Below are 115,343 nucleotides of genomic sequence, written 5' to 3'. Positions count from 1 at the left end.
CCTTTGATGAAAATACATACCTGACAGAAACTTCATGTGCACCACCGGAGGCTCGCTGACCAAGTTTTGAAATAGAGTAATCATAGCTATATCCTAAATCTAGACCAGATCTTAGTTCCATTCCTAGAAGACTTATTAAAGATTCATTATTGGGTAGATTATACTTTGTTGGAAGACCTCTATACCAAAAACCTAGTACCAATGGCTCAAAGTAAAACTCCGCTCCAATGTCTAGCTGGTCATAAATACCCTGCGTTTTGTAATTAAATGCAAGAGCAAGAGATCTCTCCTGGTCTGTATTATTGAAATAATCATTAATATTTCCCGGAGCAAGGTTGAACCTAACTCCTCCATGCAATGAATATTTAACTGCAAGTCTATTTGAATCTATACTTAGATAGCTAATCTGAGGCTTCAATAAATGAGTGGCCGAAACACCAAACCAAAACATATCCTCATAATACAGAAGTCCAAGGTTCAAATCGGCCACAGTTGATTTACTATTCCCTAAAAAATCCTCTCCAGGCAGACCAGTAACAACTCCTCTATCTATATCTATCTGGGTTCCTAAAACAATCTCGTCAAACATAACATCCCTTGACAATAAACTTCCCTGAGCTCCAGCATGCAGAAACCTCTTTTCCCCTAATTGAAGTCTATAGCTGTAGAGAAGTCCTATTTCATTCGTATTGCTTTGAGTAAAAGATTCTCTTGCTCCAGAGATAATTATTCCAAATCCAGAATTATATTTTTCAGAAAAATGATCTGCATATGCTGTATAAGCAATGAAGCTTTGATCTAATGCTGGCCATTGATTACGGAAATTGACCCCAACTCTTGAAAGCCCAGTGCTTCCTGCAAACGCAGGATTTAGATACAATGGATTAGCATAAAATTGAGAATACTGTACATCCTGACAAAAAGCCCTCAAAGAGATTAATAAAAAAACGGCCATCAGGTAAAGTTTTGTCATTATCTGATTAATTTAAATTTACCTGCTTCACTAACCTTTTCCCCATCTGTGGCGACACCATTAAATCGGTATACATAAAATCCAGCATCCAACAACTTCCCGTCCAGCGTACCATCCCAACCTGTTGTGTTCAGATCATCAGTTTGAAAGATCAAATTGCCCCAAGTGTTAAATATCAAGAGTTCCATAGATGCCAATTCCTTAAATTTTGGTAGGAAAGTTTGATTATACCTATCTAAGGGAGTAAACGCTGTCGGAAACATAACTCTGTAGCTCCTCAAAATTTGAATATATTGGATAACAGATGCTTCACAGCCATACTCATTGGTAACCGTAAGGGTCACTACGAACTCTCCTTTCTTACCATATCCATGGGCAGGATTCTTCTCCGTAGAAAATGATCCATCTCCCAAATCCCAATTCCAAGTTTGGGCTTCCTCTGAGGACATATCCTTAAATAGAATCACATCGTCAGGGAAGAATCCTCCTTCCCACTCTCCTCGAATTCCGGATCCCTCAGATTGAAATGAAAAATTAGCTATTAACTCATCTTCGACTATTACTACTTGTATAGGCTCAGGGGATGAATAACAATCCAGATCAGCAAATTTAATCTGAAGTTCATAGTCTCCCGAGATAGAAACTTCTTTCATTTCATCATCCAAATAGCTTTGACCACTTCCAGTTAACTTATAATCATACGTTGTGGGATCATAATTTAAAATGCTAGCAGTCACATCCACAGGCTCATTCGGCGCACATCCTAAGACAGGCGAAGTAAATTCAAAATCCGGAAATTCGGGAAAACTAACCAATATCGAATTGGACACAGCAGGGCAGTTCATGCTGTTATATGCCTTTAATAAATATTCACCTGTAGCACTTGCCACATAATTATCCGCTTCTGCGCCCTCTATAAGCACATCATCCTTGTACCATTCGTAACGCTCATACGGCTCTCTACCGCTGGAGTTAAAAGTAACCGATTCCCCTCCGCACAATCTGACTTCTTCTATCATGTCAGGATCCCCATCTCCAAAAATACTGATCGGTTCAGGGGATTCCTGAATCTTCAAAGTCATAGAGTTACCTGAAGAACTTTTACCATAAGTATCGGTTATGGTATAAAAGACAGTAACACTTTGATCTGTAAAGCCTTCATTTGGTAAAAAGGTAAAGTCACCTCCATTTGTTCCAGCTTTAAAAGTGCCTTCCGGTAATTCTAATATTCTATTCTCTTCTCTACATTTTCCTTGAGAACAGATGTCGTCGCTTTCTCCCTCTATTTCTTCAAGTGATTGGTAAAATTGCAAACAACTGATTTCACTATTTTCATTTGGAAGAGTTACCTCTTCATCTGTAATAAAATAGGTGTTTTCCTGTCCCTCACACGATGCTAAATCAGAGAGATCAATTCCTGAAGGGTTTTTCAATCCCTCATCATTGGATACCTCTACAATCAGATTTCTAATCTCATGAATATTTGTTTCTCCTCCGGTGGAAGCAGCAAAACCGATTTTCAAGTTTTTTGGTGGCTCATATGGAAAAGGAATGCCGGGAAAAACAGTAATTGTCCTTGGTTCATTAGCAGTTGTGGTTACCACCATTTCCAATTTAATAATATAGCCAGCGCCAGAGGGGTTTGGTTCTAATTCCAAAAAGACTTTACGATAACCCGGAAGCGCAGGATCTTCAACTCTATTAGTACCTTGTCCTCCAGAACTTAGCGGAAATTGATATTGCACATCCAGAGCCAAATTACTATGACCTCCTAAATCTTGAGTTATTTTACCTGCCACGAAATCATAACCACTAAGACCTGCCCCTCCCTTTCTAATGGATATACTATTTGGGTATAATTCGTTGGCCGATCCTGAAAAACCTCCAACTTTTCCTTCGCTTGAATTACTAAAGTTTCCAAAACTATCAAATGCGACACCCAAATATGCTCCTGTCATACCGGATTTAGACTCTCGTTGAGCGTACCCGAATGATCCCCCAAATCCACCGGTTTGAAAGTTTTGAACATTTGCATCAAACATAAAAACGGTGAGACCATCTGCCCCACTTCCACCATACATAAAGTATTCGAAAGATGCTTTTATTCCATAAGCCGGAGAAAATGGGATGTCTATATAAACGTATCCGTTTTGCTCCATTTGCGCATCCGTGAGGCGCATTACTCCGTCTACCAATTTGGCGCTACCTCCAAAAACAGTTTCAGAACCGATGGATTCTTGATCTGTAAAAGATTCACAGTAAGGGAACCCAACCTGTGAATATGTGCTTTTAAAGACAAAAAACAGAACAGAAGCAATAAGTAAAAATCTCAAATCTTAACTATGTTTATTTGGGGAACGTCAAATTACACTTTATAGTTACGAAACAAAAAAGCCCTTGATTTAAAACCAAGGGCTTCAAATATTTTACAATTAAATTAACGCAAAATAGTCTGGATCCGATCAGGTCCAACAGATACTAATTTAATTGGAACATGTAATTCACTTTCCAGATATTCCACATACTCTTTCAGTTCTGAAGGAAACTCCTCATAAGAATGAACGTTCTCTAAAGAACAATTCCATCCCTTCATTACTTTGTATACTGGAGAAACTTCTTGCTCAGTGATCTCAAAACTCAATTTATCGATCCTCTCTCCACTTGGCAATTCGTAATGAGTACAGACTTTTATCTCTTCAAAGATATTCAGGACATCTCCCTTCATCATGAATAGCTGAGTGACTCCATTAATCATAATAGAATAACGAAGTGCCGGTAAATCCAGCCAACCACATCTTCTTGGGCGACCAGTAGTACTACCGAATTCATTGCCTTCTTTTCTCATGTCCTCTCCGGCCTGGTCGAATAGCTCAGTAGGGAAAGGGCCACTACCCACTCTGGTACAATATGCTTTAAAGATTCCAAATACCTCACCGATTTTAGAAGGAGCAACTCCCAATCCTGTGCAAGCACCCGCCGCCATTGTACTACTACTTGTCACGAATGGATAACTTCCGAAATCTACATCTAGCAAAGAACCTTGTGCTCCTTCAGCAAGAATCCTTTTATTGGCATCTAATGCTTCATTGACCACATACTCGCTGTCAATAAGGTTCAGTGTCTTGAAAAACTCAACCGCTGAAAAAAATTGTTCTTCCATCCCTGACAGTTCATCCAATGGATGACTGTAGAATGAAAGTGTAGTTCTGTGCTTGGCTACTAAAGCTTCGTATTTCTCTTTGAAATCCGGACTAAGAATATCTCCTACACGAAGTGCGGTTCGTCCAATCTTATCCTGATAAGTTGGTCCGATGCCTTTAAGAGTAGAACCAATTTTCTTATCTCCTTTGGACTGCTCCAAAGCTGCATCAAGCAATTTATGCGTAGGGATGATGATCGTGGCCTTCTTGGAGATCACTAGATTTTTCATGTAATCGATGGAGAATTTACCTAATCCATCAATTTCTCTTTTAAGGACGATTGGGTCCAACACAACCCCGTTTCCTATTATATTAAGTATTTGAGAGCGAAATATCCCAGATGGAATCTGATGTAAAACGTGCTTAATTCCGTCAAACTCCAACGTATGTCCAGCATTTGGACCACCTTGAAAACGGGCTACAATTTCATATTCAGGCGCTAATACGTCTACTATTTTTCCTTTTCCTTCATCTCCCCACTGGAGACCTAGAAGTACATCCATCTTCATTTGATGTGCGGTCTTATCTGTTACACTTGACTTTTTGAAGCGTGAAATTTGCGATAAGCCCATAGAAAACCAAGGGAAAGAGCTTAATTATTTCTCCTCACTCAGATTTACATAGTAATAATACATGACATCCTCATCAGGCTGGTCTTTGGCTCGGAACATCAAACCATATTTGGTATTCAAGTAATTAGGCGATAGATCTGGATTTATCGCAGTCAGGTTAAACTCCTTGATTTTCTGAAAATCGTTGTCAAAAACTTCTAAGAAATAAGGAGCATCTCTGCCTCCCTCACCCTTTACTAGCCTGAGATACTTATCCTCGCTTTTCAAATAATTAATATAACCATATCGAACACCTTCCCCCCATATCTTGCCTAGTTCCCATTGTAACTCACCTGAAACTATCTCTTCAGAATAATTCTGCGGGAGCTCTCTTTGGGATGGAAATGAATTTGAAATTGCGGTGAAGGTCTTTTGGGCTTGAGAATTTAAGTCATAGACAAGAAAACCACTAAATGAAGGATAACTGATCACCATTTTATCCCCCACTACATTGAGCTGAGGTTGATCATTACCTCCCATAATTACATTCTTGGTTTTTACTTGATATTTTAAATCAAAATATTTTTCTGAATCCAAAACCACGGGTAGAAAGAACATGGAGTCCAAAGAGGGTTTATATCCAGCGACCCGAATTTGATTATCATCATCAAATATAAAATACCCAACGCCAGAGACTTTATCCACACCGTAGAGTTCATTAGCAAATGAAGGTGTGGGAACACTAACCCCTAAATATTCGGTATCTCCAAATATCCCATACTCATGCATAAATTTCATAGATACTTCTCCAGTCATTCTATTTTGATTGTAAAACTGCTGTTGATTCATATAGACTATATGATCATCAGTTGTAAAAAACGACATAACAAAACCAACTCCAGAAGGACCTTGCCTTTCCATGATGTCCCCTTTTTTTACAGATACAGAATCAGGTGACAAAAAAATACTATCAAGTGAATGAGCGAACTTATTATAAATAACTCCTTTGCTCTGAGATGAATCCAATGACACAAAGAATTGGGGTTCAGCTGTTATTCCACTTTCCCCAATATGAAATTTTTTACGCTCTGAAATATTCAAAAAAATATCCTTTCCATTCTCTTCCTTCTCTGAACAGGATAATAATCCAACAACAACGACGAAAAAGAGACTACATTTTCCTTTTAAATTCATCTATAGAATCATAAACCGTAAAAATATTATTCAGCTTTGTGATTATAAGCAATTTCTTTACATGCTCAGATGGCGCGGTAAGGTATACTTCCCCATCTTTATTTCTCATCTTAGTAAGCATAGTGATTAACAGTCCAATTCCGCTTGAACTGATATACCGTACTTCGCTGAGATCTACGACGAACTTTTTAACTCCCTCTTCAACAGCGTCGGAAACTACTTCCACCAGCTTAGGCCCAACCTCATCTCCAATCAAATCACCCTGTATAAAAAGGTAATGAGCAAGCTCATCTTTGCTTGTGTTATAAGTCAATTTCATAAAATATCTTCTTTTCTATTGTCGCAATTTGTTTTAGTACAATTGCCATATAATAATAAGGAGTGGTGAAGCACTTTAAAGTTTAAAATTTCGCCAACTGTATTTTGAATATTCTGAATTCTAGGGTCACAAAATTCAACCACTTTATTACAATCCGTACAGATCAAGTGATCATGTTGCTTGTACCCGTATGATTTTTCAAATTGTGCGAGGTTTTTCCCAAATTGGTGCTTAGTGACTAAATCGCATTCCACCAAAAGATCTAGTGTATTATAAACTGTCGCGCGACTTACTCGGTAATTTTTATTTTTCATGCTGATGTAAAGGGATTCTACATCAAAATGTCCCGTTCGGGTATAGATTTCTTCAAGGATAGCATAGCGTTCCGGTGTTTTTCGGAGCTTTTTTGTTTCTAGATATGCTGTAAATATCTTTTTTACCTCTTCGAAATGAGTTGTATTCAAAGGCATTTGCTGGGTATTTTTTCAAATATAACTTTTGTAAGTAAGAAAAGATTCATTGGATCAATCAAACCTTGAAACCTTTAAGATTCCATCCACTTCAACTAGGTTCTCGATCAATTTATCCAAGTGCTCAGTGCTATGCACGTAAAGCTTAATCGTTCCTTCAAAAATTCCTGCATCCGAATCTACGGTAATAGACCGCATGTTCACTTTTAGTTCATTAGAAATAACTTTGGTTACATCATTGATCAAGCCAACGCGGTCTGTACCCAAGATTCGAAGACCAGCTAAGAATGCGATTTCCTTTTGACTAGTCCATCTTGCTTTGATTACTCGGTTGCCATGATTAGATAGTAATTCCAACGCATTTGGGCAGGAAGTCCGGTGAATTTTGATTCCTTCATTGACTGTCACAAATCCGAATACATCATCGCCGGGAATAGGATTACAGCATTTGGCCAAAATATAATCTACCACATCCATATCCTCCCCGATCAGCAACTGATCATGATCAGGACCTTTGAGACTTTTAATCTCTTTGGTGAACGAAGACTCGTCCCTTACTTTCTCCTGAGTTGTTTTGTTTTGGAGTTTTTGGGTTGCCTTGAAATCCTTGAATGACTTAATCGAAGTAGGATCGATCGCACCAATGCCGACACGGAAGTAAAACTCATTTGCTGTCTTAAGCTCAAAAAATGCTCTTAACTTTTCCACAGATTCAGAATTGAACTCCATTTTCATCTGCTTCATTTTTCGCTGCACGATCTCCTTCCCATCAAGAATTGCGGATTTTTTATCTTCTCGAAGTGCATCCTTGATCTTCGCCTTTGCCCTTGATGTGACAACGTTGTTTAACCAGTCTTCTGTAGGCTTTTGCTTATTGGAAGTCAGAATTTCTACCTGATCGCCATTTTTAAGCTTGTGGGAAATCGGAACCAGTCGTTGATTGACTTTTGCCCCAATGCACTTCGCCCCGACCTCAGTATGGATCTCGAAAGCAAAATCCAGGGCAGTGGAACCAAATGGTAAAACCTTCAGGTCCCCTTTTGGAGTGAATACAAAAACTTCATCATGAAATAAATTTCCCCTGAAATCATCCATGAATTCAATCGCATTTCCGTCATTGGACTCCAGCAAACCTCTTACCTGAGTAATCCAATCATCTAAACCAGATGGCCCTTTTGAATTTTCCTTGTCCTTATATTTCCAGTGAGCAGCGTAGCCACGCTCCGCTATCTCATCCATCCGCTCTGTACGGATCTGAACTTCCACCCATTGCCCAGTGCCACTCATAACTGTGGTGTGCAATGACTCATAGCCATTGGATCGCGGTGTACTAATCCAGTCCCGAAGTCTATCCGGGTTAGGTCTATAAAAATCTGTGACAATGGAATATACTTGCCAGCAATCTGCCTTCTCACTATCCAAGTCACTTACTAAAATAATCCGAATCGCAAACAAGTCATATACCTCTTCGAAAGGTATACCCTGCTTTTTCATCTTATTATATATGGAGAATACAGATTTTGGTCTTCCTTTGATGGTAAAGTCCAAACCTGTTCTTTTAAGCTCCTCCTCGATTGGCAGAATAAAGCTTCTGATGAATTTATTTCTATAGGATTTTGATTCGTTGATCTTATAAACAATATCCTTATAGGTGGCTGTATCTGTATATTTTAGATAAAGATCTTCCAGCTCAGATTTGATCGCATATAGTCCGAGCCTATGTGCCAAAGGTGCGTATAGGTACATCGTCTCGGAAGCAATCTTTAATTGCTTATGTCTAGGCATACTTGCAAGTGTCCTCATATTATTGAGTCTATCTGCAAGTTTGATCAATATCACTCTAACATCATCGGAAAGCGTCAGGAGCATTTTCCTGAAATTTTCCGCCTGCTGAGAGCTACCATATTCGAAGACGCCAGCGATTTTGGTGAGTCCATCTATAATGGTCATGACCTTATAGCCAAACTCACGCTCTATATCCTCCAGCTCCCAGTCCGTATCTTCCACTACATCATGAAGCAACGCTGAAACAATGGAAGTAGTCCCTAAGCCAATTTCTTCGACACAGACCAAAGCAACCTCAAGCGGATGATAGATATAAGGTTCTCCCGATTTGCGTCGCATGTCTTTGTGCGCATCTAGCGACACATTAAATGCTCTTTTAATCAATTTAGCGTCACCATCTTTAAGTATAGGTTTCGCCTGTCTCAGCAGCCTTCGGTAGCGTTTGAGTATTTCTTTTCTTTCTTCTTCTATGTCCACTTCAATCATACTGGAGGAATTTAATACAAAAATGGTGGTCTAAGCTCATCTTGCATCAAATGTTAATTATTTTTTTTCTTATGCTATTGCATTTTATTTATTAGTACCTACATTTGCATCCACAATTGGATTTGGAATCCTTATTCCTCTCCTAATTGTACGTATTGCGGATGTGGCGAAATTGGTAGACGCACTAGACTTAGGATCTAGCGCCGCGAGGCATGGGGGTTCGAGTCCCTCTATCCGCACTAAATACCGAACCCTCAATCACTCAACTGTCTTCAACCACAGGAAAGGGATTGGGGGTTTTTAGTTAATCTTCATTATTAAATTTTGAGCTTTGGAAATCACACAAGACAAGCATTCAGCAAATCAAGCTTCAATTAAAATTAAATTAAACGAAGCAGATTACCAACCTAAGGTTGACGCAAAACTTAAGGACTTTGCTAAAAAATCTAACATCAAAGGATTCAGACCTGGTAAGGCTCCTATTTCTATGGTGAAGAGCATGTATGGTACTTCGGTGCTTGTAGAGGAAATCAACTCTATCCTGAGCGAGTCTCTGAATACTTACTTGAAGGAGCAAACATTCAAAATCTTGGGGGATCCCCTTCCTCAAAATCAAGATGCAGCGATCGACTGGAAGACACAAAAGGATTTCGAATTTGATTATAAAATCGGTTTCGTTGAATCTGTAGACTTAACGCTTGACTCTAAAATCAAAGCCACAAAATACTCTATCAAGGTAGATGATAAGTTGATCAATGAAACACTTGATAACCTTAAATCTCAGTATGGTAACAGCACCAACCCAGAAGTAAGTGAAGAAGGTGATCATATCTACGGAGATTTGAAAGCTACTGAAGGCGAATTTGAGAAAACTGTTTCTTTGGATTTGACCAAAATCACTAAGAAGCTTGCTGGAAAATTCATCGGCCTAAGCAAAGAAGCTGTAGTGGAATTTGAAGCAAAAGACGTGAAAAAAGGTCAGTGGGAAGAAGCTTTCGGACTAAGCGAAGAAGAGTCTGCTGATCTTGATGGAGCATTCACTTTCACCGTGAAAAACATAAATAGAACTGAAGCTGCGGAAATGAACCAGGAGTTCTTTGATAAGATTTTCGGCCCGGATCAGGTTTCATCTGAAGAAGAGTTTGTCACTAAAGTTCGTGAGACACTTCAAAGTAATTATGATAAAGAATCCAAGGTATTTACTGAGGAGGAATTGAAGAAAGTATTGACAGATGCGGCGAAAGTAGATCTTCCTGAAACATTCCTAAAAGAATGGCTTATGATCGCAAATGATGGCAAAGTAACCGCAGAAGATATTGAGAAGGAATTTCCTATCTACGCAAGACAATTGACTTGGTCTTTGATCTCAAATGAGATTGCTACTAATAACGACATCAAAGCTGAGCATGAGGAAGTGATCGAGAAAACTAAGCAGATGGTTCGTGAACAATTTGCAGCTTCAGGCCTTGGAGCACAGATGGAAGACAGCATGGATATGTTTGTAGACAACTATCTGAAAGGTGAAGAGGGTAAGAACTATATGAATATGCTTACTTCAATCCAGAATGAAAAAGTACTTGCTTTTGCGCTTGACAAAATAAGCGTACAAGAAAAGGATATTACTATTGACGAATTCAAGGAACTTTTAGATAAGTAATTCGCTTAAATCATCATAAAAAAGTCCTTATTAGAGGGCTTTTTTTATTTTTGCTTAATACAACAAACTCGAAAGATGATTAACAAAGAAGAATTCCGTAAATACGCTATTCACAATCAAGGCGTAAGCGGTACTGCTTTTGACCAGTACACGCAGCAAATTGAAAACATGACTCGCTCTGTAATCGAAGAGCGACCTCAGAATTTCAGAGAGATTGACGTATTCTCCAGATTGATCATGGACCGTATCATATTCCTTGGAACAGGGGTGGATGATCACATCGCCAACATCATTGTGGCTCAATTACTTTTTCTAGAATCAGTGGATTCTAAAAAAGATGTTTTACTTTATGTAAATAGTCCGGGAGGATCAGTTACAGCCGGATTAGGTATTTATGACACGATGCAGTTCATCAATCCTGATGTAGCTACCATCTGTACTGGAATTGCCGCTTCTATGGGAGCTGTATTATTAGCGGGTGGAGCTGCTGGCAAGCGTTCTGCTTTGAAACATTCCAGAGTAATGATTCACCAGCCATCAGGCGGGATGCAAGGAAAATCCACAGATATGGAGATTTCTTTAAAGCTCATACTATCCATGCGTGAAGAATTATATGATATTCTTGCGCAGCACACTGGCAAGACACCAGAAGAAATAGAGAGAGATTCGGAAAGAGATTATTGGCTTAAGGCTCAGGAAGCAAAAGCTTACGGCCTAATCGATGAAGTATTAGTTAAAAAACCAAAATAATGGCTCAAGTTACCTGCTCCTTTTGTGGTAGAAACAAGAAAGATGTGGATCTCATGGTGTCAGGTATATCCGCGCACATTTGTAATTTCTGCATAGATCAAGCCCACATGATTCTTGGTGAAGAAGATAAAGCCAAGAAACCTGGGAGCACCAAACCAAAAATTAAACTAAAAAAGCCTAAGGAACTTACAGCATATCTCGATCAATATGTAATTGGCCAGGAAGATGCAAAAAAAGTACTCACGGTGGCAGTTTACAATCATTACAAACGTCTTTTCCAAAAGGACGAAAACGATGAGGTAAAGATTGAAAAGTCAAACATCATCATGGTAGGTGATACTGGAACGGGTAAAACTTACCTTGCCAAAACTTTGGCAAAGACTCTCGAAGTCCCATTCTGTATTGCTGATGCTACGGTCTTGACCGAAGCTGGCTACGTAGGTGAGGACGTGGAAAGTATTTTGACACGATTACTTCAAGCTGCAGATTACAATGTGGAAGCTGCAGAGCGTGGTATTGTGTACATAGATGAGCTGGATAAAATCGCAAGAAAATCCGACAATCCTTCCATCACTAGAGATGTTAGTGGGGAAGGTGTCCAGCAAGCTATGCTAAAACTATTGGAAGGTACTGTGGTGAATGTACCTCCTCAAGGTGGACGTAAGCATCCAGACCAAAAAATGATCGCTGTGAACACGGAGAATATTTTATTTATCTGTGGGGGAGCATTTGATGGAATTGCAAGACATATTGGTAAGCGACTTAATACGCAGCCGATGGGATTCAGTAAAGCTGCAGCTGACGCAATGGCGGATCGTGAAAATCTACTTCAATACGTTACTGCCCAAGACCTGAAAGCATTTGGCTTGATTCCAGAATTGATCGGAAGACTTCCTGTATTGACTCATTTGGATCCTCTTCATGCAGATGCTTTAAAAAGAATTCTAACTGAGCCGAAAAATGCATTGGTAAAACAATATGCAAAACTGCTTAACTATGAAGGAGTGAAAGTTACTTTCGAGGAAAGTGGCGTTGATTTTATTGTAGAAAAAGCTGTAGAGTTTAACCTCGGTGCAAGGGGATTAAGGTCGATTTGCGAAGCAATTATTACGGATGCTATGTATGACATTCCATCGGATGATTCCATCAAGGCATTGGTCATCGATGCAAAATATGCACATGAAAAATTTGATAAGTCGAAGTTTAAAAGGCTTCAGGTGGCTTGATATCTAAACCCTGCTTTATTGAAGCAGGGTTTATTTTTTGTTTAAACTTCCCAGAATTAGTTTAGCAGCAGTATCAGAAGCGCTCTTCTCGCCTAGTTGCTCCTTAATTAAGTCGTAGCCCTGAAGCATGTAGCCTTTGTAAATCTGATTGCCTAGAATTTGCTGTAGCTCAGTTTTTAAATTGAGAATAGAAAAATCATTTTGAATCAGCTCCTTTACCACTTCCTTATCGGCTATAAGGTTGACCAGAGAAATAAAAGGAACTCGAATTAAATTTTTAGCAATAGCGTAAGAAATAGAACTGGTACGGTACACTACTACTTGAGGCACTCTGAAAAGTGCTGTTTCCAAGGTAGCAGTCCCAGAAGTGACCACCGCGGCGATTGCATGTGAAAGCAAATCATAGGTCTGATCATATATCACTCTTATCCCACCGTCAACTCCTCGCTGATAAATTTCGCTTCCAAGATCTTTTACCCCTGCGATGACAAACTGAGCATTTGGAAATTCCTTGACCAATTCTACCATCCTATCTAGCATGTTGTTGATCTCTTGCCTTCTACTTCCAGGAAGCAATGCAATAATAGGTTGATAACTCAACTCATTCTTCTGATAGAAAAACTCATGAGGTTGGAATTTGGATATTTCATCCAAGAGTGGATTTCCAACATAATTGACCTTCAGGTCATACTTATCAAAAAATGCGGGTTCAAAAGGTAAGATCGAATAGATATAATGTGTATTAGCTTTCAGCTTTAATGCCCTTTTTTGATTCCATGCCCATACTTTTGGGGGAATATAGTAATGCACTGGTATTTTATTCTCCTTCGCAAAAGCAGCGATTTTCATATTGAATCCACCGTAATCTACTAGGACAATAGCCTCTGGTCTAAAAGACAAAATGTCATTTTTGACTAATTTGAGGTATTTCAGTACTTTTCGAAATCCTAAAACCACTTCCAGAAATCCCATCACAGCTACTTCTGCATAATCTACAGCTAGCTCTACTCCTGCTTCCTTGGAGTAGCTTCCTCCCATTCCCCGAATTTTCAATTCAGAATTTATCTGAACTAAAGACCTCACCAAGTTGGATGCATGGAGATCACCTGAGCGTTCGCCGGAGATGATGTAGAGTTTGTAAGGTTTCAAAATTTAGATTTCATATTAAAAAATTACTCTCCGAAATACTCCACAAAATTTCTTGGAGTCTCGTAAAGTGTGAGTTTATGCAGTCCCCCATGGGGAGTAATCTCATTCACAGCTGGCTCAAGGATCTTCCAAAACTCCATAATAAGATTTTCACAGCTCGCTAATTTCCCCTCCATGAAATCCACATCAACATTTAGGTTTTTGTGATCAACTTTATCAATCACCAAATTCCTGATTATGGTACTTAATTTTTTTAGATCCACCACGAAACCGGTATCAGGATCTGGCAGGCCCTTCACCATCACAATCAATTCAAAATTGTGCCCGTGCCAATTAACATTGGCGCAAGGACCAAATACTTCCACATTCCTTTCATCCGACCATTTCGGGTTCCAAAGTTTATGGGCTGCATTGAAGTGTTCTTTTCTACAAACGTAAATCATCTCTAATTGTAATAGGCCGCAAAGTTAACCAGAAGATGTGGAATATGGAATTTAGTAAGAGCTTGAGTTTTTTATCTACTGAATTCGAGATTAGCCTTTCCAGAATAGGAGACTTTGTTGAGTTTATGATAAAACCACAACGAAATATATTTTTCCGTTAAATAGAATTCTGATAAACTTTATTTCCTTGGCAGGTTTTCAAAGGCATCGTCATTTATGGTGAGTTGAGAAATGATTTCCATCACTGCCGTCACTGAATAACCGGTATAAGCTTAATTAAGCAGCTTACAATCTCAGATCAATCAATATCGCTATTTCAGATGCCACTACGATCAATCCTGACACTGGGAGAAAAAATCTTAAGGATTGGAAGATAAGATTATGTTATGCTGAAATCCCCACTGTTAAAATTATCCTAATCGCTCCCCGAGATAAAGAAAAATAGCATCGAGTTAAGACCCGATGCTATCTAAATTAGTCCTTAAATGTTTACCTTCTATTTAAGACTAGTTAATTTAACTATTCTCTGTCTCTAAGAAAAGTAAATGTTTCCTTAAAAGTACATCTGATACTTCCTGTAGGCTGAATCAAGTAATAACTTACTTCAAGTGTTTTATCAGTTTCTGAAACAATAGTAAAGGTATTAACACCAGATGGATCTATTTGAGCTGACCTGTTATTTGAAGAAGGCTGCCCATAAGCATTTACTACTGAAGTTACATTTCCCTCATCGTCCATAATAAAGTTAGCACCAAAACTACCAAAGTAAGTTCCACTTCCACTATTCAAGAATCTATATCCCTGAACATCTAAGTTTCTATCCCATCTTCCTACACTATTACCAGTGATAGTTCTTAACTCTACTTCATATGGATAATATCCGGTAAAGTTACCATTCGTCAAATCTGTAAATTCACCTGTAACACTATATATTCCATCATACTTATTCTTAGCCCCAATAGCGTAAATAGCTGTTTCAAAGTTACCTGATATTATTCCATGTGAAGACTCAGTAATTGTAAAAGGGAGTGCATAATTCTTTGTAAAGTCGAATTGGGAAGTGTAAAGTGTGATTGTTTTCTCTACCTGTCTTTGGCCTTTAGGAATTGTAACTTCCATAGCATCAATAGAATAAAGATTTTCAGGTAGCACCACATAGTCAGTGTCTTCCGACTCATTGTATTCCTCCAATGCTGAAGGATCTAAGCTAAACTTCACGTTAATATCCTGATTGTTTTCGTGAGCTCCTGAATAGCTAACTATAATCTTAAATTCTACAGATTCAGCTTCCTTAAAAGAATTTACGTATAGTGGGTACACGCTATTAGCTGACGCAATTAATCCGATATCGTAAAATTCAATCACGTTTTCTACCTGATCAGGATCAAATATAGGATCCTCATCCAGACAAGATGTTAGGGTTAGTATTGCCAATGCAAATACCCCTAGTTTATTAAATATATTTTTCATATTTATTTCTTTTTATTAGATTAATCCTCTTGCCAGAATACTGTACTTGTGAACTGATTAATATCAGCTGGTACATTTTGAGGGTTTAGCTGGAATTCTGTAGAAGCGTAAAGGTATCTTACAGGAAGATCATCCGCTCTCGTAGAAGTAGACAATATGGATGCAAAAGTGAGGGTTGGATTAGAAGAACCGTTTACAATGGCAGGATATGCCGTTCTTCTGAAATCTGCCCATGCTTCATGTCCGTTGATAAAGTTGAATGCTATGTATTTTTGAGTAATGATTGCCTCCAATTTTTCCTCTGGAGAAGAAGCAAGCTCATAATGAACTAAATACTCCCCCTCATTATCATCTAGATATAACTGAAAATCAGTTTCCGGATCCCAATCAGTTGAAGTAGAACCGGAAATATCTTCATAGAGATATCTGTAAGAAGCAATTACACCGTTATCAAAAGCTTCCTGATCGTCACCGTCAAGGTAACCTTTCATGTAGGCCTCAGCTTGAAGTAAATAAGATTCTGCAGCAAGCATCATTGGAAAATCAGCTGTTCTACCTTTAAGTAAGCCAATGCTATTTGTGGCATCAGCACCCGTTCCGGAGCCTACGTACCATGCAGTCTGGCTAGCAAGAGCAGCAGGGTTATCCACTAAATTACCTAGTTGACCTTTTGGAGTTCCGGTTGGATATCCACGATAAGTTGCATAACCTCTTCCTTGATCAGTTAGTTTAGTGCCATTATAAAACGCGTAGGTAAAATCACTGGGAATTGCAGATCTACCAGAACCAGATAATGATCCAGCAGCATTGGAATGATATCTTTCCCATAATGGGTTCTGCTTACCGGAAGTAGCAATATATCCCGGGTTAAGTAGTGCATCATCAGTAAGAAATCCAATACTACTGTTCATAGCAGCAAATTCACTAGTAGCAAAAGAGCTCGTCTCAGAAGATGAGGACATTTTGATAAGCAATCGTAATTTTAATGTATTGGCAAATTTTGCCCACTCATTCATATCACCTCCAAACATAATATCGGAAGATCCGACAGCATTTGCATTTTCAGCTGTGGTGAAGATTTCGATAGCTGTAGTCAATTGAGCTACTAAATCCTGATATATAGATATTTGACTATCATATACAGGAGTCAGATTATCAGTACCTTTGAGTGCTTCAGTGTATGGAGCATCACCAAATACGTCTACCAGCATAGCGTAATCAAAGGCTTTCATTGTCTTAGCAATACCATTGTAGTACGCCAACCCTGGATCCTCAGCCGACTGATCTTCGATGTACTGATAGTTAATCAAATCGTCATAAGTATCACTCCATAAACCATTGTAGCTTGAAGTGGTAAAGTTATATGTCACAGTAGCGCCCCATCCGCCGTAACCTCCGGCATTCACGGTATAACCATTAATCCACTGAGCGCTGGTACTGTAAGATAAAAGCAAATTTGCAGAACTAGCTAGAGCGTTAGGCAGAACTAACTGTGGTGTCGCCGAGGTAGCTTGGTTCGGATTCTCATTATCCCCTAGAAATGACTCACAGGAAGTCAAAGAGATAAAAGAAGCTAGAATAAATAATCTAAGTATATTTTTCATTTCAATCTAATTAAAATGTTAATGTGATAGAACCACCGAAGAATCTGGTAGGCGGAGTTGCAGCCAGCGTTACAATACCAACCGCATTTCCATCAGAGAAATTGTAGTCAGGATCGGTGTAGATATTTGATTTCGGTGTGAAGATCAACAGGTTTCTTCCTTGAGCGGTGATAGTTGCACCTTGGATAAAACCAATTCTGCTCATCAGGCTAGCTGGGAAATCATAAGAAATAGCGACTTCTCTCAACTTCCAGTAATCACCTGAAACAAGGTAGTTTTCAGCAATATTTCTTCTAAAAGAACCATCTGTCCAGAAACCTGCACCACCATCTGTTACAGTTATGTTGGTATTTTCAATATATGAACCTGGATTCTCTGGATCTTCATAGGAAGAGTTTGGAATTACAAAACGCTCTCTGTTGAAATAAGTAGTAGTGATACCTGACCCAGAGAAGTCAAATGATCCACCACCATCGTAAAGTATGTTATATCCACCTCTGTATTCAGCTAGAGCATACAGTCTAAAGCCTTTGTAAATAAATTCAGCATTTACTCCCAATCTATGTTTTGGAGTAGTGTTGCCAAGTATTGCTTGGCCTTCAGCCGCACTCGGGTACCCAGTAATAGCATCTACGATAATTCTTCCCTCTTCATCCCTGTTGTAAACTGTTCCAATCAAGACAGGGAAAGCTTCTCCTTCAACTGCATAAACTTGGGCGTTCCCTCCTGTCGATAGCTGAAGTCGGCCTAAGTCATCTGAAATTTCTTCAACTTTATTATCATTGAAAGTATAATTAGCTCCTATATTGATTTGGAAGTTATTTCTAGCGAATGCCGTCACATTTAACATTGTTTCATATCCTGTATTCGATACAATACCTGTATTCTGCAAGTATGAAGAGAATCCTGTGGAGGTGGAAACCCCAGTAGGAATGGTTTGGTTTTCAGTCTCTGATTTATAGAATGTAAAGGCTCCATTTACTTTACCATCAAATAAGATAAAATCAGTACCAACTTCGTATGAAGTAGTAATTTCCGGTTCTAGGTCAGGGGCAACTAGACGATTATCTAAGGAATATCCTGACAGACTACCATAGGGGAATCCCGAAGATGGGCTAAAAGTAGGCTGCAATTGATAAGCGCCAAAGTTAGTATCATTACCCAAGTTAACTTGGCCGACTTGAGACACACCACCTCTTAGCTTCAACTGAGAGAAGAAAGTGGAGTTTTGTAGCGCAGGAATAGCTTCTGTGGCCACAAATGAAACGTTAGCAGCTGGGTAGAAGAATGATCTGTTATCTTTAGAAAGAGTAGAAACCCAGTCATTTCTTCCAGTCAATTCAATAAATAAGAAATCCTTATAAGCTGTTTTAAATTGAGCAAATACACCAATTTGGCTTGCCTGATAATTTACTTCAGAAGCATTTGCCTCTCCCACTCTATTAGAAACATTATACAAATCAGGTATAACAAGACCATTTGCACCCACTCCTACACTCTTATATCTATTTTGTCTTAGTTGGTTGCCTAACAACAAGTTGAAGAACCAATCGTCTCCAACTGCTTTCTTTATATTAACTAAGAAATCAGATATAATTTGATTGTTGAAACCTGATCCGTCTGAAACACCGCCAGCTATATCAGTTTTGGCAGCTGAAATTCCTTTGGTATAATCCGAAAATGTAAATTTACCGGTAGTGTTTTTATTATAGAAGCTTCTGTTGGAAATACCCACTCTGTAAGTGAAGTCTAACCACTGAACTGGCTTATATTTCAACTCTACATTACCTACTAGATAATCGTTACCAGAATCTTGGCGGTTATTATCCATAGCAAAGTATGGATTGTCGTAATACTCATTGTAATACCCATTTGGATTTGCAAATGGATTATTTCTCCAATCCTTATAGCTAGTCAATGGAATGTGCGCTGGCGTCTGTAGAATGTTATCAAACATGCCTGCAGTTACTGTGGTTCTATCGTATCTGTTCTGTACATAGTTAGTAGAAAAATTCAAGGACAATTTATCATTGAATTTTTTTGTACTATTGAATCTCATGGATGCTCTAGTGAAATTATCTCCTGGAGTTGTTCCATCGTTGTTCAAGTACTGAGCTGAGAAGAAGTTTGTTGAATTCTCATCACCCCCAGAGATAGAAACATCCGTTTGGTTAGTCACCCCTGTCTCCCAGAAATCATTCTTAGCACCTGTATTAGAGTAAGGCACAGTCTGGATAGAACCATCTTCCAGTGGTCGACCAATCTCCACCATTGATCCATCAAAGCGTGGACCATATTGCTGGTTCTCATAAGGCACGTATTGCTGGGGGTAACCCCCTGCGTAGCCAGACCCGAATTCATCCTGAATCTCAGGGTAAAAGCTTACTTTTTCAAGGTTCACAGTATGACCCACGGTTATTCTAGGAGCACCAGATCTTCCTTTTTTAGTAACGATGATCAATGCACCGTTAGAAGCAGCAGAACCATACAGAGCGGCCGCGTTAGCGCCATTCAAAACAGTCATCTCCTGAACATCCTGAGGATTAATATTTCCCAAAATAGAATTTGGAACAATCACGTTATCCACGACGATCAAAGCTTCGTTATTACCAGTTAAAGATCGTGAACCTCTCAATACAACACGCACATTAGGATTTACACCCGAACCAGTCGTATTGATCTGCATACCTGCTACTTTACCAGTAAGACCAGCTGCTACGTTTGCAGCACGACCTTGTGCTACATCGCGGGTCTCAATACTTGTCGCATTATATCCCATCTCTACTCTTCTGGATTCTACACCAGCAGCACCTGTGATCACGACTTCACTTAAGCTTTGTACATCCGGCTGCAAAACCACGTCTATCGTAGATTGCTGACCAATGTTAATCTCTTGTGTAGTAGTTCCGATGAAACTAAACACCAACACGCTGCCATCAGCAGGAATTGTTAATGAGTACTTACCATCAATGTCTGTGGCAGTACCTACGCTAGTACCCTTAACGAGTACAGTGACGCCTGGAATTGGCTCCCCATCTTCGCCAGAAGTTACTATTCCGGATACTTTACGCCCCTGTGCAAATGCCATAGCACTTACTAGGAAAAGCGAAAGCCCTAGGAGTAAAATTTTCTTCATAAGAAATATGATTTGGTTTATATTATACCCAATGTTATTTCTTATGAAACAATATCACAAAGTAAGAAAGGAGAAATTTGAAATAAGTAGTTAGTTTTTTCAGATGTAAAATTCACCCTTAAAGTAAAATACCAAATTATCATTGGTTTATTTGTAAAAAACCCGCCTATTTAGGGAAACAGATTTTGTTATTCGAGTGTTAACAAAAGTTAATTTTTTATTAAAACCACTTAAAATTCAGTTTGAATGAGCTTACATCAGCTAAAAAGTTTTTAATTTCAAAATAGGGTATTTTCCCAGAATTAAATAAATTCTTTTAAGAAATTTAATTCAAATATCTTCACAAAAAGGAAAAGATAAGATATAAAAATCTGAAAGGACCAAACACAAAACCAAAATAAACTATGTGAGAAGGAGTATAATTAATTTGATAGTTTATTTCTGTCTAGAATTTATATTTCTAAGAATTTTATAAAATCTTAATGGTTATCCTCCTATTCAACGCTTGATTTTGAGGATTAGTGTTTGGCACCATTGGCTCACTGTCACCCTTCCCCTCTACCAACACCCTTCCTTGGTGAAATCCTTCATCAATCAGATATTCCTGGACACTTTTTGCACGCTGTAAACTTAAATTGTTATTATAATTTACACTACCCACGTTATCTGTGTGCCCAACAATTAAAATATTGACATTCGGATTTTCTGTTAAAAACTTCACAAGTCTTTTCAATGATGAAATTGATTCAGTCTTTAGGCTATATTCATCAAACTCAAAGAACACATTTTCGAACACAAACTCCTCCCCTGAAGCCACTGGCACTAATTCAACTTTTAAATCTTTTACATCATTAATTTTGTCACGCTCTACATTGTAAATTTTAGGTAAAAACCCCTTTTTCTCTACGTACAATCCTGAGATAGCTTTATCTGGATAAAGCATAGTAAATGCACCCGTTTTTCCATCAGCTTTAAACTTATACAGCGTGCTGTCATTTGTCAAAGACACAAGAGATAAGGTAGCATCTATTGGTTCTCCTGTTTTTGAATTAAAAACTTTGCCCTCTGTCACAGTAAGGTTTTCCCCCAATGGTATTTCCTCTGGGAACTTAAACCTATATAATAAGGAGCTATCATTATCCTCTTCCCCAGTAGTCAATTCTGTGAAATATGCATAATCCTTTTGAGCCGTTATAAATAATGCTACTTGATCGAATTGATCATTAATTGGCAACCCAAGATTTTCTGGCTGGGTAAATTTTCCATCCACTACTTTTGAAAGTTGAATATCCATTCCTCCAAAACCAGGATGTCCGTTTGATGAGAAAAAAAGAATTTCATTATTAAAAAACATAAAAGGAGATATTTCGTCTTTCGAAGTGTTCACAGCATTCCCCAGATTTTTAGCTTCTGACCAAGTGGCATCATCCTGCATAATACTATACCAAATGTCGTTCCCCCCAAAACCGCCTTTCCTGTTAGAGGAGAAAAATAAAATTCTGCCATCCGCAGATAGAGATGGCTGAGAATCCCATGATCTGGAATTAACATTTTTCCCCATATTTTTGGGACGTTGCCAAACTCCGTTCACTTTGTATGCAATGTATAAGTCACAGCTTCCCTCGGAATCAGGAGCATCGCATGAAGTATAAATTAAAATATTTCCATCGGCAGTGACTGAACATGTTCCCTCATTATATGGAGAATTAATAGCTTGGGCGATGCTTTGGGGCTTAGACCAATTGCCATCAGGTGACACAAAAGCCATGAAAATATCCTCCTTATCATTATTACCCGTCCCATCCCTTTTGGTGAATAGAATCTGCTCACCATCGGCAGTCAATACAGGAAAATATTGCAGCTGAAATTCATTTAAAGGCGCTTCAAGTTTTTCTTTTTTTATCACCCTAACATCATCAAGCTGGGTTTCCAAAAAATCCATCTTGGCTTTCATTTCATGATAGTAAATTGTATTTCTAAACTCCTCGTCAAAAAGTGGCTCAGTCTTTACAAATTCATCATATGCCAGCTGGAATTCCCCTTGCTCCAAATAAAGACTGGTAAAGACCCAACCTATCTCAGCTCTATGCTTATTTGTTGCTTTCGGGTTATTAAGTTTAGATCTTCCGGCTAGAGCCGTTTTCTCTGCCTCATTCAGATTACCTTGAGTGATCTGTAGCCTTACCAATTTCACATATGCTTCTAAAAAAGATGCCTCTCTGTTAATTGCATCTTTATACTTTGAGATGGCCTTATCGTACTGACGGGAAAGTGTCAGTTCCTCACCCTCCTGGTAAAATTTGATTGCCCTCCCATCAATGATGGAATAGCTTTGCGCATTCGCGAAAGAAATGGTAAAAAAAACAAGAATTCCAATTAAAACAGGGCGCATGGACTTAGGGAATGTCCATAAATTTATGAGTTTGTAGCGAAATTTTCCATTTTGGATGATTTTTAGCAAAATCAATAATTATCGGAGTGAATTTTTCAGCCTTACTCCACTCTGGCTGAAGGCGTAATTCGCAGTTAATATTCACAAGCTCAGCATGTTTTTTTGCGAACTCAAAATCGCTTTGATGAAATACTACAACTTTTAATTCATCTGCCACCTTATATATAGAATCATGAGGTTTCTTAAACTTCTTTGGGGAAAAGCAAACCCAGTCAAAATCACCTGAAAATGGATGAGCTCCAGAAGTTTCAATATTAATTGTAAACCCGTTTTCTCTTAAAAGTTTGGTTAGTGGTCCCAAATCATACATTAACGGTTCTCCCCCAGTGATTACGACTAACCGACCAGGAAATTCCAACGCACCGGCTACAATCTTCTCTATGGATAGAATCGGCCATTTACCTGAATCCCAAGATTCTTTGACATCGCACCAGACACAACCCACATCACAGCCTCCTAGCCGGATAAAATAAGCGGGATGTCCAGTAAATCTTCCTTCTCCCTGTATAGTGTAAAACGCTTCCATTAACGGAAGCATGGTTCCTTCCGGGACCTTTTGCTCTGTCTTCATGAATTTTTGTTAAAGCGGGCGATTGAACCGCTGATGAATAATGCCGCAAAGATAAGGGTTTTTATCTTGGAAAGAGAAATGGGCCAAAAGTTGAAATGCCTGAATTCATTTTCTACATTTTTTGAATAAAACTTTACAAGCTCTTCATCATCACAATACGATAATCTTCCACTCCTCCTTTTGGAATAACTTTCATAATTTTAAATCCCCGATTAAGTCCAAAACTGATCATTGCAGGAAAACGGTTTCTCGTTTTAAAAAAGATATCCTTGAATCCCTTTTCCATAGCCCAGGATTCCTGAAAATCAGCTAAGGCAGTGGCAACTCCAAATTTCCTGAATTCTGTCACCACACCCCCCATCCAAGAATAAAAAGTTTCAGCTCTATCACTTTGATACCCGACTTTAAAGCCAACTAATTCTCCGTCCGATTCCGCCACCAAAGCCAAGTACAGCACATTTGCCAGTCTAGCTTCATAAAAGTCCAAGCCTATCTTTTCGGGGAAATCCTGAATCAGCTGATGAACTCGAAAGATCTCTTCAAGCGAAGCTTCTCTTACATTTAATCCACCTAGTTTTTCCTGTATCATTAGCTAGAAAGTAAAAGTTGTAAGGTTACTTCTAGATTAAGAACCTTACAACTTTTAGTTTGTATAACTTATTTCTTGACTGTCGGATACTTTACTCCGAGTTGCTCCAAATAAGTATCATACTTAGTTTCATCGAAATAGAACTTCTCAAGCTCCGGGCGGAATTGATCCATAATTCTTTTGTTCAGATAAACGGGAGCTTCATCATCAGTAGAGATCATAGGCTTATACTCAGTTTCCTTCGTCTGCACATTTTTAAAATAATCCCAAGCTTCATCAACCAATTCTGGTTTCAATAAGAAATCGAGAATAGTCATAGCTTCTGCTTTTGCTCCAGCGGTTACTCCTTTGTGAGCTATGGGAGTTGCCATAGCAATGGCATTTGCCCAATGGTGACCTGGAAGTCCTGGTATATTGGAAGGAAATCTAAGTGTAACTGTCGGCAGAACCCAAGACACATCTCCAATATCATCTGAGCCACCCGATCTGAGCTCTTTCGCAGGCAAATCAAGTGTATCCAATTTGGTAGGCAAACCCTCAATTTTAGTGGCACCCAGTTCAGTCTGGACTGCTTTCGCCAATTCCTGATCAGCTTCGCTCCAGTCTGGCAAGCCAACCTTCAGAATATTCGCATACATCTGCTCAGCAATAGTTTTGTTGAAATGTCTTGGCCATGCCGTTCCGAGAATTTTTGAGGTCATCTCTGTGTCTGTCATCAGCGCCGCACCTTGTGCGATTTTGTTTGCCGCTTCATACATCTCCATAATTCCTTCATACTTTACATCCCTGAAGTAATACCAAATCGAAGCCTTAGACGGAACCACATTTGGCTGATCCCCACCATCGGTGAATACAGAATGCGAACGCTTCAAGGGATCCAAGTGCTCACGTTTGTAATTCCAGCCCACATTCATTAATTCCGCAGCGTCCAACGCACTTTTCCCTCTCCACGGGGCGCCGGCGGCATGAGCCGCTTCGCCAGAGAACGTGTACTCAACAGAAATCAACCCAGTACCGGAAGCTGCTCCATAGCTAACACCAAGATTATTTCCCACGTGAGTAAAAATACAGATATCAATATCGTCGAAAAGCCCGTCGCGAACGAACCAAGCTTTTGAAGCGACCAACTCCTCCGCAATACCAGGCCAAAGAATCAACGTTCCACCAATATTCTCTCTTTCCATGATTTTCTTTACTGCAAGAGCTGCCGTGATGTTCAAGGGAATTCCAGCATTATGTCCTTCTCCATGCCCCGGTGCACCTTCTACAATCGGTTTGTGATAGGCAACTCCAGGATATTGAGAAGCTTTTGGAATGTCATCCACATCCGAACCTAATGCAATCACAGGTCCTTCGCCATTGCTCCAGGTAGCAAACCAAGCAGTAGGAATACCCGAAGCTCCCATCTTAATCTCAAATCCATTATCAGCTAGAATTCCTGTCAGATATTTCGAAGATTCGATCTCTTGAAAGCCGAGCTCCGCAAAGCTGAAAACCTTATCAACCATCACCTGACTCATTTTAGCATCCGCATCTACCAACTGCATCGCTTCTTGCTTCAAGGCATCGATTTGTTTTTGAGAAATTTTCTTTTGTGCCAGGGAAAAATGTGATAGGCACATAAACGCAATCAGAAGACAGAGTGACCTGTTTAGTAAATTTAATTTCATAAAATTGGTGGTTAGGTTAAGATGGAAAATACTAAAAATGAATCATGCTTCTGCAGAAAAATGATCAAAGGAAAAAATAGGATGTTGGGAGGAATTACGAATTCACATCCGAAAGCCCATCAATTTTTCTATTTTTGCAGGCGTTCAGCTAAAAAATAACGAATAATTCAATTATGGCGGAGTATAATTTCAGAGAAATCGAGAAAAAATGGCAGGCTTACTGGGAAGAAAATGAGACTTTCTTGGCCAAGGTAAATCCTAATAAACCTAAATTCTATTCTCTAGACATGTTCCCTTATCCTTCGGGAGCAGGCCTTCACGTAGGCCACCCGCTAGGTTATATTGCATCTGATATCGTCAGCAGATTTAAAAAGTTAAAGGGTTTCAACGTTCTTCACCCTATGGGATACGATAGCTTTGGCCTTCCTGCAGAGCAATACGCTATCCAAACTGGGCAACATCCAGCCATTACTACAGAGCAAAATATCACCCGATATACAGAGCAATTAAAGAACATTGGTTTTGCATTCGACTGGAGCAAGGAAGTGAGAACTTCCAATCCAGACTATTACAAGTGGACCCAGTGGATCTTTATGCAGCTTTTTAACAGCTACTATGATCAGGATACTGACAAAGCATTGTCAATTGACTCATTAATTTCCAGATTTGAAAAAGAAGGAAATTCAACTGTAAAGGCTGTTTCAGATGACGAAACACCAAAATTCACAGCTGAAGATTGGAACGCTTTCTCCGAAAAAGAGAAGCAGGAAATGCTTCTAAAATACAGATTAACATTTTTGGCAGAAACTACCGTAAACTGGTGTGCGGCTTTGGGGACAGTTCTTTCCAATGACGAAGTAAAAGACGGTTTTTCTGAGCGAGGCGGACATCCTGTAGAGCGCAAGAAAATGATGCAGTGGTCAATGAGAATCACCGCCTATGCAGACCGCTTATTGAAAGGCTTGGAAAAAGTAGATTGGTCTGAGCCAATCAAGGAAATGCAGCGGAACTGGATAGGAAAATCCATTGGAGCTGACGTGGTTTTCCAAGTAAAAGATTCCGAACAAACAATTAAAGTCTTTACCACTCGTGTGGACACAATATACGGTGTGACTTATTTGGCTTTGGCACCAGAAAGTGACTTGGCAGCAGCCTTGATTACAGAAGACCAACGGGAGAAAGCAGAAGCTTACATAGAGGTTGCGAAAAACCGCTCGGAACGTGAGCGTATGAGTGATGTCAAAACCATCTCTGGAGCATTCACAGGTTCCTATGCAATTAATCCATTTAACGGAGAAGAAATCCAGGTTTGGGTTGCTGATTATGTATTGGCTGGTTATGGCACAGGAGCCGTAATGGCTGTGCCTGCCCATGACGAAAGAGACTACAACTTTGCCAAGCATTTTGGATTAGAAATCCGCCAAGTGATCGAAGGATCCATGGAAGAAGGCTCGTTCCCTGGAAAGGGTGGCTTGATTATCAATTCAGGCTTTATTTCCAATCTTTACATGAAAGATGCCATTAATAAAGCCATTGAGTTTTTGGAAGAAAAAGGTATAGGAAAAGGGAAAGTCCAATACCGAATGCGCGACGCAATTTTCACTCGCCAGCGCTATTGGGGCGAGCCACTCCCCGTTTATTTCAAAGAAGGTTTGCCTTATTTAATAGAAGAAAAAGACTTGCCTCTCGTTTTGCCAGAGGTAGATAAATACTTACCAACTGAGGACGGCGAGCCTCCACTTGCCCGCGCAAAAGATTGGAATTACAAAACGCCTGATGGAGAATATCCTTTGGAAAGAAGCACCATGCCGGGCTGGGCAGGATCTAGCTGGTATTTCTTCCGATATACCGACCCGAAAAATGAAACTTCATTTGCAGAAAAATCAAAAACGGATTATTGGGGTGCTGTAGACTTGTACATCGGAGGATCCGAACATGCAACTGGACACTTATTATATTCCAGATTTTGGACCAAATTCCTGTATGATCTTGGAGTAGTGAGCGTTGACGAACCATTCCAGAAGATGATCAACCAAGGCATGATCCAGGGAAGATCTAATTTTGTTTACAGAATCAAAGGCAGCAATCAGTTTGTTAGTTACGGATTGAAAGACCAATACGAAACTTCTGCAATTCACGTAGACGTGAATATTGTCTATAATGACCAGCTGAATCTGGAAAAATTCAAAGCTTGGAGACCCGATTTGGCGGACGCAGAATTCATCTTAGAAGATGGCAAATACATCTGCGGATTGGAAGTGGAGAAAATGTCCAAGTCGAAATACAACGTAGTCAATCCTGACGATATCATTGAACGATACGGAGCTGACACTTTGAGATTGTACGAGATGTTCTTGGGTCCTTTGGAGCAATTCAAACCTTGGAATACGAATGGAATCGACGGAGTATACAAGTTTTTGAAAAAGCTTTGGAATCTGTATCACAGCAATTCTGGTGAATTCCAAGTTTCGGATGCTGAGCCAAGCAAAGAAGAATACAAAGCCCTTCATAAAGCATTGAAGAAAATGGAGGAAGATATGGCCAACTTCTCCTTCAATACTTCTGTTTCTAGCTTCATGATCTGCGTGAATGAACTGACTGCTTTGAAATGCAATAAGCGGAAGATTTTGGAACCTATGGCTTTGTTGGTTTCTCCTTATGCACCTCATATCGCGGAAGAACTTTGGAGTCTTTTAGGACATTCAAGCTCGCTTACTGAGTCCACTTTCCCTGTCTTTGACGAGAATTACTTGAAAGAAAGTGCCTTTGAATATCCTGTAATGATCAATGGCAAGATGAGAGCAAAACTCAACTTGGATCTTTCACTTACCAAAGAAGAAATCGAAAAAGCTGCTTTGGCAGATGAGACCGTTCAAAAGTGGCTGGAAGGAAAAGCGCCGAAGAAAATGATCGTGGTTCCTGGTAAAATCGTAAACGTAGTTATTTAAGGATTCTATAATTTACTGGAAGGAGCAAGGAAAAATAAGATTTCTTTGCTCCTTTCCTGTTTTAAGGACTATTTTGATTTTCAAATCCAAAACATGATTATCTACACCTATCCCGTACGTACAGCCTTTACCGACCGAGATATGGAGATGATTAGTCCTGAATTAGAAATAAAGTCGTTAGAGTTTACGCAAAGCCCAATTGCACTCCCGTTTTACTTTATTTTACAGTTTTTTCAGTTGCTGTGGTTCCTTCCAAATACCAGTCAATACCTATGCTTTTTTGGCGGATATCATTCCGTGTTACCGACATGGTTTGGGAAGGCTTTCGGAAAAAAATGTGTTATTCAAGCCGGCGGTACAGACTGTGTCAATATGCCTGAAATCGGCTATGGGAACTTCAGAAAGAAATGGCTCCGAAAAGCGACTATTTACTCTTTCAAAAACTGTAGTTTGATACTGCCCGTAGCGCACGCATTAGTAAAGCAAGATTATAGCTACGACCCTACGATTTCTCCTAAGCAAGGTCTTTTAAATCTAATTTCTGATCTCAAAACTCCCATTCAAGTCATACCGAATGGTTTTGATATAGATTTCTGGAAAGATTATAGTAAAGATAGAGAAAGCAAAACTTTCATTTCTGTTGCTACTGGCACATCAAATCCCTCCAGAGCCAAAGTCAAGGGTTATGATTTAATTGAACAACTGGCAGCCAAGTATCCTGAATCTAAATTCACTCTGGTCGGCGATCCTTTCTATAGATCAGCAAACCCCAACGTAAACGTAATAGGCAAACAAACTCCTACGGAGCTCTTAGATCTTTACAATTCACATCAGTTTTACTTGCAACTTTCCACCTCAGAAGGCTTTCCAAATTCACTTGGCGAAGCCATGGCATGCGGCTGTATTCCAATTGGATCCGCGGTAGGAGCTATTCCTGAAATTATCGAAAATGAACATTTGGTATTACGGCAAAAAAATATCGACAATCTAATTCAGTTGATTCATAAATTGAAAAATCAGGACTTAACAAAACTTCAGCAGGAGGCAGAGATGCAGATTCGCCAAAATTTCAATTTCAACAAGCGTAAAGAAAGTCTATTAAAAATTCTTCGGCAGAATTGAATTCTTTGTATTCAGTAACATCCTATCAAAGCCATTTAATTCTATATGGATTGCAAAAATCTAAAATGAAAACCATGAAGTAATGTATACGCTTCTATTAGTTATATAAGGTATTATTATATTTCTGTAGCGCTACAAGAAGGTAATCCCAAATAATGGTGAAAAATAAATGAGAAGAATTCGGAAAATTACATATCAGAGGAGTTCAGTATTTTAATTCTCAAAACAAGCCTTTTCGAAATTTTTGAAAGGACTTTTTCATTTACACCAAATTTTCCTTTCAGCACCATCTCCTTCAATTCTTTCACTCTATTTAACCAGTTTTTTTAATTTCAACACAATTTTGATATAAATCAAAGATTTTTTAAACCGGGTTTTTATATATAAACAAAATCTTAAATATATACAGGTATAAAAAAAGGGGGCTTTTTGGAAAAAGCCCCCGAGTATGGGTCTATTGTAAATCTTCTAAAACCAAATATACTTTTGTAATCCTTGCTGTGTATTTGCTTTTTTGATCTTTATATTTTTTTAAACATAATAAAAATGTTTTAAAGCACCCAAAAACAAACAATTATTTTTTTTGATAATTATTAAAAATTAGGCTTTTTGGGTTTGAAAAACCTTAGGCGTTAAGCCAAATTCCTGCTTAAAAGCCCTGATAAAGTAGGTGATATTTCTAAACCCTGACATATAACAAACTTCCTGAATTTGAAATCCTCCACTGTTCAAGTATTGTTTAGCCAACTTCAATCGTTCCTGAAGAACAAATTCCATGGGAGTTAGACCCATATCTTGTTTGAAGGTTCGGATAAAGTGAGCTTTACTCATACAAGCTTGGGAAGCCAAGTCCTCCAGAGAAATTATCTCGCGGATATTCTTTTTGATATATTCTACCACATGAGCCATTCTATTGCCTGCGGCTAATTCCTTGTACGTTTTCTCCATCATATCCCGAGCCTGAGTTTGACTCAACCTAATCAGGAGTTCCTTGAGGGCGAGAGATGCGATCAAGTCTTTCTCCTTTGAACCGTCTTTTACTCCAATCCTGATAAAACGATTGATGATTTCGGAGAGATCCTTTGTATTGATCAAATGAAAATGACTGAGATCAAGCCCCCAATCTTTCTCAATCATCTTATCTGGGAATTTTTCGTTCAATAGATTAAAAGTAGCTTCTATCATTTCTTTCGAAATAGAAAGTGCAATACATTGAGTTGGATTATCCAGTTGTGCTTCGGGAAAGTCAATTTTCATCAGTTCATTTGGAGGCACAATCACTGATTCACCCGGCAAATAATCAAACCCTGGACGATCAAATAAATGCATAACTTTTTTGCCCTTGAGCATGGTTGTTAAAACCAAATCACCAAAAATCAAATTGACATCATCCGCTTGCTGATGAGTTTCAAAAATATTCAACTCACAATTATCCAGGGTGTAAGTGGTACGGTTTTCCACTAGGGTTTTTAAATCTCTGGTATTCCTCCAAGGTACACCAGCAATAAAATTATTTTGGGTCATGCTATCAAATTACAAATAATTAAACGCTTCCTGAAATTGGAAAGTCTTTTCCAATTTCATTTAATTCAAATTAACGTCTATCTACATTCATCAACTGAGGTGGATAGGATGTTGTTTCAGTGTAATTTTTTAAGATATAATGTTTGGAGATTTGGTGACAACCAAAATAACCGTCTAGTATGACAACATTAACATTATCTCAATCTAAGCCTGTGGATCGCCCATCCGTCAAGGCAAAATATGATCATTTCATTGGTGGAAAATGGGTAGTCCCTAGCTCAGGTGAATATTTTGACAACATTTCACCTATTGATGGAAAGCCTTTTACAAAGGCCGCTCGAGGAAATAAGGAGGATGTAGAAAAAGCAATCGATGCTGCTCACGAAGCCTTTAAAACCTGGTCCAAAACATCAGCAGCCGAAAGAAGTCGAGTACTTAATAAAATAGCAGATATCATGGAGGAAAACCTTGAGATGCTGGCTCGACTTGAAACATTGGACAATGGTAAGGCCCTCAGAGAATCCAAGGCTGCAGATCTTCCGCTTTGCATAGATCACTTCAGGTATTTTGCTGGCGTCATCAGAGCTGACGAAAGCACTATTTCTGAGCACGATGAACACACGGTAAGTATTGCTTTACACGAACCACTTGGAGTAGTTGCTCAAATCATCCCTTGGAACTTCCCACTTTTGATGGCGACTTGGAAAATTGCCCCTGCGCTAGCTGCAGGATGCTGTACAGTGGTAAAGCCAGCTGAACAAACACCAACCAGCATCATGGTATTAATGGAGCTAATTGCTGATGTAGTTCCTCCCGGAGTTCTTAATGTAGTAACAGGTTTCGGAGTAGAAGCAGGCAAACCACTGGCTTCTTCCAATCGAGTGGCTAAAGTCTCATTTACAGGAGAGACGACTACAGGTCGTTTAATTATGCAGTATGCTTCGGAAAACCTAATTCCTGTTACCATGGAATTGGGAGGAAAGTCTCCTAATATTTTTATGAAATCTGTGGCAGACGCAGATGATGAATTTTTCGACAAAGCTATTGAAGGAGCTGTGATGTTCGCATTAAATCAAGGCGAGGTTTGTACCTGCCCATCGAGAATCTTGGTGCACGAAGATATCTATGACGTATTCATGGAGCGTGTTATAGAAAGGACCAAAGCTATCAAAATGGGACACCCATTAGCTGAAGACACTATGATGGGTGCTCAGGCTTCTAATGACCAATACGAGAAAATCCTCTCTTATTTGGATATCGGAAAGCAAGAAGGTGCGGTAGCTCTCTGCGGAGGCGAAAGTGCTGGTCTGAATTCCGGATTGGAAACTGGATATTACATCAAGCCTACCATTTTCAAAGGCAACAATAAAATGCGTGTCTTCCAAGAGGAGATCTTTGGCCCAGTTACTTGTGTGACTACTTTTAAGACCACTGAAGAGGCCATAGCTATTGCAAATGACACTATGTATGGTTTGGGTGCAGGGCTCTGGTCAAGGGACGCACACGAGCTTTATCAAGTACCTAGAGCAATACAAGCTGGTAGAGTATGGGTGAATTGCTATCACGCTTACCCAGCACATGCACCATTTGGTGGATACAAAAAATCAGGATTTGGAAGAGAAAATCATTTGATGATGCTTGATCACTACCGCCAAACCAAAAACATGCTTATTTCTTACGATAAGAACAAACTAGGTTTCTTTTAAATTGTCAATTTCTAAGACCAGAAAAGGCAGGGGAAATATCTCCTGCCTTTCTTTACTTTTATTCAAACCCAAAATATCATGCAAAAGATCAAAAGAGTACTTATAACCGACGCGGCAAAAGAAGTGATTGACACGCTCCGAAAGCGTTTCGGGTCTGAACTGATGTTTCATCAAAGCGGAGGATGTTGTGATGGTTCTTCTCCTATGTGTTTTGAAAAAGGAGACTTCAAGGTCGGCAGTCAGGATATTTGGCTAGGAGAAGTCTATGGGTGTGATTTTTTCATGAGTGCCGATCAATTTGAGTATTGGAAGCATGCGCAATTAACATTGGATGTGACACCAGGTAGAGGAAGCAGCTTTTCTATAGAAATCCCAATGGGCATTCGCTTTATGATTCGATCCAAATTATTCACATCAGAGGAACTTGAGAGTCTTAGCCCAGTCATGACTGGAGAAGAAAAATTAGCTGAAGCCTAATCACAAAGTTTACCTCCCAATTCCGTTATATTTTTCATTATCTTCAAAAGTGTAAGCACTTACTATGAAGAAATTAATCCTTGTTTTGGGAGCAGTCGGGCTACTTTACTTTACCGCCACACTGACTGTCCCTTCAATTATTGAATCCCAAAGAAATCCCGTTAAGTCTCCTCCACCGTATACCGTATCTAGTGAAGCAAAGGTGATCTATGATCGACTGGATTTTATTGCTGAACTCCATTGTGACGCATTACTTTGGGGGAGAGACCTCACCAAAAAAGGAAGCCAAGGGCAAGTGGACTTTCCAAGAATGAGAGAGGCTAACGTAGGCCTTGAAATGTTTACTATCGTTTCAAAATCACCTGCCGGCCAAAATATGAAAAGTAACACAGCAGATGCTTTTGACAATATTACTCCTCTCACCATAGTCAAGGGAGAATCACCTGCCAATTGGTTTAGCCTGATCAACCGTACGCTTTCTCAATCAGAAGATCTAAAAGATTTTATAGATAAGGAGAATGGAAAGGCGATTTTCATCAAAAGCAAAGGAGATCTAACTAAGCTTATTGAGGCTAGAAAAAATGATAAATCGATCATAGGCGCAATGTTAGGAGTAGAAGGAGCACATTCCTTAGAAGGAGAAATAGAAAATCTTGACAGAGTTTATGACGCGGGAGTAAGGATGATTGGACTTACTCATTTTTTCGACAACGAACTTGGCGGATCAGCACATGGAGAGAGTCAGGCGGGATTAACAAATTTTGGTAAGGAAGTGGTTAGAAAAATGAATGAACTAGGAATTTTTGTTGATCTGGCTCATTGCTCGCCTGCTATAGTGGATGACGTTTTAAACATGACTTCTAGGCCTGTAATGGTTTCCCACACCGGTGTTCGTGCTGTATTGGATTCCCAAAGAAATCTCAGCGATTCACAAATTCAGAAAATTGCTGAAAATGGAGGAATTATTGGAATTGCATTTTTTGATGAGGCTGTTGGAGTGCCTGAATTGCCAAATATCATTGCTTCAATTAAGCATGTGCGTGACTTAGTCGGGATAGAATATGTTGCACTCGGTTCTGATTACGACGGGGCTGTGACTGTTCCATTTGATATCACTGGCTTTCCACTACTCGTGGAAGGGATGATGGCTGCGGGTTTTAATGAAAATGAGATTAAAGCTGTGATGGGCGAGAACATTAAAAACTTTATGCTTAAAAATCTTAACTAATGAATGAAAAACATATTCATCAAGAGAGTAAATATTTCCAAAAACTCCAGGAATATCTAAGTGAGTTTGTTTATGGTGGGATAGACGGAGCGGTTACTACATTTGCAGTAGTTGCTGGCGGGTTTGGAGCAGACTTGGATGCTGGTGTTATAATTATTCTTGGCTTCGCAAATTTGTTTGCCGATGGGTTTTCCATGTCTGTAGGAGCCTATTTATCAGCCAAGAGCAACAAGGAAAATTACAAAAAGCATGAATCTATCGAGTATTGGGAAATAGAAAATCTTCCAGAAACGGAGCGTAAAGAAATTGTTGATATTTATAGAGCCAAAGGCTTTGAAGGAGAATTATTGGAAAAGGTAGTGGATCAAATCACTTCCAATAAAGATCTCTGGGTTGCGGAAATGATGAAGGATGAACTTAACTTAATTGAGGAAACAAAAAGCCCTGTTAAAATTGGAGCAGCGACATTTGCATCATTTCTAATTGTCGGCTTTATTCCACTTTTGGTTTACCTCTGGACTTTTTTCTACCCTTCAGACATCAACATATTCTTTTGGACAAGTGTCCTTACCGGACTGGCATTCGTAGTAGTTGGAGCCTTAAAATCACTTGTAAATCAAACTTCCCCAATTAAGAGTATTGCTGAAACGGTAGCACTTGGCTTATTAGCAGCGATTGTCGCATATTATGTAGGAGACATTCTCGAAAACTTCTTTATTAAAAGATGAAATAAAACATTATGGTAATCCGCAATGATGTCAATAGCCTTAGATTGTTTATCTGATCTGAAGGGGAATAACCGAGCTTTTGCTCTTTACTGGCAGAAAGCGGATATACTATAGAAAAAAAAATTCAGCCTTATATCAGACATACTTTGCCTGCTTGTACTTCATTCCTCATTCATAAGTCAGCCTTTATCCTTAATGTCCCAAATCTCGATTGACTTCTAAATCCCCAAATCGAATTTCCGAAATCAATATTCAAGAATCCCTTCTGTAATAAACTGAGATGCTCCTTCGTGGCTTCCATGAAGTAAAATTCGGAATGTGGTCCCCTTCCCTACTTCAGAATGCTTTACGAAAATTTTACCACCGTGATATCCTTCGACAATCCGCTTTGCCAAGGTCAATCCCAATCCCCAACCTCTTTGCCTTGTAGAAAAACCAGGATTGAACACACGTCTGTACATTCGTTTCTCCATTCCTTTCCCTGTATCAGTTATGTCTATGATGACATACTTGTCGCTATCCTGCAATATCTCAATATCAATCTGACCTTTACCGCGCATAGCGTCCACCGCATTTTTACATATATTTTCAATCACCCATTCAAAAAGTGGTTTGTTCATCATGGCATCCAAATCCTTGGAATCCGCATGAATATTCAAGTCAACTTTGGTAGAAATCCGAGGACGAAGGTAATTGATCGTATCTTCAATTGACTCGTAGACGTTGCCAGATTGAATGACAGGCTTAGATCCTATACTACTAAATCTCTCTGTTACCATTCGTAGTTTGACCACGTCCTTATCCATCTCTGTGATGATTTCCTTGTTTTCGTCCCATACAGGGGAATTCCGCAAATAGTCTATCCAAGCCATCAAAGAGGCAATTGGTGTTCCTAGTTGATGGGCAGTTTCTTTTGTCAGGCCAGCCCATACACGGTTTTGCTCTGCGATTTTGCTTTGATTAAAAAGTGCATAAGCCAGTACCCCAAAAATCATAATGATCCCCAGCTGCACATAAGGGTAGTACTTTAAATTGATAAGTAATTCGGAGTTTCTATAAAACACCTGAATATCAGCTTCAGGGAGCAAAATAGGCTCGTATTCTGCCCGCATTTCTGCCAGTTCCTTTTTCAGCGTTTCCACAGAATCTGCCGAGCTAGAATTATTTTTGAAAGGGATATTCCTGAACTCAATGGGATTTGATGAATCATCAACCATGATGATCGGGATAGAGTAATTCTGCTGAATAATCTCCTGATTAATAAACGTGAGATTCTCCATCGTAGTAGCTGCATATTCCAGCGCACTGGAAAGCAGTTCAATCTGTCTCCTCTCCCGCTCACGCAATTCCTCCACGAGACTATTCGTATACCAAATCGATCCTGCACCTATGATCAAAGATGCGGCAACCACAATCCATTTGACTTGCTTCTTATTAGTATAAAAATCTAAAGAGGTAAGGTCTTGAAATGTTTTTTTCATTAATCAAACTTGAATTACTACCGTTACTAACTTCCCAATCGCTTAGATAGTATGACTTGAAGATAGATTTTATCAGTTGGGAAGAAACAGACCTATCGAGCAAATTTATACTTTAATTCAAGTAGGGAAAATTTACCCCCCGAAAATAGAAATGATTGACAAAAGATTGTAAATCATACAAGATAGAATTTGCAAAATCCTCTTTTCACTGGAGTGAAAACAAATTAGTACCTGATGAATATTTGCTATTAAACAACAAAACCGGATCTGAGGTCCGGTTTGTTGTTTATTAAGGAATGTATTTCAAGCTCTAATTATTTGTCTTGATCCACTTCCAAAGTGTCTTGTAGCTCGGCTTGGTTCCATGCATAAGAATACCGATTCTATAAATCTTCCCTGCCACCCATGTAGTGAATAAGAAACCTATAATTAACAATCCCATAGACATGGCTAATTCCCAGAACGGCACACCATAGCTCACCCTTCCCATCATGGCAATCGGTGAAGTGAGAGGAACTATTGAAAGCCAAAAAGAGGTCGTACTATTAGGGTCATTCAGCACAAAGACAAACAATCCCATATAGGCTACGATCAAAGGGATAGTCACTGGCAACATAAACTGTTGTGCATCTGAAGGCGCATCTACCGCAGACCCAATTGCAGCAAACAATGCTCCATATAATAAATATCCCCCTAAGAAATAAAATACGAAACTTAAGGCAATCTGAATATAGTTTATCCCGGCGATCACTTGAAGCATTTCGCCCATTTCAGTATTTTGAGCTAAGCCTTCAGCCAATTCTGGATTTGCTAATTCCATGGCTTGCTGCTGTGGCATTTGCATTCCTAGAAAACCCGTAACAATAGTGGTGAGTGTACCTACCAACACAATCCAGATCAATAGCTGAGTAAGTCCTACTCCAGCAATACCAATGATTTTGCCAAGCATTAGCTGAAATGGCTTGAGTGAAGAAACCAATATCTCTACGATTCGGCTGGATTTTTCCTCTATGACACCTTGCATGATCTGATTGCCATAGATGAAAATGAACATGTAAATTAAAATCCCAGCGACAAAGCCAATCGCATAATTCACTGTGGCATCACTTACCGTCTCTGTACCTTCTTCATCTAGAGTGATGGATTTTATCGCCACTTTCGTGCGTACGTCATTGATGATTTTGGGATCAATTCCACTCTCAAAAAGACGTTGCTCTTCGATTTTCTTTCGCAGATTATTTTCCAAGTAGCTGATCAGACTCATACTTGGATTTTCTTCACCATAAAATGAAATCCCTTCCGGATCTTTAATATCAAACTTAGGAATATGAAGGAAGCCATAGCGATCTCCATCTTGCACCAATTTCTTAGCTTCCTCAGGGCTGGCATCCGAAAATGAAAAAGCATATTGTTCCGAACTCTCCAAGAAGAACAACTTATTATCGTCGACTACTTCTATTATTCTTAACGATTGATTGTCCTCCTCTTCCAATGCGATCCACACGAAAACCCCCATGATAGCAGGGAAAATCAATGGAGTCAATAAGGTAACAAGCAAAAACGATTTCTTTTTAACACGAGCAACGTACTCCCGCTGGATTACTAACCAGATCTTATCCATTTTCTGTTGACTTTACCTGGTGAATAAAAATTTCTTCCATACTTGGAATTACTTCCTGAAATCGGTTCACTTCTCCGTATTGCATTAACTCATTTAAAAGTTCGTTTGAGGTTTTACCACTAAGAGGCAACGTAAAACTATAACTACCCTCGTCCTCTTTAGCGATCCATTCAATAGGTAAGTCCTTTTTAAGATGATCAAGTGTAATAGAATACACTTCTGGTCTATAGATCGATTTAACTTGTTTTATGGTGCCATCAAGAATTTTCTTTGATCGATTGATCATGGCTACCTGATCACAAAGCAGTTCGACAGATTCCATTCTGTGGGTACTGAGAATGACTGTTGTGCCTCTTTCTTTAAGTTCCAAAATCTCATTTTTGATGATTTCGGCATTTACTGGATCAAAACCAGAAAATGGCTCGTCAAGAATTAGAAGTGGGGGATTATGAATTATAGTGGAGATGAATTGGACTTTCTGAGCCATACCTTTAGAAAGATCCTCAATTTTCTTTTCTCGCCAAGTTTCCATTTCCAGCTTCTCCAACCAATATTTTATCTTTATTTTTGCTTCCTGTGGGGTTAGTCCCTTGAGTCTGGCGAAATAAAGCATCTGATCCCAAACCTTCATCTTTTTGTACAGGCCACGCTCTTCCGGCAAATACCCAATCAATCCGATATGCTTTGGTGCCAGCAGTTCCCCTCCAATGTAAACTTCGCCACTGTCACTATCAATGATCTGGTTGATAATACGGATCAGGGTGGTTTTACCTGCTCCATTCGGTCCGAGAAGACCGAAGACCACTCCTTCCGATACATTCAAATCCAAATCGGTTAGTGCTTTATTGACACCGTAGGATTTATTAAGCTTTTTAATTTTCAGCATATTCCAAAAAATAGGAATTATTCTACAGTTAATGAACCTACTCCTACATCAATGATCAATTCCATTAATCTTGGATCATCTGCTTTGTAGCCTTTGGTGATGTAAGTACCTTTCTCCAAGGTCTTTAAGTATTTTGGCAAGGTAGTTTTACACATTGCCGTTGTTCTCGTTTTTATTTTGATGGGAAAAGAGTCTGAAGGCAATCTCAAGTGAAGTGTACCTGCACCAACTGCCGCAATTATATGGCTGGCATTATGCATACCATCCGAAAAGTTCAAATCAATTTTCCCATAGTTGACTTCAAGTATCATTCTTTTGGCATTAGTGAAATTGGCATCACTTACGACAACGGTCCCCATATTCAACGTGACCAAAAGCGTATCCATCTGAACTTGATTTGGAGAATTACTACCATAGCGTATCTCAACATCAGCACTGGCACTTTTCACTTTCAGTTGACTAATGATTAGATTGGCAAGATCAAAGTCTGATTTGCCCATACCTAAATTAAAATCGAGATGATACAGATAATTCGTACTTAAGCCTACATTCCAGCTGTGATCGAAATCGTCGGAAGAACCGGAAAAAAGTTTTGATGTGATGCTTTTCCCCAGATTTTCGGACTCCACATTCTTATGTATCAGAGAAGTTTGAAGTACATTATTTGATACTTTCTGAGAAAAAACAGGAAGGATATTAGTTTGGTTGAGATGTCCATGAATATAGACAGGGTCTGTGGATTTGGTTCTCTTCAGTTGAGTAGAGCTCTTATATGAAGTGAATTCAAGAGCAACCATATCAAACCCGTCTCTTTCGGTCGCTTTGAATTCTTTGACGAGTTGCGCCTTACCTACAGCCACCCATCCAATCATCATCAGAAAAAGCAGACACAATTTTCTAAGCATACGGTAAGGTTACGAGGCGACTTTAAAAAGGTTTTTTAAAAATATAAAAAAAGCCAGAATTGCTTCTGGCTTTTTTTATATTAAAAGAACTCTTTCATCTTATCGAAGAAGGATTTCTCGCTGTTCCCAGGATCGGGTTTGAAGTTCTCAGATTCTCTCAGTCCTTCTAGTGCCTCTTTTTCCTCTCTGGATAAATGGGTAGGCGTCCAGACATTTACCATTATCAGCTGATCACCTTTTGCGTAACCATTAATATCTTTAATTCCTTTTCCTTTTAGACGAAGCATTTTACCACTCTGGGTTCCCTGATCAATTTTGATCTTTACTTTACCGTCTATAGTAGGCACTTCCAATGAAGCACCAAGTGCTGCGTCTATGAAAGAAACATATAGATCAAAGATCACATTGTTTCCATCGCGCTGAAGTACTTTATCTTCTATTTCCTCTATAACTATTAGTAAATCTCCTGCAACACCTCCAGGTATTTCGTTTCCTTTTCCAGACATGCTAAGTTGCATTCCTTCAGCCACGCCACCTGGGATATTAATAGAAATTACTTCTTCTTTTACGATCAGACCTCTAGCATCAGCATCTGCAGGTTTTTTGTCAACGATCTGGCCGCTGCCACCGCAAACACCGCAAGTACTAGCCGAAACCATCTGACCAAGCATCGTATTGACTACTTTCTTCACTTGTCCAGATCCTTGGCAGGTAGAGCATGGTTTGAAAGTAACTCCATCAGCGATTAGATGACGCTTCACTTTAATTTTCTTCTCTACTCCATTTGCGATCTCAGCAAGGGTAAGTTTCATCTTCACTCGGAGGTTTGTTCCCTTCTTGGTACGTCGGCCACCGCCGCCGCCACCGAAAAATGAACCGAATCCCCCTCCGCCACCGCCGCCGAATATATCGCCGAACTGGGAAAAGATGTCATCCATGTTCATTCCGCCACCACCAAAACCTCCGGCACCGCCAACACCTTGATGACCATATTGATCATAACGTTGCTTTTTCTCCGGGTTACTTAACACCTCATAAGCCTCAGCTGCTTCTTTGAATTTGTCTTCAGCTTCTGGATTGTCAGGATTTTTATCCGGGTGAAATTGAATCGCTAGTTTCCTATATGCCTTTTTTATTTCATCGGCAGATGCGGACTTCGTTACTCCAAGTACTTCGTAATAATCTCTTTTCGCCATAATATTATGCTCCTGTCACCACTTTTGCGTAGCGTACTACTTTATCTCCTAAGACATAACCTTGTTCGATTACGTCTACCACTTTACCTTTTAGTGCTTCATTTGGCGCCGGTATCTGTGTGATCGCCTCCTGCGTTTCCGGATCAAATGGCTTACCAACTAAATCATCCATTGGCTTCAAGCCTTTTGAACCCAGAATTTTTACTAATTTTTGAAAAATAAGAAGATTACCCTCTCTCACTTTTGACCCTTCCACCTCATTCTCGCTCGCTTTGAAAGCACGCTCAAAATCATCAACAACAGGAATTAAATCTTTTAACACTTCCTCCGAAGCTGTGGAAATAAGATCCAACCGCTCTTTTGCAGTTCTCTTTCTGTAATTCTCAAAATCTGAATACAGTCGAAGGTATTTATCCTTCAGATCTGCTATTTCGTATTCCAATTTATTTTCCTCTGAGTCAGTTTTAGGCTCTTCACCTTCAAAATTCACTTCTGATGAAGTGTTTTCTACTGTTTCCTCATTGATATTCTCGTCTTTGAGATTCATTTCTTGATCCACTTGTTCTTTATTATTCATAATTGAAATAGACAATAATTGGCGCTCAGGCTTCAACAATATTGTTGCCATTGCATTTTCTCTGACAAACTGACACCTTATCCCTCATGAATAGCCTGCCAGATTAGATCTTTTAGCCTGTCAAGATTGTATTGTGAGACAGATGAGATAAATACATGGGGAATTCCTTCTGGAACTTCATTTGCCATTTCTTTGACAAGTTCGTCATCCAGCATATCAGCTTTGGATATAGCAAGTAACCTTCTTTTGTCTAATAATTCTGGATTATACTTTTCCAGCTCACCAAGCAAAATCCGGTATTGTTCACCGATGTCCGCTGCATCTGCAGGGACCATAAAAAGTAATATGGAATTTCGCTCTATGTGTCGAAGGAAGCGTATTCCTAATCCTTTCCCTTCTGCAGCTCCCTCGATAATCCCAGGGATATCTGCCATTACAAAAGATTGATCTCCCCGGTATGCAACTACTCCAAGATTTGGAACAAGTGTGGTAAATGGATAATCCCCAATTTCGGGTCTAGCCGCAGATATGGAAGAGAGTAAAGTGGATTTACCAGCATTGGGAAAGCCCACAAGACCAACATCCGCCAGAAGCTTGAGCTCTAAAATAATCCATTCTTCGATTCCTTCTTCTCCGGGTTGCGAATAATGAGGTGCTTGGTTAGTTGAAGTTTTGAAATGGTCGTTGCCCAATCCTCCTCTTCCACCTTTGGTAAGAATTATTTCCTGTCCATCCTCAGTGATTTCAAAACGTTTTTCTCCTGTCTCTGCATCTTTTGCTATGGTCCCAAGAGGTACTTCCAAGATTATATCCTTGCCATCGGCACCAGTTCTACGACCACCTTCTCCACCTTTACCAGCCTCGGCGATTACATGCTTTTTATATTTCAAATGAAGTAAAGTCCATACTTGGGTAGTCCCTCTTACAATAATGTGCCCACCTCTACCTCCGTCTCCACCATCGGGACCTCCCTTTGGGACATGCTTTTCTCTTCGAAAATGTGTCGATCCTGGTCCGCCCGCCCCTGATCGGGAACAGAACTTAACGTAGTCTATGAAATTTGAATCAGCCATTTTTAGATAAAGAAAAAGGCTAAGCCTACAAGCTTAGCCAAATATGAATTGCAAAATTAAGAAAATAAAGGCAATCAGTAGCTATCAATCACTGAAGTGATGTCTGAGAAGATCTGATCGATCTCACCTACGCCATTGATTTTCTGAAGTTTCTCTTGTGAATTGTAATAATCTGCCACTGGAAGAGTCTCGTCAAGATAAACTTTAATGCGAGTATTGATTTTCTCATCATCCTGATCATCTACACGATTTGAAGTCTTACCGCGCTCTTTGATTCTGATCCTTAATACTTCTTCTGGAACATCAAGTGCAATCATACCATTGATTTCAAGATCATGCTTTGAAAGCATTTCATCCAAGGCCTCTGCCTGAGCAGTAGTACGAGGGAAACCATCAAAAATAAACCCTCGGGCATCCGGGGTCTCGTTAATTTTATCTTCAACCATTCCTATTACGACTTCATCTGGCACTAATCTTCCCTCGTTCATGTACTTCTTTGCAAGTTGACCAAGTTCGGTTCCTTCACCAAGATGCTTTCTGAAAAGATCGCCTGTTGATAAGTGAGTAAGTCCGTATTTCTCTATAAGCTTTTCACTTTGAGTGCCTTTGCCTGCACCCGGAGGGCCAAATAATACTATATTATACATTCGTAAGTCTATTATTAAGGAGTACTGAGTTGATAAATATCGGGTAAATTCCTACCCAAACCATCGTAATCAAGGCCATAACCAACCACAAATTTATTGGGAATTTCAAAACCCACATAATCTATAGTGTAATTAAACTGAAAAGCATCCGGTTTATGGAGCAAGGTCACTATGCTAAGTTTTGCAGGATTAAGGGCAGAAAGTGCCTTTAATAAATAATCCATGCTGATTCCTGTGTCGACTATATCCTCAACAATCAATACGTTCTTACCTTCAATTTTTTCTTCCAATCCCAAAATTGACCGAACCGTTCCAGTGGACTCTGTACCTAAATAACTACTCATCTTTATAAAAGAAGTAGAAATTTGTAAGTCAATTTTCCTACAAAGATCAGCTATAAAAACAAAAGAGCCGTTAAGCACGCCAACAAGAATTAATTCCTGGCCGGAAAAATCCTGGGTTATAGCGCTACCAAGTTCGGAAATTCTAAAATCGATATTTTCGTTGCTCAGGAAAATTTCAAATTCCTTATCTTTTAATTTTACGCTCATTCCAATTTTTTAAAGTCTTTCCATTAAATAAGGGTAAATATTCAGCATTGCTTCTAAATCAGCCAATGAAACTTTTTCGTTAGGCGAATGTACATTGTCTTCAGCTGCTCCGATGAAGCACCAGTCTATTGCATACGGTGAAAATTGAACTTCTCTTCCATCACTTCCACCATATTCTTCTACTTCTAGTTGAAACGGGATTCCGCTATCCTTCGCTAAACTTATGATTCTGTCAATGAATTTCTTTCTTGGAATAAATTTATCCCGAATGGAGATTACAACCCCTTTATGAAATTGAACTCCTTCGGTAATCCAGGTAATATCAGAAATCAATGCCTGCTTTATAGGGGAAGTCTCCTGAATAAATTTTAATAAAAAAGGCATACTGCCACCGCCGTGCTCCTCATATGTGGAAAAAACCACCCAGCCGTGGGTAATCGTCTCGCAAAGTTTTAATGCGGAGTAAACCCCTAACCTATTATCTAAGTAAGCTGCTTGAATGAATTCATGGTCTAATCTGATATCTTGAGAGAAGGAAAGCCTAGTGCCAGGCTCTATACCGCGTGGGAAATCATGATAAATATTATTTTCATCACCATTTAGCTTACAGGAAATCTCACCCAAAGAGTCTTTTCCCACTAAAACAGTGCCCTCAATGACTTCAGGACCTCCTATGCTAATCAGCTGATTATTATACCTTGACATAAATCCAATAGTATCTATATGAGCAAAAACAGCTATGCGAGGTGTACCAAATTTCAATAAAATACAATCATGAAATTCTTCGCCAGAATATATCTCAGGAACAACCTTCCAAGAATTCTTTCGTTGGACTATACAATCTAAAATAAAATTTGACGTTCTAGACTCATCACCTGAAACGCTATTTTGTTTTAATAATTCGATTAAAAATTTCATTATGGCATAAATTATGTTAATATTTCATCGTTATATTTGAAAAAAAGCAAAGATTTATTTTTTATCCACAATTGGGTTTTAAATAATTCATCTAGATTTGTAGTAAATTAAAAGTTTATAAATTTGTATTCACATCAATCAACACTTAAAATTTGAACAAAAATTTTTTGTTATGAAAAAACTAATACTATCAACAATTATGGCAGGGGCTCTGGCGATCGGAGCTAATGCACAGGAATTCGACAAATTCTCCCTTGAAGTTGGCGGAGGCTTTAATAAGCCAATGGCTCCAATAACTCCTGGCTATTTATCACCTTCTTTAAATCTTGGTCACATCGACTTAGGAGCGCGTTACATGTTTAACGAGAAATTTGGTTTGAAACTTGATTATGGATTTGGATCTATGAAAGAGGCAGGAGCTGATGATGCTGCTACCGGTTCATTTGATACTAAATACTATCGTCTCGATCTTCAAATGGTTTCCAATCTTGGAAGGATCATGAATTTCGAATCATTCACTAGATCACTTGGTCTATTAGGTCACTTTGGTGCTGGTATTGGAAATGTGAAACCTCAAGAAAATCTCTATGCAGATGAGACTGATGATGTTTATAACTTCATTGTAGGTTTTACACCTCAATTAAAATTAGGTAAAAGTATTGCTCTAGTTGGTGATATCAGTGCGATCATCAACGGACGTCAAACTGTTACTTGGGATGGCGCCACTGCAATTGGCCCTGCAGATCACGGATTTTTCGGTGCTAATAGCACATGGTGGACAGGAACTGTAGGTCTTCAGTTTTACTTAGGTAAAAATGAGGAGCATGCTGACTGGTACATCGCTGCTGACAAATATGCAACTAAAGAAGAGTTAGCTACTCAGATCAATGGCATCAAAGATATGTTGAAAGATTCTGATGGTGATGGCGTTCCTGATTACTTAGATAAAGAACCAAACACTCCAGCAGGAGCAAGAGTTAATTCTTCAGGAATGACTTTGGATTCAGATGGTGATGGAACTCCTGACCACATGGACAAATGTCCTTTCCTTCCTGGTCCAGCATCTACCAACGGATGTCCTGTTGAAGAAGTAGTAGAACAAATTGACTTCTTTAAGAAAGCTATCAATGATGGTTATGTAAACGTTTATTATGCATTTGATAGTGCTAAACCACTTGGTTATTCTGCAAGCGCTGCTAATTACGTTTCTAACTTCCTTAAGAAGAATCCAGGTGTTAGTGTAGAGATTAAAGGTTACGCAGACGAATTAGGTCCTGAGGATTACAACATGAAGTTGTCGGAAAGAAGAGCTAAAGCTGTATATGATATCTTAGTAGCTTCTGGAGTTGATGCTTCAAGACTTTCTTACAAAGGCTATGGTGAAGACACTAGCGTTGATAAATCATCTGCTGACGCTAGACAAATGGCAAGAAGAGCTAGCTTCGAAGTTAAGTAAGCAGGAACTTCATAGGTATATGAAAAGGGATCGGTATCACACCGATCCCTTTTTTTGTTATTTGATCATAATGTTTTAAAAGCAAGATTTCGTAAAACATAAAAGCTTTAAATAATATTTACTTAAAGTCTTTTATTTAAAGGGTTTCCAATGATTTATTCTTTGCAAGATGATCTTCTTTATTTATGTGGAAAAGCAGTTAATAAGAACAAATTACACAGATATTATTTACCCGTTTAGCTAAGGCGTAATTAGACTGTTTTTAAGAAACTTACTTTATGATTTAACGATCACAAAAAGTCTTAAGCATCTTGAGCTAAAGACGCACTAGAGAGATTACTATCTAAATTAAAAATAATAAGTAACCTAGTATTATAGATTTTTGATTGAAAGGGTGTTAGGAAGATTAATGGATTTCTAGGTCTTCAAAAAAATCTGTACTTGTCTATAAATGATGCAATATTTTTGACCCCATTTCTACTTAAAAATAATTTTTCAGTTGCTGATTTTCGTGAGGGTATTTCCCATTACTTTTGAGATATTTTTGAAGTGCTTAAAAAGAGAATAATCACTACATCTCCAGCTCGATTTCGACATGATTCTACCTATTATGCTATTGATTGTAGGACTTCTTCTTTTGGTAAAAGGAGCAGATTGGCTAGTCGATGGAGCATCGGTCCTGGCAAAAAAACATAAAGTTTCAGATTTAGCGATTGGACTAACTATAGTAGCTTTTGGCACATCCGCTCCAGAACTTGTTGTCAACTCGGTCGCTTCCATGCAAGGCTATCCAGATATTGTCTTCGGCAATGTTATCGGATCAAATAACTTCAACCTATTTATAATTTTGGGTATTGCTGGACTGATAACACCCCTTACAGTGCAGTCAAGCTCCGTGTGGAAAGAAATCCCTTTTTCATTTTTCGCCGCCATCGTCCTGATTTTTCTAGCTAATAATTATTTCAGCTCTGAAACTCCAGGGCTATCGATGATTGACGGAATTATACTACTTTTCTTTTTTGCAATATTCCTTTATTACGTCTTTACCCAGCTTAAGTCAGAACCAGAAGGTGATAACATCGTCCTAAAACAATATTCCAACCTAAAAATATGGGGACTGATCCTGATTGGCCTGGCGGGCCTCGTCATCGGTGGAAAACTAGTAGTGGACAATGCAGTCGCAATGGCACAATCATTTGGCGTCAGCGAGAAAATTATTGGTCTCACAATAGTTGCTGCTGGCACTTCACTTCCGGAGCTTGCAACATCTGTAGTCGCATCTATTAAAAAGAATAATGACATCGCCATTGGCAACATCATCGGCTCAAACATTTTCAATATTTTCCTGATCCTTGGCGTTAGTTCGATGATTAATCCCCTTAACTATCGACTGGCATTCAACACTGACATTTACATTTTAGGAGCCGGAACCATTTTCCTTTTCACAGCAATGTTTACTGGTAAGCGAAAAAAACTAGATAGATGGGAGGCTGCCTTACTATTGGTGTCTTATATAGGATACACTGTCTATTTGGTCAGCGGAGAAGTGTAAGTACATTAACTTCAAACATTATGCACCTGGATCAATTATCTGAATTTGTTTTGCCTATTGAGAATCCGGTTCTCAAATTCCTTTTGATCTTATTGATCATTTTGCTGGCTCCTATTGCTCTCAACCGACTAAAAATCCCTCCACTTCTTGGGCTTATTATTGCAGGAGCAATAGTAGGTCCCAAAGGACTTAATTGGATTGATCGGGACAGTGGGATTATACTTTCCGGGACTGCGGGAATGTTATACATTATGTTTTTGGCTGGTTTGGAGATTGATCTGGCAGATTTCAGAAAGAACAGTAAGAAAAGTATTGTGTTTGGAATGTACACTTTTCTTATCCCAATGATATTAGGAATGATCGCTGGGCTTTATGTCTTGAATCTGGGGATGTTATCTTCCATTTTACTGGCAAGTATGTTTGCATCCCATACGCTTATTGCTTACCCAATGATTTCAAAATTGGGTATAGCGAAAAATAAAGCAGTCAACATCACGGTGGGAGGAACTTTGATCACTGACACACTTGCTTTACTAGTATTAGCGATCGTTGTAGGAGCTACGAAAGGCGAAGTGAACACACTTTTCTGGATCAAATTAGTGATTTCCTTAGCTGTCTTCACTAGCATCGTTTGGTTTGTTCTTCCTCTTATTGCCCGTTGGTTTCTGAAAAAGTTTGAAGACAATGTCTCGCAGTATGTCTTCTGTTTAGTTTTGGTATTTCTAGGATCTGCCTTAGCTGAACTGGCTGGAGTAGAGCCCATCATAGGAGCGTTCCTCGTAGGGTTGGCCGTAAATCCCTTGATTTCTCACACATCTCCTTTGATGAACCGGATCGAGTTTGTCGGGAACGCAATCTTTATTCCCTTCTTCCTGATTGGTGTTGGGATGTTAGTTGATTTTAATGCATTTATTAGTGGGTGGCAAACAATTTTTGTGGCCATTGTGATGACAGTCGTGGCTACAGCTGCAAAATTTCTCGCAGCACTAGCTACACAAAAAACTTATGGCTTTTCCAAAGACGAAAGAAAGGTAATATTTGGGCTTAGTAATGCCCAGGCTGCCGCAACTTTAGCCGCAGTAACAGTCGGTTACAATATTATTCTTGGCACAGATGCTAACGGCGAACCGATCCGTCTTCTTTCTGAATACGTGCTGAATGGTACCATCATCATGATTTTGGTAACCTGTACCATAGCTTCACTAGAGGCCCAAAAAGGAGCGAAACGAATTGCATTGGCTGATTCTCCACTAGATGAAGATGGTGGTGAAGACATTCAGGAGCGGATTTTAATCCCTGTGAGAAATCAGGAAACTTCTGATGAATTAATCCATCTCAGCATCATGCTGAAGTCACCTCAAAAGCAATCCAGTCTCTACGCACTTAGCATAATCAACCCAAATCTTGAAGATGTAAATGCAGAAATGAAGGCACAGAAAACCCTGAATCAAGCAAGCAAAACTGCTGGATCCACGGATCACTTTCTCTATGAATTGCTCCGCTATGATACCAATGTGGAGCATGGGATCTCCAGTGTGATTCATGAAAATAAAATCACGGATTTGGTGCTCGGTCTACACGAGAAAACCAAAATGGACGACAGCTTCTTGGGTAGTCTCACAGAAGGTCTACTTAGCAAGTGCAATACAACAACCTTTATATATAGGCCCCGCCAACCTTTCGATACCCATAGACGTCATCTAATTTTCATTCCACCCTATGCCGAGAAGGAACTGGGCTTTCCATTTTGGTTAGTTAAAGTCTGGAATATCGCTCGAAATTCCGGGTCAAGAATGATCTTTTATACAGCTCCTGCAACTAAACTTTATCTGAAGGAGATTTTAAAAAAATATCCAATTCGTGTTGATTTCAGGCCTTTTCCAGAATGGGAAGAATTAGGTAATCTCAACATTATTTTAAAACCCAATGATAACCTTATTATGGTTCTCAGCCGAAGAGGAGAAGCTTCCTACCACCCGCGCCTTGAGCGAGTTCCACAATTAATAAATACTTGGCTGAAAGATCACAGCTTTATCCTAATTTATCCTAATCAACCAAAATCGATAGGATTACCGGCTATGGATATGATCCACGGATCATTAATTGGTCCTATTGAGCGGTTGGATTGGATAAGAAGGACAGTTGCCAGTCTATTGAAAAGAAAATGAGGGATACAAAACTGTAAAAGGAGTTAACTATTCGTACGTAAGAAATCACCTTTGGTAATTTTTTACCTGATTTTTCGAGATAATCGAAATATCTTTTCATGATTTTAATTCCTCACGGCATTTACTTTGGATTAGAATCTATTTAATCCCAGACACTAAACCGGCATCTAAATGTCTTCCTCAAACCAAAGCTCCAACGGCAAGATTACTTTCGTTCTCTTTTTGAGCTTACTTTTTTGTTTTCCCGTTTTTGCGCAGCAAGATTATAAAGGAAAAATCAATGGACTTGTGATCGAAGAAGGTTCATCAGCTCCGCTTCCCTTTGCCTCAATAGGTATTTACAATACATCGGATAGTCTGATTTCGGGAGGCCTTTCAGATGACGATGGTAGATTCCAAATCGATATTACAAATGGAGAATTCTATGCTTTGGTAGAATTTATGGGTTATGAAGCATTTAAAACTGATCCATTTTCCATTTCGAAGGAATCGCCTTCTTACAACTTGGGTCAGATAACTATGAAAACCACTGCTGGGGATTTGGAGGAAGTGGTAGTACAAGGAGAGAAAACTATCATGGAGCTATCGCTGGACAAACGTATTTTCAACGTGGGTAAAGATCTTGCGAATGCTGGAGGAACGGCGAATGATATCTTAATGAATCTACCTTCTGTATCTGTAGATCCACAAGGCAACGTAAACTTGAGAGGATCATCAAATGTCCGAATACTCATTGATGGAAAACCCTCTGGCCTCGTGAGCTTCAAAGGAAGTAGTGGACTGCGCCAACTTCCAGCAAATATGGTAGAACGCGTCGAGATCATCACCAATCCATCTGCACGATATGAAGCCGAGGGAATGGCCGGTGTGATCAATATTATTTTGAAAAAGGAAAATAACCAGGGTATTAATGGATCTTTTGAAGTGATCGTTGGAACTCCTACAAATCTCGGTTTCACTGCCAATTTGAACTATCGTCACAACAAAATCAACTGGTTTATAAATTATGGCTTGGCGCACCGGCGCTCGCCCAATGTCGGTGAATTATATCAGGAAGTATACGGTCAGGATACGACATTTATACTTAATCAATCCAATGAAGGACATGTCACCAGTTTGAATAACAATATCCGAGGAGGTTTGGATTACTATTTTAATGAAAACAGTATTTTAACACTTTCATACCTGTGGAGAAGAAGTGATGCACACCGAATCACCGACCTACGATATGAAGATTCCTGGAACACGCTAGACAACTTGCAGAGCTACACTCTCCGAAGGCAAGATGAGACCGAACAGGAGCCAAACTCAGAGATTTCTGCTAATTACAAGCGCACTTTTGAGCAGAAAGGACATGAACTCACTACGACTTTCACCTATTTGAATTACTGGGAAAATTCGGATCAATTGTTTACACAAAACACGTTTTCACCAGAAGCAATCGAAAACACTTCGCTCGCACAAGTTCAGACCTCTCTGAATGACGAATATGAAAATCAATATTTAGCAATGCTGGATTACGTGAAGCCATTTGCAAAAGAGGGGAAATTCGAAACTGGATTTAGGACAAGCTTTCGCAGAATGAAGAATGATTATATAGTGGAGGAAAAAGGCGATGATGGAGAATTTTCACCAATCCCCGGTTTAGACAATATTTTTCTTTACGATGAAAATATAATGGCAGCCTATGGAATTGTGGGGAATAAAACTAAAAACTGGAGCTATCAAGCAGGTTTAAGGGCAGAATACACCGATGTGAAAACTACGTTGGAAGAGACCAATGAAGAGAACCCAAGAAAGTACTCGAATCTCTTCCCAAGTGCACACTTAACCTATAACATATCGAAGGAAAATGCATTTCAGCTAAGCTATAGCCGAAGAGTGAGAAGGCCAGTTTACAATGACTTAAGTCCTTATGTGACGCTTTCTGATTCGAGAAATTTCTTCAGCGGAAATCCTGACCTGAATCCAGAATACACTAATGCATTTGAGCTTGGCCACATTAAGTATTTTGAAAATGGGACATTATTCACCACAGTCTATTATAGAAGTACCGATGACAAGATCGAAAGGTTACGATCTGTGGATGAGGAGAGCAATTCCAGGACATTGCCTTATAATCTAAATGGTGAAAATTCTTTTGGAGTGGAATTAAGCGGAGACTACCGCCTTTATGAATGGTGGAAAATCGACATGAATGTTAACTTCTTTCATGCAAATATCGATGGTAGCAACATTCAAGCAGGATATACCGCCAAAACGTATTCATGGTTGTTTCGCCAAACTTCCCGCTTTACATTGAAAAATGGCATGGACATTCAGCTTCGCGCTAACTATGAAGCCAGACAAAAAACAGCTCAGGGAGTCAGGAAAGGAATTTTCTTCACGGATCTATCAGCTAGCAAAGGGATAATCCAAGACCGGGGCACATTGACTCTGAATGTGCTCGACATTCTCAATTCCAGAAAAAACAGGTATATCACCGAAGGCGCGAATTTCTATACAGAGGGCAAATCGCAATACCAGAGACGTCAGATTAACCTGACTATGAACTACCGCATGAAGCAGTAAATAAAAGTTCAATTGAGATTATTTACAATCCAGACCTTTAACTGACCCATTCATCTCTTCTGAAAGAACTCATTGCATGAGCAAACTCCTTTTATTTCTCTCTCTAAGTTTATTTTTAGCCAGCTCTCTTTATGCCCAAAAGATAAACTCAGACTATCAGCTGCATATTAAAAGAGCAAGCTCTGAGATCGTCATCGATGGGGCTATAGATGAGCAAGCTTGGTCCGATGCGGAAATTGCCACTGATTTCTTCATGATAACTCCGATGGACACAAGTTTTGCAAGGGTAAGAACGGATGTGAGAATGACTTATGATGACGAAAGCCTGTACTTACTTGTGGAAAATTTCCATGCAGTTGATGGGCCATACATGGTTGAGTCTCTTCGTCGGGATTTCAGTTTTGGTAAAAATGATAATTTCCTGCTTTTCATGGATCCTTTCGACGATCAGACTAATGGATTTTCTTTTGGGGCCAACGCAGCCGGCGCACAATGGGACGGAATCATGTATAACGGAGGAAGTGTGGACCTTAGTTGGGACAATAAGTGGACTTCCAAAGTCATCAACTATGATGACAAATGGGTTTTTGAAGCAAAAATTCCTTTCAAATCGATACGTTACAAAAAAGGAATTACTGAATGGGGAATCAACTTTTCACGATTAGATCTGAAAACAACAGAGAAATCTGGATGGGCACCAGTTCCACGTCAATTCCCTTCTGCTTCTTTAGCATACACAGGAATTTTGGTTTGGGATGAAGCTCCTCCACAAACAGGCGCAAATATATCTTTGATTCCTTACGCCTTGGGAGGGTTTAGCAAGGAAGTCTCAGCTGGAGGAGAAACAGAATATAGAAAGGAAATAGGGATGGATGCCAAAATTGGTTTGACCTCATCACTTAATCTAGATCTTACAGTGAATCCTGATTTCTCTCAGGTGGAAGTAGACCGACAAGTCACAAATTTGGATCGCTTTGAATTATTTTTTCCCGAGCGAAGACAGTTTTTTTTGGAAAATGGAGATCTATTCGCTGGCTTTGGCTACAGCACTATCCGTCCATTTTTCTCCAGAAGAATAGGGCTAAATGCGCCAATACAGTTTGGAGCAAGATTAAGCGGTAAAATAAATAAGAACTGGCGGGTCGGTGCGATGAATATGCAGACTGGAAAAGTAGAGGAAGACGATTTGCCTTCACAAAACTTTACTGTCCTCGCACTACAAAGGCAAGTTGGGGCACGGTCGAATATCACTGCACTTTTTGTCAACAAACAATCTTTGAATTACAACCCAGACCCTAATGCTGAAGCACCGATATATTCCCAATTCAACCGAAATGTAGGTTTAGAATACAATCTAGCTTCATCAAACAATCTGTGGACAGGAAAAGCAATGGTACTTCAGAGCTTTGGGCCGGATAATGTAGGGAATGGCTTTGTCCATGCTGCTAATCTAAAATACAGTGCAGGAAATCTAACCTGGAATTGGCAGCATGAGTTTGTGTCAGAAGACTATACCGCAGAAGTAGGCTACGTACCTAGAAGAGGGTTTTACAAAATCAATCCACAGGTGGGGTACCGCTGGTTTCCGAAAAGTGAAAAAATCCTTAACCATGGCCCAGATTTGAGTACCACATTCTTTTTCAATAAAGAAGGAGAAAAAACTGATAACACTACCCTACTAGCGTATAACCTAAAGTGGAGAAGCCAAAGTACTTTGATGCTATGGACCAGCACAGATTATGTGAAGTTGCAACGACCTTTTGATCCCACCAATTACAGTGGAGACACTTTGGCAACTGGCACAGAACATCAGTGGTATGCGATGGGAGCAGATTATATTTCTAAACCACAAAGCGTGTTTACTTATGCTTTTTCTACGCGGTTAGGAGGGTATTATTCGGGCGGAGAGCGATACAATGTGACTGCGGAGTTAGGATATAGATTCCAACCGTATGTGAGTATCACGATGAACGCTGGGTATAATGAGATCCATTTACCCGAACCTTGGAATGCAACAAGTTTTTGGTTGATCGGTCCAAGAGTGGATGTGACGATGACGAATACACTCTTCTTTACGGCATTTGTCCAATACAATGAGCAAATTGAAAACATCAATCTGAACACTCGATTTCAGTGGAGATTCAAGCCAGCTTCAGATTTATTTTTAGTGTACACTGACAATTATCTTCCAGCTCCCTTTTATACCAAGAACCGCTCACTGGTTTTGAAATTTACCTATTGGTGGAATCTGTGAGTGTTAAAAATTAATTCTTACGTTTAATAATGCCCTGAAAATTAATTAATTGGAATAAAGAATATGTCAATAGTTCATACGCATAACTATATACTCCTACAAAACTTTAAACAGGCCATATTGACCTGTTTTTCTTTTGGGTTAACCTTAACTGAGAAGTCTTGGGATATTCTTTTATTTTTAAAGATCTAAATTTACCTATCACGCCATGCGATTTTCCCAGCAACTCCTTTTTTTAGGAATTCTTTTTTCCCTTTCGGTACAAAACCTTCAAGCACAATCTTCAGATTTACTCACATTAGAACAAATCTACGCCTCCAGTGAATTCCAACAAGAGCGTCTTCAACCTATTCAGTGGATTGAAAATGGTGATGCATATGTCACTGTAGAGAACGGAAATGAATTGACTCGATGGGACAGCAAAACTTTAGAAAAATCTGTATTTGTTCCTGGTTCAGCTTTATCAAATAATAGCAAACCAATCCAAATTGAATCTTTTAGCCTTTCTGATGACGGCACAAAAGTTTTGATTTTCACAAACTCCAGCCGTGTTTGGCGATCAAATACAAAAGGAGATTACTGGGTTTATGATCTTGCCTCAAAAGAATTAAAACAACTTGGAAGCAAGTTCGACTCTTCCTCCTTAATGTTTGCCAAGTTTTCAGCTGACAATCAATATGTGGCCTATGTGCAAAAATTCAATTTGTATCTTGAAAACTTCAAAACTGGGGAAATCACCCAGCTAACAAATGACGGCACAGACAAGATAATCAACGGAACGTTTGACTGGGCTTATGAAGAAGAGTTTGGGAAGCGAGATGGCTTTGCATGGAGCCCAGATGCCAAATTCATTTCTTATTGGCAGATCGATGCATCGAAAATCGGCACTTTTTACATGATCAATAATACCGACTCGGTTTATTCCAAGCCTATCCCACTTCAATACCCAAAAGTCGGAGAAGAGCCTGCTGGTGCCAAAATCGGGATGATTGATATGGATTCACAAAAAACCATGTGGATTCCGATTCCCGGAGGAGAAAAAGAAAATTATCTCCCAGGCATACAATGGATAAATGAAGATTTATTGCTGATTCAGCAGATGAACCGCAAGCAAAATCAATTGACAATCTGGACTTACCAGCCGTCAAATGCTGATTTGAAAAAGGTTTATGTGGAAATGGAAGAAACATGGGTTGACTTAGCTTATCCTGATTTGTCCCGCTATGGCTGGAGTGATAATAGTTTGCCACTAGTTGATGATGGCAAAGCTTTTCTCCGAATGACTGAAAATGACGGCTGGAGACATCTTTATAAAATTGAAATTGCAACTGGAAACAAAACCTTGCTTACTCCTGGAGAATATGATGTGGCTTCTTTTGGAGGACTTTCTGATAAAGAAGTATTTTTCATCGCCTCTCCTAAAAACCCTACCCAGCGCTACTTGTATGCGATTGATTTGGCAGGAAAAGGAAAGCTACGAAGAGTAACTCCAGAAGCTTTCGCAGGAGTAAACACTTACGACATCGCTCCAAATGGTGAAGTAGCTGTACATAATCATCAAAGTACTTCAGATCCTTTGACGACAAGATTGGTCTCTTTGCCAAAGCATGAAATCTTAAAAAATCTGGTAGAAAATGCGGAATACAAAGCCAAACTAGCTTCTTTAAAAACACCAGAGATCAAATTCACTACAGTCACTACATCCGAAGGAGTGACAATGGATGCAAGGGTGATTTATCCTGTGGATTTTGATGAGACGAAGAAATATCCTGTGCTATTCCATGTCTATGGTGAACCTTGGAGCACAGTGGCGACGGATACGCAAGTTGGACTTTATAATATTATGCTGGCGCAAAAAGGTTACTTCATAATTGATATGGATAATCGCGGGACGCCAACTTTAAAAGGCAGCAATTGGAGAAAGAGCATCTACAGAAAAGTAGGTGTAATAAATGCCCAAGATCAAGGTCTGGCGGCAAAGGAATTACTGAAGCTTCCTTATCTGGATGAAACAAGGGTTGCTGTTTGGGGATGGAGCGGAGGCGGATCCATGACACTCAATCTGATGTTTAAATTCCCGGAAGTCTATCAAACAGGAATGTCCGTCGCAGCAGTTTCAAATCAGCTGATCTATGACAACATTTATCAGGAACGTTACATGGGATTGCCTCAGGAAAACATGAAGGACTTCGTGAATGGCTCGCCCATCACCTATGCCAAAAACTTAAAGGGAAACCTATTGATCGTGCATGGTACCGGCGATGACAACGTGCATTATCAAGGAGCCGAAATGCTTATGAATGAGCTGATCAAGCACAACAAGCAATTCCAAATGATGCCCTATCCAAATCGCTCCCATGGAATCTATGAAGGAGCCGGCACCTCACTTCATTTATACACTTTGTTGACAAATTATTTGATAGAGCATACTGCAGTAAACTAATTATCAAATAATTAGGAATTTCAAACTATTTTATTTTTCTTGCTATTAAAATTTAGTAGACTTATGAAAAATACATTGATCCGGTCCCACAAGCGTTATTTGAGAAGGTTAAACATTGGCATTGCTTGTGCATTTTGTTTGTTCTTAGGAGGTCTAGCTTTCTCTGTTACAAATCTTTCTGCCACTCCTGAAAATGAACAACTCAAACCAGATAAAACAGTAAAGGGAATTATCCTTTCAGCAAATAAGAAGCCTATGCCAGGAGCGGTCATCAAAGTCAAAAATTCAACTACCGGAACTGTGACCGATATTAATGGAGTCTTTAGTCTAGATTTAAAAAAATTTGAAGAGTCTAGTTTAACGCTGGAAATTTCTATGGTGAATTATGAGTCCAAAGAGGTAGTAATAAAAACAGATAAACTACCACAGGATTTGGGCAAGATAACTTTAAAAAAAGGAGCCGAATAGCTTACTGCTCTATCGAATTAGCTTCGAAAACCATAATTTCTCCCTCTTCAATTTCAGTCTTTAATTCTATTGGATTGCAGCAGACTTCGCAGTCCTCAATATACTTTTGAGAAGAAATCGAAGAATCGATTAACATAGATATTTCAGCTAGGCAGTAAGGGCATTGAAAGAAGTGTTCTATCATATCACAAGTTAGTTAAAAATAAAAAAACCCTCGAAACTACATGCTCCGAGGGTTTAACTCTAACCACTAACCTAAATTACACTTCTATTTCAGAATCAACATTTTTAAAGTAAACCTGATTGTCGGCATCCAAGTCCACCATTACAGCTGAATCGTTTTTGATATAGCCGGATAAAATTTGTTTTGAAAGCTCATTCAAGATCAATCGCTGCATAGTTCTCTTTAGCGGTCTGGCTCCGAAGTTGGCATCGAATCCCATTTCTCCAAGGTAATCCAAGACCTCCTTGGTCGCTTCGATTTCGATTCCTGATTCAGATAATCTATGCTGAATCTCTCTCCATTGTATATCTACGATTTTGCGAATGATCCCCTTATTCAAAGGTTCAAACATTATCGTCTCATCGATTCGGTTGAGAAACTCAGGCCTTACGGACTTCTTCAACAAATCAAACACTTCAGCTTTGGTCTTTTCCAAAACATCTTCCTTGTTCCATTCCTCCATCTCAGCAAATCGCTCCTGGATCAAATGAGAACCGATATTTGTAGTCAAAATGATGATCGTGTTTTTAAAATTCGCCACACGACCTTTGTTATCTGTCAACCGTCCGTCATCCAACACTTGTAGGAGAATGTTAAACACATCGGGATGCGCTTTTTCAATTTCATCCAGCAAAATCACAGAATATGGTTTTCTACGAACCGCCTCAGTCAACTGACCACCTTCATCGTATCCCACATAGCCTGGAGGCGCTCCCACCAATCGGCTTACTGCATGCCTTTCCTGATATTCGGACATGTCGATCCGAACCATGGAATTCTCATCATTGAAGAGGTATTCGGCCAAAGCTTTTGCAAGTTCAGTCTTTCCGACACCTGTAGTACCCATAAAGATGAAGCTACCAATCGGCCGTTTTGGATCCTGCAGGCCAGCACGGCTTCGGCGAACTGCATCTGATAACGCTGTAATCGCCTCTTTCTGACCAGCCACTCTTTTTCCAAGCTCTTCCTCCAGATGGAGCAATTTCTCCCGCTCAGACTGGATCATTTTATTCATCGGAATACCTGTCCACTTGGACACAACAGCAGCGATGTCTTCATGATCTACCTCCTCTTTAAGCAAAGGCGATCCAGCTTGCATTTCTGCCAGCTGAGATTTGAAAGACTCCAACTTTTGCTCAGCTTCTCCGATCTTTCCATATCGAATCTCTGCTACTTTCCCGAAGTCTCCAGCACGCTCTGCCTGCTCAGCTTCCATCTTATAATTATCTATCCGCTCTTTTTCACGCTGAATTCCGGTAATCACAGCTTTTTCGCTTTCCCATTTCGCTTTCACGCTATCCCGCTTCTCTGCCAGCTCCGCTAATTCCTTACTCAGTACAGTTTCTTTATCCTTATTCTTTTCTCTTCGGATAGCTTCCCGCTCGATTTCCAACTGCATGATTCTACGATTCAGCTCATCCAATTCCTGAGGTAAAGAATCAATCTCCATCCTCAATTTGGCTGCAGCTTCATCCATCAAGTCAATGGCTTTATCCGGTAAGAAACGATCAGAAATGTATCGTTGCGAAAGCTCGACTGCCGCAATCACCGCATCATCTTTAATCCGAACTCCATGGTGCAATTCATACTTATCCTTAATTCCACGGAGAATAGAAATCGCATCAGCAGCATCTGGTTCATCTACAATGACAGACTGGAACCTTCGCTCCAAAGCCTTATCTTTTTCAATGTATTTCTGGTATTCCTTCAGAGTTGTCGCACCGATCGCATGCAGCTCACCTCTTGCCAGTGCAGGCTTCAACAAGTTGGCTGCATCCATTGCTCCTTCACCTCCGCCTCCAGCGCCAATGAGTGTATGAATCTCATCAATAAAGAGAATGATCTCGCCTTCAGCATCAGTCACCTCTTTGATCACAGCCTTCAATCTTTCCTCAAATTCACCTTTATATTTGGCACCTGCCACTAGCAAGCCCATGTCCAAAGAAATCAAGGTTTTAGATTTAAGGTTTTCTGGAACGTCTCCAGAAACAATTCTCTGGGCAAGTCCTTCAACAATAGCGGTTTTACCCACACCAGGCTCACCCAAAAGAATTGGATTGTTTTTGGTCCTTCTGGCTAATATTTGAAGAACTCTCCTAATTTCTTCATCACGGCCAATTACCGGGTCAATTTTCCCTTTCTTAGCCATTTCGTTCAGGTTTTTAGAGTATTTCTCTAAAGCCTGGTATTTACTTTCTGCGTTTTGGTCGGTCACTTTATTACCTTTTCTAAGTTCTTTTATAGCTTCTATTAAAGGCTTCTCAACAATGCCCTGATCTTTTAATATCTGTGCTGCTGCATCACCTACTGCTAATATTGCGAGCAATAAATGCTCAATGGCAATATATTCATCTCCAAATGTTTTAAGATAGTCTTTTGCTTTACTTAAAACCTGATTGGAATAATTGGAAAGATAAGGCTGTTGCCCTCCACTTACTTTGGGAAGTTTGGCAAGTTGATCATCCAATTTTTGATTAATCAACTGCTTACTTGTTCCAAATTTCTTAAATAAGAAATCCGTAACATTTTCGTCCTCGGAGAGAATTCCTTTTAGCAAATGAGCTGGTTCTATATTCGGCTGTGCTCCTGCCGATGCCAACTCCACAGCTTTTTGAATCGCCTCTTGGGATTTTATGGTGAATTGTTTAAAGTCCATATGAATTATCCGTGGTTAGTTACTTGATGTAGTTCCTTTCCTACTAATCAAATCTTTCGCCAAGCCAAGATATCAGTCAAAATGACTGAATCATGATCTAATTCTTGGATAATTCGGAAAAATTGACGCAATAATAGACTAAAAAATATAAAAACCTCGCCAAAATAGGGCGAGGTTTGCAAAGTCCAAATGTAGAGTTATCCTTTTTGAGTTGCCGCATAATCCTCCACAGCCTTCCACACTCTAAATACATTCTTGTAACAAATCTTCTCAATGTCTTCTTGGGAATACCCTCTCTTTAAAAGTTCTGCGATCAAATTCGGATACATTGAGACATCTTTTAATCCAGTCGGCAACGAATCCCCAACGCCATCAAAATCAGACCCCAATCCTATATAATCGATCCCTACTAAATTCTTCACATGATCAATATGATCTGCAACCCGCTGAACAGTCGGAAAAGGATTATTGGCGGCCATGTATTCAGAAGCATAATCTTTGAAAGCAGAATCTCCACGGCTCAAATTATTTTCAGCCATGTAATTGATGAGATGCTCACGGACCTTATCAGAACCAGCGGCATACGCAGAATCAATAAATGATCCTCCGAAATTGATCATCATCACTCCACCGTTTTTGGCCATGGCCTGAATTAATTCGTCACTCATGTTCCTTTCAAAATCCGGCGTGAATTTCCTTACCGATGAGTGTGAGGCTATCACAGGAACCTTAGTAATTGCCAAAGCATCTTTAAAAGTATCATCCGAAACGTGGCTTAAATCAACCATAATTCCCACGCGATTCATCTCTGCTACAACCTGCTCTCCATATTCACTCAATCCATTGTACAGTCTAACCGTATCGTAGCTACTATCTCCTATAAGATTTGCTTTCCCATGAGTCAAAGTAATATACCGTATACCTCTCTCCTGAAAATAGGCAACATTCGATATTTCGTCTTCGAGAGCAGAACCATTTTCCATGCCCATTGGAAGAGAGACTTTGCCTGCTGCAAAATTTGCTTCCACATCAGCTGGGCTATAAGCCATTGCAAACTGATCAGGGAAAGTCTCGGCCAAACGCTCGGTCATAAGAATTAGGGAATCCGCTAATGCCTTTGATGAACCAGGGGTCTGCTGCAGACCTGCAGGAATATAAATAGACATAAAAGGAGCATCCAAGCCGCCTTCCTTTGCTCTAGGAAAATCAAAATTGCCATCTGGAGTACGAACGGAAACATCCAATACTTCCCGCTGAAGGGTGAACCCTCCTACTTTCATTCGATAGGGCAAATCAACATGACCATCAACTATAATAGTCTCCTGAGCCATTTTTGTGGCTACTTCGAGACGCTCATCATCGGACATTTTAGAATAGTCAATTACCTCTTCTTTTTCCTGAGGTGAACATGCAAATGCCAAACTAGCATATAAAACAAGGCTTAAATATTTTTTCATACGTTGGTGGGTTAGTATTATCTCGAAGATAAGTGGTTTTTTAAATCAAGCCTGAAATAATCCACTAAAGGTCCATTGATCAAAATATTTGGCAAACCTAAACGATTTCAAGACCAAATATCTACAGAATCAATTGGTTATTAGTAAATTTCAATACAAAATTACCCCTCATGAAAAATATTTGGATAATCTTATTTTTTCTCATTGTTAGTTGGGGCTGCAACTCAGATCAATCCTCTTCCATACAAATTCTCATTGAAAATGATCTGGAAAATGATCTAAGCGATGGAAGAGTATTAGTCATTTTTTCTACAGACAGCGTTAATGAACCTCGATTTGGTATCAATGATAACGTAGGGACAAATCAGGTATTTGGGATGGATTTTGAAAACTATCAAGTGGGAAATCCAATTGAATTTGACATTAAAAGTTTTGGATATCCAATTGAACGACTTGACGACGTTCCTGAAGGATCATACTATGTACAAGCATTTATTCAAAAATATGAAACCTTCATACGATCAGATGGTCATACAGTAAAACTGCCAATGGATCAAGGTGAAGGTCGTCAATGGGCCAGAGCTCCAAAAAATATCTATAGTAAACCAGCTTTGGTCAACTGGCAAAAAGGGCAGAAACTTCAATTGACTATAGATCAGGTCATTCCAAAACTTGAAAAACCTGATGATACTGACTATATAAAACACATTGAGTTTAAGTCGAAGCTACTTTCAGAGTTCTGGGGTAGAGACATATTTCTAGGTGCAAACATCCTTCTACCGGAAGGATTTGATAAAAACCCTAATCAGTATTATCCTGTGATGATTTTCCATGGTCATTTTCCATCTGATTTTTCGGGATTTAGAACAATCCCTCCTGACCCTGAACTAAAAGACGACGATTACAATGCAAGATTTGGCATCTATGGTTATGAAAAGATTCAACAGCAGGAAGCTTACGATTTTTACAAAAAATGGACTTCACCAGATTTTCAACGCTTCATCATTATAGAAATCCAGCATGCCAATCCATATTATGATGACAGTTATGCAGTCAATTCCGCAAACTTAGGGCCTTATGGGGATGCTATTACTTACGAGCTGATCCCCCACATAGAGGAGAAATTCCGTGGAATCGGAGAGGGTTGGTCTCGTTTCCTTTATGGAGGTTCTACAGGAGGTTGGGAAGCATTGGCTGTTCAGGTATTTTATCCTGACGAATATAATGGCTGCTTTGCCGCATGTCCTGATCCAATAGACTTTAGAGCATATACTTCTATCGACCTCTATGAAGATGAAAATGCTTACTACCAAGAAGGGGAATTCCGAAAGACTTTACGCCCTGGCCACAGGGATTATCTAGGTCATGTGTCTGCCACAGTGAAAGACATGAATCACAGGGAGCTAGCCATAGGTGGAGAAAAAAGCCGTTCTGGTGATCAGTTCGATATCTGGCAAGCGGTATACTCTCCGGTAGATACAGATGGCTATCCAAAACCAATTTGGGATAAATATTCCGGTAAAATTAATCCTGATGTAGCTGTTTACTGGAAGGAAAATTATGATCTTCGCTATATCATGGAGAGGGATTGGGAAACTTTAGGTCCAAAATTGGAAGGAAAAATCAACATCTTCTGCGGTGACATGGATAATTATTATCTTAATAACGCAGTTTATCTTACAGAGGATTTTTTGGAACAGACACAAAACCCTTACTATGATGGTACGGTGGCATATGGCGACCGAGCTGAGCATTGTTGGAATGGAGATCCTACTTTACCGAATTATATTTCTAGATTGAGATATAACACGCTATACTTAGATGCAATTGGGCAAAGACTTTTGGACACTGCTCCAGCAGAATTTAATAGATATAATTGGACAGTAACCAAGAACTAATAACAATCGAACATGAATTACGCATAACTCAATGTGATGACTATTAATGCATGCGAAATTCAGCTTTACCAATAAAACCAAAAAATTAATGATGAAATCAACAACACTTAAACTAGGATTACTCGGAATCACGAGTGCATTTATCTTCGCCAATTGTTCTTCCCCAAAAACAGAAGAAACTACCGAAGAAATGGAAGTTGTAGAAGAAGTAAAAACTCCCACGCTTACTAAAATCTGGGAAACAGACACGACATTGATTACTAATGAATCTGTACTTTATGATGCTTCTTCAGGAAAAATATATGTCTCCAATATTGAGGGTGATCCAAGTGGAAAAGATGGAAAAGGCTCCATATCAATAATTGACAAACAAGGAAATATCGTCTCCCAAGATTGGATTACCGGATTAAATGCACCAAAAGGTATGGGTATAGCGAACGGCAACCTGTATGTCACCGATGTTGATCAGCTGGTAGAAGTGAATTTGGAATCAGGAGAAATTAGCAAAAAATACCCCGTAGAAGGTGCTGGCTTTTTAAATGATCTAGACACTCATGAGGGCAAAGTTTATTTCACAGATATGAATACCGGTAAGGTTCATATGCTAGAAGGCGGTGAAATATCTGTTGTAACTGAAGGACATGAGTCCATCAATGGAATTGCACTTGGGGAAGATGGGACACTTTTCGTTCTTGACAAAAGTGGAATGAAATCATTACAAGCAGATGGCACTTCAACGATACTAAATGATATTGTCACAGGAGGTGACGGTCTTGTAATTTTAGGGGACGGGAATTATGTAGCTTCCAGATGGGCAGGAGAAATATACTTTGTAAATGGCGATGGAGAAACTTTGCTTTTGGATACAAAAGATGCTGAATCCAACACTGCTGACATAGGATTTATACCTGAAGATAACATTGTTTTAGTACCTACTTTCTTCAAAAATAAAGTTGTAGCCTATAAATTAGAATACTAAATCAAAACCTATTTTAAGTAGTCAAAAGCCTTCTTACGAAGGCTTTTTCACGTTAAGTGAACTGGGAGCACTTAATTTTCCTTATCTTAATATGCAGGCTCTAAAAAGAATCCACCCAATTTGGAGCTTTTTATGAAAAATTTCTGAGAATTTTAAGGAAATTATCGGATGCTCACACAGCTAATACACTGGAATTTGGACACTTATGGATTCCTGAATCATTGAAAGGTACTTTCTATCAGTAATTTGTCCATTTGTGAGTAAATTTGTCCTAATTCAAAACCGTACCGAGTAATATAAAAATCGGACATAAATTTATCCATGATGAGATCAGGAGAAATAAATTACGAACTAGAAAAGAACATTGAGGTCATCTCTCAGCTAGATGATCTTGTTGGAGAGGCTGTTGACAATATATTGGTTGATCCTGATAAATGCTGGCAACCCACAGATTTCCTTCCTGATTTCGGGGATCCGGATATTTACGACCAAATCAAACTTTTACAACAACGCTCTGAGGGTATTCCTGACACTGTCTTGACATCTCTGATAGGAAATATGATCACTGAGGAAGCTCTTCCAAGTTATCAAACCTACTTCAATATGATGGAAGGGATCAATACAGAAAGATCACTACTTTCTCCATCAGGATGGGTAAGATGGTCCAAATCATGGACTGCTGAGGAAAACCGTCATGGCGATCTTCTGAATAAATACCTGTATATGACAGGAAGAGTGGACATGAAAGCCGTAGAGCAAACCATCCATAGACTTCTGATGAATGGTTTTGATGCTAATACTGGAGGAGATCCTTATCAGGCAATTGTATACACTTCCTTCCAGGAAAGAGCTACTAAAGTATCTCACGTGAACACTGGAAAACTTGCTGATATAGCTGGAGACCCGGTTTTGGGGAGAATTTGCAAGCAAATTGCAGGTGACGAAGCTCGTCATGAAAAAGCCTATAAAAGCTTTATGTCAGCAATTTTTGAGATTGATCCAAATGGAGCTATCCTCGCCTTTGAAAAACTAATGAGAAAGCAAATTGTGATGCCTGCTGTCCTAATGGGCAAGGGCGGATCCAATCCTTCCCTATTCACACAATTTTCTGAGGTTACCCAGAAAGTCGGGATTTACACAGGATGGGATTATGCTAGAATCATCGAACATCTTGTTAGCCTTTGGAAAATTGAAAGCTTAACAGGCCTAAATGACGTAGCTTCCAAAGCACAGGATTATTTGGTGAAATTATCTGATAGATACATGAGGCTTGCAGACAGGATGAAAGCTCCTGATGAAGTAAAACTTGCTTGGCTCAAATAAGCTATAAAAGATTTCATTTAAATCCTTTCCCATGTGGAAAGGATTTTTTGGTTATAAATGCTAATACTTATCTTATTGAAGTACCTTTTAAAATGAGAAAAACTATCGCAATGAAAAACTATTTTTTTGGACTCTTACTTTTCCTTAATGTATCACAGGGTACCGCTCAAAACATCCAAGTAAACCAAGACAGACTTTCACTTCTTATTAAAGATCTTTCCGCTTTCGGTAAAAACGAGAAGGGGGGATCTGATCGAGTGGCATATAGCTCTCATGATATCGCTGCAAGAAAATTTGTTGTAGAGAAAATGAAGAAGCTGGGGCTAGATGTAACTGTAGATTTTGCAGGGAATATAATCGCAAAAAAGGCTGGCTCTTCCCCTGTTCTTAAACCAATTGCTTTTGGCTCGCACATCGATGAGGTACCAAACGGAGGGGATTACGATGGCCCAGTGGGATCTATGAGTGCGATAGAAGTCGTTCAGACATTGATTGAAAGTAAGACTATGACCCAACACCCTTTGGAAATCATTATTTTCACAAACGAGGAAGGTGGCGTAGTAGGCAGCAGAGCACTTGCTGGTAAACTATCCCCAGAAGCATTACTCACAAAAAGTAGTAGTGGGCTCACCCAGGCTGAAGGGGTAAAAGCTGTCGGTGGAGATCCTGAGCGAATATTGGAAGTGAAGAAAGCTGAAGGAGATTATGCTGCCTTCCTCGAGCTACATATAGAGCAAGGAGGTAATCTCGAACGTGAAGGAATACAGATCGGAGTCGTAGAAGGTATTGTAGCGATTGAATGGTGGCAGTTTACTTTTAAAGGATTTGCTAATCATGCCGGAACTACTCCGATGAACATGAGAAAAGACCCTATGCTTCCTGCGGCAAAGTTTATTCTAGCTGTCAATGAAACAGTCAAATCATATGAAGGTGCCCAGGTAGGAACTGTGGGGAAAATCGAAGCTTTCCCTGGAGCTGGAAATGTAATCCCCGGTGAAGTCACGTTAAATCTGGAGCTTCGAGATCTTTCTTCTGAAAAAATCTGGGAAATCTATCATGTTTTAGCTGCGAAAGCTCAGGAGTTTTCAGATGAATATGGGATTGAATTGAGCGTAAACCATCAAGAAGTGGCTAGTAAACCAGCATTGGCAGATCCACTGATTCAAAAAGCAATTGAACAATCGGCTACTAAACTTGGTCTATCCACTATGTATCTTCCAAGTGGTGCCGGTCATGATGCCCAAGAGATGGCTGGATTAGCACCTATGGGTATGATTTTCATCCCAAGTAAAGGTGGAATTAGTCATTCTCCACAGGAATATTCGTCGCCTGAAAACATTGCAAACGGAGCCAATGTTTTACTTCAAACAATCCTTAGACTTGACAAGGAATTACCGTAATTGCATCGCTTTTGTGAAAACCGAGTCTATCAAACCTCAGCCTATTAAGCAATCTCCTTATGGACAATACGCAAGTAGAAAATATATCATTATCCTATCTTCAGCCTTCTGACTATGGCGATTTCAAAGCCGCCATGATCGAGGCTTACAGAAGTATGCCGGGATCTTTCTGGGCAGAAAGTCAGATTGAAACATTGATTTCTAAATTTCCTGAAGGACAGGTTGTCATCAAAATAAATGATCAGCTAGCTGGATGCGCACTGTCAATTATCGTAAGTGATGCTGACTTGGAAGGCGAACATACCTATAAAGATATTACTACCAACTTTACTTTCGAAAACCACAATGACGATGGGGATATGCTCTACGGTATTGATGTCTTTATCAAACCTGAATTTCGCGGTCTGAGACTTGGCAGAAGGCTATATGATTACCGCAAAGAGCTTTGTGAAAAGTTAAACTTAAAAGGAATCGTCTTCGGTGGAAGAATCCCTAATTACCATAAGTATGCGGAGCAAATGGGGCCTAAGGAATACTTGGAAAAAGTAAAGCTGAAAGAAATCTATGATCCAGTTTTGAACTTTCAACTGGCAAATGACTTCCACCCGGCGCGGATCATGAAAAACTATCTTGAAGGTGATGCTGCCTCAAGTGAATTTGCTGTTTTATTGGAATGGAAAAACATTTATTATGAAAAACCAAATAAAAAAGCCTCTTCCAATAAAACCATTGTGCGCCTTGGTTTGATTCAATGGCAAATGCGCCTGTATGACAATTTGGATGAGTTGATGCAGCAAGCAGAGTACTTCATCGATGCCGTGTCCGGTTACCGCTCCGATTTCGCACTTTTTCCTGAGCTTTTCAATGCGCCGTTGATGGCAGAATTCAATCACCTAAGTGAAGCGCAGGCAGTTCGAGGATTAGCTAAATATACCGACGAAATCGTCAAGCGTTTTGCGCAGCTATCAGTCTCCTACAATATCAATATCATCACCGGCTCTATGCCGAAGATCAAAAATGATAAGCTGTATAATGTAGGTTACCTCTGCAAGAGAGACGGATCAATCGAGACTTACGAGAAGCTACATATCACGCCATTGGAAGCCAAAGTCTGGGGAATGCAAGGTGGAAGTATGTTGAAGGCATTTGACACGGACTGTGGGAAAATCGGAATCTTGATTTGCTACGATGCAGAGTTCCCGGAGCTCAGCAGAATTCTAGCTGACGAAGGAATGGACATTTTATTTATTCCATTTTTAACAGATACACAAAACGGCTATTCTAGAGTAAGGAACTGCGCGATGGCAAGAGCTATAGAAAATGAATGCTATGTAGCCATGGCTGGAAGTGTTGGGAATCTGCCTAAAGTTCACAACATGGATATGCAATACGCGCAATCCATGGTAATCACGCCTTGTGACTTCCCTTTTCCAAGCAACGGAATCAAAGCTGAGGCTACACCAAATAATGAAATGACGTTAATCGCAGACGTAGATCTTTCATTGCTAAGGGAACTTAATCAATTCGGCAGTGTAAGAAATCTGAAAGATCGACGGACTGATTTATTCGAATTGAGGCTAAAAGATATTCCCAAACCATAAAAACGGGGTTGATTTGGATAAAAGGATTCCACAAATTCTAAGAACAATTCTCCGCTGATTAACTATCTATAATATCCTGAGAGACCAATCTATAGATCTCAGCAAAATTCTCATTATAGCTCAAAAAGCGATGATGGTCTTCCAGGGTTTCATAATCCTCCCGAATTGCAGGGCCTGTTTGAGCAGCCTTCGCTCCTATCTGAAGACTTTTGGAAATCGTCTCAATAATCAGCGGTTTGAGCATTTCAAAATCCAATCCTTGCCGGTGCATTACTTCCTCCGCTATTCTAATCATATGATTGGAGAAATTGCTTGCAAAAACAGCTGCAATATGCATGGCTTTCCTATCTTTTGATCTCACAGTATAAGTCAGAGGGGATAAGCTTTTAGCTAGCTTTTTAAGTTTTTGCAAAGTCTCTTCATCATCAGACTCCAGCAAAAAAGGAATTTCATCAAATTCAATTTTTCGTCCTTTGGTAAAGGACTGCAAAGGGTAAAAAATACCAGTATAAGTAGCCGAGCTATAATTTAAAATATCTAAAGCAACTGAACCTGAAGTATGGACTAGAATACTATCCTCTGGCAAAATTATCTCATCTGCGACTTCAAGTATCGCGGAATCTTTGACCGCCAAAATAAAAATATCTGCCTCACTAGCTGAAAAATCCAAATCATCTTTGGGCTCTCCCGCATAAACCCGACCAGTTATATTCTCTGCACTTTTTATCGTGCGCGCATAAACCTCTGTGATGACATGTCCTGCATCTTCTAAGGCTGGAGCGAGATGCCAAGCAACATTCCCAGCGCCGATAATGGCAATTTTAAACTTCATACGCTAATTAAACCAAAAATTCGACCAAAGAAAAAGCCATTCAAATCTCTCCGAATGGCTCATTCTAAATTTATATTTATTGACTTATATATGTAGCGCTCTATTGTCTGTAGCAGCTAGACAAGCTTCTTTGAAAGCCTCTGTGTAAGTCGGATGAGCATGAGACATTCTGGCGATATCTTCAGCAGATGCTCTATATTCCATTGCTACTACTGCTTCAGCTATCATATCAGCAGTTCTTGGGCCGATCATGTGAACGCCAAGAATCTCATCTGTCTCAGCATCTGCCAAGACTTTCACCAAGCCATCAGTATCCATGGAAGCTCTTGCACGGCCTGAAGCCATGAAAGGGAATTTACCAGCTTTGTACTTGATGCCTTTTTCCTTCAATTGCTCTTCGGTATATCCAACTGCAGCTACTTCCGGCCATGTATAAACTACACCAGGAATCAGGTTATAATTGATATGCGGCTTTTGACCCAAAATAGTCTCAGCAACAAAAACACCTTCTTCTTCAGCTTTGTGAGCTAGCATTGCGCCTTTTACAACATCACCGATTGCATAGATATTTGGCACATTAGTCTGAAGATGATCATTCACCTCCACTTGACCTCTGTCGGTGATTTTCACACCTGCAGCTTCCGCATTCAATCCTTCGGTGTATGGTCTTCTACCTATAGAAACCAAGACATAATCGCCTTTTACTTCTACTGTCTCGCCTTTTGAATTTTCAGCTTTCACCGTTACTTCTTCGCCTTTGCTTTCTACAGATGTTACTTTATGCTTTAGGAAAAATTCGAAACCTATTTTCTTCAAAGACTTCTGAAGTTCTTTGCCCATGGTGCGATCCATGGTAGGAATTAATGAATCCATAAATTCAATGACAGAAACTTTCGCTCCTAATCTCGCATACACAGAACCTAGCTCCAAGCCGATAACTCCGCCACCTATAACTACTAGATGCTTTGGAATCTCTTTCAAGTTCAAAGTTTCAGTAGAAGTGATTACTCTGTCTTTGTCAATCTTGATGAAAGGCAAAGTAGATGGTTTAGAACCGGTTGCTATGATGATGTTTTTACCCTGAATATCAGAAGCAGAACCGTCATCTTTAGTCACTTTCACAGTAGTTTTATCTACAAAAGAGCCAACTCCTTGATGAACATCGATTTTGTTCTTCTTCATCAAGTAATCAATCCCATCTGTATTTTGCTTTACCACATCATTCTTACGGGTAATCATTTGCTTCAAATCAACTTTCAAATTGCTCAACTTAATGCCGTGAGTTTCGAAAGTGTGAGCTGCATTATGATAATGCTCAGAGGAATCCAACAATGCCTTGGACGGGATACAACCCACATTCAAGCAAGTCCCTCCTAGCGTTGGGTATTTTTCAACAATGGCGGTTTTCAACCCAAGTTGCGCACAGCGAATCGCTGCTACATATCCACCTGGTCCAGAGCCTATAACTATTACGTCGTACATTTTATTGTCTTTGTACCAGGTACTAAGTACAAAGTACCAAGTATCCGGAAATTAAACATTTAGACTTTTCTTAAGCTTGGCAATCATATTCTGAATATGCTCAAGCTGTAATTCTACTTTTTGATATTCTTCTCTCGAAATAAAATTCAGGCGATTAGAAATAATCAACTGAGTATCTAATTCAAAAGAGGATCCCTGGGCTATTCCCAAGAAATTATTAAATTCTTTACTTGTGTTTCTCCCTGCACCTTCAGCAATATTTGATGGAATCGAAATAACACTTCTATTGATCTGGCTTATCAAACCATACCGTTCTTCTTTAGGTAATTTCTCGGTGATATGGTAAACTTCAACAGCTAAATCGATGGCTTTTTGCCAAACAAGTAATTCTTTGAAACGATTCATAGGATTGTGTTTTAGGTTAAAAATCAGCTATCAATTTAACCCAAAACAACATGATTACCTATGCTCCAACACGTTGTACATTGTACTTGGTACTTTGTACAACAATTAAACTCCAAACAACAATCTTGTAGGATCTTCAAGCAATTCTTTTACTCGAACCAGGAAGCTAACTGACTCACGGCCATCGATGATTCTGTGATCATAAGAAAGTGCCAAGTACATCATCGGAAGGATAACAACCTCACCATTCACAGCCATTGGGCGTTGAACGATGTTGTGCATTCCTAGGATTGCAGATTGTGGAGCATTGATGATAGGTGTTGACATCATTGAACCAAAGATTCCTCCGTTAGTCAATGTGAATGTACCACCAGTCATTTCCTCTATTGAAAGCTTGTTGTCTCTAGCTTTTGTAGCTAGTCTAACCACTTCTTTTTCTACCTGATCAAAACTTAGTATTTCAGCATTTCTGATTACCGGAACAACAAGTCCTTTTGGAGCAGAAACGGCAATTGAGATATCACAGTAATAGTTGTAAACGATTTCGTTTCCGTCAATTTTAGCATTTACAGCAGGCCATTCCTGAAGCGCTACGCAAACAGCTTTGGTGAAGAAGGACATGAAACCAAGTCCTACGCCATGCTTCTCTTTGAATTGCTCTTTGAATTTGGATCTCAAATCCATAATCGGCTTCATGTTCACCTCATTGAATGTGGTCAACATGGCTGTCTCATTCTTTACAGAAACCAATCTCTTAGCGACTGTTTTTCTCAAAGATGACATTTTCTCTCTTCGCTCGTTTCTAGATCCAGAAACTGGTGCAGGAGCAGAAGCCGCCGCTGGTTTGCTTTCAGCTTTTGCTGGAGCTGGAGCAGCTTTTTGAGCAGATTGAGCATCTTCTTTAGTAATTCTACCGTCTTTTCCAGATCCTTTTACAGACTCAGGAGAAACTCCTTTTTCTGCTAAAATCTTCGAAGCTGCTGGAGATGCATGTCCAGTAGCATAGTTTGTATTTCCTGAGGCAGCTGCTGGAGCTGATTCAGAAGAAGATTCAGAACTAGCCGCAGCCGTTGGCTCGCCTTCCGTCACTTCGATTTTACAGATCATTCCACCAATCTCAAGCACATCTCCTTCTTGCGCCACATGACGAAGAATACCTGATGCCTCAGCTGGCAATTCAAAAGTAGCCTTATCAGAATCTACCTCAGCGATGATTTCATCCAACTTCACATAATCTCCGTCACTTTTTATCCAGTTTGCCAAGGTAACTTCCGTGATAGACTCACCAACAGTCGGCACAACCATTTCTTTTACTTCTCCTGTAGCTTTTGTTTCCGAGGATTTCTCTTCTGATTTGGGTGCAGCTTCAGGAGCTGGCTCAGATTTACCCGGAGTTCCAGTTTCGTCAATTTCACAGATCACAGCTCCTATTTCCAGTACATCACCTTCTTGGGCTTTGATTCTAAGGACACCCGCAGCTTCTGCCGGCAACTCAAAAGTGGCTTTATCAGATTCCAGTTCACAAAGGACTTCGTCCATCTGAACTTCCTCTCCATCTTTTTTAAACCATTGACCGATAGTTACTTCCGTGATGGATTCTCCTACCGCTGGGACTTTAATTTCTTTGCTCATAAGTTTTTCTTTTTTTCTCTTTTGTAGTCAAAAAGAGAGGAACAAAATGATACGATTATTTTGGATGTCTTTATAAAAAGAGCTGTAATTATTTCAATTTAAGTGCTTGAGCAATAATGTTCTTTTGCTCTTCCACATGGACTTTATTATATCCAGTTGCAGGAGAAGCACTTGCTTTACGGGCGATTACTTCCATTGGCAACTCATTGTAGAGGAGTCTAAGAATATAATTCCAATAGCCCATGTTGGAAGGTTCCTCTTGAACCCACACAACCTCAGCCTCGGGATATGCAGCCAATACTTCAAGCATTTGCTTCTTAGGAAGTGGGTGAAGTTGTTCAATTCTTACGATTGCAACATCTTTCACCTTTTCTTTTTCTCTTGCTTCTTCCAAATCGTAGTAAATCTTTCCAGAGCAAAGCACCACACGCTTCACATCATTTGCATTCGCAGTAGTATCTGGAAGTACTTCTCTAAATGTGCCAGACGTAAATTCTGAAAGTGGAGAAACGACCTTGGGATGTCTCAGCAATGACTTAGGTGACATCACGATGCAAGGCTTTCTAAACTCCCAAGCCAACTGTCTCCGCAACAAGTGGAAGAAGTTAGACGGCTCAGTTACGTTAGCGACAACAGTGTTGTATTCAGCAGCAAGCTGAAGAAATCTTTCCGGACGGGCATTAGAGTGCTCCGGTCCTTGGCCTTCATAACCATGAGGAAGAAGCATTACTAAACCGTTCATTTTTTGCCATTTCGATTCACCAGAGGTGATAAACTGGTCAATCATAGTCTGCGCTCCATTGGCAAAATCACCAAATTGTGCTTCCCAGATGGTAAGTGCATTTGGATTTGCCATGGCATAACCATATTCAAAACCTAAAACCGCGTATTCAGAAAGAAGTGAATTGTAGATATAGAATTCACCTTTTCTATCCTTCATTTCCTTGAGAGAATTGTAGGCTTTATTAGTATTAGCGTCGTGCAGTACCGCATGACGGTGCGAGAATGTACCTCTTTGGACATCTTGCCCAGTCAATCGAACTGTCTTTCCTTCTAATGTCAAAGCGCCGTAAGCAAGCAATTCTGCTGCTGCCCAGTTCAATGATTTTGACTTGAAAAACATATCCTTTCTTTGTTTCAACTGAGCTTCAATCTGCTTAAGCGGTTTAAATCCTTTAGGGATTACAGTAAGAGCTTCTGCTACTTTTTCTATTTGCTCCTGAGTTACGCCAGTCTGTGGCGACTGATCAAAGTCTTCTGGCTTGGATCTTCTCAAACTGCTCCACTCCTGCTCAAATCGGGTTGCCTGATATGGAAGTGGTTTTTCCTTCACTAGATTCAAGCGATCCTGAAGCAATTGTCTGAATTCCTCATCCATTTGCGAAGCTAACTTCGCCTCCACATCACCCCGCTCAGCTAGACGCTTCACATAAATTTCTCTTGGATTCGGATGCTTGGAGATAATATTATAAAGTTCTGGCTGGGTAAATTTCGGTTCATCAGACTCATTATGTCCATGCCGCCTGTAGCAGACCATGTCCACAAAAATATCACGGCTGAATTTCTGTCTGAACTCAGCAGCAAGTTTTGCTGCGAAAACAACAGATTCTGCATTATCTCCATTCACATGAATAACTGGCGCGTCAATGATCTTTGCAATATCGGTACAGTAAATAGAAGAACGCGCGTCGTCAAAATCAGTAGTAAAGCCCACCTGATTGTTGATTACAAAGTGTATGGTTCCTCCAGTATTGTAACCTTTCAGGCTTTCCATCTGCGTCACTTCATAGACGATTCCCTGTCCAGCTACAGCTGCATCACCATGAATCAAAATAGGAAGTGCTTTTGTTACATCACCCTTGTATTCAGAATCGATTTTTGCACGAAGGAAACCCTCAACTACAGGATCAACAGCTTCCAAATGAGATGGATTCGGGGCCAGTTTCAAGTGGACTTTATTTTCAGAATGTGTAACGATGTCACTGGAATATCCCATGTGATACTTTACATCACCATCGCCCATCGTCAAATCAGGCTTTGCAGTACCTTCGAATTCAGAAAAAATCTGTTCGTAGGTTTTGCCCATGATATTTGCCAAAACATTCAATCGGCCACGGTGAGCCATGCCAATCATCACTTCCTTCACTCCCAATTGGGAGGAAGTATTAATCACTGCGTCCAAGAACGGGATTGTACTTTCTCCTCCTTCAAGGGAAAAACGCTTTTGTCCAAGATATTTGGTATGCAAAAAGTTTTCGAAAACTACCGCTTGATTTAGCTTCGAAAGGATTCTTTTTTTCTCTTCATGTGTAGGATTAAACGCCAAAGCATCTTTTTCTACTTTAGTTTTAAACCAATCCAACATCTCCGGATCGCGAATGTATAAATATTCAAATCCTACGGATCCTTCGTAAATTGATTTCAGAGATTCTAGAATTTTGGAAAACTTAGCAGTTCCTATTCCTATCTCATTTCCGGCTTGAAATTCGGTATTCATATCATCCTGACCCAAACCGAAGTCTTGGGGATCAATCAATGCTTTTCTATCTCTTCGCTCCCGTACAGGATTAGTCTTAGACCTTAAATGAGCTCGGGACCTATAGGCATGGATCAATGCTCTTACCTTTATTTCTTTTGGTAATTGCTCCATGTCCATAATAGTGCCTGGGGTAGCCAGCGCACCATTTTTGGCAGGAGGAGCAGAGGCTTTGCCATTTGACGATGAAGCATTTTCTTCCTCACCATAATTAGTAAGCGCGAAGTCAAAGCCATCGAAAAACTCTTTCCAACTTGGGTCGATTGATTCTGGGTCACTCTTGTAAGAAGAGTATAGCTCATCTATATAAGACACATGAGCGTTAGCGATATAAGAAAACTTATCCATTGTTAATATTTGAAGAAGAACCCAAAGCTAACTTCTTAAAATTGGAATAAAAAATTGCTTATTTGACTTTCCAAATATACAAAACTTATCATTCAAGCTTGATGGATTTCAGCATTGCCTTTTATAGAGATGAATGCAAAAATAATTGGAGTTTCCTGCTCCAATAAGACGTATCTGAAATATGGGAAAGATGTAGAACAAAAAAAGCAGCGCCTTTTGAGCGCTGCTTTACTTCAAAAACTACTTATTAAAATTATTCACATTCTACATCAACAAAATATTGAAATGGAGAATCATAGAATGGAGCGCCAGCAATGTTTCCAGAAACGTTGTCTCTATTAAAAGAGCGACCAAACTTGTCATTTAAAATGACACTGAATTCAAAAACGTCATCGCAATCCAGGTCACTCGAGTTCAAACCAACTGCAGCTAATGCTTCCGCAGCAGTAATTACAAAACTAGTTCTAAGGAACCTTGAATCATTATTTGGAGCAAAATCTGAAAGTTGAAGCGTCTTAATTAAGACTGGTCCAGCAGCTGGGGTATATTCCAAGCCAACACCTGGAATTAATCTCCTGTGCTGCACATTAATTTCCACCGTTTCAACTGTTGCACCATCTTCCTTATCCACAGCCTCTAAGGTGAGGGCAAATGTAGAATTTGCAATGTCTGTGAAATCAAAATCCACGCTTGTTCTGTCAATTGTACGGAGATAAGCACCGGTATCAAATTCTGAATAAGGGATATTTGGCTCGACGAAATCTCTGCATGAGCTTAGGAAAACCAAAGCACCTAAGAGAAAGCCAAAACTATATTTTAACATTTTCATATTTTTCTTAAATTATTTGGTTAATTAATCCAATCGTTACCTGAAGGATTGTTATCCCAGAACACCTGACTACCCAACAATCCTGTTTTTTGCTGAGCGTTTGTGTTAGTTACCATATAGACGTTAGGATAAAGGAATGAACGTGGGAAGTCACCTACATTACCTTCCAAACCCGGCTGCATGTTTCCAGGCTCACCCGTTCTTCTGTACAGGTTATATGCCTCTACGCCATTACCATAAAGAGACAACCAATATTCACGACCAATAACATACATTTTGCTAGGCACCGCTGGATTTGGAGCTCTGTCATACTCTGCTGAAACATATGCTAAATAAGCGTCTATGTCCTCATCAAGAGAAGAATCCTGGTCATCAAAAAATGCATTGATAGCTCCAGCTTCCTGAGTACTTAGTGCGAAGTCTTTTACATAGTTCATATGTTTTTCGATTCCAGAAAGCATATAGGTTTTAGCAGCTACAGCATCTCCATTTATTTCCAAAGCATACTCTGCAAGCATAAAGTCCACATAAGCACCAAGCATTATTGGGTATAAGCCTTGTCCCTGAGCACCAAGTGAAGTACTATTAGTCGGCGAAGCTGAATCGTCATCAAATCTTCCACCTACCGGATAAAGGCCCCACATTGTTCTCTTCAATCCATCTGGTGGAACACCGTCTGGATCTAAGTGGTCACGACCCCAGTACCCTCTTTCACCAGGCAAGCAATAAATGAACCCACCTGCCAAATAATGAGGAGGGGCGATTTGAGTAATACACTCTATCTCGTCTACGCTTTGAGAGTTTACAGTTACCTGACGATACCAATAAAAACGGGCTCTCGGATCATCAAACCCTTTAGCCTCAGTCATGTGCCACATGTAATAAGTAGAATGATAAGTACCTCCACCAGAAGTGTAAGATCCTACGAAGTTACCATGTCTAGAGTCCGGGTTCGCAGTGGATGTTCCGAATCTAAAGATGAAGTCATCACCCACCTTTAACATATTGTTTTCTGCCACCAAAGCAGATATACCTGCCTTAGAACCTGCTTCATCAATAAGTCTTAAATTCAAATAATATCTCAACTTAAGGGTATTGATCAATTTGATCCACTTAGTATAATCTCTATTATAGAAATAATCGTTTGGTGTACCAGCAGAAGTAGCAGTAAAGTGAGCTGCTGCTTCATTCAGAATAGTAAATGCTGCTTCATAAATGGATTCTCCGGAATCTACTTTAGGATTAAAATTAGATGGATCCAACGCTTCAGAATATGGTACATCCCCATATACATCAACTAAATTAAATAAAACCATCGCCTTAATAGTCTTAGCAATTCCTAAGTGTCTTTGTAATTCGCCTTCTACAGCTAAAGGCTCAAGAAAGGCAATATCAGCAAGGATATCTGCATAGGAATCAGTCCACCATCCATTGGTAGAAGTGGCGGTATAAGCACTTTCATATTGTGCACTTCCCTGATTTACAATTCTTGTCAAAGACATTCCCGTATTGCTGATGCTTTGATAGAAATCTTTGTAATCAAGCTGAATTCTATTAAGGATGAAATCTGGAGAAGCTGTCGAAGCAGTTACCGCATTTGGATTGTCAAGCAAATCAAGATCGCAAGACGAAGCAAATAACATGGTTGCCGCACACAACAAACTATATATGTATTTTTTCATAGTATTTTAGTTTTGGAATTAGAATGCAAGAGTTACAGTTCCACCAAATCTTTTAGAGCTCGGTCCAGTCACAAAGTCGAAACCTAAACCGTTACCAACACCTGTCCCTAGCACGTCCACATCGTAGTTCATATTCGGAGGGAAGTTTAACGCTACAAACCATAGGTTACTGCCGCTTATTGCAATAGAAGCTCTTTTAAATGGCGTCTTAGCTATTAGACCTTTAGGTAGCTCATAACCCAATGATACTTCACGAAGACGAATCATAGAACCATCAAATAAATTAGGTTCGTTAGTTCTGCCCTGATATCCAGAAAAGAAATAATCGGAAGCAGAAATCATAATGTCGTTCGGAACATATGTCATTTGGCCATCCGCATCAAGACCATTTTCTCTAACTCCAGGCATAATAAAGGCAAGCTCTCTATCAGCTACCGGATCTTTGGTCACCCCTCTGGCAAGAGTTGCAGTTACTGTATTAGAATACACATCACCCTTGTGTCTGTACTCCATCATTGCCATCAATGTGAAACCTTTGAATGAAAATGTATTGATCCACGAACTTGTCCACTTTGGATTTGGATCTCCTATTATTTTCAATTCAGGATCTGCCTGATAGACACCATCTGAAAGCACAATTGGGTTGCCGTCAGGATCTCTGGCAAAACCGGTTCCTTTAATCACATTAAATGGTTCACCAGGAATTGCAAAATTCCCCAAATCAGTATAACCGGCAATTACAATTTCTTGTAATCCTCCACCGAGTTCCATGGTTACAGATCTGTATAAACTCCAGTTGACAATTGAGTTCCAAGTAAATCCAGAAGCTGTAGCTATAGGAGTTACGTTAGCCTGAAATTCTATACCTCTGGTTCTGATTTTACCTACGTTGATAGTAGTTTGTGTAAATCCTGTTGCTGGATCTATAGGAGCCTGAGTAATTAAATCCCTTGTGTTCTTTTCATATAATGAAAGGTCGAAGCTTAGCTTGTTATTAAACATGATTGCTTCTGCACCAAACTCCAATTCTTCTTGAAGCTCTGGCTTCAAGTTAGGATTTCCTAAAGTATTTGACACAGAATGAGTTTGTGTCAATGAACCGTCTCTAGAGAATGCAATAGCATTCTGAGCTAAGGTATTTCGCGTATTATATGGACTAGGGAAACCTGCAGAAGTACCGTAAGCCATTCTTAGCTTCAATTCATTTAATGTGGTCGAATTCCAGTTGAAAGCTGTAGTAGGAATAAAAGAAACTGAAGCTCCTGGATACAGAATTCTTCTGTTTTCTTCTTCTACTGTAGAAGTCCAGTCATTTCTGGCAGACAAGTTTAAATACAGATAGCTATCGTAATCAAATGTCAAGTTTGCATAAACCCCCATTCTTCTTTGCTCTTCCATATAGTTAAGGCCTGCAGGAGAGGAGCTTGTAAAATTGGAGTGATTGAATAGCCCAAAAGCCAATTGGCCCTGAGATTCTATCCCGTCTCTAAGGAAATAATCGTATCTGGAGTTACCTCCTAGCAATGCACTCATGCCGAATCTATCGGAGAATTCTTTTTTCCAGTTCAACACCAAGTCCTGGTTCCAGATTGTATTGGTGATGTTGGCAGTACTATATAAACCAGACTGGATAGCAGCACTCCCACTACCTGCGCCTTTATTGTACTTTTTCTCCTGCTTTTCAGTATAAGTATCCAGACCTATTCTATAAGTAAGAGAGAAGTCATCAGTAAAATCGTATACCAAAGAGGTGGAATTGAAGAAACGATGCACATCAGATGTGTTCGTATAATACTTTGCTAGCCAAAGAGGATTCACGATATCATTGCCGCCTCTGTAGTAAACAGAACTATTATCTACTGGATTCTCAAATGGCAAACCTGCCAAATCCACAGATCTAGGAGTATACAACACGTGTGCAAATACTGAAGGGATCCCACCTGATGGACCGGATCCCGATGCCGCATTTACCGGAGGTGATGCTAGATCAGTAATAGCAAATGTGAAAGAAGAGTTGATATGAAGCTTATCAGTCACGGCTGAATTCACACCCAAACCAAAGTTGTATTTTTCCAACTCATTACCAGGGGTGAATCCTTCGTCATTAGTGTACCCAAAACTCGCGCTGAATCCAGTGCGGTCTGAACCGCCTGCGATCTGTACTGAGGTATTGGCTACCATCCCGGTTCTAAAGAAAGCTGTAGAAGGGTCTTCATATGCTTTGTATTCATATTGCACTGGAGTACCACCTACGATACCATCTACCCAAAACTCTGGAAATGCATTTCTTACAGAAGCGACAGAGGAAGTAGCATAAGGGTGATTTACTGTTAAACCTTGGTCCATTCTAGGTCCAAAATTTGAGAAGAAGAATCCCGGAGCTTGCTGAAAACCATTACCATAGACTTCTCCATAAGTAGGCAAAGAAGCCGCCTTATTAGAGAATAATGACTGGTTAATAGTAACCTCAGCTGCTCTTCTCTTAGAAGATCCAGATTTGGTAGTAATTAAGATTACACCATTTCTACCTTGATCTCCATAAAGCACTGTAGCAGAAAGGCCTTTCAATACTGACATGCTCTCGATATTGTTTGGATCAATATCCAAGAATCGGGAGGAGGTGGCTGCACCACCAGTAGTAAAGCCGTTTGTGCTGTTTGTGCTGGTATTAAATGGCACACCATCCACTACAAACAATGGCTGATTGGAGCCGGTAGCAGAAGAATATCCTCTGATTACCATGTTGGTACCTGAACCAGACATCCCGTTAGTGGAAGTAATGTTCACACCTGGCACTTTTCCTTGCAATACGCGGGCAACGTCCTGCTCAGGTCTGTTTTCAAGCTGTTCGTCACCTACAGTGGTCACGCCATAGCCCAAAGCCTTTTTCTCTCTTTCAATACCTATCGCTGTCACAACTACTTCGTTCAGTTGTGCTGCATCGGTCATTAGAGTGATGTTAATAATTGTTCTGTTACCGATTACTTCTTCTGAAGACTTTAATCCCACAAAAGAGTAAATCAATACATCAGAACCCGCTGGCACCGTAATGGAATAATTACCGTCCAAGTCGGTAGTGGTTCCCACTGTAGTACCCTTAACGAGGACGGTTGCACCCGGCAATCCGAGACCGTCTTCTTCGGAAATTACCGTTCCGGTAATTACCCGTTGCTGCGCCGAAACCTCATAACTGAGGGTCAAGGTGAAAAGCGCAACAACAAAGAGTAAAGCTTTTCTCATAAGGTATTTAGTTTAGTTGATACGTAAATAAAATCCCTTTAATGTGAATATCAAAATTGCCTTACAGCTACACCTCTTTCCGTTATATTTATATTTTTTTATTATATAATCTAATTGTATTGGCCTAATTAGAAGTATATGTTAATTTTTGTACTGTAAAAGTAAATTTTAAGCTAAAAAAGTTAATAAATGGTTCTATGCTGGTTTGATTGGTCTCAAAAATCGAATATTCGGATTCGTGGATTCAGTTAACAAATATTAACTCAAATACTTTGACTTTCTCTCATTTACGAAATAAAATTTTGAGAATCGAGTTAGATGGACGAAATAAAAAAATATTTCAATTCGGTTAAAAAAAATTTTTGTAGAAGATATTTGATGCTTAGTAGGATAAAATAGAATCAAACACTGCTTAAAGCTAATTATCAGAATAATATTTTGTTAATTAGGAGTCTGCAAAATATTGAGTCGGTTAAAATGAAAAAATCAAATAATTAGGTTCCATTTTGACATCATTTTGGCCAATTTTCTGTCAAAACTGCAAAAGTCGGTTTAATATTTTATCAGATTCACTAAATTATAGAGCATATCTTAAAGTGAAGGCTGCTTCATCCTCCCAAAGATCAGTAAAGTTTGTAAAATTATATGCTGGCTTCCAATATACGCCTAAAGAAAACGCGCTTCTATTGAAGTTATATTCAAGCCCTAAAATTGCATCTATCCCATAAGCGGTATAATCCTGATCAATAGGATCCACCCAGGGTGGCTCACCTTTGTCTTTTTTCCAATTCCCAACGTGACCTCCACCTCCAAAATACCATTCCAACCCTCTCAATTCCCTAATGTCCAAATGATGCTCATACAAAGCTGCCGCAACCCATCCTTTCCATCTCCTATAAACTAAAAGATCGACGGCTCCAGGTTCCGAAATAAAATGTTTTACTGTCCCACCAATATTTGTCCCAGCAGTAATTCCGATCATGGTATTATAATCCCTAAACTGAGCCTGGGAATACTGAACAGATAAGAACACGATAAAAAGAGCAGCAAATGCCACGGCAATAATAAATCTCATAACTTGATTGATTAAACCTGATTAAAAAGTAATGATATTTTCCGGGGTTATGCAATAATCCAGCGGTATATCATGCGAATCAGAAGGAATATTTGGCTCCGGAGGAAAGAAACTTAGACCAACTTTCAGTACGGACGCTGCCAGGCTGGATAAATATTTATCGTAATATCCCTTTCCAAAACCTACTCTGTTCCCCTTCTTGTCGAAAGCTAAAAGTGGAACAAACACAACTTGAATCAGCTCATCTGTCACTAATTCAAAATCTACAGGAATAGGAATATTCCATTTATCAAAACGGAAGTTTGTGCCCGGAATCAACTTCAAAGTCTGTAATGTGAGCGCGAGAGATTCTACCCTCGAGGTGTAGATAATGGCTCCTCTTTTTTCCAAAAATGATTTGATTGCATAGGTATTGATCTCGCGTTGATTGGGAATAGGGAAAAATAAATGGAAATGGGTAAGGTCATTTCTTTCTTCCAAAAAAAATCTTAACTGCTCCGTTATCTGTAAGGACTTACTCTCTAGCTCCGCGTCCGAAAGGGACGCCCGGAGTTCCTTATAAAAAATTCTTAGCTGAGGCTTATCAAGATTCATCTGTCAAAACCATCATTCTGAAGTCCAGTGGATCAAAACAGTCCAAAAGTTCTTGGATTAACCCGGGATTACTCAAGTAGAACTGCATCATATTCACCACACGTTCCTGTGGGCTTCCCCCTGGTTTTACTAGCTCCTGAATGCAACAGGCTCTTTCAATCTGAGTATGTAATCTCCGTTCCTCTGCCTTACGAAGTTTTGTGGCCATTTGATCAATAATCTTTAAGGATCGTACTTTTCCAGCCTCAAAAGCATTCTCCAGACTTTTCTCTAACCCAGCAGCTTCTTTTCCTTTAGACTCAAAAAGCTTAGAAATTACTTCTTTTTCCTTGTCCAACTCTATATCTATGCTCGCCTCTGCTTTCACAAAATCCCTTTTCCAACTAGCTACGTCTACAAACAAATCTTCAACATCCCAATTTAGCTGATCCATTTTACGTTGTGCTTTTTCATTGAGGATCAAAGCAAAATTACGGGGCAAAAGGACAGGGAAAGGAACTTCAAAATGTTCAAATACATTCTTTAACTGAAGCCAATATACTACCTCGGCAGGGCCACCCAAATAGGCCAGGTTTGGCAAAATGACTTCCTGATACAATGGTCGCAACACTACATTAGGACTCAAGCGCTCTGGATGATTTTCCACCAACGCTTTCATCTCCTCGTCTGTAAATCTCAAATCGGTATTTACTACTCCGAAACCCGATTCCATTTTCTCAATTCTCTCCCGAACTCGCTTATCTAAATAGAAAAAATTTACCTCTCTGGGAAATATTTGACTACTGTAACCCAGATCTTCCAAAGCCTTGGTCGCTTGTGTTGCTTTTTCATAGGGCGAATGCTCAAATAAATCTGATAACATAACCTTAGCAAACTCCTTTTTCAAGTTTGCATCATCGCCATCCACGATCAGTAAACCTTCTTCACCAAATAGCGCATTTACATACTTGCGAACCGCCTCTGCAAGAGTTTTAGAAGTAGCATATGCTTCCTTAAAAATATCCGGAGCAAAGGACACCGACTTTAAAAACTCTTTAAAACTATCATCCAACTCAAAATCTCCAACTGCTCCGGTCTGCTCAGACTTCCACTGATATTTTTTACCGTCTAACTTAAAATAATTGATTTCATCAAAATCATGGTCTTCCGTGGCCATCCAATAAACAGGCACAAACTTGAACTTGGGATATGCTTCAGCTAATTCTTTAGCCAGGTTGATTGTCGAAACAATTTTGTATATGAAATAAAGTGGCCCTGTAAACAGATTAAGCTGGTGCCCCGTAGTCACAGTGAACGTACTCTGGGATCCCAAAGCATCAATATTCTTTGATACTGCGTAACTAACTTCAAGATTTGCATATTGACTTTGCAGTGCGTCTACTATCACTTTTCGCTTTTCTGACGAAAAAATCTTTTGCTGAATCGCCTGCTCAAAGCTTCCAAGCTTTGGCGAGTGGGAATAAAAAGGAGTCAACTCTTTTTTCCCTCCTATATAATCTAAAAAAAATTGTGAAAACTGTCCGGTTTGCTGGAGTTCTACGCAATGTTTCTTCATGTGTTTAGAATTTGATTTTCAAAGGCCACATGGAATCTCGCATAAATTATAATCATTATAGTATATGATATTTGAGCCATGCTCGATTTCATAAGGGAGCGGAGCTGATGGTTATTATTGGGGAGCTAACTTAAGCAATCATTCCAAAGTTCGCTTTTTTTTCAAAAAAAAATTGGATTGCACTCTATAAAGGGAGTGCAAATAATTAAAGTGAAGCTATAGGACTTAGGTTTTGTTAAATTCCCTTACTTCAATTAGTCAGAATTGCCAATTGTCTTAGCTTTGCAAGCTATAATTATGCTACCCTACACAAGATTTTTCCTAGAAAACGGACTGGAAGTAATAGTCCATGAAGATCATGGCAGTAAAATCGCCGTTTTCAACCTACTATATAAAGTTGGATCCCGAAATGAAAAGCTCGGTAAAACCGGGCTGGCACACTTCTTTGAGCACTTGATGTTTGGAAGCTCGGCTAATGTTCCTGTTTTTGACCGGGAGCTGGAGCGGGTCGGCGGTGCCTGCAATGCTTTTACCAGCCCAGACATCACAAATTACTACATCACGATTCCGGCTTCCAATCTGGAAACAGCATTTTGGCTGGAATCGGACCGTATGCTCCAACTGACTCTGAGTGAAAAGACGATCGAAACTCAGAGAAAAGTAGTCATGGAAGAATACAAACAGCGCTACCTCAATCAGCCTTATGGAGATGTTTTTCATCATTTAAGGGATATGACTTATACTACACATCCGTACCGCTGGCCGACCATAGGTCAAAGTCTGGATGATATCATTAATTACACACAAGAAGATGTGTGGGAGTTTTACCAAGCAAACTATCGTCCCGACAATGCAGTATTGGTGGTAGCAGGGGCGGTGAATCAAGCCGAGGTAGCCCGCTTGGCGAAGAAATGGTTTGAACCCATTCCTAATCTTACCCAATCAAACCATCAAATTCCACTAGAGCCGACCCAAACGACCAAAAGAACGAAAACTGTAGAGGCATCTGTTCCTACTGACGCTCTATACAAGGCCTATAAAATGCCCGCAAAACTGGCTCCGGGATATTTGGAAGCAGACCTGATCACGGATATTATTGGATATGGCAAATCTTCCCTATTAGAGCAGAGCTTGGTGAAAAACGGGAAGTTATTTGCTGCAGTAGGAGCTTATATTTTGGGTTCCATTGATCCTGGATTAGTAATTTTCTCTGGAAAAATGGAGTCTGGAGTCTCAGCAGAAGAGGCCGAACAAGCATTGGACGAGGTAGTGTCCAAATTTTTGACTTCTGAAATATCTGATCATGCACTCCAAAAAGTCAAGAATCAGGGTGAGGCAATGAAAACCTATGAATCCATTCAAGTGCTCAATCGCGCTATGAATTTTGCTAATTATGCGCAGCTTGGAAATCCAAACCTTTACTACGAGGAATTTGAAAATAAATCAAAAATCAAAGGAGATGAAATCATGACTTGGGCAAATCGCATAATCCGTGAAGAAAACTCCTCTGTATTATATTATAAATCTCTACCTGCATGAACAAATTCAGAATAGGATTCGGCTACGATGTCCACCAACTTAAAGAAGGCTTCGACTTCTGGTTGGGTGGAATCAAATTAGAATATGAAAAAGGTGCAGTCGGTCATTCCGATGCTGACGTTTTGATCCATGTGATTTGCGATGCGCTGCTAGGAGCTGCAAATTTGCGTGACATTGGATTTCATTTCTCCGATCAAGACCAAAAGTATAAAGGTATTGATAGCAAAATTCTTCTTTCCGAAGTTATGATTCTTCTAAGGGAAGCGGGTTATGAAGTTGGTAATCTAGATTCAACTATATGCCTCCAACTTCCGAAAGTCAACCCGCACATCCCAACAATGAAAAAGTGCCTTGCAGAAGTAATGAATGTTGCGGAAAATGACATCTCCATCAAGGCAACAACGACCGAGAAACTAGGATTTGTAGGAAGACAAGAAGGGATATCAGCTTACTGCACCGCATTAATTTATTCCGTATGAGCGAAAATCTGAAAATAATCACCACAGAGGATGGTTCACACTCATTATATAATGAAGAATTAAAAGAAACCTACCACAGTTTCCATGGAGCTTTCAAAGAATCTATCCACGTGTTCATGCTTTATGGATTGGATTCTTGGATAATTAATAACCCAAAGAAAAAGCCGCTTCGGGTTTTTGAAGTGGGCTTTGGTACAGGATTGAATGCCTGGCTTACACTGGTATGGGCTGAGCAAAATCAAGTTCCTGTTCTATACCATAGCATTGAGCCATTTCCACTAACTGAGAACATTTATTCCCAGCTCAATTATGGAGATATGGACGATGCGATTTTTCATTATAAACCATATTTGCAGCGATTGCACAAAGCTGATTGGGACCAAGGCATTATTATGTCTGAATATTTTAATATGAAAAAGGAAAAGTCCACACTTCAAGATGTGAAACTTTATCCTACCGATGTGGTTTTTTATGATGCTTTTGCACCAAGCAAACAACCTGAAATGTGGACGAAGGAAGCTCTAAATAAAGTTTGTGAGAGTATTAATCCCGGAGGGATCTTTACTACATACTGCGCAACCGGTCAATTGAAAAGAGACCTGAAGGAATTGGGGCTAGAAGTAGAAACATTGCCTGGACCTCCTGGCAAAAAAGAAATGACGCGAGGCTGGAAGAAATAATTTGCCAGTTGGAATGTAGTTTGGATAAGGTTATATAAAACCACCAACCTTTCATTAATTAACATATGAAAACTGCAATTTTTACATGGCTGTTTCTATTACCACTGCAAATTTACTCCAATAGTTATCATTCCGAACTCCCGCAAAAAACATTGCCTTTAGCATTTCAAATTGAAGCTAATTCTACAGGACAAGAAATCAAAAATTCTGAATCACGCAAAAACTTCGAAATACAAGAAGCTAATTCAAATTTCTCGCCGATTAAAGATTAGATAGTAGATATTGAATCAGGGGAAATTTAGTCTGAGGGTTATTCATTTTATAGCTGAGCTACTACTTGCTTTTCTGTATATAAAAAATAAACTTATCGACCTATATCGAGAGTTGGCAAGACTCGCCATTCTATATCCATAAGTAAAATGACCATCACAACACTCCTATTGTTCTTAAATTTTTTCTCCCCGCAGTTCACTGAAGCTGGTCAGGCTAAGCTCGAAAAGATGGTTCAGGATCGAGATGCACTTACCCAGCAATGGAAGGAATCAGAGAGTAAAAAATCAGGAATTTTTGGTAACCGTACCAAAAAAGATATGATTGAGACCAATGAGTGGCTGGAGCGCATTATCGCAAAGGACAATCTGATCATGGACGAACTTCGGATGATAGGAGACATTGAAACTACTACAGCCACCCAAACTGGTGAAGACTACAAAGCCATAGCTTTTAAACAAGAAAAAGATGTACAGGCTCTCCGCAGAGCAGTTGCTAATCGGGACAAATCTATTGAAGAAATGCTCTCTACCCGAAGAACATTTGAATGGACTACCACGATATTTTTTCTTACGACTTTGGGATTGGGGTATTATGTGTATAGAAGCAGGAAATCTGCTTAATCGACTCTCACAAAGGTTTCGGAAGGAAATTCAATACAGTCGTCACTATTTGGATTTATTTTCCAGCAATCTTCCTGAAAAGTAAATTGACGCAAATCACTGGAAAAGGTCAACTTGCCTTTTGGTACCCTGAAAAAGTCTACTATCCCCGGAGACAAATCTTTTTTTGGAACATATAATGGAGCGTTTTCACCACCTCCGAAATGAATTAGCGCATCATCATAATAATATTGAAAAATATCCCCCTCTAAATTGTACCAAGAAGTGGAAACCAGTCTATAGCCTAGATCCTCTCCTATTTCAGATTCTCTAACTGTAGAAGCAATATCAAAAAGACTGTCATTTCTAAAGCTATAACTATCCACAAACCATACATCTAAGGAGTCCGAGTAATTTCGGCTTTCCCAAGTACCAATTAATGGAGATCTCGGCTCTTCGGCATCAGAGCAACTAATTAGTGAAATAGAAATAAATGCTAGAATAAGTAAGGATAAGGATCTCATAGGATAAAAATTTTAGTAATATATCCCCTACGAACTAAAGACTTTAATCGTTATAGAAATTCAAACTAATCTAAAAGTATTTCACTTGAAAGCTGAAGTTTTCATTTTAACCTTGCAATAGGAGTTCTTCCTCCTTTGGTTTTCTCTTCAAGGTCAACTAAGATTTCAGCATCCAAAGGAAGGTATACATCCACTCTGGAGCCGAACTTAATAAATCCGAATTCTCCCCCCGAAGCTAATTCAGATCCTGGTTTCACATACCATTTGATTCTTCTGGCCATTGCTCCTGCGACCTGCCTAACCATAAGTTTTGTGCCATTTTCATGAGTTACCACCATAGAAGTACGTTCATTCTCAGTACTTGACTTAGGATGCCAAGCTACTAGGTATTTTCCAGGGTGATATTGGAAAAATTCCACAATTCCTTTTATGGGAGATCTAGTAATGTGCACGTTGATGGGAGACATAAAAATCGACACTTGTCTACGGTTTTCTTTAAGGTATTCTTCTTCCAAAGTTTCTTCAATCACTACAACTTTCCCATCAACAGGAGCATAGACCAAGTTTTCATTTGTTGGAAGTTTAAAAATCGGACTTCGGAAAAACTGCAGTATAATCAGATACAATAAAATACTTCCTAATACAGCAACATTAGAAAGTACCCTTGCATCCGGCATGAAATAGATGATTAAGTAATTACCAGCTACCAAGATAATCAGCAGCCAAAATAACAAAACTCGTCCTTCTCTGTGTATAGTCATAATGTTTAAAACTAAAAGGCGTGGAGATTTCCCCACGCCTCAAAGATAAAATATTCTTTCGATAGAATAGGCTTAGAATCCTCCTCTGAATGTATATGTCTTCGCAACTTTATCAATAGCAACGATATAAGCTGCAATTCTCATCGGCACTTCATACTTCAATGAAGTCTGGTAGACCGTATCAAACGCATCTTTCATGATTCTGTCTGAACGACGGTTTACCCGGTCAGCAGTCCATTTGTAGCCCAACCTATTTTGTACCCACTCGAAGTAGGAAACGGTTACACCGCCCGCATTTGCCAAAATATCCGGCACTGCCATAATTCCTTTTTCATTGATTATAGCATCTGCTTTTGCGGATGTTGGTCCATTTGCACCTTCTACGATCAGCTTTGCTTTGATGTCATTAACGTTGTGAATTGTGATCACGTCTTCGACCGCAGCTGGTACTAATACATCTATTTCCAATATCAGCAAATCACCAGCATCCAACATCTTTTCTCCACCTGTGAATCCTTCAAGGTTACCACCATTCGCGTCACGGTACTCGATAGCTTCTACGATGTTGATACCCTTTTCGTTATAAAAAGCTCCTGTATGATCAGAAATAGCAACGATCTTCAAGCCTCTTTCTTCCAGCAATCTTGCTGCCCAAGAACCCACATTTCCAAAGCCTTGCACTGCGCAAGTTGCTTGGAAAGGATTAATTTTCAGTTTTTGCATGGCTGCCAAAGCGGAAACCATAACTCCACGTCCGGTAGCTTCAGTTCTTCCAAGAGATCCGCCAAGTACAAGTGGCTTTCCTGTCACCACTGAGCTGACAGTCATCCCTTTGGCTTTAGAATACTCATCCATAAGCCAGGCCATTTCTCTAGGTCCCGTACCCATATCCGGAGCCGGAATATCCTTGTCTGGCCCAAAAACATCCAGCATGGATAAAGTATAAGCTCTGACCAGACGCTCGATTTCTCCCTTAGACATTTCTCTAGGATTACATCTCACACCGCCTTTACCACCACCATAGGGAATATCCACTACAGCACATTTCCACGTCATCCATGCCGCCAATGCGCGTACCTCATCGATATGTACATCTGGAGCAAAGCGGATTCCGCCTTTTGCCGGGCCAAGAATATTGGAGTGGATTACCCTTATACCTTCGAAGACTTGGATTTTTCCATTGTCCATCGTGATAGGTAGGGAAACGATTACTTGTTTGGCAGGATTTTTCAAGACATTGTACACCTCATCAGAGAGGCCTAGCTTTTCAGCTGCAATGTTGAATCTTTCCATCATTGACTCCAAAGGATTTTCTTTGTCCTTAATCGGAGCCGGTTCAATGTAAGCCATATTTGGGTTTGATTTAGTTATTCAAATGCGGTGCAATATTAAGCAGATTTTCAATCAACTGAGGGTGTAATTAGAAGATTTTCAAAAAGGCAGTTATAAATGGGGCCGAAAGTAACAATCCGTCAAAACGATCCATAAATCCACCGTGCCCAGGAAGCCCTCTCCCAGAATCCTTTATTTCAATAGAACGCTTGAACAGCGACTCAATCAGGTCTCCATAAGTACCAGCTATGATAATAATCCCTGCAATCACCAACCATTTCCAATCTTCAATGACGTGAAAATATCTTGTCAGAATGAATGCAACTCCTATAGCTGAAAAAGCTCCTCCGAGAAATCCTTCCCAGGACTTCTTTGGCGAAACACGTTCGAATAACTTAGTCTTACCAAATTTTGTTCCCGCAAAATAAGCTCCCGTGTCACTCGCCCAAAGAATCATAAGACATCCAATGATAATCTCATAATTGTAGGTAGCTCCTACAGAGAATACGGAAAGGTTAAGAAGCGAAAATGGCACAGCAACATAAAAAAGGCCTAAAAAAGTATATGCAACGCCAGTAAATGGTTTCTTATCAGTTTTCTTATATAGCTTGATAAAAAAAGTAAGCGATACGATCGGAAAAATAAAATAGAAGTATTTCATAGGTAAATGTTCTTTTTCCACCAGAAATGTCAGTGAAAAAATCATCAAACCCAGAAATGTCCCAAAACTCTTCAGCGGAAGCATTCCGTCCAAGCCGCTAAGCTTGTAGAACTCCATTTGGGAAAATGCTAAAATCGCCGCGAAAACCAGAAAATATGCATAGTCAGAATATATGCACCCGCCCAGTATTACCAGTGCTCCAAATAATGCTGTGATTGCTCTCTGACCTAGATTACTGTAGTTATTAATACTAAAACGTGATCTCATTCTGGATAAGGTTATTCGCCAAAATTAAATCTTCACGCTGCACATGCACCTCGTAGTTTCCAAAAATCTGATAAACGGTTTCCTTTTTATTCAATATGACAGCTTGTATTTTATGCTCCTCCAACACTCCTTTCACTATCTCAGCTCTCACTTGCATTGGACTTTCAAACACCTTGTTCCAGTTCTCCATTGGGTTTATTTATTTTCTTAAAGTAAAAGATTCCTGCCAAAAGAACCAACAAACCAATCATCGCAGCAGGATAGGAAACCGTATCCGTAGATTCCATATCGAAATCAATCATCCCTTCATTAGAAGCATATACCATCAATACAGTGACGGTATTGTTTATTATATGTGCGAATATTGGATAGGTAAGACTTCCAGAGTAATAATAAAGGTAACCAAACATACCTCCTAAAAATAATCGCGGAAGAAAACCGTAAAATTGAATGTGAATGGCCGAGAATATAAATGCCGTTAACCAGATCCCTACATGAGCATTCCCGGTATATAAGTGCATTTTGGGCTGGATCAATCCTCTAAAAAACATTTCTTCACCAATACCAGCTAATATACCTATTACCAAAACGCCCATGAGCAATTCTGGAATGGTCTGAAAATCGGTTAGAAATTTAGTCATTTCCATTAACTGAGTTTCCATTTCCTGCATCCAGCTTTCCATGCCGGACATAAATTCAGGAAGAACCAACTGTGAATTCCAGTAAACCAGTATTCCATTGAATAGCATTCCACCCAAAGCAATTAACAGCACCAGCCCAGCTCCAGCAGGATTGAATCTTGGCAGTTGAATTTCCCAATGAAGATCAGCTTTATCTATGAAATACATAATCACATACGCCGCCACCCAAAATCCTATTCCAGAACCAATACCCTGTATAAAATACATTGCCATCCGACCATTTGGATGAGAATAATCACCTAAAATAAGGCCCATGATCTCTTCCATGCTGATATTAAATAGCATTGGAGCCACAGCAAGCGCTATTACTTGAAGTACTATCAGCACGCCAATTGACACTAAAACCGTGACTACCAGGGATAAAAGCCAACTCTTTCTCTTGGCAATTTCAGATTCAGTTTCGTATATCTCCATAATTGAGGTAAATTTACGTGCAAATTTAAAATAAGAAGTGGTTAAGATAGGAAACTTGGAGTTAGGAGACTTCCCATTGTTGCTAGCACCGATGGAAGATGTCAGTGATCCGCCGTTCAGAGCAGTCTGCAAACAGAATGGCGCGGACCTCATGTATACAGAATTTATCAGTTCAGAAGGCTTGATCCGGGATGCGGCAAAAAGCGTGGCGAAGCTGGATATTTTCGATTATGAAAAGCCAATCGGTATTCAGATTTTCGGAAATGAAATCGCCTCGATGCGGGAAGCAGCAGCCATAGTAGAGGAAGCCAAACCGGATATACTGGACATTAATTATGGCTGTCCTGTGAACAAAGTAGCATGTAAAGGTGCCGGCGCTGGAATCCTTTTGGATATCGATAAAATGGTTTCCATGACTGCCGAAATCGTAAAAGCAGTAAATATCCCCGTAACAGTCAAAACACGACTTGGATGGGACAATGACACTATTCGTATAGTCGAAGTGGCTGAGCGCCTTCAGGATGTAGGGATTCAAGCGATCAGTATACATGCACGCACGCGAAAGCAGATGTATAAAGGTGAAGCTGACTGGAGCTATCTAAATAAAGTTAAGGAAAATCCCCGCCTGCATATTCCAGTTTTCGGAAACGGAGATATTGATTCACCTGAAAAAGCTCAGGAGTACAAAAGCAAGTATAACGTAGATGGCATGATGATTGGCAGAGCATCAATCGGCTATCCCTGGATCTTTAATGAAATCAAACATTTCCTAGCGACTGGTGAAAAGCTTGCCGCCCCGGGATTGGAAGAAAGAATAGCTGTCGCAAAAAAACACTTGGACTTCTCTGTAGAGTGGAAAGGTGAAAAACTCGGTATACTCGAAATGAGGAGACACTATACCAATTATTTCCGCGGTATGCCTAATTTCAAACAATACCGCGCAGAAATGGTCACAGCGGAAACCTATGGGCATGTATGCGAGATTTTGGAACAGGTTTCGAATGTCTATGCAGATCACGTATTTTAGTAGAAAGTTAAAATGTGGTAGAGTTGATATATCATTTACAACTTTACCACTTTCCTTTTTCGCCACTTTCCTACTTCATTAAATGTCAACTACCACCAACGACAGCAACCTCAAAAACTGGGGTTTACTCATTCTTTTGTCCTTGATCTGGGGCAGTTCATTTATCTTGATCAAAAGAGGCCTGGAGGTATTTTCTCCTGGAGAAGTGGGAGCATATAGAATAGTCGCTGCCGCCACTTTCTTATTGCCTCTTTCCATCCCAAGGATCAAAAATCTCGATAAAACTCAGATCAAAAATCTGATCATTGTAGGACTAGTTGGAAGTTTCATTCCTGCATTTCTTTTTGCGAAAGCGCAAACCCAGCTCAGCAGCTCTCTAACGGGAGTTTTGAATGCACTGACTCCCCTTTCCGTGGTTGTAATCGGTGCTTTGTTTTTCCATTCTAAAATCACCCGCAGGAATGGAATCGGCTTAGCCATTGCATTTATAGGAGTGTTTATACTGGTGACTGTGAAAGAAGGAGCTGGATTCGGAGCTTTTGCAGATATTAATTCCCATGCGTTCTATGTGATCCTTGCTTGCATCTGCTATGGTTTTAATCTCAACATCATCAAATACCGTTTCCAAAAACTCAAACCTATTGAAATCACTGCGATCTCTCTAATCATGGTGTTGCCAGCGGCTTTGATCTATCTGATGGCAGGAACACAGTTTTCTTATAAAGTAGTAAATATCGAAGGTGCACTTACTGCATTGGGATATGTCACATTGCTAGGCGTGATGGGAACAGCGATTGCACTGATCATCTTCAATGTAATGGTAAAGACTGCCACACCCGTTTTTGCTGCTTCAGTAACTTACATCATCCCCATTGTCGCAATATTCTGGGGAGTATTGGACGGCGAAGTTTTGCTTTTCGGTCACTATATAGGAATTGTTGCAGTGATCATTGGAGTTTGGTTTGGCAATAGAAAATAATCGATCAATCAGGATTTCCAGCCAAAAAGGCTTTCAGCTCTTTTTTGCTCATTTCTGCAGTGATTACTTCTTCTGGATGCACCACATTTAAGCGTTCACTTTTAGCTAAGTCTGAAACTCCTTCCTTAGATATAAATTTCATAGGCACCATCTCATACTTCAATTTTGACTTACCATCTTTTACAGGTTTCATATTAGCTAATCTTACATGTAAACCTGAGTTGTAGTCTTCTCCTCCTGATTCTGCTAAAACATCTCCGGGAAACACCTCTTGACCGAGCTTAACTTTTTCACTGCCAGGACGCAAAACCATTATTTTGGTTAATGAACCATCATCATGGAAAAGCTCTATATAGTTTTCTGACCGATCAAAAGCTAAATTATTTTTATCAGGATATTTATTCATACTGATTTCTGAGACCACTCCTTTACGAGGGGCCAATATTTCTGTAGGCATGTCAAAACTAAATGAAACACCAACATAATCTGTATTTTCCTTATTTGGTTGGAGCTGATTCTCTATATGAGTCATTCTATTTCCTGTTACAACAGTGCCTTCAGACAAGGGAATTAGATATAGAGGATCCTTTTTGGATTTACCGAAATAATCGCCCTTTATAAAAGAATAAGTATACGCAAGACTGGTAGTCTGACCTTCTTTTACACGGTTTAAGGTTGCAACTTTTGATTTTCCCGGTCTAGCCACCACCAGACCTGAATTACCCGATGAGTTTAAATTTGCACGTTCCGTATAATCAATTAATATCGTATAAGGTACATTTCCCATATTAGTCACATATAATTCCATGCTTCCTTCCTCGCCATTTACAGTTTGCATGGTAATTTGAGCTATAGCAATTTGACTAAAAAGTAACACCCATAAAGTGGCTATAAACGTGCGCATAAGTTGTTTTTTAAATAAAAAGATATTTCTTGATAGGATCAGGAAAAATAAGGATCGATTAGAACGAAAGTCAAAATAGTAATTTTGTAAGATCCGTTCAAACTAAATCTAAAAAAGTCAATAGAGATTTATAGTTGCTCTACTCCCACTTCATCCGCTCTCTCCAAGCAAAAGCTAATTTTGGTAATTGCTGATAGCTATTAATTCCTGCTTTCACTCCTTGGGTCTTAAGAAATACATCATTCGTCTTTCTACTCAATTCGAGTGAATAAGCTTTGATGGCTTCACTGGCTTTTTGCAGAGAAATTAAATCATTTCTCACTCCTCTATCTAAAGTTTTCACCCACTCCTTATAATCTTCAGGCGCCATTCTATAATAATCCCGGATCTGGTAAGTCAATAATCTCAACTGACCAGAGTAGCGTAGCAAAGGATCATCCGAATTGGTGCAGATCACCCAAGCAATAAAATTTGCTTCGCCCTCGTCTGTCACTCCATAGCTATGCGCCATTTCATGGGCGACGGTAAATGGTTTCTCCAGCGCATGCAAGGTAGGATCAATGTAGCTTTCTCCTGTAAAAGGAAAATAAATCCCGAGAATCCCCATCTTCCGCATAAAGCCTGGAGGAGGAAAAAGCTTTGTCCGAGGTCTTCCAGTAAAATTCAGTCCCAACATATCCAAATTATCAGCGATGTTGGCTCTTACAAGTTTTTCCAGATCTGGATAAGGCAAAATTTCTTCGATGGCTGTTGTGTCCAGAGTAATGGAATTGCGGTACTGCTGGACCAAGCGCTGAGTAATCAGCACTTCGCTTTTCAGCTGTTCCAAATTCATGGACTTGGGACTTAGGCCCAATTGGTCTACAATTGGTGTTCTCTGGTAATTAAACCCCCAGAGAAAAAGAAAAAAGAAAATCAATGCACCCAATCCATTTGTCAACGCACGTAAGGAATAGAGTACTTTGTTTTCCCAACCAATATTCTTGCGAAGCTTGTAAAGGTAGATCCCCAAGACTAGCATCACTGAGACTATAAACAAATAAACGCTGGGAAAAGGCAATCTTCCCAGCGTTATATCAATTACATTCCGGATTCCCGGAAAGAAAATTCTAGAATAAATAGTATCCGTTGCCTCTGGGTTTTGAGCCGCCACATAGCGTATCCCCAAAGCAATAACTCCAAGAATCGCCCAGGACCAATCTCTCTTACCCATAAAAAAGATTAAACTCCTTCTGCTACCACTTCCTTAACTTCAGGAAGCATTCTGGTAAGAAGGTTTTGAATACCAGCTTTCAATGTCACCGTACTGGATGGACACCCTGAGCAAGAGCCTTGCAACTGTACTTTTACCACTCCTTCATGGAAGGAATGAAAAACTATTGCTCCACCATCTTGCTCCACCGCAGGGCGGATATATTCATCCAAAATTCCTTTGATTTTTTTCACTACTTCAGAATCATTCTCATCGAAGAGCGGATCTTTATCAAATCCAATAGGAACAGGAGCTTTTCCAGCTTCCAAATAGTGCTTGATATGATCACGTACTATGCCTTGGATCTCCGCCCATTCTACTGATTCAGATTTGGTGACCGTCACAAAATTTGAAGCAATAAATACGCGCTCTACAGCCGCAAAGTTAAATAATTCTAAGGCAAGGGGACTGATTTTGGCACTTTCAGCATCCGGAAAATCAAAACTTACCCCCTCGTCTACCAACATAAAATTGGCGACAAATTTCAGGGAATTCGGGTTCGGATTGGCCTCCATATAGAGGTGTACAGGTCTTGCTTGTGCTTTTAGCATGGTATTCTTGATTTTTGTTTAGAAAACCGATTTGCCGGCATTAAGTTCCAGCAAATCCCATTTTCATAACAAATGTACTTATTTGAATGGATGACCGGTAGCGGCATACCAAATACCACCGTAAAGGTGCTTCAGAAAAACATCATCTTCCCAAGCAGAATCCACATGACCTAAAGCAGTATAAAACACTCTTCCTCCTTCAAACTCATGATACCAAGCCATTGGATGATTTTCACCATTCCCTTTAGCTACTTTGTAAGTACTTTCATCCGCTTTGATTAAGACTTTCAAATCTGGATTGATGTCTTTGTATTCGTATAATTCATCTGTCCACATCCAGTTTTTTGGTAAGTGCCAGGTTGCAGGATGATTCTGATCTACCACATCCAAACGCAGGGTTTGCTGAGCTGGGTGAGATAGGAAGTATGCTCCCATCATTTTGTTATACCAAGGCCAATCGTATTCAGAGTCTGCTGCTGCATGAACTCCAACTATACCTTTTCCACTTTGGATAAACTTCTGCAAAGAAGCACGTCCAGCTTCATCGAAAATTGTCCCGGTTGTACTCACCAAAATAAGTACATCATACTTCATCAGGCTTTCTTCTTCCAATACTTTAGGGTCTTCGGAAGTGTAGACACTAAATACCTGCTTTTCACCCATTTTCTTTAGAGCTGCGACAGCGTTCGGGATGGACTGATGGCGGAAACCTGCTGTTTTGGAATATACTAAGGCTTTGAATTGCTGAGCAGGTGCAACTGCAGCAATGCTGAAAATCAGCAAAAGTGTGAAAAAAGATTTTTTTAAGGACATAGGATTTGAGTTGTTGGGTATATGAATATTGAAAATTGCTTTTTATGCTTAAACACTGTTAAAAGACTTTTACTTAATGATTTCAAACTTTTCTCCTGCTTCTTTTCTGGAGAAGGCATTGAAGTGCCACCATTCCGAACCAATTCCAGAGAACCCATTGGAGGTCATTACTTTTCTTAGGATATCCCGATTTGCAATTTGCGCTTTGGTCAATTTCCCTTCGGCCAGCATTTGTTTTTCCCGGTCAGGATAAGCTGGATATCCAAAGTAATCATAACCGGTCCCCATATCCAAGGTGGAATCTGCTTTGGTATCAAAAATAGTCAGGTCCACCGCCACTCCGAAATTGTGTAAACTTCCAACTTTGGGATCTGCTACATAAAGTGGCTTTACACTATCTGGCTTATCCAGATTGTCCCAAAGAATCTGCTGGACGCTGGATGGACGTACTCCATCATACACCAGTAGAGTGTAATCGGGATTCTCCGCCTGAAGCATTTCCTGCGCATTTTTCATTAACCCAGCTACTTCAGGCTGAAGAAATGCTTTGGTTAAGTCACCATACACGTCCTGCCCAAAAAAATTATCCGTGGTCGAGTACTTAAGTTCTACTTTTATGCCTGGGATCTCTTTCTCCAAATCAACCAATCCTTGTGCTGTCAGCTGCTTTTCCAATTCTGGAATTAGTGTATCCTGTACCTGCTCTTCATTTATTTTCGCATGATCTAAGCCTTCCAATAATTCAAGCTCCTCTTCGATCACATTCACTTCACCTGGAGAGCAACTCCAAATGGCAGTAGCAATTGTAAGCAGTTGAATAGTACGATTAAATGACTTCATTTCTTTCTATTGACAAGTGTGGCAGAGGCCTGAGAAGTAGGAAGCACCACCACATCAGCAATGGTCACATGAGCAGGCCTAGTTACAGCAAACTCTACGATATCTGCAATATCCTGAGCGACCAAAGGTTCTATTCCCTGATAGACAGCATCCGCTTTATCTTCATCCCCTTTAAACCGAACCAGTGAAAATTCTGTCTCCACCAGTCCGGGATGAATTGCGACCACACGTATACCGAAGGCATTTAAATCTAATCTCATCCCTTTTGTAATTGCATCCACAGCATGCTTGCTTCCGCAATACACGCTTCCATTAGGATATACTTCCTTTCCCGCTATAGATCCTATGTTGATGATCATGCCCGATCTTCGGACTGTCATTCCAGGAATAACTGCCCTGGAAACATATAATAGGCCTTTCACATTGATATCCATCATCGCATCCCAGTCATCAAGATTCGCAGTTTGTACCGGATCAATACCGTGCGCATTTCCGGCATTATTAATCAGCACGTCGATTGCTTTCCATTTTTCAGGCAGATTCTGAAAGATGTCTGACACTTTTTCCCTATCACGCACATCAAATATTAAGGGTAAAAAATCAACTCCTCCAGGCAATTCTGACTTCAACTCTTCCAGACGGTTTCCACGTCTTCCTGTTGCTATTATATTATAACCAATCTTGGCAAGGGTAAGGGCAGCGGCCTTGCCGATTCCGGAAGTTGCTCCGGTAACCAAGGCAATTTTATTTTTCATATTTCAATATAGTAAAGAGCTTTAGACACAAAAAATCCTGAGTGTAGATACTCAGGATCTTTAAGTGTTGTCCCATGAATTACTGAAAATTCAGATAAATAGTAATGCTTTTCCTTTTGATAGACTCGATGGCACCCTGTAGGTCGGGACGTGTATTTTCTGCCTGATAGATATTGTTCAATCCATGTGAAAAGCGGATCTCGGGAGCAAACTTGAAGTATTTGAAATAAATCTCAAATCCCATCCCTGCCTCTAGCGAAATATCTTGACCAGTCATCACGATGTCATCTACGTTGGCTTCATCCTGACTTTTGGTACGAAACTGATAGCTTCCTCCACCTATAAAATACATTCGGGTGTTATTGAATCTTACGGAGCGGTATTTGAAAAGCAATGGCAACTCAACCATAGTAGCTTCAGAGCTGTACTCCATGATTTTCCCCAGATTTTCTTCACTAACAATAACATCACCTCCGATTATTTCTGAATCGATCTGATCGTTAAAATAGCTCACCTCGGTCTTATATTCATAGAATCCAACCTTTGGCGTAAAAAGCAATTGTACCTGATCATGAAGCCTAAGTATACCGATAAATCCCAAAGAAAATCCTGGAGAAAACTTCGTCTGAATGCTTCTAACTTCGGAAAACGGACTGGTACTACTGGTAGCTTGGTCAAGAAACCGATCAGAATATTTTAACCTCAGCGTACTGTTATGAGCCGCCAAGAAAAACCCATAGGACAGCGTGCGGTCATCAGAACCTGAATTGGATGACAATCCGAACATACCTTGCCCAAACGCTGGAATCCCTACCAAGAAAAGTACAATGCACGAAAGGACTATTTTGTTCCTACGTAGATTGAGCTTATACCAAATGTGAGTGGTTTGCATAAGTTGCTTGTGAATCCGACACTATTCATTATTCTCAGAAAATCCATTCCGTCTGGAAAGGCCTGTACTGACTCCGGAAGATAAGTATAAGCAGAATTGTCTTTGGATACAATTTTACCGATTTGAGGCAAAATAGCTTTAGAGTAAAACGCATACGCTTGCTTCATTGGTGCTTTTGTTGGCTTACTGAATTCCAATATCACCACTTTCCCGCCTGGCTTCAATACTCGATACATATCAGCCAATCCCTTCTCCAGATTCTCAAAGTTCCTGACTCCAAAAGAAACGATCACAGCATCAAACTTATTATCTTCAAAAAGTAGCCCTTCAGAATCACCAAGCTGAAGATCAATTTTATCTTCCAGACCTTTTCTCTTCATTTTTTTCCGGCCTTCCTCGAGCATTCCTTCGGAAATATCCACTCCGATGATCTTATCCGGATTTAATGAAAGTGCCTCAATAGCAAAATCTCCAGTACCGGTAGCGATATCCAAGATCAGTTTGGGCTCATCATCTTTCAGATATTTAATTGCTTTTTTTCTCCAACTAATATCAATTCCCATGCTGAGCACATGGTTGAGCAAATCATATTTGCCTGAAATGTTATTGAACATTTCTGCTACCTGATCTTTTTTGGAATCTTGCTTGTCTTTATAAGGTACTACGGCCATCTGAATTCTGTCTTTGAAAGGGCAATAATAGCGAAGAAACACGAGGAATGGAAAATTGTTCTAGTTTGCCTTCGTCCTTTGCATTTCATATAATGTCGTACTTTTGTAAACAAATACTAGCAGATGATCCAGAAAGCCACCTTTGTAATCAGTAATTCGAACCCCGGAAATTGCCCAAAGCCAGACCGCGCTGAGATTGCTTTTATAGGCAGATCAAACGTGGGGAAAAGCTCTCTGATCAATATGCTAGTCAACCAAAAAGGACTGGCAAAAACCTCACAAAAACCAGGTAAAACCCAATTGATCAATCACTTCATGATCAATGACAAGTGGTACCTTGTTGATCTACCTGGTTACGGTTTCGCTAAAGTAAACCTGAAAGTGAAGCAGGGATGGGAAAGTATGATTACTACCTACCTTACCAAAAGAGAAAATCTTTGTGGCGTATTTGTATTAATCGATAGCAGACTCCCACCACAGCAAATAGATTTGGAATTTTTGCTTTGGTGCGGAACTCAGGAAGTGCCTACAGCCTTGGTATTTACCAAAGCAGACAAGCAATCCAAGTCAAAAACCGATCAAAACATCCAGAAGTTTTTGAAGAAAACCAGGGAGATGTTTGGAGAAAATCCAGACTATTTCGTCACCAGTGCAGAAGCTAGCACCGGGAAAGAAGAATTAACCAAGTTTATGGAAGAACTTGTTACAGAATATGAAGCTAGGTGAATCATTTAATTGATAATCCTATATTTGCAGCCTCGAAAAAATAAAACAGATGAATTTTAAAGATCTTGCCACAGTAGCCGGTAAACCCGGTTTGTTCAAAGTTTTGAAGCCTTCACGCACAGGAGTAATCCTAGAGAGTATGGATGCGAAGAAAACCAAGCTCGTTGCAGGCATGTCCCAGCGTGTATCTATTCTCAGTGATATTTCTATCTACACCTTAACAGAAGAGGGAGCTGAGCCATTAGAATCTGTAATGCAAAAGATTGAAGCTGAATTTCAAGGCGATCTTGGCCTTGATAGCAACCCAGATGATTCAGAGCTAAGGGCTTTTATGAAGCATATCCTTCCGGAAGTGGACGAAGCGAGAGTATATACTTCCGATATCAAGAAGCTAATCACTTGGTACAAGCTTATTCGTGAGCAGGCTCCCGAGGTATTAGAGCCAGCTGGTGAAGAAAAACCTGAAGAGACTAAGTCTGAAGACAAACAAGACAAATAATTACTAGCCCCGATTTGAATTGGGGCTTTTTTAATACACTCATGAGTGATTCATCGTCTCAAGAAACTTTTCTTCTTCTGCAAAAGGATTTTGACTTGCCCGAAAAAGTTGATGAATTTGACGAAGAAAAAGCTATCACTCTTCTTTCTAAGGTCATTTCATACATGCTGGATCGGGAATTTGAGCGTTTACTTCAGATTTGTTATAGAATAGATTTGGGAGAGGAAAAACTCAAAAGAATACTGCAGGAATCTGATCCCGATCAGGTTGCATCTGATTTGGCTCAAGCCCTTTGGACTAGACAGAAACAAAAAGTGGAAATCAGAAAACGGTATTCCCCATAATAGTTACTTCGAATTAAAAAAGGTTTTCAGGGTATTTTGCCTATTTTAGATTTTCTAATCTACACTGCTATCACTATGAAATATCTGTACAAACTTTCCTTTTTAGTCGCTTTGGCTAGTCTTTTAACATTAGGATCATGCAGTGAAGATGAGAATGAACCACCTAAATCAGATGCTGAATTAATTGGCTCTGGTATCGCTTGGAAATTCAGCGCGGTTACTGCTGCCGGTATTGATGCCAGTAGTTATATAGACGATTGTTATTTGGACAATTTATTGACATTTAACTACCAGCCCCCTACCAACGTAGGAGTTGTGGATTCTGGCGCTACTAAATGCGATGATTCAGCACCTCAGACTACGGATTTCACTTGGGAATACGATGAATCTACAAAAGTGCTATCTGTCGATACAGAAGTAATAGAAATTCCTGGGGCTGTTGGTGAGATTAAAGTAGTTAGCGTATCTGCTACACAGTTAGTGCTCTCACAAAGTGTAAGCCTACCTGGCTTTGGTACTCAGGAAATTGTACTCACTTTAGTTCACTGATTCCTACACCGAATCATAATTTATAAATCAGGAAGTAGTCTATGCGTTTGTGAACGCATGGAGCCTACCTTTTTTTCTCATCTCTTAACTCTCTAATTATGGCAAATCCAATCTGGATTATGACTTCTGCTTTTGACCAACTTAATCTTGACCAAACGATAGATAAGGCTATAGAAATTGGCGCTCAAGGACTAGATTTATGTGTTTTTAGAAAGGATGGCACGAGAGATGATTTTGTGGCAACACACCTTGATTATGAAAACTTCGGGTCTGAGGAAGCCAAAAACCTCATAGACAAATTCAACGGCAAACAGCTTCGACTTTCTATTGGAGCTTTTGATAATCTAATCGGTGGAAATCCCGCAGAGCGAATTAAGAACCAAAACCATCTATTGAGACTAATCCGAATGGCTTATTTGCTTGGCGGAGATGAAAACGACGTGAAAGTCGGCACATTCGTAGGTTACAATCAAGAACTCGGAAATCAAGAAGGTGGGTTTGAGAAAAATCTGTTGGAATATCAGCGAATCTTTGGCCCAATAATCCGCTATGCAAATAGCCTAGGCGTAACAGTTCTCTATGAAAACTGCCCAATGGAAGGCTGGAGAAGTTCAGGGCATTTCGGCACATTCAATAACTTGACGGGGGTTTTGGCTGCACGGAAAATCATGTATGATTTAATCCCCGAGTCCAATCATGGGGAAATCTATGATCCTTCTCACGACGTTTGGCAGCATACCGATCCTGTAGAAGTGATCAAAAACACGGACATGAATCGCCTGAAGAGAATCCATGTGAAATCCACCCGAAATAACCCGGATCCATTCTGGGGGAATATGTATCCCATGCAGGAAGTTCGAGCTGAATGGGCTGAAAAAGCAGGGATAACTTCCAGCACAAATCCTTGGGATAGACACCACTACGAGGCTACTCTTCCAGGCTTTGGACTAGGCGATTCTATGGATTGGAGAGCTTTTGTAAATATTCTAAAGGAACGTCAGTTCTCTGGCCCTTTTGAAATTGAAAATGAAGCTGTTCTTTCCAAGCAAACTGGGAATATGGGAGCAATCGTCCAGGGCTGTAAAGCTGCTGTTCAAAACCTCGCTCCTTTACTTTATGAGTTGGGAGAAAATGGCTGGCAATATCCTGAGTCAGCATACAAACCTCTTTCAGAGGTGAATAGAGCCGACGTTCCCTTGATGACAATGGAGAAATTATAAAATCTGAAGTCTGAAGTCTGTGTTACATTTTCAGACTTCTGAATTTAAATTTTAGATTTTACTTCTGGCTTTCTTCGTATCCAGTATCTGCTTTCAGATCAAATCCCTCTGCGGCCTGCACCGCAAGCACATCACAGCGCTCATTCTCGATGTTGCCTGCATGACCTTTTACCCAGATGAATTTGGGTTTGTATTTCAGGTGAAGTGGAATATAGCGTAACCAGAGATCTGGATTTTTCTTGTCCTTGAAGCCTTTTTTCTGCCATCCCCAAAGCCACCCTTTTTCAATAGCATCCACCACATATTTGCTGTCTGAATAAATCTGAACAGGAAATTCAGTTGTGTTAATAGCCTGTAAGGCACGAATTACAGCCAGCAACTCCATGCGGTTATTGGTCGTCAATCGAAAGCCTTCAGATAGTTCTTTGCGGTGTTTTCCGAATTTCAGAACGGCGCCATAGCCTCCCGGACCAGGATTTCCCTTGGCAGCGCCATCAGTGTAAATGGTAATCATGTCGCAAAGAAAGTCAAAATGAAGGAGAGAAAAAGATTAAATCCCAGAATCCACGCCGATTGGGAAAGCATTCGTCTTGAAAATCTTCACAGCAATAGAAAGCAAAATAATTCCAAAAATCCTTCTCAGGACATCCAGACCGGTCTTACCGATTTTCCGCTCCAGCCAACCTGTACTTTTCAAAACGATATAAACCAAGATCAGATTTAGAAGAATTCCTATCCCAATATTTATCTGAGCAAACTCAGCTTTGAGAGTCAAAATAGTAGTCAAGGTACCAGCTCCAGCAATTAGGGGAAAAGCGATAGGCACGATAGAAGCACCGTCTTTGGCATCAGGATCAGACTTGAACAACTCAATACCCAAGATCATCTCAGCTCCAATCGCAAAAATGATCAGTGCTCCGGCAATTGCAAAGTCCTCCACCCCGATTCCAAAAAGTCCCAAAATGGATTTTCCTGCCAAAAGAAATAATATCATCAAAACCCCGGCTGCCAAAGTGGCTTTCTCAGATTGGATGTGACCAACTTTCTGCCTCAAATTGACGATGATTGGGATAGAACCGAGGATATCAATCACCGAGAAAAGGATCAAAGACACCGATAAAATTTCCTTCAAATCAAACATGCCGCGAAAGTAGGAAGATTTTAAGATAAGACCGAAGATTTTAAAATTACGAAATGATAAAGAAAAATTCTTTGCAATATTCTTCGCGAACTTTGAGTCTCGGCGGTAAAAACAAAAATGGTCCAAGTTTATAAACTTGAACCATAGATTTTATTTTTAAATTTCTGACTTCAGCTTTCTGAATTTCTTTAATATTTCCCCAAAAACCCAATCAACTTATCCATCTCAGCATTGGTGATCGCAGGGAAATTGGCGATTCGGAAACTGGTTGGCTTATGCGGACCATAACCAGAACCCAGCTGCATTCCTTCCTTTTCAGCATCCTTTTTCACTGCTGAAATCAATTCCTCAGGACCAGTTACCGCCAATACCGTAGTACTTCTAGTCTCTGAATTGTCCACAAGCATTCTGAGTGACTTGGATTGAGCCACGGCATTTTCCAATTTTTTCATACGCTCGCGAAGATTCGCATCGATGTGCTGGATTTCTTCCAGGTCTTTCAAAACTCGGTTAAGCAAGTAGATCCCCAATACATTTGGAGTATAATGAGTCTGGTAGCCAGCTGCATTTTCAAGGATAAAACTCAAAGAATTGTATAGCCCTTTTTCTCCTTTGCTTTCGCATTTTTCTATGGCTTTTGGAGAAAGAATCAAAATCCCCAAACCTGCTGGAAGTCCAAAGCACTTTTGCACTGAACCATACCAAATATCCGCCAAACCGAAGTCAAACTCGATTCCTGCTATAGAAGAAGTAGTATCAACAGCGATCATTTTCTCAGGATATTTTTCCTTGATCCCTTCGATTATAGACATCGGAACCTGCGTCGCATTGGCAGTTTCATTTTGCGTCAGCGCGATCAGATCAAAATCCTCAGAAATCTCCAAGTTCGCTACATCGAGCGTTTGATTTGCTTCGATTTTCAGACCGTCAGTTGCTAGATTGATATGCTTCGCAAAGCCAATCCACTTTTTCCCGAAAGAGCCAGAATAGATATGAAAACTCGCTTGCTGCACGATAGACTGAGTGATAATTTCCCAGTTTTCGGTCGCACTTGAAGTGAAAAGCAATTTGTAATCATCCGGCATATGCAGCTTTTCGCGCATCAACTGCTCAGTTTCCTGATACAAATGCATGAACGCATTGCTGCGGTGATTGGCACTCAGAATACCTTCATTGTAGGCATCTTGCAAATAAGTGGGAAGGGCATCATAAACTTTAGATGGCCCGGGAGCAAATGTAAGCATAGGTAAATAGGTTATTGAAAATAGAGAATTCCTAGGGCGTATCCTTTTAAGCCAAGACCTGAGATCATACCGACACAGGATTTGGAAATAATGCTTTTGTGGCGGAATTCCTCACGCTTATAAATATTCGAAATGTGTATTTCCAGCGTAGGCGTAGTCACTCCCGCGATGGCATCTGAAATGGCTACCGATGTATGCGTGTAGCCTCCTGCATTCAGCAAAATGGCATCAAAAGAAAACCCTACCTCGTGGATCTTATTGATCAGCTCACCTTCCACATTACTTTGATAATAATGCAGTTCAACATCCTGAAAAGCTTTTTTCAAACCCTCAAAATATTCTTCGAAAGAAGTGCTTCCATAGACTTCCGGCTCTCTTTTACCCAGAAGGTTAAGATTTGGGCCGTTAATAATCATTATTTTCATGTGCTTGATAATTGATTCTTAATCGTCACATAGCCTGTCCCGATTTTCTTCGGGAGAATCTCGCATTGATGATAAACATCGCAATGTGTGACTCTTGATTTATGCTCGATTTCAAAACAAAATTCGGTTTGATGGTTTCAAATCAAAGGTAATTGGTTTCTGGTTGGAAAGTTAAAACCTTTCAACATTTGAACCTTCCAACTTTCCAACCTAATTTTCCAATATTTCAATTTTTAATCTTCCAATGAGCAATCTCTGGCAAAACCATATCAAGCAATTCCGTCACTACCTCAAGCTGGAGCGGTCTTTAAGCGAAAATTCAATTGAAGCTTACACCCGGGATGTAGAGAAATTGGCGGCATATTCTGAGGTGACTTTCCCTGAAAAAAGCCCGCTCGAGCTGGAATTGGAGCACTTAAGGAAGTTTGTAAATGACTTAGCCAAACTGGAAATATCAGATTATACACACGCTAGAATTATTTCGGGGATCAAAGCTTTCTACAAATACCTGATGTATGAAGATAGAATTACTGAAGATCCAGCTCAACTTTTAGAAGCTCCGAAACTTGGCAGAAAACTACCAGACACGCTGAGTTATCAGGAGATTGTCCAGCTTTTAGAAGCGATTCCTCTTGGTGAACCGGAGGGCCATCGCAATCGCGCCATGCTAGAGATGCTCTATAGCTCTGGATTGCGAGTTTCAGAATTGACAGAACTGAAAAAAGGACAGGTTTTCGAAGATGTTGGATTTCTTAGAGTGACAGGAAAAGGTAACAAAGAGCGCTTGGTTCCCATCGGAAAAGATGCTTTGAAATACCTGAATATCTATAAAAATGAAGTGCGGGTGCATCAGACCATCGCCAAAGGACATGAGGAATTTGTCTTCCTTAACCGGCGGGGTAAGAAACTGACTCGAGTGATGATTTTCCTAATTATTAAAAAGACAGCTGAAATGGCTGGAATTGAAAAGAATATTTCTCCTCACACATTCCGACATTCTTTTGCCACACATCTGATAGAAGGCGGTGCTGACCTACGTGCCGTACAGGAAATGCTCGGCCATGAAAGTATTACGACAACAGAAATTTACACCCATTTGGACAGGGATTATTTGAGGCAGGTGTTAACGGATTTTCATCCGAGGAAATGATTGTTTTTTGCTGGAAGCATATTAAAGTTTTAAGAACAATTAATTAAATACCTAGTTTTTATATTCTTTAAACTATCTATATTGTTGTCTATTACTTTCCGTCCTAATGAAAAAACTTTCACTGATAATTTTCGCTCTTTTAGGCTCCTACACCTATTCTATGAGCCAAACTAATAACTTATCTAAACCAGGTGGACTTGAGGATATCTTCACAAATGCTAGGGAAAGGACTCTTGGACTCCCTGTTGGTACTGAATTCCCAGATTTTGAGTATATAGATTTAAACGGAAACAAGCTTGAATATTCAGACCTTAAAGAAAAACTAATTGTTCTTAACACATGGTTTGTTGGATGTAAAGGCTGTAAGGAAGAAGAAGAGAACTTGAAAAAGCTAACCCAAGAATTCAAGGATAGGGATGACATTGTTTTCTTAAGCTTTGCGATGTCATCACCACAGAAAATCGAAAGGTATTTTTCTAAATGGGGAGATTTTGGATATAAAACAGCCAGCGTCGATAAAAAGTGGGTTAATGAAAAACTAAAAATCAACTCTTCACCTACTCATTACATAATCAAAGACGGTATTCTGGTAGAACAAATAACTATCTCTCTTTCCCATTACCTTCTCGCAGACTGGTATAAAAATAGGATTTTGGAGTTTGCTCCAGAATCTTAAAATAATCTTTACCAATAGTTATTTACTGTCATTATTCTTTATAAATCATTTCCAGTTCTAAATAATCTCACCAAGCGTCAGAAATTAATGTTTCGCCTTTTGTTGCTAAGTGTGACCATGATATTTTTCGGGGCTTATTTTAAAATTAACGGTAAACCAAACACTGATTTAATCTTAGGTTCAGCAATGATTCTTCAAGTTTTTTCAATAGTGGGGTTGTTGAGCAAATGGGCTAAGTATAGAACGATAAGTGAAGTTTCGAAATAGTCCTCTACTCTAAACCATAGCTTATAAACAAAACCTACAATCTTCATTTTGAAAAAGGGAATACTACTGCTATTCATAGTGATAGCCTTTGCTGCCTGCACCTCAACTAATATCTACACTCGGTTAAAATGCCATATTTGTCTAGCTCAGACAGACGGCGTTTTGCTTTTGCCTTTACCATGGGACGCAGGTTTCAGCAAGCTTTCTCCTGGTGAGCAAGCTTATCTCGAACTGCAAGTGTTGGACATTCTTAGGGAAAAAGGATTTACAAAAGTTGAACTCTACGATCGTCTGGAACACGAACTATTTTCCGCAGGAATAACAGAACCAAATGATCCCGAACAGCGAGCAAAAGTGAATTCTAGTTTAGGATATCCTTACTTTCTAGGAATTACTCTGGGAGATACTAGAAATTCTGAAGAATGGGATTATAGAACTGAACAGGAGCTTTACGAAATGAATCCACCTGCTCCAGACATGGAAATATCAGCCACTATCAGAGTAGCACTGATTGAAACTTCAACAGGAAATATCGTGTCTGACAATGCTATTATTACAAAAATCAGTGAATGGGGGACTCGAGACAAAGACGGCGGAGTAAACTTTTGGAACTTTGGATCTGTAAGTCAAGCAATTCGAAAAGCTACTAGCAAAGGAATTGCGAATATGGTTAAAGAATGTGGATGCTAAATCGCATTCTCTAGACATTAAATTGAAAATCCTTACTTTTTCAAGTCTCTAAACTTGGAACAAACAAACTGTTTTCTTTACTCATCAAACCACCAATGTGGTGTGTCATTCGTACTATTTGGAAATTCACTGCATCTAAGGCAGGTTTTTGGATATTCATCGTAAGGTTTTGATTTATCATAGGTGCAAACCTCAGGTTCAAAATAAGGGATATCTGCACGGGTAGTATAAATGCGGGATTGCATCACTCTTGCCACCTCGAAATTTCCCAAGACAACCTCATCTTCATCATCAACATTGATGATATTTCCACGAATCGGCGCAGGTGGAGTATCGAATACAGAACCTGAGTTATTGACCAAGTCTCTAACTTTTCTCCAATAGTCGTAGGAAGATTTTGTAATACTTGTCTGACGCACATTGAAGTAATGTCTACTAAGAAAAGACTCATCTATGACCCGCTCAGCAACAATCTGTGATAAACTCCCGCTTAGTTCACCTACCAAATCTCCACTTAGCAAGGTGATCCGCTCGGGATCGGGAAAACCAAAAACATAGCAATCCGGTGGAGGCTGATTAAATGGATTCGGAAAGAAAGTCAAATCCCAAAAATAAGCCTCATCCACATCCCATCGCAAGTAATATCCTCCGTTTTGTTCTGGCAAACTCACATCAGTATTAATAGAAATGTAAGCGATTTCTGGATTATTATTAAAGACTCCCCGGTTAAAAGTATATCCTAACTCATCTTCTCCAACTACTGTAGGGAGCATCTCTGGCTCGGAAATGTATTTTCTTCCTTTGACACTAATCTCAAGATGATACAAAACTCCATCCTGAATCTTCACCGATGAATCCAACCTATACTTTCCTGGCTGTACTTCCAAATAGCTCCAATTATCTCCCAGATCACTCACCAAAACAACTGCTCCTGAAACCGGTCTTGGCAGGTCATTCAGCACATAATAATTCCCGGATAAAATAGGCTCGCGATCCGAAGAAGTGGTCTCGGAGAGAAACACATACTTATGCTCAGATAGGTTTGAGATTTGCCCGGAAACTACCAGTTTAGCCTTCCCTTTATCGAGAGGGAAATCAATTTTCTCCACGCAAGACCCAATCATTAAGACCAGAATTACAAATATTCCAAAAACTATAAGCCGAGCTTTAAACTCAGAAAACTGATAGCTGATAACTGATAACTGCCTACTCATCCTTACATCCTCCAAATTGAATACTATATGAAATAGATGGGAAAATGGCTCCCAAAATTGCCAATCGAAAAGGTTTTAATTGCTGGGCATCGCCATCTTTTTTCCAAAAAACTGAATAGGCATTTCTTCTTCCCAACAAATTGTAAATACTTAGATTCAAACTATCCCCATTTTTTGAAAACACTTTTTCTAAGTTGTAAGAGATGTCTACACGGAAATAATCCGGTATTCTGTATTCATTTCGATTGCTATAATCTGGGACAATGAGCCCTCCTAGTATGTAGCTAGCGTTTACCGCATTTATCGGTCTTCCAGTGCTGTAATTTATGCTTAGATTCAATAGGCCGTTTGGATACATTTTACGACTTACAATAAAATTCACCTCATGCGGCTTATCGTAGTTTGAAGGAAACCATTCACCTTGATTGATTTGCTCTTCGGAAAATGCACTGGTTGCCCTGAAAAATGAACGGGAATAGGTATAGGCCAACCAGCCAGTGAAAACCCCCAAATTCTTTTTCACCAAAAACTCTACTCCATAAGCTTTCCCTTTGCCAAATACCAGTTCCGTCTCCATGTGCGGATTTTGAAATATCTCCGCAAAGTCTCTGTATTCCACTTGATTTTCTGTCACACGATAAAATCCATCAATAGAAAACTCCCATTTATTATCCTTGGCGTTCTTGAAATAGCCCAGAGAAAAACTGTCCGAACGCTGGGGAGGAATATAAGTAGTACTCAACTGCCATAGGTCGATTGGTGTGGGTCCAAACGTATTTGAAACTGATTGAATGTATTGGTACAATCGCGAATAACTCAGCTTCACCGATGAATTTGAATTAATATTTTGTCGCAAAGAAAATCTCGGTTCTAGCCCAGCATAGCTTTGAATACTTCCTTTATTTATTACCTCAGATCCAATAATATTATCAGCTGTGATAGGTTCATTCGCCTTGTATTGAAAGACTGTGTCTGGACCGAATTGATTATAAGTGGAGTAGCGAAGACCCGCCACTATTCCAGTCTCTTTACTTATCTCCCATTCCAAAGATGCAAATGCAGACAACTCCAAGCCTCGCTCCTTTCCAACTTGGGACTTTTCTGTGACGGACAAATTATCATAGGGAGAAAGCTCTTCTGGCTTGCCTTTGTAGTAAATCCCTTCCAATCCACCGGTGACTGCAAAATCCGAATTGGCCCAAACTCCTGACAACTTTCCTTGCTGGTAATTCATTCCATTATCTACTCTTGCTGCATCTATTCCCTCAGGATCAAAAAATGCGTTATTGAAATTTGCATCAGCAATTAGGGCTGAAAATGATAAGTTTTCAGTCAATACACCTTGATATCTCAAGGAACTAACCCGATTAGTCCAATCGTATCCAAACTCATTGGAGAATTTAAAATAATCGCTGGTAATCATCGTATTGGCTTCAATCGTATGGCCAGTTGCTATCTCCCAATTCAGCCCAGCATAGATATCGTAAAAGTCGAGTTTGCTATTTTTGATATCGTAATCCCGCGCTTGCTTCAGCAGCCAATTAGTATTTGATATACGCCCTCCTAGAATCAAGGAAACTTTCTCCTTCACTAAAGGGCCTTCCAGCAAAAGCTTGGCATTGGAAGTTCCTACACCCGCTTGTCCACGCCAGCTTTTTTTATTGCCATCCCGCATCGTTATATCCAGAGCAGAACCTGCTCTGCCACCAAATTTTGCAGGAAGATTGCCTTTATACAATGTGAAAGTCTCGGTAACATCTGTATTGAAAGCAGAAAGAAAACCCAAAGCATGGTTGGAACTTAATACCAAAGCCTCATTCATCAACAGTAGGTTTTGATCTGTTTTAGCCCCTCGCACATTAATGCCTGAAGTGCCCTCGCCTACCGAACTCACTCCCGGAAGAAGCTGCAATCCTTTGAAAATATCCGCTTCTCCAAGGAAAGCAGGAATTGCCTGAAGTTCCCGAGTGGTCAGTTTGGTCATACCTGTAATCGGATTCCTGACATTGCGATCCGGCTCATCAGACATCACAACTACTCCCTCCAGCTCATAGCTTTTATCTTGCATTTTCAGATTCACTACTCCATCGGCGTATAGTATTACCTGAATAGAAATCGGGATTTTGGAAACATGCCTGAAAGTCACTGTATGATCACCAGGAGAAATTTTGATGTAATAAGTGCCAAATCGATCCGAATTAATTCCAGTATAAATACCATCAACATGGATCCCTGCACCATCTATAGGTTCCAAGGAAATCTTATCTAGAATTCTTCCGGTAAGCACATAGTTTTGGGGATGACTTCCTTCATTTTTTCCAAAAGAAAAAGTCAATGAATCC

97 protein-coding genes and 1 tRNA gene (2 of these 98 only partly in view) are annotated in these 115,343 nt (G+C 39.7%); 37 read left to right on the top strand and 61 right to left on the bottom strand.

Translation table 11 applies throughout. The features are described from left to right. The 7 genes from AACZ73_RS06130 to AACZ73_RS06100 form a co-directional block, all read right to left on the bottom strand. Positions 1–973 carry the 5' portion of a type IX secretion system membrane protein PorP/SprF gene (locus AACZ73_RS06130; RefSeq protein ID WP_339876319.1) on the bottom strand. The gene continues 47 nt to the left of window position 1, outside the view, so 973 of the gene's 1,020 nt are visible here — the first part of the coding sequence; its start codon is at positions 971–973; its stop codon lies off the left edge, out of view. Beyond that, on the bottom strand, positions 973–3,306 hold the full coding sequence (locus AACZ73_RS06125) for a PKD domain-containing protein (RefSeq protein ID WP_339876317.1): 2,334 nt from the start codon (positions 3,304–3,306) through the stop codon (positions 973–975). The genes AACZ73_RS06130 and AACZ73_RS06125 overlap by 1 nt, the downstream gene beginning before the upstream one ends. 104 nt (positions 3,307–3,410) lie before the next feature. After that, positions 3,411–4,682 (bottom strand): adenylosuccinate synthase, encoded by a 1,272-nt coding sequence (locus AACZ73_RS06120; RefSeq protein WP_339876360.1) that lies wholly within the window; start codon positions 4,680–4,682, stop codon positions 3,411–3,413. Positions 4,683–4,769: 87 nt separating this feature from the next. Continuing rightward, on the bottom strand, positions 4,770–5,645 hold the full coding sequence (locus tag AACZ73_RS06115) for a hypothetical protein (RefSeq protein ID WP_339876316.1): 876 nt from the start codon (positions 5,643–5,645) through the stop codon (positions 4,770–4,772). Positions 5,646–5,895: 250 nt separating this feature from the next. Beyond that, the gene (locus AACZ73_RS06110) at positions 5,896–6,237 is read right to left on the bottom strand and encodes an STAS domain-containing protein (RefSeq protein WP_339876315.1); all 342 of its coding nucleotides are present in this window, start codon (positions 6,235–6,237) and stop codon (positions 5,896–5,898) included. Beyond that, positions 6,234–6,707, bottom strand: coding sequence for a transcriptional repressor (locus tag AACZ73_RS06105; RefSeq protein WP_339876313.1), 474 nt, complete (start codon positions 6,705–6,707; stop codon positions 6,234–6,236). Before AACZ73_RS06105 ends, AACZ73_RS06110 begins: the two co-directional genes overlap by 4 nt. A gap of 54 nt (positions 6,708–6,761) precedes the next feature. Then, positions 6,762–8,978 carry a bifunctional (p)ppGpp synthetase/guanosine-3',5'-bis(diphosphate) 3'-pyrophosphohydrolase gene (locus AACZ73_RS06100; protein ID WP_339876312.1) on the bottom strand — a complete coding sequence of 739 codons (2,217 nt, stop codon included), beginning with the start codon at positions 8,976–8,978 and terminating at the stop codon, positions 6,762–6,764. A gap of 157 nt (positions 8,979–9,135) precedes the next feature. Here AACZ73_RS06100 and AACZ73_RS06095 point away from each other — a divergent pair. From AACZ73_RS06095 to clpX, 4 genes are all read left to right on the top strand, one after another. Next, positions 9,136–9,217: transfer RNA gene (locus tag AACZ73_RS06095), tRNA-Leu, on the top strand. 92 nt (positions 9,218–9,309) lie between these two features. Then, entirely contained in the window at positions 9,310–10,635 is a 1,326-nt protein-coding gene (gene tig / locus AACZ73_RS06090) for a trigger factor (RefSeq protein ID WP_339876311.1), read from the top strand. Between the two features lie 75 nt (positions 10,636–10,710). Next, positions 10,711–11,385, top strand: coding sequence for an ATP-dependent Clp protease proteolytic subunit (locus tag AACZ73_RS06085; RefSeq protein WP_339876310.1), 675 nt, complete (start codon positions 10,711–10,713; stop codon positions 11,383–11,385). Beyond that, positions 11,385–12,611: an ATP-dependent Clp protease ATP-binding subunit ClpX gene (gene clpX / locus AACZ73_RS06080; RefSeq protein WP_339876309.1), complete on the top strand. Its 1,227-nt coding sequence runs from the start codon at positions 11,385–11,387 to the stop codon at positions 12,609–12,611. Before AACZ73_RS06085 ends, clpX begins: the two co-directional genes overlap by 1 nt. Before the next feature lie 30 nt (positions 12,612–12,641). Here the strand turns inward: clpX and lpxB are convergent, their stop codons facing one another. From lpxB to AACZ73_RS06035, 9 genes are all read right to left on the bottom strand, one after another. After that, on the bottom strand, positions 12,642–13,763 hold the full coding sequence (gene lpxB / locus AACZ73_RS06075) for a lipid-A-disaccharide synthase (protein ID WP_339876358.1): 1,122 nt from the start codon (positions 13,761–13,763) through the stop codon (positions 12,642–12,644). A gap of 20 nt (positions 13,764–13,783) precedes the next feature. Next, entirely contained in the window at positions 13,784–14,203 is a 420-nt protein-coding gene (locus AACZ73_RS06070) for a 6-carboxytetrahydropterin synthase (RefSeq protein ID WP_339876308.1), read from the bottom strand. A gap of 519 nt (positions 14,204–14,722) precedes the next feature. After that, on the bottom strand, positions 14,723–15,673 hold the full coding sequence (locus AACZ73_RS06065) for a DUF1735 domain-containing protein (protein ID WP_339876307.1): 951 nt from the start codon (positions 15,671–15,673) through the stop codon (positions 14,723–14,725). Between the two features lie 20 nt (positions 15,674–15,693). Further along, positions 15,694–17,277 carry a SusD/RagB family nutrient-binding outer membrane lipoprotein gene (locus AACZ73_RS06060; protein WP_339876306.1) on the bottom strand — a complete coding sequence of 528 codons (1,584 nt, stop codon included), beginning with the start codon at positions 17,275–17,277 and terminating at the stop codon, positions 15,694–15,696. A 10-nt stretch (positions 17,278–17,287) separates the two neighbouring features. Continuing rightward, on the bottom strand, positions 17,288–20,413 hold the full coding sequence (locus AACZ73_RS06055; protein ID WP_339876305.1) for a SusC/RagA family TonB-linked outer membrane protein: 3,126 nt from the start codon (positions 20,411–20,413) through the stop codon (positions 17,288–17,290). 469 nt (positions 20,414–20,882) lie between these two features. Next, entirely contained in the window at positions 20,883–22,805 is a 1,923-nt protein-coding gene (locus AACZ73_RS06050) for an OmpA family protein (protein WP_339876303.1), read from the bottom strand. Between the two features lie 4 nt (positions 22,806–22,809). Then, positions 22,810–23,436, bottom strand: a complete 627-nt coding sequence (locus AACZ73_RS06045) for a 7-carboxy-7-deazaguanine synthase QueE (protein ID WP_339876302.1) — start codon at positions 23,434–23,436, stop codon at positions 22,810–22,812. A gap of 133 nt (positions 23,437–23,569) precedes the next feature. Continuing rightward, positions 23,570–24,025, bottom strand: a complete 456-nt coding sequence (locus AACZ73_RS06040; RefSeq protein ID WP_339876300.1) for a GNAT family N-acetyltransferase — start codon at positions 24,023–24,025, stop codon at positions 23,570–23,572. Positions 24,026–24,093: 68 nt separating this feature from the next. After that, positions 24,094–25,647 carry an amidohydrolase gene (locus AACZ73_RS06035; protein ID WP_339876356.1) on the bottom strand — a complete coding sequence of 518 codons (1,554 nt, stop codon included), beginning with the start codon at positions 25,645–25,647 and terminating at the stop codon, positions 24,094–24,096. 221 nt (positions 25,648–25,868) lie between these two features. Here AACZ73_RS06035 and leuS point away from each other — a divergent pair, with 221 nt between their 5' ends. Next, entirely contained in the window at positions 25,869–28,643 is a 2,775-nt protein-coding gene (gene leuS, locus AACZ73_RS06030) for a leucine--tRNA ligase (protein WP_339876298.1), read from the top strand. A gap of 93 nt (positions 28,644–28,736) precedes the next feature. Further along, positions 28,737–29,765 (top strand): glycosyltransferase family 4 protein, encoded by a 1,029-nt coding sequence (locus AACZ73_RS06025; protein ID WP_339876296.1) that lies wholly within the window; start codon positions 28,737–28,739, stop codon positions 29,763–29,765. A 600-nt stretch (positions 29,766–30,365) separates the two neighbouring features. Here the strand turns inward: AACZ73_RS06025 and AACZ73_RS06020 are convergent. Continuing rightward, a complete protein-coding gene (locus tag AACZ73_RS06020) occupies positions 30,366–31,289 on the bottom strand; it encodes an AraC family transcriptional regulator (RefSeq protein ID WP_339876294.1) in 924 nt (307 codons plus the stop codon). Between the two features lie 179 nt (positions 31,290–31,468). On the opposite strand from AACZ73_RS06020, the gene AACZ73_RS06015 reads away from it, so the two are divergent. The 4 genes from AACZ73_RS06015 to AACZ73_RS06000 all read left to right on the top strand — a co-directional run bounded on the left by AACZ73_RS06015 (position 31,469) and on the right by AACZ73_RS06000 (position 35,428). After that, entirely contained in the window at positions 31,469–32,995 is a 1,527-nt protein-coding gene (locus AACZ73_RS06015) for an aldehyde dehydrogenase family protein (protein WP_339876292.1), read from the top strand. Between the two features lie 78 nt (positions 32,996–33,073). Further along, positions 33,074–33,472, top strand: coding sequence for a DUF779 domain-containing protein (locus tag AACZ73_RS06010; RefSeq protein WP_339876290.1), 399 nt, complete (start codon positions 33,074–33,076; stop codon positions 33,470–33,472). 64 nt (positions 33,473–33,536) lie between these two features. Continuing rightward, positions 33,537–34,700, top strand: a complete 1,164-nt coding sequence (locus AACZ73_RS06005; protein ID WP_339876288.1) for a dipeptidase — start codon at positions 33,537–33,539, stop codon at positions 34,698–34,700. After that, positions 34,700–35,428, top strand: a complete 729-nt coding sequence (locus AACZ73_RS06000) for a VIT1/CCC1 transporter family protein (protein ID WP_339876287.1) — start codon at positions 34,700–34,702, stop codon at positions 35,426–35,428. The genes AACZ73_RS06005 and AACZ73_RS06000 overlap by 1 nt, the downstream gene beginning before the upstream one ends. Before the next feature lie 245 nt (positions 35,429–35,673). On the opposite strand, the gene AACZ73_RS05995 is transcribed toward AACZ73_RS06000, so the two are convergent. From AACZ73_RS05995 to AACZ73_RS05950, 10 genes are all read right to left on the bottom strand, one after another. Further along, a complete protein-coding gene (locus tag AACZ73_RS05995) occupies positions 35,674–36,909 on the bottom strand; it encodes an ATP-binding protein (protein ID WP_339876285.1) in 1,236 nt (411 codons plus the stop codon). 310 nt (positions 36,910–37,219) lie between these two features. Next, positions 37,220–38,530 (bottom strand): ABC transporter permease, encoded by a 1,311-nt coding sequence (locus tag AACZ73_RS05990; protein WP_339876284.1) that lies wholly within the window; start codon positions 38,528–38,530, stop codon positions 37,220–37,222. Then, positions 38,523–39,416 (bottom strand): ATP-binding cassette domain-containing protein, encoded by an 894-nt coding sequence (locus tag AACZ73_RS05985; protein WP_339876282.1) that lies wholly within the window; start codon positions 39,414–39,416, stop codon positions 38,523–38,525. Before AACZ73_RS05985 ends, AACZ73_RS05990 begins: the two co-directional genes overlap by 8 nt. A gap of 17 nt (positions 39,417–39,433) precedes the next feature. Further along, positions 39,434–40,321, bottom strand: a complete 888-nt coding sequence (locus AACZ73_RS05980; protein WP_339876280.1) for a hypothetical protein — start codon at positions 40,319–40,321, stop codon at positions 39,434–39,436. 80 nt (positions 40,322–40,401) lie between these two features. Further along, complete coding sequence (gene dnaJ / locus AACZ73_RS05975) at positions 40,402–41,517, bottom strand: molecular chaperone DnaJ (protein WP_339876279.1); 1,116 nt, start codon at positions 41,515–41,517, stop codon at positions 40,402–40,404. Positions 41,518–41,521: 4 nt separating this feature from the next. After that, positions 41,522–42,094 (bottom strand): nucleotide exchange factor GrpE, encoded by a 573-nt coding sequence (locus AACZ73_RS05970; RefSeq protein ID WP_339876278.1) that lies wholly within the window; start codon positions 42,092–42,094, stop codon positions 41,522–41,524. Between the two features lie 77 nt (positions 42,095–42,171). Continuing rightward, entirely contained in the window at positions 42,172–43,167 is a 996-nt protein-coding gene (gene obgE, locus AACZ73_RS05965) for a GTPase ObgE (RefSeq protein WP_339876276.1), read from the bottom strand. Between the two features lie 74 nt (positions 43,168–43,241). Beyond that, on the bottom strand, positions 43,242–43,814 hold the full coding sequence (locus AACZ73_RS05960; protein WP_339876275.1) for an adenylate kinase: 573 nt from the start codon (positions 43,812–43,814) through the stop codon (positions 43,242–43,244). 14 nt (positions 43,815–43,828) lie between these two features. Next, positions 43,829–44,365, bottom strand: a complete 537-nt coding sequence (gene hpt, locus AACZ73_RS05955) for a hypoxanthine phosphoribosyltransferase (RefSeq protein ID WP_339876273.1) — start codon at positions 44,363–44,365, stop codon at positions 43,829–43,831. A 9-nt stretch (positions 44,366–44,374) separates the two neighbouring features. After that, the gene (locus tag AACZ73_RS05950) at positions 44,375–45,283 is read right to left on the bottom strand and encodes an aminopeptidase (RefSeq protein WP_339876272.1); all 909 of its coding nucleotides are present in this window, start codon (positions 45,281–45,283) and stop codon (positions 44,375–44,377) included. A 172-nt stretch (positions 45,284–45,455) separates the two neighbouring features. Here AACZ73_RS05950 and AACZ73_RS05945 point away from each other — a divergent pair, with 172 nt between their 5' ends. The 7 genes from AACZ73_RS05945 to AACZ73_RS05915 all read left to right on the top strand — a co-directional run bounded on the left by AACZ73_RS05945 (position 45,456) and on the right by AACZ73_RS05915 (position 58,195). Continuing rightward, a complete protein-coding gene (locus tag AACZ73_RS05945) occupies positions 45,456–46,739 on the top strand; it encodes an OmpA family protein (protein ID WP_339876270.1) in 1,284 nt (427 codons plus the stop codon). Positions 46,740–47,334: 595 nt separating this feature from the next. Then, positions 47,335–48,291 carry a calcium/sodium antiporter gene (locus AACZ73_RS05940; protein WP_339876268.1) on the top strand — a complete coding sequence of 319 codons (957 nt, stop codon included), beginning with the start codon at positions 47,335–47,337 and terminating at the stop codon, positions 48,289–48,291. Positions 48,292–48,311: 20 nt separating this feature from the next. Then, the gene (locus AACZ73_RS05935) at positions 48,312–50,459 is read left to right on the top strand and encodes a cation:proton antiporter (RefSeq protein ID WP_339876266.1); all 2,148 of its coding nucleotides are present in this window, start codon (positions 48,312–48,314) and stop codon (positions 50,457–50,459) included. A gap of 171 nt (positions 50,460–50,630) precedes the next feature. After that, positions 50,631–53,030, top strand: coding sequence for an outer membrane beta-barrel family protein (locus AACZ73_RS05930; protein ID WP_339876265.1), 2,400 nt, complete (start codon positions 50,631–50,633; stop codon positions 53,028–53,030). 76 nt (positions 53,031–53,106) lie between these two features. Continuing rightward, the gene (locus AACZ73_RS05925) at positions 53,107–55,284 is read left to right on the top strand and encodes a DUF5916 domain-containing protein (protein ID WP_339876263.1); all 2,178 of its coding nucleotides are present in this window, start codon (positions 53,107–53,109) and stop codon (positions 55,282–55,284) included. 208 nt (positions 55,285–55,492) lie between these two features. After that, a complete protein-coding gene (locus AACZ73_RS05920; protein ID WP_339876261.1) occupies positions 55,493–57,727 on the top strand; it encodes a DPP IV N-terminal domain-containing protein in 2,235 nt (744 codons plus the stop codon). A gap of 63 nt (positions 57,728–57,790) precedes the next feature. Next, the gene (locus tag AACZ73_RS05915) at positions 57,791–58,195 is read left to right on the top strand and encodes a carboxypeptidase-like regulatory domain-containing protein (protein WP_339876259.1); all 405 of its coding nucleotides are present in this window, start codon (positions 57,791–57,793) and stop codon (positions 58,193–58,195) included. A gap of 1 nt (position 58,196) precedes the next feature. Here the strand turns inward: AACZ73_RS05915 and AACZ73_RS05910 are convergent, their stop codons facing one another. From AACZ73_RS05910 to AACZ73_RS05900, 3 genes are all read right to left on the bottom strand, one after another. Next, complete coding sequence (locus AACZ73_RS05910) at positions 58,197–58,379, bottom strand: CPXCG motif-containing cysteine-rich protein (RefSeq protein ID WP_339876258.1); 183 nt, start codon at positions 58,377–58,379, stop codon at positions 58,197–58,199. Between the two features lie 76 nt (positions 58,380–58,455). After that, complete coding sequence (clpB, locus tag AACZ73_RS05905) at positions 58,456–61,074, bottom strand: ATP-dependent chaperone ClpB (protein WP_339876256.1); 2,619 nt, start codon at positions 61,072–61,074, stop codon at positions 58,456–58,458. Between the two features lie 197 nt (positions 61,075–61,271). Then, positions 61,272–62,531 carry a dipeptidase gene (locus tag AACZ73_RS05900; protein WP_339876254.1) on the bottom strand — a complete coding sequence of 420 codons (1,260 nt, stop codon included), beginning with the start codon at positions 62,529–62,531 and terminating at the stop codon, positions 61,272–61,274. Between the two features lie 170 nt (positions 62,532–62,701). Between AACZ73_RS05900 and AACZ73_RS05895 the strand changes: the two genes are divergently transcribed. The 5 genes from AACZ73_RS05895 to AACZ73_RS05875 all read left to right on the top strand — a co-directional run bounded on the left by AACZ73_RS05895 (position 62,702) and on the right by AACZ73_RS05875 (position 69,732). Further along, positions 62,702–64,429 carry a hypothetical protein gene (locus AACZ73_RS05895; protein WP_339876252.1) on the top strand — a complete coding sequence of 576 codons (1,728 nt, stop codon included), beginning with the start codon at positions 62,702–62,704 and terminating at the stop codon, positions 64,427–64,429. Between the two features lie 88 nt (positions 64,430–64,517). Further along, entirely contained in the window at positions 64,518–65,408 is an 891-nt protein-coding gene (locus tag AACZ73_RS05890) for an ATP-binding protein (RefSeq protein ID WP_339876250.1), read from the top strand. A gap of 321 nt (positions 65,409–65,729) precedes the next feature. Continuing rightward, positions 65,730–66,731: an acyl-ACP desaturase gene (locus AACZ73_RS05885; RefSeq protein WP_339876248.1), complete on the top strand. Its 1,002-nt coding sequence runs from the start codon at positions 65,730–65,732 to the stop codon at positions 66,729–66,731. Between the two features lie 110 nt (positions 66,732–66,841). Further along, on the top strand, positions 66,842–68,131 hold the full coding sequence (locus tag AACZ73_RS05880) for a Zn-dependent hydrolase (RefSeq protein ID WP_339876247.1): 1,290 nt from the start codon (positions 66,842–66,844) through the stop codon (positions 68,129–68,131). 59 nt (positions 68,132–68,190) lie between these two features. After that, a complete protein-coding gene (locus AACZ73_RS05875) occupies positions 68,191–69,732 on the top strand; it encodes a bifunctional GNAT family N-acetyltransferase/carbon-nitrogen hydrolase family protein (protein WP_339876246.1) in 1,542 nt (513 codons plus the stop codon). Positions 69,733–69,790: 58 nt separating this feature from the next. Here the strand turns inward: AACZ73_RS05875 and AACZ73_RS05870 are convergent, their stop codons facing one another. The 11 genes from AACZ73_RS05870 to bshC form a co-directional block, all read right to left on the bottom strand. Then, a complete protein-coding gene (locus AACZ73_RS05870) occupies positions 69,791–70,564 on the bottom strand; it encodes a Rossmann-like and DUF2520 domain-containing protein (protein WP_339876244.1) in 774 nt (257 codons plus the stop codon). An 84-nt stretch (positions 70,565–70,648) separates the two neighbouring features. Then, positions 70,649–72,046, bottom strand: a complete 1,398-nt coding sequence (gene lpdA, locus AACZ73_RS05865) for a dihydrolipoyl dehydrogenase (protein WP_339876242.1) — start codon at positions 72,044–72,046, stop codon at positions 70,649–70,651. 51 nt (positions 72,047–72,097) lie between these two features. Further along, positions 72,098–72,451, bottom strand: coding sequence for a four helix bundle protein (locus AACZ73_RS05860; RefSeq protein WP_339876241.1), 354 nt, complete (start codon positions 72,449–72,451; stop codon positions 72,098–72,100). 105 nt (positions 72,452–72,556) lie between these two features. Further along, a complete protein-coding gene (gene odhB, locus AACZ73_RS05855; RefSeq protein WP_339876239.1) occupies positions 72,557–74,083 on the bottom strand; it encodes a 2-oxoglutarate dehydrogenase complex dihydrolipoyllysine-residue succinyltransferase in 1,527 nt (508 codons plus the stop codon). An 88-nt stretch (positions 74,084–74,171) separates the two neighbouring features. Continuing rightward, a complete protein-coding gene (locus tag AACZ73_RS05850) occupies positions 74,172–76,967 on the bottom strand; it encodes a 2-oxoglutarate dehydrogenase E1 component (protein ID WP_339876237.1) in 2,796 nt (931 codons plus the stop codon). 253 nt (positions 76,968–77,220) lie between these two features. Continuing rightward, positions 77,221–77,790, bottom strand: a complete 570-nt coding sequence (locus tag AACZ73_RS05845; RefSeq protein ID WP_339876235.1) for a hypothetical protein — start codon at positions 77,788–77,790, stop codon at positions 77,221–77,223. 26 nt (positions 77,791–77,816) lie between these two features. Continuing rightward, a complete protein-coding gene (locus AACZ73_RS05840; protein ID WP_339876233.1) occupies positions 77,817–79,478 on the bottom strand; it encodes a SusD/RagB family nutrient-binding outer membrane lipoprotein in 1,662 nt (553 codons plus the stop codon). Positions 79,479–79,496: 18 nt separating this feature from the next. Beyond that, positions 79,497–82,718 (bottom strand): SusC/RagA family TonB-linked outer membrane protein, encoded by a 3,222-nt coding sequence (locus AACZ73_RS05835; protein WP_339876231.1) that lies wholly within the window; start codon positions 82,716–82,718, stop codon positions 79,497–79,499. Positions 82,719–83,295: 577 nt separating this feature from the next. Next, on the bottom strand, positions 83,296–83,793 hold the full coding sequence (locus tag AACZ73_RS05830) for a hypothetical protein (protein ID WP_339876229.1): 498 nt from the start codon (positions 83,791–83,793) through the stop codon (positions 83,296–83,298). 21 nt (positions 83,794–83,814) lie between these two features. Further along, positions 83,815–84,387 (bottom strand): 5-formyltetrahydrofolate cyclo-ligase, encoded by a 573-nt coding sequence (locus AACZ73_RS05825; protein WP_339876228.1) that lies wholly within the window; start codon positions 84,385–84,387, stop codon positions 83,815–83,817. Beyond that, on the bottom strand, positions 84,377–85,942 hold the full coding sequence (gene bshC, locus AACZ73_RS05820; RefSeq protein WP_339876226.1) for a bacillithiol biosynthesis cysteine-adding enzyme BshC: 1,566 nt from the start codon (positions 85,940–85,942) through the stop codon (positions 84,377–84,379). Before bshC ends, AACZ73_RS05825 begins: the two co-directional genes overlap by 11 nt. A 297-nt stretch (positions 85,943–86,239) precedes the next feature. Between bshC and AACZ73_RS05815 the strand changes: the two genes are divergently transcribed. From AACZ73_RS05815 to AACZ73_RS05795, 5 genes are all read left to right on the top strand, one after another. Continuing rightward, positions 86,240–87,481: a pitrilysin family protein gene (locus AACZ73_RS05815; RefSeq protein WP_339876353.1), complete on the top strand. Its 1,242-nt coding sequence runs from the start codon at positions 86,240–86,242 to the stop codon at positions 87,479–87,481. Next, on the top strand, positions 87,478–87,960 hold the full coding sequence (gene ispF / locus AACZ73_RS05810) for a 2-C-methyl-D-erythritol 2,4-cyclodiphosphate synthase (protein ID WP_339876224.1): 483 nt from the start codon (positions 87,478–87,480) through the stop codon (positions 87,958–87,960). The genes AACZ73_RS05815 and ispF overlap by 4 nt, the downstream gene beginning before the upstream one ends. Then, positions 87,957–88,640 carry a tRNA (5-methylaminomethyl-2-thiouridine)(34)-methyltransferase MnmD gene (gene mnmD, locus AACZ73_RS05805; RefSeq protein ID WP_339876222.1) on the top strand — a complete coding sequence of 228 codons (684 nt, stop codon included), beginning with the start codon at positions 87,957–87,959 and terminating at the stop codon, positions 88,638–88,640. The genes ispF and mnmD overlap by 4 nt, the downstream gene beginning before the upstream one ends. A gap of 65 nt (positions 88,641–88,705) precedes the next feature. After that, complete coding sequence (locus tag AACZ73_RS05800) at positions 88,706–88,912, top strand: hypothetical protein (RefSeq protein WP_339876220.1); 207 nt, start codon at positions 88,706–88,708, stop codon at positions 88,910–88,912. Positions 88,913–89,059: 147 nt separating this feature from the next. Next, a complete protein-coding gene (locus tag AACZ73_RS05795; protein WP_339876218.1) occupies positions 89,060–89,533 on the top strand; it encodes a Clp protease ClpB in 474 nt (157 codons plus the stop codon). On the opposite strand, the gene AACZ73_RS05790 is transcribed toward AACZ73_RS05795, so the two are convergent. From AACZ73_RS05790 to AACZ73_RS05765, 6 genes are all read right to left on the bottom strand, one after another. Beyond that, the gene (locus AACZ73_RS05790) at positions 89,530–90,036 is read right to left on the bottom strand and encodes a hypothetical protein (protein ID WP_339876216.1); all 507 of its coding nucleotides are present in this window, start codon (positions 90,034–90,036) and stop codon (positions 89,530–89,532) included. The two genes, AACZ73_RS05795 and AACZ73_RS05790, sit on opposite strands and share 4 nt — an antisense overlap. A 101-nt stretch (positions 90,037–90,137) precedes the next feature. Beyond that, positions 90,138–90,797, bottom strand: coding sequence for a phosphatidylserine decarboxylase family protein (locus AACZ73_RS05785; RefSeq protein ID WP_339876214.1), 660 nt, complete (start codon positions 90,795–90,797; stop codon positions 90,138–90,140). A gap of 72 nt (positions 90,798–90,869) precedes the next feature. After that, the gene (locus tag AACZ73_RS05780) at positions 90,870–92,147 is read right to left on the bottom strand and encodes a Glu/Leu/Phe/Val dehydrogenase (protein WP_339876212.1); all 1,278 of its coding nucleotides are present in this window, start codon (positions 92,145–92,147) and stop codon (positions 90,870–90,872) included. 70 nt (positions 92,148–92,217) lie between these two features. Next, a complete protein-coding gene (locus AACZ73_RS05775) occupies positions 92,218–93,057 on the bottom strand; it encodes a phosphatidate cytidylyltransferase (RefSeq protein WP_339876210.1) in 840 nt (279 codons plus the stop codon). Then, entirely contained in the window at positions 93,041–93,247 is a 207-nt protein-coding gene (locus AACZ73_RS05770; protein WP_339876208.1) for a DUF2007 domain-containing protein, read from the bottom strand. The genes AACZ73_RS05775 and AACZ73_RS05770 overlap by 17 nt, the downstream gene beginning before the upstream one ends. Then, positions 93,222–94,172, bottom strand: coding sequence for a CPBP family intramembrane glutamic endopeptidase (locus AACZ73_RS05765; RefSeq protein WP_339876206.1), 951 nt, complete (start codon positions 94,170–94,172; stop codon positions 93,222–93,224). The genes AACZ73_RS05770 and AACZ73_RS05765 overlap by 26 nt, the downstream gene beginning before the upstream one ends. 37 nt (positions 94,173–94,209) lie before the next feature. Here AACZ73_RS05765 and dusB point away from each other — a divergent pair, with 37 nt between their 5' ends. Both dusB and AACZ73_RS05755 read left to right on the top strand, forming a co-directional pair. Further along, positions 94,210–95,199 carry a tRNA dihydrouridine synthase DusB gene (gene dusB / locus AACZ73_RS05760; RefSeq protein WP_339876204.1) on the top strand — a complete coding sequence of 330 codons (990 nt, stop codon included), beginning with the start codon at positions 94,210–94,212 and terminating at the stop codon, positions 95,197–95,199. A gap of 82 nt (positions 95,200–95,281) precedes the next feature. Next, a complete protein-coding gene (locus AACZ73_RS05755; RefSeq protein ID WP_339876202.1) occupies positions 95,282–96,178 on the top strand; it encodes a DMT family transporter in 897 nt (298 codons plus the stop codon). 4 nt (positions 96,179–96,182) lie between these two features. Here the strand turns inward: AACZ73_RS05755 and AACZ73_RS05750 are convergent, their stop codons facing one another. The 8 genes from AACZ73_RS05750 to ubiE all read right to left on the bottom strand — a co-directional run bounded on the left by AACZ73_RS05750 (position 96,183) and on the right by ubiE (position 102,856). Continuing rightward, positions 96,183–97,082, bottom strand: coding sequence for a peptidoglycan DD-metalloendopeptidase family protein (locus tag AACZ73_RS05750; protein ID WP_339876200.1), 900 nt, complete (start codon positions 97,080–97,082; stop codon positions 96,183–96,185). Between the two features lie 139 nt (positions 97,083–97,221). Beyond that, a complete protein-coding gene (locus AACZ73_RS05745) occupies positions 97,222–98,295 on the bottom strand; it encodes a DUF3810 domain-containing protein (protein ID WP_339876198.1) in 1,074 nt (357 codons plus the stop codon). 8 nt (positions 98,296–98,303) lie between these two features. Continuing rightward, on the bottom strand, positions 98,304–98,885 hold the full coding sequence (locus AACZ73_RS05740; protein ID WP_339876196.1) for a NifU family protein: 582 nt from the start codon (positions 98,883–98,885) through the stop codon (positions 98,304–98,306). Positions 98,886–98,963: 78 nt separating this feature from the next. After that, positions 98,964–99,698 carry a ThuA domain-containing protein gene (locus tag AACZ73_RS05735; protein ID WP_339876194.1) on the bottom strand — a complete coding sequence of 245 codons (735 nt, stop codon included), beginning with the start codon at positions 99,696–99,698 and terminating at the stop codon, positions 98,964–98,966. Positions 99,699–99,767: 69 nt separating this feature from the next. Beyond that, positions 99,768–100,538 carry a M15 family metallopeptidase gene (locus AACZ73_RS05730; RefSeq protein WP_339876193.1) on the bottom strand — a complete coding sequence of 257 codons (771 nt, stop codon included), beginning with the start codon at positions 100,536–100,538 and terminating at the stop codon, positions 99,768–99,770. Then, positions 100,535–101,293, bottom strand: a complete 759-nt coding sequence (locus AACZ73_RS05725; RefSeq protein WP_339876191.1) for an SDR family NAD(P)-dependent oxidoreductase — start codon at positions 101,291–101,293, stop codon at positions 100,535–100,537. Before AACZ73_RS05725 ends, AACZ73_RS05730 begins: the two co-directional genes overlap by 4 nt. Positions 101,294–101,372: 79 nt before the next feature. Beyond that, complete coding sequence (locus AACZ73_RS05720; protein ID WP_339876189.1) at positions 101,373–102,185, bottom strand: porin family protein; 813 nt, start codon at positions 102,183–102,185, stop codon at positions 101,373–101,375. Further along, positions 102,134–102,856 carry a bifunctional demethylmenaquinone methyltransferase/2-methoxy-6-polyprenyl-1,4-benzoquinol methylase UbiE gene (ubiE, locus tag AACZ73_RS05715; protein ID WP_339876186.1) on the bottom strand — a complete coding sequence of 241 codons (723 nt, stop codon included), beginning with the start codon at positions 102,854–102,856 and terminating at the stop codon, positions 102,134–102,136. The genes AACZ73_RS05720 and ubiE overlap by 52 nt, the downstream gene beginning before the upstream one ends. A gap of 123 nt (positions 102,857–102,979) precedes the next feature. Between ubiE and yihA the strand changes: the two genes are divergently transcribed. The 5 genes from yihA (at position 102,980) to AACZ73_RS05690 (ending at position 106,194) form a co-directional block, all read left to right on the top strand. Further along, a complete protein-coding gene (yihA, locus tag AACZ73_RS05710) occupies positions 102,980–103,582 on the top strand; it encodes a ribosome biogenesis GTP-binding protein YihA/YsxC (RefSeq protein WP_339876184.1) in 603 nt (200 codons plus the stop codon). A 49-nt stretch (positions 103,583–103,631) separates the two neighbouring features. Next, positions 103,632–104,081 carry a DUF5606 domain-containing protein gene (locus AACZ73_RS05705; RefSeq protein WP_339876182.1) on the top strand — a complete coding sequence of 150 codons (450 nt, stop codon included), beginning with the start codon at positions 103,632–103,634 and terminating at the stop codon, positions 104,079–104,081. Between the two features lie 41 nt (positions 104,082–104,122). Then, on the top strand, positions 104,123–104,425 hold the full coding sequence (locus AACZ73_RS05700) for a hypothetical protein (RefSeq protein ID WP_339876180.1): 303 nt from the start codon (positions 104,123–104,125) through the stop codon (positions 104,423–104,425). A gap of 75 nt (positions 104,426–104,500) precedes the next feature. Then, positions 104,501–104,974 carry a hypothetical protein gene (locus tag AACZ73_RS05695; protein WP_339876178.1) on the top strand — a complete coding sequence of 158 codons (474 nt, stop codon included), beginning with the start codon at positions 104,501–104,503 and terminating at the stop codon, positions 104,972–104,974. 98 nt (positions 104,975–105,072) lie between these two features. Next, positions 105,073–106,194: a sugar phosphate isomerase/epimerase gene (locus AACZ73_RS05690; protein WP_339876176.1), complete on the top strand. Its 1,122-nt coding sequence runs from the start codon at positions 105,073–105,075 to the stop codon at positions 106,192–106,194. A 58-nt stretch (positions 106,195–106,252) separates the two neighbouring features. Here the strand turns inward: AACZ73_RS05690 and rnhA are convergent, their stop codons facing one another. The 4 genes from rnhA to aroQ all read right to left on the bottom strand — a co-directional run bounded on the left by rnhA (position 106,253) and on the right by aroQ (position 109,004). Next, complete coding sequence (rnhA, locus tag AACZ73_RS05685) at positions 106,253–106,708, bottom strand: ribonuclease HI (RefSeq protein WP_339876174.1); 456 nt, start codon at positions 106,706–106,708, stop codon at positions 106,253–106,255. 36 nt (positions 106,709–106,744) lie between these two features. After that, positions 106,745–107,335 carry a MarC family protein gene (locus tag AACZ73_RS05680; protein WP_339876173.1) on the bottom strand — a complete coding sequence of 197 codons (591 nt, stop codon included), beginning with the start codon at positions 107,333–107,335 and terminating at the stop codon, positions 106,745–106,747. A 188-nt stretch (positions 107,336–107,523) separates the two neighbouring features. Continuing rightward, on the bottom strand, positions 107,524–108,579 hold the full coding sequence (locus AACZ73_RS05675; protein ID WP_339876171.1) for an aminotransferase class V-fold PLP-dependent enzyme: 1,056 nt from the start codon (positions 108,577–108,579) through the stop codon (positions 107,524–107,526). Positions 108,580–108,590: 11 nt separating this feature from the next. Continuing rightward, positions 108,591–109,004, bottom strand: coding sequence for a type II 3-dehydroquinate dehydratase (gene aroQ / locus AACZ73_RS05670; protein ID WP_283414734.1), 414 nt, complete (start codon positions 109,002–109,004; stop codon positions 108,591–108,593). A 244-nt stretch (positions 109,005–109,248) separates the two neighbouring features. On the opposite strand from aroQ, the gene xerD reads away from it, so the two are divergent. From xerD to AACZ73_RS05655, 3 genes are all read left to right on the top strand, one after another. Further along, positions 109,249–110,154 carry a site-specific tyrosine recombinase XerD gene (gene xerD / locus AACZ73_RS05665; protein ID WP_339876169.1) on the top strand — a complete coding sequence of 302 codons (906 nt, stop codon included), beginning with the start codon at positions 109,249–109,251 and terminating at the stop codon, positions 110,152–110,154. Positions 110,155–110,260: 106 nt separating this feature from the next. Next, positions 110,261–110,830, top strand: coding sequence for a TlpA disulfide reductase family protein (locus AACZ73_RS05660; protein WP_339876167.1), 570 nt, complete (start codon positions 110,261–110,263; stop codon positions 110,828–110,830). A gap of 315 nt (positions 110,831–111,145) precedes the next feature. Next, a complete protein-coding gene (locus tag AACZ73_RS05655) occupies positions 111,146–111,787 on the top strand; it encodes a hypothetical protein (RefSeq protein ID WP_339876165.1) in 642 nt (213 codons plus the stop codon). A 77-nt stretch (positions 111,788–111,864) separates the two neighbouring features. On the opposite strand, the gene AACZ73_RS05650 is transcribed toward AACZ73_RS05655, so the two are convergent. Together AACZ73_RS05650 and AACZ73_RS05645 are read right to left on the bottom strand one after the other, a co-directional pair. After that, the gene (locus tag AACZ73_RS05650) at positions 111,865–113,001 is read right to left on the bottom strand and encodes a DUF4249 domain-containing protein (protein ID WP_339876163.1); all 1,137 of its coding nucleotides are present in this window, start codon (positions 112,999–113,001) and stop codon (positions 111,865–111,867) included. Beyond that, a protein-coding gene (locus AACZ73_RS05645; protein ID WP_339876161.1) for a carboxypeptidase-like regulatory domain-containing protein crosses the window boundary here: on the bottom strand, positions 112,994–115,343 show its 3' portion. It continues 68 nt past the right edge of the window; only the last 2,350 of its 2,418 coding nucleotides appear in the window; the start codon falls outside the window, past its right edge; its stop codon occupies positions 112,994–112,996. The genes AACZ73_RS05650 and AACZ73_RS05645 overlap by 8 nt, the downstream gene beginning before the upstream one ends.

The sequence above is a fragment of the uncultured Algoriphagus sp. genome, assembly GCF_963974835.1.
In the GTDB taxonomy this organism is placed as follows: domain Bacteria; phylum Bacteroidota; class Bacteroidia; order Cytophagales; family Cyclobacteriaceae; genus Algoriphagus.
This window is presented reverse-complemented; position numbering and strand designations above follow the sequence as displayed.

What these genes read in the sequence shown, in the direction of transcription:
- AACZ73_RS05725 (WP_339876191.1), bottom strand. Translation starts at nt 101,293, where the DNA reads ATGAAAAATAAAATTGCCTTGGTTACCGGAGCAACTTCCGGAATCGGC.
- AACZ73_RS05695 (WP_339876178.1), top strand. Translation starts at nt 104,501, where the DNA reads ATGAAATATCTGTACAAACTTTCCTTTTTAGTCGCTTTGGCTAGTCTT.
- dnaJ (WP_339876279.1), bottom strand. Translation starts at nt 41,517, where the DNA reads ATGGCGAAAAGAGATTATTACGAAGTACTTGGAGTAACGAAGTCCGCA.
- AACZ73_RS05830 (WP_339876229.1), bottom strand. Translation starts at nt 83,793, where the DNA reads ATGAGATTTATTATTGCCGTGGCATTTGCTGCTCTTTTTATCGTGTTC.
- lpdA (WP_339876242.1), bottom strand. Translation starts at nt 72,046, where the DNA reads ATGTACGACGTAATAGTTATAGGCTCTGGACCAGGTGGATATGTAGCA.
- AACZ73_RS05785 (WP_339876214.1), bottom strand. Translation starts at nt 90,797, where the DNA reads ATGACTATACACAGAGAAGGACGAGTTTTGTTATTTTGGCTGCTGATT.
- AACZ73_RS05755 (WP_339876202.1), top strand. Translation starts at nt 95,282, where the DNA reads ATGTCAACTACCACCAACGACAGCAACCTCAAAAACTGGGGTTTACTC.
- xerD (WP_339876169.1), top strand. Translation starts at nt 109,249, where the DNA reads ATGAGCAATCTCTGGCAAAACCATATCAAGCAATTCCGTCACTACCTC.
- AACZ73_RS06110 (WP_339876315.1), bottom strand. Translation starts at nt 6,237, where the DNA reads ATGAAATTGACTTATAACACAAGCAAAGATGAGCTTGCTCATTACCTT.
- AACZ73_RS05680 (WP_339876173.1), bottom strand. Translation starts at nt 107,335, where the DNA reads ATGTTTGATTTGAAGGAAATTTTATCGGTGTCTTTGATCCTTTTCTCG.
- AACZ73_RS06070 (WP_339876308.1), bottom strand. Translation starts at nt 14,203, where the DNA reads ATGATTTACGTTTGTAGAAAAGAACACTTCAATGCAGCCCATAAACTT.
- AACZ73_RS05690 (WP_339876176.1), top strand. Translation starts at nt 105,073, where the DNA reads ATGGCAAATCCAATCTGGATTATGACTTCTGCTTTTGACCAACTTAAT.
- AACZ73_RS05815 (WP_339876353.1), top strand. Translation starts at nt 86,240, where the DNA reads ATGCTACCCTACACAAGATTTTTCCTAGAAAACGGACTGGAAGTAATA.
- AACZ73_RS05870 (WP_339876244.1), bottom strand. Translation starts at nt 70,564, where the DNA reads ATGAAGTTTAAAATTGCCATTATCGGCGCTGGGAATGTTGCTTGGCAT.
- AACZ73_RS05850 (WP_339876237.1), bottom strand. Translation starts at nt 76,967, where the DNA reads ATGGATAAGTTTTCTTATATCGCTAACGCTCATGTGTCTTATATAGAT.
- AACZ73_RS05970 (WP_339876278.1), bottom strand. Translation starts at nt 42,094, where the DNA reads ATGAATAATAAAGAACAAGTGGATCAAGAAATGAATCTCAAAGACGAG.
- AACZ73_RS05825 (WP_339876228.1), bottom strand. Translation starts at nt 84,387, where the DNA reads ATGAATCTTGATAAGCCTCAGCTAAGAATTTTTTATAAGGAACTCCGG.
- AACZ73_RS05740 (WP_339876196.1), bottom strand. Translation starts at nt 98,885, where the DNA reads ATGCTAAAAGCACAAGCAAGACCTGTACACCTCTATATGGAGGCCAAT.
- AACZ73_RS06050 (WP_339876303.1), bottom strand. Translation starts at nt 22,805, where the DNA reads ATGCGCCCTGTTTTAATTGGAATTCTTGTTTTTTTTACCATTTCTTTC.
- odhB (WP_339876239.1), bottom strand. Translation starts at nt 74,083, where the DNA reads ATGAGCAAAGAAATTAAAGTCCCAGCGGTAGGAGAATCCATCACGGAA.
- AACZ73_RS05835 (WP_339876231.1), bottom strand. Translation starts at nt 82,718, where the DNA reads ATGAGAAAAGCTTTACTCTTTGTTGTTGCGCTTTTCACCTTGACCCTC.
- AACZ73_RS06120 (WP_339876360.1), bottom strand. Translation starts at nt 4,682, where the DNA reads ATGAAGATGGATGTACTTCTAGGTCTCCAGTGGGGAGATGAAGGAAAA.
- AACZ73_RS05650 (WP_339876163.1), bottom strand. Translation starts at nt 113,001, where the DNA reads ATGAGTAGGCAGTTATCAGTTATCAGCTATCAGTTTTCTGAGTTTAAA.
- AACZ73_RS05660 (WP_339876167.1), top strand. Translation starts at nt 110,261, where the DNA reads ATGAAAAAACTTTCACTGATAATTTTCGCTCTTTTAGGCTCCTACACC.
- aroQ (WP_283414734.1), bottom strand. Translation starts at nt 109,004, where the DNA reads ATGAAAATAATGATTATTAACGGCCCAAATCTTAACCTTCTGGGTAAA.
- AACZ73_RS05775 (WP_339876210.1), bottom strand. Translation starts at nt 93,057, where the DNA reads ATGAGATCACGTTTTAGTATTAATAACTACAGTAATCTAGGTCAGAGA.
- AACZ73_RS05675 (WP_339876171.1), bottom strand. Translation starts at nt 108,579, where the DNA reads ATGCTTACATTTGCTCCCGGGCCATCTAAAGTTTATGATGCCCTTCCC.
- AACZ73_RS05790 (WP_339876216.1), bottom strand. Translation starts at nt 90,036, where the DNA reads ATGAGATCCTTATCCTTACTTATTCTAGCATTTATTTCTATTTCACTA.
- mnmD (WP_339876222.1), top strand. Translation starts at nt 87,957, where the DNA reads ATGAGCGAAAATCTGAAAATAATCACCACAGAGGATGGTTCACACTCA.
- AACZ73_RS05985 (WP_339876282.1), bottom strand. Translation starts at nt 39,416, where the DNA reads ATGCTGAAAATTAAAAAGCTTAATAAATCCTACGGTGTCAATAAAGCA.
- rnhA (WP_339876174.1), bottom strand. Translation starts at nt 106,708, where the DNA reads ATGATTACCATTTACACTGATGGCGCTGCCAAGGGAAATCCTGGTCCG.
- clpX (WP_339876309.1), top strand. Translation starts at nt 11,385, where the DNA reads ATGGCTCAAGTTACCTGCTCCTTTTGTGGTAGAAACAAGAAAGATGTG.
- ubiE (WP_339876186.1), bottom strand. Translation starts at nt 102,856, where the DNA reads ATGGCCGTAGTACCTTATAAAGACAAGCAAGATTCCAAAAAAGATCAG.
- AACZ73_RS06015 (WP_339876292.1), top strand. Translation starts at nt 31,469, where the DNA reads ATGACAACATTAACATTATCTCAATCTAAGCCTGTGGATCGCCCATCC.
- AACZ73_RS05995 (WP_339876285.1), bottom strand. Translation starts at nt 36,909, where the DNA reads ATGAAAAAAACATTTCAAGACCTTACCTCTTTAGATTTTTATACTAAT.
- AACZ73_RS06065 (WP_339876307.1), bottom strand. Translation starts at nt 15,673, where the DNA reads ATGAAAAATATATTTAATAAACTAGGGGTATTTGCATTGGCAATACTA.
- clpB (WP_339876256.1), bottom strand. Translation starts at nt 61,074, where the DNA reads ATGGACTTTAAACAATTCACCATAAAATCCCAAGAGGCGATTCAAAAA.
- AACZ73_RS05730 (WP_339876193.1), bottom strand. Translation starts at nt 100,538, where the DNA reads ATGAAGTCATTTAATCGTACTATTCAACTGCTTACAATTGCTACTGCC.
- AACZ73_RS06045 (WP_339876302.1), bottom strand. Translation starts at nt 23,436, where the DNA reads ATGAAGACAGAGCAAAAGGTCCCGGAAGGAACCATGCTTCCGTTAATG.
- AACZ73_RS05880 (WP_339876247.1), top strand. Translation starts at nt 66,842, where the DNA reads ATGAAAAACTATTTTTTTGGACTCTTACTTTTCCTTAATGTATCACAG.
- AACZ73_RS05890 (WP_339876250.1), top strand. Translation starts at nt 64,518, where the DNA reads ATGATGAAATCAACAACACTTAAACTAGGATTACTCGGAATCACGAGT.
- AACZ73_RS05900 (WP_339876254.1), bottom strand. Translation starts at nt 62,531, where the DNA reads ATGAAAAAATATTTAAGCCTTGTTTTATATGCTAGTTTGGCATTTGCA.
- AACZ73_RS05910 (WP_339876258.1), bottom strand. Translation starts at nt 58,379, where the DNA reads ATGATAGAACACTTCTTTCAATGCCCTTACTGCCTAGCTGAAATATCT.
- bshC (WP_339876226.1), bottom strand. Translation starts at nt 85,942, where the DNA reads ATGAAGAAACATTGCGTAGAACTCCAGCAAACCGGACAGTTTTCACAA.
- AACZ73_RS06100 (WP_339876312.1), bottom strand. Translation starts at nt 8,978, where the DNA reads ATGATTGAAGTGGACATAGAAGAAGAAAGAAAAGAAATACTCAAACGC.
- hpt (WP_339876273.1), bottom strand. Translation starts at nt 44,365, where the DNA reads ATGAGCGTAAAATTAAAAGATAAGGAATTTGAAATTTTCCTGAGCAAC.
- AACZ73_RS06000 (WP_339876287.1), top strand. Translation starts at nt 34,700, where the DNA reads ATGAATGAAAAACATATTCATCAAGAGAGTAAATATTTCCAAAAACTC.
- AACZ73_RS06055 (WP_339876305.1), bottom strand. Translation starts at nt 20,413, where the DNA reads ATGAAGAAAATTTTACTCCTAGGGCTTTCGCTTTTCCTAGTAAGTGCT.
- AACZ73_RS05750 (WP_339876200.1), bottom strand. Translation starts at nt 97,082, where the DNA reads ATGCGCACGTTTATAGCCACTTTATGGGTGTTACTTTTTAGTCAAATT.
- AACZ73_RS06060 (WP_339876306.1), bottom strand. Translation starts at nt 17,277, where the DNA reads ATGAAAAATATACTTAGATTATTTATTCTAGCTTCTTTTATCTCTTTG.
- AACZ73_RS06025 (WP_339876296.1), top strand. Translation starts at nt 28,737, where the DNA reads ATGATTATCTACACCTATCCCGTACGTACAGCCTTTACCGACCGAGAT.
- AACZ73_RS06035 (WP_339876356.1), bottom strand. Translation starts at nt 25,647, where the DNA reads ATGTGCCTATCACATTTTTCCCTGGCACAAAAGAAAATTTCTCAAAAA.
- AACZ73_RS06115 (WP_339876316.1), bottom strand. Translation starts at nt 5,645, where the DNA reads ATGGAAAGGCAAGGTCCTTCTGGAGTTGGTTTTGTTATGTCGTTTTTT.
- AACZ73_RS05845 (WP_339876235.1), bottom strand. Translation starts at nt 77,790, where the DNA reads ATGTTAAAATATAGTTTTGGCTTTCTCTTAGGTGCTTTGGTTTTCCTA.
- AACZ73_RS06105 (WP_339876313.1), bottom strand. Translation starts at nt 6,707, where the DNA reads ATGCCTTTGAATACAACTCATTTCGAAGAGGTAAAAAAGATATTTACA.
- AACZ73_RS05895 (WP_339876252.1), top strand. Translation starts at nt 62,702, where the DNA reads ATGAAAAATATTTGGATAATCTTATTTTTTCTCATTGTTAGTTGGGGC.
- AACZ73_RS05860 (WP_339876241.1), bottom strand. Translation starts at nt 72,451, where the DNA reads ATGAATCGTTTCAAAGAATTACTTGTTTGGCAAAAAGCCATCGATTTA.
- AACZ73_RS05720 (WP_339876189.1), bottom strand. Translation starts at nt 102,185, where the DNA reads ATGCAAACCACTCACATTTGGTATAAGCTCAATCTACGTAGGAACAAA.
- obgE (WP_339876276.1), bottom strand. Translation starts at nt 43,167, where the DNA reads ATGGCTGATTCAAATTTCATAGACTACGTTAAGTTCTGTTCCCGATCA.
- AACZ73_RS05800 (WP_339876220.1), top strand. Translation starts at nt 88,706, where the DNA reads ATGAAAACTGCAATTTTTACATGGCTGTTTCTATTACCACTGCAAATT.
- AACZ73_RS05980 (WP_339876280.1), bottom strand. Translation starts at nt 40,321, where the DNA reads ATGCTTAGAAAATTGTGTCTGCTTTTTCTGATGATGATTGGATGGGTG.
- AACZ73_RS05960 (WP_339876275.1), bottom strand. Translation starts at nt 43,814, where the DNA reads ATGTATAATATAGTATTATTTGGCCCTCCGGGTGCAGGCAAAGGCACT.
- AACZ73_RS05840 (WP_339876233.1), bottom strand. Translation starts at nt 79,478, where the DNA reads ATGAAAAAATACATATATAGTTTGTTGTGTGCGGCAACCATGTTATTT.
- AACZ73_RS05940 (WP_339876268.1), top strand. Translation starts at nt 47,335, where the DNA reads ATGATTCTACCTATTATGCTATTGATTGTAGGACTTCTTCTTTTGGTA.
- AACZ73_RS05875 (WP_339876246.1), top strand. Translation starts at nt 68,191, where the DNA reads ATGGACAATACGCAAGTAGAAAATATATCATTATCCTATCTTCAGCCT.
- AACZ73_RS05705 (WP_339876182.1), top strand. Translation starts at nt 103,632, where the DNA reads ATGAATTTTAAAGATCTTGCCACAGTAGCCGGTAAACCCGGTTTGTTC.
- AACZ73_RS05930 (WP_339876265.1), top strand. Translation starts at nt 50,631, where the DNA reads ATGTCTTCCTCAAACCAAAGCTCCAACGGCAAGATTACTTTCGTTCTC.
- ispF (WP_339876224.1), top strand. Translation starts at nt 87,478, where the DNA reads ATGAACAAATTCAGAATAGGATTCGGCTACGATGTCCACCAACTTAAA.
- AACZ73_RS05945 (WP_339876270.1), top strand. Translation starts at nt 45,456, where the DNA reads ATGAAAAAACTAATACTATCAACAATTATGGCAGGGGCTCTGGCGATC.
- AACZ73_RS06005 (WP_339876288.1), top strand. Translation starts at nt 33,537, where the DNA reads ATGAAGAAATTAATCCTTGTTTTGGGAGCAGTCGGGCTACTTTACTTT.
- AACZ73_RS06020 (WP_339876294.1), bottom strand. Translation starts at nt 31,289, where the DNA reads ATGACCCAAAATAATTTTATTGCTGGTGTACCTTGGAGGAATACCAGA.
- AACZ73_RS06085 (WP_339876310.1), top strand. Translation starts at nt 10,711, where the DNA reads ATGATTAACAAAGAAGAATTCCGTAAATACGCTATTCACAATCAAGGC.
- AACZ73_RS05990 (WP_339876284.1), bottom strand. Translation starts at nt 38,530, where the DNA reads ATGGATAAGATCTGGTTAGTAATCCAGCGGGAGTACGTTGCTCGTGTT.
- AACZ73_RS05950 (WP_339876272.1), bottom strand. Translation starts at nt 45,283, where the DNA reads ATGAAATTTTTAATCGAATTATTAAAACAAAATAGCGTTTCAGGTGAT.
- AACZ73_RS05745 (WP_339876198.1), bottom strand. Translation starts at nt 98,295, where the DNA reads ATGGGTAAGAGAGATTGGTCCTGGGCGATTCTTGGAGTTATTGCTTTG.
- AACZ73_RS05735 (WP_339876194.1), bottom strand. Translation starts at nt 99,698, where the DNA reads ATGTCCTTAAAAAAATCTTTTTTCACACTTTTGCTGATTTTCAGCATT.
- AACZ73_RS05770 (WP_339876208.1), bottom strand. Translation starts at nt 93,247, where the DNA reads ATGGAGAACTGGAACAAGGTGTTTGAAAGTCCAATGCAAGTGAGAGCT.
- AACZ73_RS05915 (WP_339876259.1), top strand. Translation starts at nt 57,791, where the DNA reads ATGAAAAATACATTGATCCGGTCCCACAAGCGTTATTTGAGAAGGTTA.
- AACZ73_RS05765 (WP_339876206.1), bottom strand. Translation starts at nt 94,172, where the DNA reads ATGGAGATATACGAAACTGAATCTGAAATTGCCAAGAGAAAGAGTTGG.
- AACZ73_RS05885 (WP_339876248.1), top strand. Translation starts at nt 65,730, where the DNA reads ATGATGAGATCAGGAGAAATAAATTACGAACTAGAAAAGAACATTGAG.
- yihA (WP_339876184.1), top strand. Translation starts at nt 102,980, where the DNA reads ATGATCCAGAAAGCCACCTTTGTAATCAGTAATTCGAACCCCGGAAAT.
- AACZ73_RS05925 (WP_339876263.1), top strand. Translation starts at nt 53,107, where the DNA reads ATGAGCAAACTCCTTTTATTTCTCTCTCTAAGTTTATTTTTAGCCAGC.
- AACZ73_RS06040 (WP_339876300.1), bottom strand. Translation starts at nt 24,025, where the DNA reads ATGATACAGGAAAAACTAGGTGGATTAAATGTAAGAGAAGCTTCGCTT.
- AACZ73_RS05935 (WP_339876266.1), top strand. Translation starts at nt 48,312, where the DNA reads ATGCACCTGGATCAATTATCTGAATTTGTTTTGCCTATTGAGAATCCG.
- AACZ73_RS05920 (WP_339876261.1), top strand. Translation starts at nt 55,493, where the DNA reads ATGCGATTTTCCCAGCAACTCCTTTTTTTAGGAATTCTTTTTTCCCTT.
- AACZ73_RS06010 (WP_339876290.1), top strand. Translation starts at nt 33,074, where the DNA reads ATGCAAAAGATCAAAAGAGTACTTATAACCGACGCGGCAAAAGAAGTG.
- AACZ73_RS05795 (WP_339876218.1), top strand. Translation starts at nt 89,060, where the DNA reads ATGACCATCACAACACTCCTATTGTTCTTAAATTTTTTCTCCCCGCAG.
- AACZ73_RS05780 (WP_339876212.1), bottom strand. Translation starts at nt 92,147, where the DNA reads ATGGCTTACATTGAACCGGCTCCGATTAAGGACAAAGAAAATCCTTTG.
- leuS (WP_339876298.1), top strand. Translation starts at nt 25,869, where the DNA reads ATGGCGGAGTATAATTTCAGAGAAATCGAGAAAAAATGGCAGGCTTAC.
- AACZ73_RS05700 (WP_339876180.1), top strand. Translation starts at nt 104,123, where the DNA reads ATGAGTGATTCATCGTCTCAAGAAACTTTTCTTCTTCTGCAAAAGGAT.